This window comes from Pseudomonas sp. T1.Ur (assembly GCF_023516725.1).
Taxonomy (GTDB): domain Bacteria; phylum Pseudomonadota; class Gammaproteobacteria; order Pseudomonadales; family Pseudomonadaceae; genus Aquipseudomonas; species Aquipseudomonas alvandae.
Genome location: NZ_JAMGSN010000001.1, coordinates 2,852,606 through 2,966,726, shown reverse-complemented (window position 1 = coordinate 2,966,726; position 114,121 = coordinate 2,852,606). Strand labels below are relative to the sequence as shown.

Below are 114,121 nucleotides of genomic sequence, written 5' to 3'. Positions count from 1 at the left end.
GAGACCCCGGCGCGTTCGGCGACATCGAGCATGGTCACGCGGCTGCGCTGGGCGGCGGAGAAAGAATTCACGGATTGAAACCTGTTTTTTGGATTTATTGAGGTTCTGAAACCGGTTTCAGGAAACACCAGAATTCGTTCGATCGTCAAGGGCGATGTATCAGGGGGGCGACCGACGGTGCTTCGCTTCACTTGGGCAGCGGCGACAATCCAGGCAGGCCTTGCGCAGAACCGCGCCAGCCAGGCGATTTGCAGCACGCCAGGCCGTGTGGTTAGCTGCCTGCCTTTCCCAGCCCTTTGACTGCCGAAGCCACCATGAACTTTACCCAGCCTCGTTTGAGATTGCTGTCGATACTGAGTGCGGCCCTGCTGGTGGTGGGCTGTGCCGCCTACTACGTGTTTAGCCACAGCGGTGCGCCGGCTGATGAAGGTTTCGGCGCCGAAGAGCTGAACGAAGGGGGCATCGAGGACGTTGGCGCCCTGGCTCCGCCAGAGGTGGAGAAGCGCCTTAATTACTTGATCCAGGACACCGGCGAAACCCTCCGGTCCTTGGCGCGTGTCAGTGAGGCGCAACTGAGCCTGACTGTCGAAACGACCGAGACGGGTGATGGGCAGCCGTTGCAATACGAGTCGCTGTTTGTCCCGTTCACCAGCGCGCAACTGAAGGCTGCGTTGGCCTCGGTCCAGGGCCTGCGTTTTACCCAGAGGTTGTATGCCGATGGCTCGGAAGTGAGGCTCGATACCGGGAGCCTCGATTCGCTCTGGAAACGCGCCGCCACGCCGGATGAGCCAACTGCCGAGCAGTACCTGCCGCAGCGCCTGCGTTTTCGCGATGGCAGCGAACAAACCTTCGCCGATCTCAAGGCATCGCCCAAGATTGAGGCCGACGACACTCTTGCCTCCGATGATGCTTTCGAACTTTCGGTGAACAAACCGCTGGCGAGTGTAGGCCTGACGGTCGTTTACCGCAGCTATCCGGCGTTCAGGAAAGTGGTGTTGGACAAGGATCATCCGAACGTGACCCTGGACGACGGCCAGTCCTTTCGGCTTACCGCCCTGGGTAATGACAGCGCGTCGGTGCGCCTGAGTACGCCGAAAATGTCGACCCTTGTGGTGCAAGGGCTGGACGAAGCGGGCAGGGCGCTCTACAGCAACGGTCACAATTCCTGGGCGTTTCCCTCCGATGGCGATATCGCGGCGTTGCACGACTATTACAACGCGTTGTTGCAGACCAAGGATGATCTCAAGCAGCTCAAGACCGGCCAGGCGGTGCAGCAGCGGTTGGAGCGCCTGAGCGAGGCGCTGGCCGCGCAGGCGGGGCCATTGAAAAACACCGAGCTCGACTATCAATTCGAGGCCACCCCGCAACGCATCGTCATCCATGTACTCGATCCGATGGAAGACAACACCATTGCGTTCACCCAGGTCGACAATGTCCTGGCAGGACAAACGCGTTACATCGCCCTGGACCGGAACGCCGGGCGCTACGGCTTCATTGATCAGGCCGGGCAGTGGCTCATCAAGCCGCGTTGGGTGCAAGTGCAAGACAGCCTGATGGCTGACGCCTACACTTTGTTTTCCGAGGAGAAATCCAGCGGCCCGGAGGCGGATGGACCGGCGTTGCGCAGCCAGTTCGCCTATTTCCCCGCCGGTAGCAACAAGCTCGTGGACCTGCCATTTGAATACATCACCGAAGCGTTGAGCAACGGCCTGTTGTTGGTCGAACGTGAAACCAATGGCCCTTATGGGCTCTACGATGCCAGGAATCATCGTTTCGTATTGCCGATGAAATTCGTCAACCCTACCGTGACCGACAATCTGTTCATCGCCCGTCTCGGCACGCGAACCGATCTCATGGAAGGTCTGTACGGTGCCTACGGCCTGGACGGCAAGATAATCCTGCCGACGCAGTTCTCCGGCATCGAGCACAGCGAGGGGCTGCTATATGCGAGCTCCGCCGACCGGAGTCGCCAGGACGTTTTCGATCTGGCGGGTAAACGGATCAATCCGCAAGGCTACAACGTGATCGGTCGGTTTGTGGGCCAGCAACCGTTGCTGGTGCAGGACACCAAAAGCAGCAAATTCGCCTTTATCGATCGCCAGGGCGAGCGACTAGCCATCAAGTTGCCGTATGACGAGGTGGAGCCGTTTTCCAACGGCATGGCGGTGGTCGGACGTGATGGCAGCTACGGTGCCATCGATCTGGCGGGCACGTTGCGGGTCCCGCTGGATTACAGTCGGATCAATGCGTTCCAGACGCGTTACGCAGCGGCCATCCGGGCCGGCGGTGGTTCCGGGTTGGTCTTGATCAGCCAGGACAATAAGTTGATCAAAGAACTCGGTTCGTATACGAGCATGGAAGTACCGGAGAACGGCAATGAGGCCCGTTATTACGTGCGGGATCGGAACAATGATGACGAGTACTTGGCCTATGACGCTGATGGCAATCTGGTGCAGAAAAACGAATAACGGCTGATGCGTGGCCCGCTGGCCTGTGGAAACTGTGTAGCGCTGTGTAGGAACTGTGTAGGAGCTGCCGAGCGAAGCGAGGCTGCGATCTTTCCAAGGCACTTAAGTCCCAAGCGAAAAATCAAAAGATCAAAGATCAAAAGATCGCAGCCTCGCTTCGCTCGGCAGCTCCTACGGTCGGGCGGGAGCAAGCTCCCTCGCCACAGGAGGGTGTTCGTCTCTGGAGCCAGGAGCTGGCTTGTTTAGAGCTGGCTTATGTAGGTTCCCGTGCCCCTGAGGATGTTCTGCAAGGTCAGCTCCACTTCCGCCACGTCCGTCACGTCGGGGTTGTAGGTGATTTCCAGCACATCGTCACCATTGAGCGCATCGGCATCTGCCGCGGCGATTTCTATTCTCAGCAGGGTCGGGCCTAGGGTCACCTTGACGCCGTCCAGCGTCGAGGGCTCGCCGTCCAGCGTGATCTCCAGCTCGTCTTCGTCCGGGTAGCGGCTCATCAGGAACATGTCGCCCTGGGCGCTATGGCAACACAGCATGGCCATGTTGTCTTCTTCGTCGTCGCACGGGTTGGCGATCAGCAGGGCGGTGGTCATTTTCATGGGATGGCTCCTGGCTCCGATGAGCCTTGCGCGGGCAAAAGCGGGATTCTGCCAGTCCCGACGATTTTCTGCTGGATTACCACCGCAGGGTGCCGTTTGGCCCTGGGACTGCTAGGGTTGTTCGATGCATGGCGACCAGGGAGCTAGCCGATGACCGAATATGTCGCAGCGCTGCAAGCAGGCAGGTTGTCGCACTCGTTAAGCTGCGCAACGGATGTGCACCTGCAAAGGGCATCGCGGAGTGTTTTTTGCAGGTGGTCATTACTTTGAAATTACCTGCAAAAAGGATGTGACCTGCGGGTCCCGTCCAGCTTCACCCACCTGTCATCCTGTTTCCTCTGCCCGAGAATCAGGAACGGGATGGCCGACGGCCCCGAAAGGGGTTGCACGCGACGCTACCATCAATAACAAGCCCAAGCGGAGTACCACAGATGGCGTTCTTCACCGCAGCCAGCAAAGCCGACTTCCAGCATCAACTGCAAGCGGCACTGGCGCAGCACATCAGTGAACAGGCACTGCCACAAGTGGCGCTGTTCGCTGAACAATTCTTCGGCATCATTTCCCTCGATGAACTCACCCAGCGCCGGTTGTCCGACCTCGCCGGCTGCACCCTGTCCGCCTGGCGCCTGCTTGAGCGCTTTGACCACGCGCAACCGCAGGTGCGTGTCTACAACCCCGATTACGAGCGCCACGGCTGGCAGTCGACCCACACCGCCGTCGAAGTGCTGCACCACGACCTGCCGTTCCTGGTGGATTCGGTCCGCACCGAACTGAACCGTCGCGGCTACAGCATCCATACCCTGCAAACCACCGTCCTGAGCGTGCGTCGCGGCAGCAAGGGCGAGTTGCTGGAAATCCTGCCGAAGGGCACCCAGGGCGACGACGTGCTGCAAGAGTCGTTGATGTACCTGGAGATCGACCGCTGCGCCAACGCCGCCGAACTCAACGTCCTGAGCAAGGAACTTGAGCAAGTGCTGGGCGAAGTGCGCGTCGCCGTCGCCGATTTCGAGCCGATGAAAGCCAAGGTCCAGGAAATCCTCGCGAGCCTGGACAACAGCGCCTACGCCACCGACGCTGACGAAAAAGCCGAAATCAAGAGCTTCCTGGAATGGCTGGTGGGCAACCACTTCACCTTCCTCGGCTATGAAGAGTTCGTGGTTCGCGATGAAGCCGATGGCGGCCACATCGAATACGACCCCGAATCGTTCCTCGGCCTGACCAAATTGCTGCGCGCCGGCCTGACCGCCGAAGACCTGCGCATCGAAGACTACGCCGTCAATTACCTGCGCGAACCGACCGTGTTGTCGTTCGCCAAGGCCGCGCACCCGAGCCGCGTGCACCGTCCGGCCTACCCGGACTACGTGTCGATCCGCGAGATCGACGCCGACGGCAAGGTCATCAAGGAATGCCGCTTCATGGGCCTGTACACCTCCTCGGTGTATGGCGAGAGCGTGCGGGTCATCCCGTACATCCGTCGCAAGGTCGCGGAAATCGAACGTCGTTCGGGCTTCCAGGCCAAGGCGCACCTGGGCAAGGAATTGGCCCAGGTGGTCGAAGTCCTGCCTCGCGACGACTTGTTCCAGACCCCGGTGGACGAGCTGTTCAGCACCGTCATGTCCATCGTGCAGATCCAGGAACGCAACAAGATCCGCGTGTTCCTGCGCAAGGACCCGTACGGTCGCTTCTGCTACTGCCTGGCCTACGTGCCGCGTGATATCTATTCCACCGAAGTGCGTCAGAAGATCCAGCAGGTGCTGATGGAGCGCCTGAAGGCGTCGGATTGCGAGTTCTGGACGTTCTTCTCCGAGTCCGTATTGGCCCGCGTACAACTGATCCTGCGGGTGGATCCGAAGAACCGCATCGACATCGACCCGCTGCTGCTGGAAAAAGAAGTCGTGCAGGCCTGCCGCAGCTGGAAGGACGACTACGCCAGCCTGGTCATCGAGAGCTTTGGCGAAGCCCAGGGCACCAACGTGCTGTCGGACTTCCCGAAAGGCTTCCCGGCCGGCTACCGCGAGCGCTTTGCCGCGCACTCGGCCGTGGTGGACATGCAACACCTGCTGAGCCTGAGCGAAACCAATCCGCTGGTGATGAGCTTCTACCAACCGTTGGGCCAGGTCTCCGGCCAGCGTGAGCTGCACTGCAAGCTGTATCACGCCGACACGCCGCTGGCGCTGTCCGACGTGCTGCCGATCCTGGAAAACCTTGGCCTGCGCGTGCTGGGCGAATTCCCGTACCGCCTGCGCCACACCAATGGCCGCGAGTTCTGGATTCATGATTTCGCGTTCACCGCCGCCGAAGGCCTGGACCTCGACATCCAGCAACTCAACGACACCTTGCAGGACGCGTTCGTCCACATCGTGCGTGGCGATGCCGAGAACGATGCGTTCAACCGCCTGGTGCTGACCGCCGGCCTGCCGTGGCGCGACGTGGCGCTGCTGCGTGCCTACGCTCGCTACCTGAAGCAGATCCGCCTGGGCTTCGACCTCGGCTACATCGCCAGCACCCTGAACAACCACACCGACATCGCTCGCGAGTTGACCCGGTTGTTCAAGACCCGCTTCTACCTGGCGCGCAAGTTGACCGGCGACGACCTGGAAGACAAGCAACTGCGCCTGGAGCAAGCGATCCTCTCGGCCCTCGACGAAGTGCAGGTACTCAACGAAGACCGCATCCTGCGTCGCTACCTTGACCTGATCAAGGCGACCCTGCGGACCAACTTCTACCAGACCGACGCCAACGGCCAGAACAAGGCGTACTTCAGCTTCAAGTTCAACCCGCACTTGATCCCGGAACTGCCGAAGCCGGTGCCGAAGTTCGAGATCTTCGTCTACTCGCCACGTGTCGAAGGCGTGCACCTGCGCTTCGGCAACGTTGCCCGTGGTGGCCTGCGCTGGTCCGACCGTGAAGAAGACTACCGCACCGAAGTGCTCGGCCTGGTAAAAGCCCAGCAAGTGAAGAACTCGGTGATCGTGCCGGTGGGCGCCAAGGGCGGTTTCCTGCCGCGTCGCCTGCCATTGGGCGGCAGCCGGGACGAGATCGCGGCCGAGGGCATCGCCTGCTACCGCATCTTCATCTCGGGCCTGTTGGACATCACCGACAACCTGAAGGACGGCGCGCTGGTGCCGCCGGCCAACGTCGTGCGTCATGACGACGATGACCCGTACCTGGTGGTAGCGGCGGACAAAGGCACCGCGACCTTCTCCGACATCGCCAACGGCATCGCCATCGACTACGGCTTCTGGCTGGGCGATGCGTTCGCCTCCGGCGGTTCGGCCGGTTACGACCACAAGAAAATGGGCATCACCGCCAAGGGCGCGTGGGTTGGCGTGCAGCGCCACTTCCGCGAGCGCGGCATCAATGTCCAGGAAGACAGCATCACCGTGGTGGGCGTCGGCGACATGGCCGGCGACGTGTTCGGCAACGGCTTGTTGATGTCCGACAAGCTGCAACTGGTCGCGGCCTTCAACCACCTGCACATCTTCATCGACCCGAACCCGGAGCCGGCCAGCAGCTTTGCCGAGCGCAAGCGTCTGTTCGACCTGCCGCGTTCGGCCTGGACCGACTACGACACCAGCATCATGTCCGAAGGCGGCGGTATCTTCTCGCGCAGCGCGAAGAGCATCGCGATTTCGCCGCAGATGAAAGAACGCTTCGACATCAAGGCCGACAAGCTGACCCCGACCGAGCTGCTGAACGCCTTGCTCAAGGCGCCGGTGGACCTGTTGTGGAACGGCGGTATCGGTACCTACGTCAAGGCCAGCACCGAAAGCCACGCCGATGTCGGCGACAAGGCCAACGATGCGCTGCGCGTGAACGGCAACGAACTGCGCTGCAAGGTCGTGGGCGAGGGCGGTAACCTGGGCATGACCCAGCTGGGTCGCGTCGAGTTCGGCCTCAACGGCGGCGGCTCCAACACCGACTTCATCGACAACGCCGGTGGCGTGGACTGCTCCGACCACGAAGTAAACATCAAGATCCTGCTCAACGAAGTGGTGCAGGCCGGCGACATGACCGACAAGCAGCGCAACCAGTTGCTGGCGAGCATGACCGACGAAGTCGGTGGCCTGGTGTTGGGCAACAACTACAAGCAGACCCAGGCCCTGTCCCTGGCGGCCCGTCGCGCGTTTGTGCGGATCGCCGAATACAAGCGCCTGATGAACGATCTGGAAGCCCGTGGCAAGCTGGACCGTGCCATCGAGTTCCTGCCGACCGAAGAGCAACTGGCCGAACGTGTCGCGGCGGGCCATGGCCTGACCCGTGCCGAACTGTCGGTGTTGATCTCCTACAGCAAGATCGACCTCAAGGAAGCGCTGCTCAACTCCCTGGTGCCGGACGATGATTACCTGACCCGCGACATGGAGACGGCTTTCCCGCCAACCCTGGTGAGCAAGTTCTCCGAGGCCATGCGTCGCCATCGCCTGAAGCGCGAGATCGTCAGCACCCAGATCGCCAACGACCTGGTCAACCACATGGGCATCACCTTCGTCCAGCGGTTGAAAGAGTCGACCGGCATGAGCCCGGCGAACGTGGCGGGTGCTTATGTGATCGTTCGGGACATCTTCCATCTCCCGCACTGGTTCCGTCAGATTGAAGCCCTGGACCACCAGGTTTCCGCCGACGTGCAACTGGAGCTGATGGACGAGCTGATGCGCCTGGGCCGTCGCGCCACGCGCTGGTTCCTGCGCAGCCGCCGCAACGAGCAGAACGCTGCCCGTGACGTCGCTCACTTCGGTCCGCACCTGGCGGCGTTGGGCCTCAAGCTCGACGAACTGCTGGAAGGTCCGACCCGCGAAGGCTGGCAGACCCGCTACCAGGCCTACGTGGCGGCCGGTGTGCCGGAATTGCTCGCGCGCATGGTTGCAGGCACTACGCACCTGTACACCTTGTTGCCGATCATCGAGGCGTCCGACGTTACCGGCCAGAACGCCGCCGACGTGGCCAAGGCTTACTTCGCCGTGGGCAGCGCCCTGGACATCACCTGGTACCTGCAACAGATCAGCGCACTGCCGGTGGAAAACAACTGGCAGGCCCTGGCCCGTGAAGCGTTCCGCGATGACATCGACTGGCAGCAACGGGCGATCACCATCTCGGTCCTGCAGGAAGGCGACGGTAGCCAGGACGTGGAAACCCGTCTGGCGCTGTGGCTCGAGCAGCATCACGAAATGGTCGAGCGCTGGCGCGCCATGTTGGTGGACATCCGTGCCGCCAGCGGCACCGACTACGCCATGTACGCGGTTGCCAACCGCGAACTGCTGGACCTGGCGTTGAGTGGTCAGGCGGTCGTGACGGCCAACTGATCCAGCGTTGAATGAAAAACCCCGCATTGAGAGATGCGGGGTTTTTTTATGGGCAATGTTTCAGCCTGGGGGGCAGGATGCTCTTGTGGCGAGGGCGCTTGCTCCCGCTGGACTCTGTAGGAGCTGCCGAGTGAAGCGAGGCTGCGATCTTTCCAAAGACGCTTGAATCTCAAGCGAAAGATCGCAGGCTTCGCCAGCTCCTACAGAGTCCAGCGGGAGCAAGCTCCCTCGCCACAAAAAACGGCTATCACACAGTGCTGCGTTCGCGCAGCTCTTGTAACCGATCAGCTCCGCCTTCGGCTACGCGATTCTCGATCAGCCGATCGGAGCCACCTTCAGCCACGCGATTCTCGATCAGGCGATCGGAGCCACCTTCGGCCACGCGATTCTCGATCAGCCGATCGGAGCCACCTTCGGCCACGCGATTCTCGATCAGTCGATCGGAGCCACCTTCAGCCAGTTGATGTGCAGCCTGGTCGTAAGACGACGGTGCGTTTTCCGCCGCCGCGATGTTCGACAGCGTGGCGCCACCTACCAGGGTCAGGGCGATTGCCAGGGTCGAGAGTTTCGAGAAATTGATCATGGTGTTTCTCCTTGCGCTTGTTTGAGTGGGCCAGTGCAGCGGATGTGCTGCTGTCCGGTGAGTGCAGTTAAACGCGCAGGTGTATCGAGGATGTGTGCCTGCAAGGCGTGAAATCAGCGGATTCGTATCAATCGCCTGCTTCTATACAGAGCGATACAAAACGCCTCGAAAAATTTCCCACCCGACCAGGAGACGGCAGGGCGCCCTGCCGCGGTGACCGATAATCGCACGCTAGTTCCGCCTGGAACGCTCATCCGGTCGCGCAAGGTTATTGACCGGATTAACTGGGTAGTACATTTTAGCGGTCACCCAGCCTTGCCATGCCCAGGCGAGGCCATAATAAAAACAGAGGATCCCCTCATGCGTGCCCGTCAACCGAACTTGCCCTCGTTGCATACCTCCCTTTCCGGTGCCTCCCGGAATATTCCAGCGTCGATCCGATAGCGCTCGCCCTGTCGTGCCGGCTGTAGGCCGGTGCTGGATCAACCTGTGAGGTGTTCAAGATGGCAAAAGTCGTCGATCTCTATTTCAAGCTGCTCAAGTGGCTGATCGTACTGTGCATGGTCGCGATGATCGTGCTGGTGTTCGGCAACGTCGTACTGCGCTATGCCTTCAACTCAGGCATCAGCGTCTCGGAGGAACTGTCGCGTTGGTTCTTCGTCTGGATGATTTTTCTCGGTGCCCTGGTGGCGCTCAAGGACCGCGCGCACCTGGGCATGAACAGCCTGGTCAAGCGCTTGCCGCCGGCAGGCAAGCGAGTCTGCCTGGTCATCGGGCATTTGATGATGCTCTACATCTGCGGATTGATCGTCATCGGCAGTTGGCAGCAGGCGGTCATCAACCTCAACGTGGTCGCGCCGGCGTCAGGCCTTTCGATGGCGTTGTTCTACGCCGCCGGGCTGGTGTTCGGTGTCAGCGCGACGGCCATCCTGGTGTACGAACTGTACTTGGCGTTGTTCGGCAAACTGCGGGATGAAGAGCCTTTGTCGGTCGAGGAAAGCGAAGCCGCCACCCTCAACCGTGACAACCTCAGCCCTGACACCCTCACCCCTGACAGTCTCAAGAGTACCCGCCCATGACACTGGCTATTTTCCTCGGGTCGCTGCTGGGCAGCATGGCGCTGGGCATTCCGATTGCCTTTGCCTTGCTGGCGGTCAGCGTCGCGTTGATGTTTTACCTGGACCTGTTCGACGCCCAGATCATCGCGCAAAACCTGCTCAATGGCGCTGACAGCTTTCCCCTGATGGCGGTGCCGTTCTTCATGCTGGCCGGCGAAGTGATGAATGTCGGCGGGCTGTCCAAGCGCATCGTCAACATCGCCATGGCGCTGGTGGGGCACAAGCGCGGCGGGCTGGGTTATGTCGCGATCATCGCCTCCTGCCTGCTGGCCTCGCTTTCCGGTTCGGCCGTGGCGGATGCGGCGGCGCTGGCGGCGTTGCTGGTGCCGATGATGGTATTGGCGGGGCACAACCGCGGGCGCTCGGCCGGGTTGATCGCCGCCGGCAGCACCATTGCGCCAGTGATTCCGCCGAGCATCGGTTTCATCGTGTTCGGCGTGGCGTCCGGTGTGTCGATTTCCAAGCTGTTCCTGGCCGGCATCGTGCCTGGGCTGTTGCTGGGTGTCGGGTTGGCCGTGGCCTGGTGGTTCATCTCTCGCCGTGAACTTGTCGAGACGCCGCCCAAGCGTTCCCGTGCCGAAGTGCTGCGTACGCTGCTCGACGGCAGTTGGGCGATGGGCTTGCCACTGATCATCATCCTGGGCCTCAAGTTCGGTATTTTCACGCCCACGGAGGCGGCAGTGGTCGCGGCGGTCTATTCGCTGTTCGTGTCGCTGGTGATCTACCGGGAAATGAAGGTCAGCCAGCTCTACGAAGTGATCCTGTCTTCGGCCAAGACCACGTCGGTGGTGATGCTGTTGGTGGCGGCGGCCATGGTTTCATCGTGGCTGGTCACGATCGCCGACCTGCCGGGCCAGTTGGCGGACCTGCTTGCGCCGTTCATGGACAACCAGACGCTCCTGTTGCTGGTGATGATGGCGCTGATCATCCTGGTCGGTACGGTGATGGACATGACCCCGACCATCCTCATCCTGACCCCGGTATTGATGCCCGCGGTGATCCAGGCGGGGATCGACCCGGTGTACTTCGGCGTGCTGTTTCTGATCAATACCGCGATCGGCTTGATCACGCCGCCCGTGGGCACGGTGCTCAACGTGGTCTGCAGCGTGGCGAAGCTGGACTTCGAGGAGATCGTCCGCGGGGTCTGGCCGTTCATGTTTGCGCAGTTCGTGGTGCTGCTCCTGTTGGTCCTGTTTCCGCAATTGGTCATGGGACCGTTGAAGTTCTTCACCGGATGACGCCGGTGCTGTCTGGCTCGACCTTTAAAAACAATAATGATCGGAGAGTGACATGGGAAAACTGATGAAAACCTTGCTGGCCGGGGCCTGTGCGACGGGCTTGCTGCTGACCAGTGTAGCCAGCCACGCGGACGAGACCCGCGAGCGGACCTTGCGATTCGCCTTCCAGAACGTCAAGGAACATCCCCAGGGCCAGGGCGCGCAGAAGTTCGCCGACCTGCTCAGCGAAAAGAGCGGCGGCAAGATCAAGGTCCGCCTGTTCCCCGGCGGAACCCTGGGCGGCGATGTGCAAACGGTGTCGGCATTGCAGGGCGGGACCTTGGACATCACCGTGCTCAACTCCGGCATCCTGGCCGCCCAGGCACCGGATTACGCCATGCTCGATTTCCCTTTCCTGTTCAACAACGTCGAGGAGGCCCATGCGGTCATCGATGGGCCGGTCGGGCAGAAACTGGCGGCGCAACTGGACAGTAAAGGGCTGGTAGGGCTGGGTTACTGGGACCTGGGGTTTCGTAACCTGACCAACAGCAAGCACCCGGTGACCAAGCTCGAAGACCTGCAGGGCCTGAAGCTGCGTGTCATCCAGTCGCCGATCTACCTGGAGACGTTCACGGCCCTGGGCGCGAACCCGGTGCCGATGGCGTTTCCCGAGGTCTACACGGGTCTTGAGCAGCACACCATCGACGGCCAGGAAAACCCTTACACGGTGATTGAAGGCAACAAGTTCTACGAGGTGCAGAAGTATCTTTCGGTCACCGGTCACATCTTCAACCCGCAGTCGCTGATCATCAGCCAGAAAACCTGGAACCGCCTCAACGACGATGAAAAGGCGATGATTCGCGCCGCCGCAGCCGAGGCGCAGACCTATCAGCGTGAAGTCACCGCGGCGAGCATGGACAAGGCCAAGGCCACGTTGGCCGGTGCGATGACCGTCAACGAAATCACCCCGGCCGAGAAAGACCGCTTCCGCGAGCGCGTGCAGCCGGTGATCGACAAGTTTGCCAAATCGTTGGATGGGGATCTGGTGAAGATGATGTATGACGAAATCGCCAAGGTGCGGGCGGGGCAGTGAAGTAGTCAGGCCTTGGGTGAAAATCGCGCCTGGATAGATTTAACCTGTGGGAGCGAGCTTGCTCGCGATGGGTCATGTCGGTCACATTAGCTTTGACTGATATACCGCTATCGCGAGCAAGCTCGCTCCCACAGGTTTTGTGTTTGTGAATGCGGTTATTGGGCAGCGGGCACCGCCAGCCACTGCCCGATCACCTTCTGGTAGCTGCCATTGGCCTTGCTCAGGTGCAGCCACTGGTCGACGTACATTTTCCAGGTGTTGTCGTCACGGGGCAGCAGGTAGGCTTTCTCGCCATATTGCAGGTAGTGGGTCGGGTTGACGGCGCACAGGCCCGGCTTGAGTTTCTGCTGGTAGAGCGCTTCCGAGGCATCGGTGATCATCACGTCGGCGCGTTTGTCCAGCAGCTCCTGGAAGATCGTCACGTTGTCATGGAAGGCCAACTGGCCCTTGGGCAGGAAGGCCCGCACGAAGGCTTCGTTGGTGCCGCCGGCCGGCTCGACGAGGCGTACCGAAGGCTGGTTCATCTGCTCGATGGTCTGGTAGCGCGATTGGTCCTCGCAACGCACCAGCGGGATCTTGCCGTCGACGTCCAGGGTGTTGCTGAAATAGGCTCTCTTCTGGCGTTCCAGGGTGACCGAAATCCCGCCCATGCCGACGTCGCATTTGCCGGCCAGCATGTCTGGCATCAACGTTTTCCATGTGGTCTGGACCCACTGCACCTTGACGCCCAGGCTGGTGGCGAGCGACCGGGCCATGTCGATGTCGATGCCTTCGTATTCCCCCGATTCGGCCTTGTAGGTGTAGGGCTTGTAGTCGCCGGTCGTGCATACCCGCAATTCACCCTGCTCAAGGACGCGATCCAGATGTGACGGGGCGGGCTCGGCCCATGCGCTGCCGCCGAGCGCCAGCAGGCCACAGAACGTCATCGTGCTTGTTATGGTTTTCATGAGGATGGGACGTCTCGCAAGGGAAGGGAACAAGACGACGGAGTGTAGTAAAACTGCCGGCGGGCTGTCACTGGAACGCCGAGACGATCGATCAGCCTGAGGGGGTATCGAGCGCCCGCAGGTTTTCCAGGTAGGCGCAGAACATATCGGCCATGGCACCGGCATACGCCTGGACTTCTTGCCGGGTGCGAGGCGTTGCCGAAAACCGTTTCCCCACGGAACTGAGGGTCGCGATGATCAGCTCGCCGGCCAGGGCGCGGGCCTGCACGTTGGCGTCCGGCAGCACCTGCTGCATGAACGCGTCCACCGATGCCTGCACCGTACTGCGTGCCGCCTGGTGCTCAGGCGCATCCCGATAAAGCGGCGCAGCGTCATTGAGTGCGACGCGGATCTGGGCTTCGTCGCACTCGGACTGGATGAACGCCAGCACAAGGGTTCGCAGCCGCTCCAGGGGCGGCTTGGCAGGATCTTCCAGGATGTCTCGCAACATATCGCTGGTCTGTCGCCATTCATCACTTTGCAGTCGGAACAGGATCGCGGCCTTGTTCGGAAAGTACTGATAGACCGACCCGACGCTCACGCCCGCACGCTCGGCAACACGGGCCACGGTGAAACGTGGGGCGCCCTGCGTCGCCAAAACCTGAACAGCCGCCTCCAGGACCGCCGCCACGAGTTCGGTGGAGCGCGCCTGTTTCGGCTGTTTGCGCGAGGAAATCTGCGGGCTTGGGCGTTCGGACATAAGGGCAAGTTACCGGGGAAAGGAATGCGAATAGGAAATGCGACGGATTATTCGTATCTTGAATGCGACTAATTGATCGCATTCTAGTCGGCTGCACGAGCAGCGTTCAACGTCCCATCGCGTTCCTTTTCGCAGGTAAGGTTCATGACTCAAGAAAATGTCCATCACGGCGCCGCTGCGGCGCCTCAGGCAACCGTCGAGGCCAATCCGGTGCTCAGGTTGTTGCCGCTTACGTTGACCGTGTTCATCGGTTTTCTCACCATCGGCCTGCAATTGCCTGTCTTGCCGCTTCATCTGCACGACACGCTGGGGATGGGCACGTGGGTGATTGGCCTGGTGGTCGGTGCACAGTTCGCCGCGGCGCTGTTGTCGCGGGCCTGGGCCGGCAATTTTGCCGACATGCGCGGCGGCAAGCGCGCGGTCATGGCTGGGCTGGTGACGGCGGCGGTTTCCGCACTGGTCTATCTGCTGTCCCTGGCGTTCGTGGCCACGCCGGTGTTGTCGGTCTGGCTGTTGTTGGTGGGCCGCGTGTTGCTGGCGGTTGGCGAAAGCCTCGTGGTTACCGGTGCGTTGGGGTGGGGCATCGGCCTGGTAGGGCCGCAGCACGCCGGCAAGGTCATGGCCTGGAATGGCATTGCCATGTACGGCGCATTCGCCTCGGGCGCTCCGCTTGGCGTGGCGCTCAATGCCGGCTGGGGATTCATGGGCATTGTCGTGGCGTCGATGTTCATCCCCCTGCTGGCCTTGGCGGTTGTCGCCGGCGTCCGCGCCGTTGCCCCCACGGCGACCCGGCGGACACCGTTCTACACGATGCTCGGCGCCGTGTGGGTGCCCGGCATGGGCCTGGCGTTTTGCAGCGTCGGCTTTGGCGTGCTCACGGCGTTCATTGCCCTGTTGTTCGCGGCCAGGGATTGGGGCAATGCGTCGCTGGCGTTCACGGCGTTCGGCCTGGCCTTCATTGGCGCGCGGCTGTTGTTCGGACATCTCCCGGACAGGATCGGCGGTGCCCGTGTCGCGCTGGTCTGCGTGGTGATCGAAGCCGTTGGGCTGTTGCTGATCTGGGGCGCCGATGCGGCATTCGTCGCCTACCTCGGCGCGGCGTTTACCGGCTTCGGTTATTCCCTGGCGTTTCCCGGTTTCGGCGTCGAAGCGGTGCGGCGTGCTCCGCCGCAGTCACGCGGCCTGGCCATGGGCGCCTATGTTGCGTTCCTGGATATTTCCCTGGGTATCACCAGCCCGCTGGCCGGTGTGTTGGCCGGTGGGTGGGGCATCGAGACGGTTTACCTGGGCGCTGCCGTCGCCGTCGCCTTGTCGTTCGGGGTGGCCTTGATGCTGCTCGGAAGCCGGGAAATACAAGTTCAATACACATCCTGAGCCTTGTTCAGGTTATAGAAGACTTTCGATCGCTTTTTTCAGACAGGAGCGTTGCTCATGCACGTATTCGTTACCGGTGCCACAGGCTGGGTTGGGTCGGCCGTGGTGCGGGATCTGCTCGGCGCCGGGCATCAGGTCACCGGCCTGGCCCGTTGCCAGGAAAAGGCTGCCGCGCTGGCCGCCACCGGCGCAAAGGTGGTTCGAGGAACCTTGGATGACTTGGATGTTCTGCACAACGCAGCCTCGGCCGCGGATGCGGTGATTCACACCGCGTTCAATCATGATTTTTCACGATTTGCCGAAAATGCCGAGCAAGATCGCCGCGCGATCCTGGCATTGGGCGGCGCGTTGCAAGGCTCCGAGCGGCCTCTATTGGTGACCTCGGGCTTGTTCGGATTGACCCGGGGCGCGAGTGAGCTGGAAGTGGTCAGCCCGGCCTCGCCCCGCAAGTCGGAAACCACGGCGAGGGACCTGGCCGAGCGTGGCGTGCGGGTGGCGACTGTGCGGCTGGCGCCATCGGTCCATGCCGCCGGCGACCATGGGTTCGTGCCGATCCTGATTCGTCTGGCCCGGGAGAAGGGCTTATCGGCTTACCCCGGCGACGGTAGCCATTGCTGGTCGGGCGTGCATCGACTGGATGCGGCACGGGTCTATCGACTGGCGCTGGAGCAGGGCGTGACCCAGGCCGTCTACCACGCCGTGGCCGACGAAGCGGTGCCGTTCAAGGACATCGCCCAGGCGATCGGGCGTGGCCTGGGGGTGCCGGTCGAATCCCGCGAGCGCGAGCATTTTGGCTGGTTCGCGCACATGGCGAGCGCGAACATGGCGGTGTCCAGCGAGTACACCCGTGGCTTGTTGGGCTGGGTGCCGAGCGGGCCGGGCCTGTTGACGGATCTTGAACACCCTGGCTATTACGCTGAATGACCGCCGTGTAGGCGCTGACGAGTGCAACGAGGCTGCGATCTTTCCTCAGGCGCTTGAATCTCAAGCGAAAGACAAAAAGATCAAAAGATCGTCCGAACGCGGCCCGAGCCTTCGGCAGCTCCTACAATTCCCTTGCCACAAGGGCCTAGCGGGGAATGATCCCGTGATCGATCGCGTATTTCGCCAGGGCCGCAGGCTTGTCGATGTTGAGCTTGCGGCGGATGCTCAGGCGGTGGGTCTCGACGGTGCGTACGCTGATGTCCAGCTCCCGGGCCATTTCCTTGTTATTGAGCCCTTGGACCATTTTCGCCAGTACCTGGCTCTCGCGCGGCGTCAGTTCGTTGTCGGTGTTCGGGTCGGAGGCCAGGCGTTGGGCAATCTCGGCGCTGTAGAAGGTGCCGCCACCAATGATGGCTTCGATGGCCGCAAGGATTTCCTTCGACGGCGAGTTTTTCAGGACGTAGCCGCTGGCACCGGCGCGCACGGATTCGCTGACGTATTCATGATTGTCGTACATGCTCAGGATCAGGATCTTCAGGCCAGGGTATTGCTTGCCCAACTGCCGGGTCAGCTCGAGGCCGTTCATGTCCTTGAGGCCGATGTCCATCAGCAGCAGGTCCGGCTGGCAGCGCCCGACCATCTCGATCGCCTGCACGCCGTTCTCCGCTTCGCCGACCACGTCCAGCCGGGGCATGACGGACAGCAGGGCACGGATGCCATCGCGGACCAGGGCGTGATCATCGACCAGCGCGACGCGTATGACGGGGGGCAGGTTCATCGGCAGGTGCTCTTGGTGGTGTAGGCGCGCATCAACTTTCCGTGGCCGGCATGGTCATGGGCAGCAGGATATCCAGTTCGCTTCGTCCCGGCACCGATGTCATCTCCAGCCGCCCGCCAAAATGCTCGACCCGCTCGCGGATATTACGCAGGCCGATGCCGGCATGGCCACGTTCGACCTGCGGGACGTTGAAACCCATCCCGTCGTCCACCACGGTCAGGCGCAAGGACTGGCCCGAGCCGAACAAGGTAATGGCGACACGTTTCGCCCCGGCGTGACGCTCGATGTTGGTCAGCGCTTCCTGGGCGATGCGGAACAGCGAGACGGGTGCGCCGTTTTCCAGGCGACAGTCGAATTCGTTGCTTCGGTAGGACACTTCCAGGCCACTGCGCTGCTCGAATTCGGCTGCGAGCTGGCCGATGGCGGCGGGCAGGCCCAGGGTGTCGAGCAATGAGGAACGCAAGTCATGGGAGATGCTGCGGATTTCGCCGATGGCTTCGCCTAGTCGGTCCGTGGCGTTCTTCAAGATGCCCAGGCCATTTTCCTGGCCGTTCTCGATGACGTGGCTGGCCAGTTCGAACTGGAACTTGATCGACACCAGCAACTGGCTGATGCCGTCATGCAGCTCGCGAGACACCCGGGAACGTTCTTCCTCCTGGAGGCTGACGATGCGCTGGTTCAGGCGCTGCAGTTTCTTGTCAGCCAGGCGATGTTCGCTGACGTTGAGGGTGATGCCGCCGGCAAATACCAGCAGCACCGCTATCAGGGCGACGGCGGCGATGGCTTGCATGGTGGTGTGGATGCCTTGGGCCACCTCGTCGCGGGCCTGTTGGGTGGCGCGTTCGACGTCTTCCAGGTAGATCCCGGTGCCCAGCATCCAGCCCCAGCGATCCAGCATCACGACGTAGGCCAACTTTTCGGTCACCTGGCCGGAGGAGGGTTTGTTCCAGGCGTAACGCTGGAAGCCTTCGCCGGATTCGGCGCTCTTGATCAACGCCTGGATGACTGGCAGGCCGTGGGGATCCTTCATGTCCCAAAGGTATTGCCCGACCAGTTCCGACTGTCGGGCGTGCATCAGGCTGCGGCCCTGGCGGTCATAGACGAAGAAATAACCGTTGATGCCGAAACTGAGCTTGCGCAGCTCTTCCAGCACTTGCTGCTGCGCCCGCGCGTCGCCCTTGCCGTCGTCATACAGCGGGGCGATCAGGCTTTGCGCCATTTCTACGTAGTTCTTCAGCTCGGCGCGCTTGCTCGCCAGGATGCTGTCTTCGATCAGTTGCGCCTGCTGGTCACCCAACTGGCGGTTGAGCGAAATGACCAAGGCGCCGATGACAGCAATCGCCAGGACCAGCGGCAGGATCCCGAGGGCGACGATCTTGTGTTTGAGCAGCATCTGTACTCCAGTCCGGATTCGGCGGGGAGGTGGGATGGCGGGCATCATATGCCAAACCTGTGTGCGCTCAACAATCCTACCGGATACGGGGCTCAAAACTGTGGGAGCGAGCTTGCTCGCGATAGCGGCGTTTCAGTCATTGAAGTGTTGGCTGAAGATCCGCCATCGCGAGCAAGCTCCCACAGTGGGATTTAGCGAGTCCGCAAATCCTGAGGTCACCCCAAAACAACTGTGGGAGCGAGCCTGCTCGCGAAGGCGGTGGGTCAGACAGATCATCATTAACTGATACTCCGCTTTCGCGAGCAGGCTCGCTCCCACAAGGGAATCGCGGTTCTACGTAGTACTACGGATTTATTTATTGACGGCATGCAGGGATATTGGGCCGGCTCCGAATAGCCGGGGCACACTATAAAAACAATCGCCGCAATCCACTGGATATCGGCAGGAGACACGCAATGACAACCCGTCTGGTTAAACACCTCGCCTGGTTTGCCGTGGCTGTTCTGGGAGCCTGTGCGCTGAGCGTCGTGGCCTTGCGCCGCGGAGAGCCGATCAACGCCCTCTGGATCGTCGTCGCGGCAGTCGCCATCTACCTGGTCGCCTACCGCTACTACAGCCTCTTCATCGCCAACAACGTGATGCAACTCGACGCGCGCCGGGCCACGCCTGCCGTGCTCAACAACGATGGCCTGGACTACGTCCCGACCAACAAACACATCCTTTTCGGCCACCACTTCGCGGCCATCGCCGGCGCGGGGCCGCTGGTCGGGCCGGTGCTGGCGGCGCAGATGGGCTACCTGCCCGGCACGCTCTGGCTGATCGCCGGCGTGGTGCTGGCCGGTGCGGTGCAGGACTTCATGGTCCTGTTCCTCTCCACCCGCCGCAACGGTCGCTCCCTGGGCGACATGGTGCGCGAGGAAATGGGCCGTATTCCCGGCACCATCGCGCTGTTCGGCTGCTTCCTGATCATGATCATCATCCTCGCGGTGCTGGCGCTGATCGTGGTCAAGGCGCTGGCCGAGAGCCCGTGGGGCATCTTCACGGTGATGGCGACCATCCCGATCGCGATGTTCATGGGCGTCTACATGCGCTACATCCGCCCGGGCCGCATCGGTGAAATCTCGCTCATCGGCGTGCTGTTGCTGCTGGGTTCGATCTGGCTGGGCGGGCAGATTGCCGCCGATCCGGTGTGGGCCAAGGCCTTCAGTTTCACCGGGATCCAGATCACCTGGATGCTGATCGGCTACGGTTTTGTCGCGGCGGTGCTGCCGGTGTGGCTGATCCTCGCACCACGGGACTACCTGTCGACCTTCCTCAAGATCGGCACCATCGTCGCCCTGGCGATCGGCATCCTGGTCACCATGCCCGAGCTGAAAATGCCGGCGCTGACCCAGTTCACCGACGGCACCGGGCCGGTGTGGAAGGGCGGTTTGTTCCCGTTCCTGTTCATCACCATTGCCTGCGGCGCGGTCTCGGGCTTCCACGCGCTGATCTCCTCGGGCACCACGCCCAAGCTGCTGGATAACGAAACCAACGCCCGCTACATCGGTTACGGCGGCATGCTGATGGAATCCTTCGTGGCCATCATGGCGATGGTTGCCGCCTCGGTGATCGAGCCGGGCGTGTACTTCGCCATGAACAGCCCGGCGGCGATCGTCGGCGGTGACGTGGTGGCCGTGGCCCAGACCGTCAGCAGTTGGGGGTTCGCAATCACCCCCGACGCGCTGCAAGCGGTGGCCAAGGACATCGGCGAGACCACCGTGCTGGCCCGTGCCGGCGGTGCGCCGACCCTGGCGGTCGGGATCGCGCAGATCCTCCACTCGGTGCTGCCGGGTGAGAACACCATGGCGTTCTGGTACCACTTCGCAATCTTGTTCGAAGCGCTGTTCATCCTCACCGCGGTGGACGCCGGCACCCGTGCCGGGCGCTTCATGTTGCAGGACCTGCTCGGCTCGTTCGTGCCTTCGCTCAAGCGCACCGAATCCTGGACCGCCAACCTGATCGCCACCGCCGGCTGCGTCGCGCTGTGGGGCTACTTGCTGTACCAAGGCGTGATCGACCCGCTGGGCGGCATCAACACCTTGTGGCCGCTGTTCGGCATCTCCAACCAGATGCTGGCCGGTATCGCGCTGATGCTCGCCACCGTGGTGCTGATCAAGATGAAGCGCCAGCGCTACGTCTGGGTCACGCTGCTGCCGGCGGCCTGGCTGCTGATCTGCACCACCACCGCGGGCCTGATCAAGCTGTTCGACGCCAACCCGGCGATCGGCTTCCTGGCCCTGGCGCGCAAATACAACGATGCCCTGGCCGCCGGCCAGGTGCTGGCCCCGGCCAAGAGCATCGAGCAGATGCAGCACGTGGTGTTCAACGCCTACACCAACGCAACGCTGACGGTGTTGTTCCTGTTCGTGGTCTTCAGCATCCTGTTCTACGCGCTCAAGGTCGGCATCGCCGCCTGGGGCACGAAGGAACGCACGGACAAAGAAGCGCCATTCCAGGCCGTGCCGGACGCTTGATAGGGGATTGCAACGATGTTCAATGACTTGAGTCGCCTCGGTAAATACCTCGGTCAGGCCGCCCGCCTGATGGTCGGCATGCCCGACTACGACAACTACGTCGAGCACATGCAAACCAAGCACCCGGACAAACCGATGATGGACTACGAGGCGTTCTTCCGGGAACGCCAGGAAGCCCGTTACGGCGGCAAGGGTGGGCCGAAGTGCTGTTGAACTGAGGTCAATTTCCTTGTGGGAGCGAGCCTGCTCGCGAAAGCGGAGTACCAGCCAACGATGATTCGGCTGACCCGACGCCTTCGCGAGCAAGCTCGCTCCCACAGTTGTTTTGGGGTTGGCTTCAGGATTTGCGTACCCGCTAGATCCCTTGTGGGAGCGAGCCTGCTCGCGAAAGCGGAGTACCAGCCAACGATGATTCGGCTGACCCGGCGCCTTCGCGAGCAAGCTCGCTCCCACAGTTGTTTTGGGGTTGGCTTCAGGATTTGCGTACCCGCTAGATCCCTTGTGGGAGCGAGCTTGCTCGCGAAAGCGTGTCAGCCAACGATGATTTGGCTGACCCGGCGCCATCGCGAGCAAGCTCGCTCCCACAGTTGTTTTGGGTTGGCTTCAGGATTTGCGTACCCGCTAGATCCCTTGTGGGAGCGAGCCTGCTCGCGAAAGCGGAGTGTCAGCCAGCGATGATTTGGCTGACCCGGCGCCTTCGCGAGCAAGCTCGCTCCCACAGTTGTTTTTACGGGATCTCAAGATTTGCATGAGCCACCGGGCTCTGTAGGAGCTGGCGAAGCCTGCGATCTTTTGATCTTGATCTTTCGCTCACGACTCAATGAGTGGCGGAAAGATCGCAGCCTCGTTGCACTCGGCAGCTCCTGCGGGCGCAGCCGAGCGGGAGCAGGCTCCCTCGCCACGGATCATTGTCTGGCTTGATCCTCTGATCAGTCCGCCAGCAACACCGCCGCATCGAAACCTACCCGCAAGTTGCCCCAGTGACGGCCGCCGAAGAAGAAGGGCACGTCGATCTCGGTCATGATTTCGCCGGTGTCGCGCAGGTAGGTCTGCAGCAGGAAGCGCTGGACGTTGCCCGCCGCGCGCAGGCCGATCGGGTCGTTGAAGATCCGCTTGTTGCGGCACACCGGCAGGTCGACGGCGCGGTCGCCGGTCGGTGGCTTGGAGACCCAGCTGTTGTTGACCGGGCAATAACCCTTCGTATCGACAATGAACGAGACCTTGCCGCCCGGCGTGCTGCGGGTGAGCTTGTCGCATTCCTCCTGGCAGACCCGGGCGAAGCGCTCGGTATAACTGGTCATGTACTGCTTGGGATCGGTGCCCGGAATCAGTTGGTAATTCTGGTCGAACAGGTTAACGCCTTCGTCCTGCAGCGCCTGCAGATGAAGCTGCAGCGTGTCGCGGCATTCGCTGGCGCGGGTAATGGCGGCGTCCAGCTTGCCGTGGCCCAGCACGAAGCGGCCCAGCAGTGTCTGGACTTTCTCGGCCACGCCGGACAGGTCGCGGGTGGCGGTGGCCGATTGCTGCATGCGCTGGTCGATCGACTGGCTGTCGGCGTGGATCTGGGTGACGCGTTCGTTGATGCCGGTGTTGGTGTCGGCGAATTGCTGGATGTGATCGGCAATGTCGGCCAGCTTGCCGTTGGTGGATTCGAAGTCGACGATCATGCTTTCGAAATGACCGGACGCACGCTCCACGACTTTCTGGGTTTCCCGGGCGCTGTGGCTGATCTGGGTGGTTTGCTCGTGGGTCGAGCTGACTTCCTGGAGCATGGCGTCGATGTTGCGCGAGATGTCGTCGGTGGCCCGGCTGACGTTCTGCGCCAGGGTTCGCACTTCATCGGCCACCACGGCAAAGCCACGGCCACTTTCCCCGGCACGCGCGGCTTCGATGGCGGCGTTGAGCGCCAAGAGGTTGGTCTGGGCGGAAATCTGCTGGATCAGGCCGACAATCGACTTGATGCTCGAGGAGCGCTGGTTAAGGGCGTCCACCAGCCCGGCGAATTCGCCGAGGCTGCTGGAAATCTCACTGATGTTGCCGGTCACTTCCAGCAGTTCGGCGTAGGAGTCACGGGCCATGCTCAGGTTCTGCGCGGTGGTGCCGGAGATGCCCTGGGTCTGGCGCGACACCTCTTCGATACGGCCTACGGCGGTATTGCTCTGCTCCATCACTTCCTTGGCGAAACGCGCCTGGTGGGTCGCGCTGTCGCTGGAGTCGCTGATGTTCTTCAGCGAACGGGCCGACTCGACGGCGATGTGCACCGTCAACGCCTGGACGTTGCTGATGATCTCGCGCTGCTTGGCCAGGAAGCGGTTACAGGTCGCGGCCAGCGTGCGGATTTCATCGTGGGTGACCAGCGGCAGGTCCTTGGACAAGTCGCCCTCGCCATTGGCGATCTCTTCCAGGGCCTTGGTCATCGCCGTGACGGGGCGCACGATGAGGTGGCGGAAATACCAGACCATGAAACTGATCATGCCCAGCGTCAGGACCGTGCCGAAGAGCAGGGCATGGGTGAGGCTGTCGAGCCGGCCTTCGATTTGCGCCAGCAGCGCCGCGTCCAACTGGGCCGCGCGCAGCTGCAGGAGGATATCGGCGCGGGCGCTGAGGGCCACCCAATACAACAGCCCACTGACGGCGACCAACAGGAAAAGGCTTGAAAGCTTTTTGGTGAGGGTATCGAAAAACTGCATCTCGATAGACTCGTACAAGGCCTTTAACGTCTGCATGCCGCTGCTCCTGCGAAAAAAATCACTTAATGGAATACATTCGACCGCTCACGGCAAAGCTTTAGGGCAGCGGGGCGATTTGATATCACTTTGGCAATAAATCCTGTGGGAGCGAGCTTGCTCGCGATAGCGGCGGCACGTTCCACATCAATGAAACCGATCTATCGCCATCGCGAGCAAGCTCGCTCCCACAAAGGATCACGCCGATAATCATTTGATACAAAAGATTTACTGGGAATGATTCTCAAAGTATATTCGCTCTCATTCACAACCCGTCCTTGAGTGCAGCGTCTTGAATCGTTCCACCCCTCTCGCTTACCGCAACGCCCTCGTCAAATGTGTTTTACCCGCGCTGTCCTGCTGTTTCATGGCAAGCCCCTTGAGGGCGCAGGACACCCTCGAACTGCCCACTACGGATGTGCAAGGCAGTCGGATCATTCAGGACGAAGGCTACACGGCATCGCAAGCCAGCACGGCGAGCAAGAGCGATGTACCGATCAAGGAAGAGGCGCAGTCGATCAACGTGGTGACCCAGCAAACGCTGGCGGATTATCAGGTGCGCTCGCTGGAAGACGCGATGAAGTTCGTCAGCGGCGTCAGCCAGGGCAACACCCTCGGCGGCTCGCGGGACTCGCTGGTCAAGCGCGGCTTCGGCACCAACGATGACGGCTCGATCCTGCGCGACGGCGTGCGCTCCAACCTGGGCCACAACTTCAGCGCCACCACCGAGCGGGTCGAAGTGCTCAAGGGCCCGGCCTCGATGTTGTACGGCGCCCTGGAACCCGGCGGGCTGGTCAACGTCATCAGCAAGAAGCCCGAGTACACCCAGAGCACCACGCTGAGCGGTTCCGCCTACAGCGAAGGCGGCGGCACCCTGGCCGTGGACACCACTGGCCCCTTGGGCGACACGGGATTGGCCTATCGCCTGATCGCCGAGCGCGGCCATGAGGATTACTGGCGCAACTACGGCGTCAACGAGAGCACGCTGGTGGCGCCATCGCTGGCTTGGACGGGGGATCGTGCTTCGTTGAACTTGAGCTATGAGTACAACGAATATTCCAATCCGTTTGACCGGGGCACGGTGTTCACCAATGGGCATCCGGCCGATATCGATTACGACAAGCGCCTGGACGAGCCTTGGGCCAAGAGCGTCGGGATTCGTGAGACGGCGACTGCGCGGTTCGAGTATGAGCTGACTGACGCGTGGAAGACGCGGGTGACTTATGGTTGGAACAATGACCGGTACAGTCTTTCGATTGCGCAGCCGGCTACGCTCGCAGGCAATACTCTGCGCCGCAGGGCCAATGGCGCTCATTATGATGACGAGACCCGTTACGCCAGCTGGGATTTCATTGGTAAACAGGAACTGTTCGGCCAGCGCCATGATCTGCTGATTGGCGTTGATAACCAAGTCTCCGATCAGTACCGGGGCAAGACCTATCGTGGCAGCCCGCAGCCAGGCTTTGACATCACTGCTCCGGTTTATGGCAATTTGCCAGAGCCCAGTGTGATCAGCGCGACCGACAGCAACCTGCGCAACGAGTTGAATTCCAGCTCCGTGTACCTGAAAGACAACTGGCATCTGGATGATCGTTGGATTCTGGTATTTGGCGGACGTTATCAGCATTACGACCAATACAGCGATCAAGGTCTGGGCAGCAAGTACAAGCTGAACCGCGATGACAACGGCGACGCCTTTGTGCCATTTCTCGGACTGGTCTACAAAGCCACCGAGGAGTTGTCGCTGTATGGCAACTACAGTAAATCGTTCAAACCCAATGATGATGTGGACGACGCCGGTAATGTCTTCGATCCGGAAGAGGGCCGCAGCTATGAAATTGGCGCCAAGTATGATCCGCTACCGGGCTTGAACATCAACCTCGCGTTGTTCGATATTGTGAAGAAAAACGTGGTGACTCCCTTCACGGTCAATGGCGTGACGCTTGCGGAAGCCGCCGGTAAAGTCGGCTCCCAGGGCCTGGAATTGGACATCACCGGTCGCCTCGCCGAACGCTGGGATTTGATCGGCACCTATGCCTATACCCACACGGAAATTCTCGACGATCCGGACGACGAAGGTCACCGCCTGCCCGACGCCCCCAAGCACACTGCCAGCCTTTACCTGAGTCACCATCTGAATGTGCCTGCTGAGTTCGGCGCCTGGCACGCCGGTGCCGGTGCACGGTACGTCGGCGAACGGGCCGCCAACAAGGCCAACGATTTATGGATGAGCAGCTACACCGTCGCCGACGCTTTCCTGCGCTGGGAGTCGCCGGTGTTCGGGCACAAGACATCGTTGCAGTTGAACGTCGATAACCTGTTCGACAAGCAGTACTACCCGTCGTCCACCGGCAGCCCGCTGCAGGTCAACGTCGGCGAGCCGCGTACCGCCAAGTTGAGTGCCAGCGTGACGTTCTGATCACGGCGCGCCAACAAAAATGCCCGGACAGCAATGTCCGGGCATTTTTGTTTCTGGCTTCAGGCCGCCTTCGCGAGCAAGCTCGCTCCCACAGTTGTTTTTGGGTGGTCTCAAGATTTGAGTACGCCACCGATCCCCTGTGGGAGCGAGCTTGCTCGCGAAAGCGGAGTGTCAGTTAACGATGATTTGACTGACTCGACGCCTTCGCGAGCAGGCTCGCTCCCACAGTTGTTTTTGGGTGGTCTCAAGATTTGAGTACGCCACCGATCCCCTGTGGGAGCGAGCTTGCTCGCGAAAGCGGAGTGTCAGTTAACGATGATTTGACTGACTCGACGCCTTCGCGAGCAAGCTCGCTCCCACAGGATCAGCGAAACGCCGGCACTACCTGCTGGATAAACAGCTCCAGGGATTTCTTTTTCTCGGCATGGGACAGGCTGTTGTCGCACCAGAAGCTGAACTCGTCCACGCCCAGTTCCTGGTAATACTTGATCCGCTCGATGATCTGCTGCGGGGTGCCGATCATGGTGTTCTTGCGGATGTTCTCCAGCTGGAATTCCGGACGCTCGGCGAACTTCTCTTCCGGGCTCGGCGCCAGGAAGCCGTTGACCGGTGCCTGCTTGTTGCCAAACCAGGCATCGAAGGTGCGGTAGAACTTCGAGATGGCCTGGGCACCGACTTTCCAGCCTTCGGGATCGTCCACGGCATGCACGTGGGTGTGGCGCAGCACCATCAGTTGCGGGCGCGGCACGTCAGGGTTGTTGTCCAGGGCGGCCTGGAATTTGTTCTTCAGGTCGAGGACTTCCTCGTCGCCCTTCATCAGCGGCGTGACCATCACGTTGCAGCCATTGGCGACGGCGAAGTTATGGGAGTCGGGGTCGCGAGCGGCGATCCACATCGGCGGATGGGGCTTGCGGATCGGCTTCGGCACGCTGGTGGAGGTGGGGAATTTCCAGATCTCGCCGTCGTGGGCGTAATCACCCTGCCACAGGGCACGGACCACCGGGACCATTTCCCGCAAGGCCTGGCCGCCGGAGGAGGCGGGCATGCCGCCGGCCATGCGGTCGAACTCCACCTGATAGGCGCCCCGGGCCAGGCCGACTTCCATGCGGCCATTGCTGATCACGTCCAGCAACGCGCATTCGCCCGCCACCCGCAGCGGGTGCCAGAACGGCGCGATGATGGTGCCAGCGCCGAGGTGGATGGTGGTGGTCTTGCCGGCCAGGTACGCCAGCAGTGGCATCGGGCTTGGCGAAATGGTGTATTCCATGGCGTGGTGTTCGCCGATCCACACGGTGCTGAAACCACCGGCCTCGGCCATCAGGGTCAGCTCGCTCAGGTCTTCGAACAACTGGCGATGGCTGACGCTTTCGTCCCAGCGCTCCATGTGTACGAACAAAGAAAATTTCATGGCGCTTTCTCTTCTTGTCTTGTTGACGATCGGTTCAGGCGAGGACGGGCAGGGCGCCCATCTTGCCGTGGCAATAAACCAGCGGTCCCGGTGTGTGTTGCGGCACGATCAGGTTCTTCACCGCGCCGACCATGATGGCGTGGTCGCCGCCTTCGTATTCGCGCCACAGTTCGCACTCGATGATGGCGGTGGCGTTGCCCAGCAGCGGGTTGCCCAGTTCGCTCAGGGTCCAGTCGATGCCCTGGGCCTTGTCCTTGCCTTTGCGGGCAAAGGCATAGGCTTCGTTCTGTTGGCCGCCGGACAGCAGGTGGATGGCGAAGCGCTTGTTCTTGATCAGCACCGGATAGGAATCGGAGCTGTAGTTGGGGCAGAACAGCACCAGGGCCGGTTCCATCGACAACGAGCTGAAGGCGCTGGCGGTCAGGCCGACGATTTGACCGTCATCGTCGAGGGTGGTGATCACCGTCACGCCGGACGGAAACGAGCCCATGACTTGTTTGTAAACGTTGGCATCGATCATTTTCGCAATCCTCGCCCGCAGGCGGTTATGACCCAGTGTTCTTCAGTGAGCGCCGGCGGCCTTGTTCAGGTCGCTCTCGGCCCATTGGGTGTAGACGCAAGCATCGGCGGTGGCCCAGCGCACGCGCACCGGGTCGCCGGCCCTGAGCGGCATGCCAGCGGCGGACAGCGCCTTGACAGTCATGGCGGTGCCGCCGGAGGTGACCACGCTGCAAGTCTGGCTTTCGCCGAGGAACAGCACTTCCACGACCTTGGCCGCGACTTCGTTCCAGCCGGCCGGCAGGGCGTCCTGGCTGGCTTGTTCGACGCTCAGGGCCAAGGCTTTTTCCGGGCGCACCATCAGCAACACATCCTGTTCGACTTGCAGGCCGGCAGTCAGGCGGATCGACAGCGACTGGCCTTCGAAGGTCGCCGCGGCATTGCCCTGGGCCTTGAGCTTGAGGAAGTTGGAGTTGCCCAGGAACGAGGCGACGAAGGCGTTCGGCGGGTTCTGGTAGAGGTCATAGCCGCTGCCCAGGCCGACGATCTTGCCGTGGCTGAAAATCGCGATGCGCTGGGACAGGCGCATGGCTTCTTCCTGGTCATGGGTGACGTAGACGATGGTGATGCCCAGGCGCCGATGCAGTTGGCGCAACTCGTCTTGCAAGTCTTCGCGGAGCTTTTTATCCAGGGCGCCGAGGGGTTCGTCCATCAGCAGGATGCGTGGCTCGTAGACCAGCGCCCGGGCAATCGCCACGCGTTGCTGCTGGCCGCCGGACAGCTGCGAAGGGCGGCGATGGGCGAACTGTTCCAACTGAACCAGCTTGAGCATTGCATCGACGCGGCGATCACGTTCAGCCGCCGCGAGTTTGCGGATCGCCAGGGGAAAGGCGATGTTGTCGCGCACCGACAGGTGCGGGAACAGCGAATAGCGCTGGAACACCATGCCAATGTCGCGCTTGTGCGGCGGCACGTTGACCAGGGATTTGCCGTCCACCAGGATTTCGCCGCTGCTGGGGGTCTCGAACCCGGCCAGCATCGACAGCGTGGTGCTCTTGCCCGAGCCGCTGGAGCCGAGGAAGGTCAGGAACTCGCCGTCCTGGATTTCCAGGGAAATATCGTCCACGGCGGCAAAATCGCCGTAGTGCTTGTTCAGGTTGCGCAGGCTGACCAGGGTCTTGTTGTTCTGCTGTGCGGGGTCTTTGACGGCACTCATTGTGTTCTCCTAGGCGCTCAGGCGCTGATTTCATTGCGCCGGCGCAGGGCGGCGGCGATCACCATCACCAATACCGAGAGGCCGATCAGCAGCGTCGAAGCGACGGCGATCACAGGCGTCAGGTCCTGGCGCAGGGTGGTCCACATCTTGACGGGCAAGGTTTGCAGGGTCGGGCTGGCCATCATCACGCTCAGCACCACCTCGTCCCACGACACCAGGAACGCGAACAGCGCCCCGGCGACCATGCCCGGGCGAATCGCCGGGAACGTCACCTTGAACACCGCTTGCAGGCGCGAAGCACCGCAGATCACCGCCGCGTCCTCGATGGATTGGTCGAACAGCTTGAGCGAGTTGATGATCGAGATGATGGTGAACGGCAACGCGACGATGACGTGGCTGACCACGAAGGCAAACATCGTCCCGGTGTAGCCGAGCTTGAGGAACAACGCGTACACCGCCACCGCGATGATCACCAGCGGCACGATCATCGGCAGGGTGAACAGGCCGTAGAGCATTTCCCGGCCCGGAAAGCGTCCGCGCACCAGGGCAAACGCAGTAGGCAGGCCGAGGGCGACGGCGCAGACGGTGGTCAGCACCGCGACCTTGAGGCTGGTCAGCGCGGCGCTCATCCAGTCCGGGTTGGAAAAGAACTGGCCGTACCATTTGAACGTCCAGCCCGGTGGCGGGAACACCAGCCACTGGGACGAGCCGAATGACAGCAGCACGATGAACACGATCGGCAACAGCAGGAACAACGCGATCACGCCCGTGGTGAAATAGAGGCCGAACCGCATGCGCCGGCTCATGGCATTGGGAGTCAGGAGCATGGCGGCTTACCTCGCGTTGCTGGCGCCGACCGGGGATTCCGGCTGGAGCTTCAGGTAGAAGTAGAACAACACCAGGGTGATCGCCACCAACAAGGCTGCGCCGGCACTGGCCAGGCCCCAATTGAGGAACGATTGCACCTGCTGGATGATGAATTCAGGCAGCATCATGTTCTGCGCGCCGCCCAGCAGCGCCGGGGTCACGTAGTAACCGAGGGACATCACGAACACCATCAACCCGCCCGAGAACAGCCCCGGCCGGCACAGCGGCAGGAACACCCGGAAGAAGTTGGTCCAGGGGCTGGCGCCACAAATCGAACCGGCCTGCAGGATCATCGGGTCGATGGCCTGCATGGTCGCCTGCAAAGGCAGGACGATGAACGGGATCATGATGTAGCTCATGCCGATCACCACTCCGGTGAGGTTGTGCACCATCTCCAGCGGCTGATCAATGATGCCCAGCGCCATCAACGCCTTGTTCACCACGCCGGAGGCTTGCAGGAGCACCAGCCAGGAGTAGGTGCGGGCCAGCAGGCTGGTACACATCGACAGCAGCACGATGTTCAGCATCCAGCGGCCCCAGCCACGGGGCACCAGGGTAATCGCCCAGGCCAGCGGGAAGCCCAGCAAGAGGCTGAACAGCGTCACCAGCCCGGCCACCGAAAAGGTGTTGAACAGCACCCGGGCGTAGGCCGAGTTGGCGAACAGTTGCTCGTAGTTGCCCAGGCCCGGCACCGGCTCCAGCACCCCGCGCAGCAGCAGGCCGATCAGCGGCGCCAGGAAAAACAGGCCGAGGAACAGCAGGGCGGGGAGCAGGTTGCCCGCACCCCGCCAGCGTTGTGCCAGGGACGGCATCTGTTTCGACGTCACGGTCGCGGCGCTTGCCGAACCGGCAGCGCCGGTGGCGCTCCCGGTGCGAGGGGTTGCCGCTGCCGTCATTTTCATTTGACCAGCCATTCGTTCCACCGTGTCGCAATGTCCTGACCGTTCTTGGCCCAGTACGCAAAATCAAGCGTGATCTGATCCTTGGCGTAGGCGGTCGGCAAGTTGGGGGCGAGCACCGAATCCAGGCGTGCGATGCTGTCGACGTTGACCGGCGCGTAGGCGGTCAGGTTGGAGAAATCGGCCTGGCCCTTGGCGCTGCTGGCGTTGGCCAGGAACTTCATGGCGGCGGCCTTGTTTTTCGAGCCTTTTGGAATGACCAGGATGTCGGCCATGACCAGGTTCTGTTTCCAGCTTACGCCAACCGGCGCGCCGTCTTGTTGCAGGGCGTAGATACGACCGTTCCAGAACTGGCCGATGCTGGCTTCGCCGGACGCGAGCAACTGCTGGGACTGGGCGCCGCCGCCCCACCAGACGATGTCTTTCTTGATGGTGTCGAGCTTCTTGAAGGCGCGGTCCAGGTCCAGGGGATAGAGCTTGTCCTGAGTCACGCCGTCGGCCAACAGGGCCAGTTCCAGCACGCCAGGGCTTGGCCATTTGTAGAGGGCGCGCTTGCCGGGGTAGGTCTTGGTGTCGAACAGCGCGGACCAGTCCTGGGGCTTGCCCGAACCGAGCTTGCCTTCGTTGTAGCCAAGTACGAACGAGAAGTAGAAGGAGCCGACGCCGTGGTCGGAGACGAAGCGCGGGTCGATCTTGTCGCGCTGTACGACCGAGAAGTCGAGGGGTTCGAGCAGGCCTTCGGCGGCGGCGCGCAGGGCGAAGTCGGCCTCGACGTCGACCACGTCCCACTGCACGTTGCCACTTTCGACCATGGCCTTGAGCTTGCCGTAGTCGGTCGGGCCGTCCTGGACCACGGTGATGCCGCTCGCCTTGCTGAACGGGTCGGCCCAGGCCTGTTTCTGCGCGTCCTGGGTGCTGCCGCCCCAACTGACGAAGTTGACGCTTTCAGCGGCCATCGTCGCCTGGCTGGTGACACTCAGCAGACCGGCAAAAAGCATTGCGGCTGCACTTTTCTTCAACACCATTTTCACGCCCTCATTGTTGTGTTTATTGAGTGGGCTTCTGTTCGCCCACTTATCGGGAGCTTTGGGTCAATCGGTCTTGCCAATGACCGTGCCAAGGGGATGGCTGGAATCTTCGGTCTATGGAATATCATATTATGGTATTCCAAACTTTCTGCAAGCACTTTGCCGTACCGGCTATCTGTCTGGAGCGGATTTTTTCTATGTTCATGAACCCCTGTGGGAGCGAGCTTGCTCCGGGCGGCGATCCGACGATTGCGGTGTGTCAGTCGCTATCGATGTCGACAGATCCTTTGCCATCGCGAGCAAGCTCGCTCCCACACGGGATGTGTGTTGCCGTGGCCTATTCGGTAAAAGGAATACTCTCCACCACCTCCAAGTCATACCCGGTCAATCCTGCGTACTTGAGCGGCGGACCCAGGTGCCGCAGTTTCCCGACGCCCAGGTCCTGCAGAATCTGTGCGCCCGTGCCTACTTCAGAATAGATGCGCGATTGGGAACGGCTGAACTGGCGGGGCGGTTGGGTGAGCTGCGGCACACGCTCAAGCAGGGCCTGGGAGGACTCATGGTTCGCCAGCACCACCACCACGCCACGGCCTTCTTCGGCGACCCGTTGCAGTGCCGCCCAGAGCGTCCAGTTGGAAGGGCCGTTGTACTCGGCGCCGACCAGGTCGCGCAGCGGGTCGATCACGTGCACGCGCACCAGGGTCGGTTCCTCCCGGCGAATGTCGCCCATGACCATCGCCATGTGCACACCGCCTTCGATGCGGTCTTCAAAGGTGAACAGGCGGAAGGTGCCGTGGACCGTCGGCAATTCCCGCTCGCCGATGCGCACCACGGTGTGCTCGGTGCTCAGGCGGTAGTGGATCAGGTCGGCGATGGTGCCGATCTTGATGCCGTGCTTGCGGACGAAAATCTCCAGGTCCGGTCGACGGGCCATGGTGCCGTCGTCGTTCATCACTTCGACAATCACCGAGGCCGGTGTGAAGCCCGCCAGGCGCGCCAGGTCGCAGCCGGCTTCGGTGTGCCCGGCGCGGGTCAGCACGCCGCCTTCCTTGGCCCGCAGCGGGAAGATGTGCCCCGGTTGCACAATGTCGCTGGGCCCGGCATCGGCGGCCACGGCGGCGGCGACGGTGCGTGCCCGGTCGGCGGCGGAAATGCCGGTGGTCACGCCAATGGCGGCCTCGATGGACACGGTGAACGCCGTGCTGAACACGCTGCCGTTGCTCGGCACCATCTGCTCGAGACCCAGGCGCTGGCAATGCTCGTCGGTCAGGGTCAGGCAAATCAACCCACGGGCTTCCCGGGCCATGAAGCTGATGGCCCCGGCGTTGCAGCAATCGGCGGCCAGCAGCAGGTCGCCTTCGTTTTCCCGGTCTTCGTCATCCACCAGCAACACCATCTTGCCCAGGCGGTAGTCTTCGATGATTTCCTGAATGCTGTTAAAGGCCATGTCGGGCTCTCTTTGTTGATGGGCTTGCTGGAACGTCAATGTGGTATACCATAATACAAAACAAACCGAGAGGTCACTATGAAGGCGTACTGGATTGCTCATGTGGATGTCACCGACCCCGATCAATACAGCCAATACACCCAGCGGGCGCCGGCGGCGTTTGCCTTGTATGGCGGGCGAATGCTGGCCCGGGGCGGGCGCAGTGAGGCGATGGAGGGGAGGGCCACGCCGCAGCGCAGCGTGGTGATCGAATTCGATTCCTATGAACAGGCGTTGGCCTGCTATCACTCGGCGCAATATCAGGAGGCGAAGAAGCACCGCGCGGGCGTGGCGCAGGCCGAAGTGATCATCGTCGAGGGCGTGAAAACGGTGTAGGAACTGTAGGAGCTGCGTAGGAGCTGCGTAGGAGCTGCCGAGTGCAACGAGGCTGCGATCTTTCCCCGGACGGTTGAGTCCCGAGCGAAAGATCAAGATCAAGAGATCGCAGGCTTCGCCAGCTCCTACAGGGTCGTCAGGAGGTGTGTAGAAGCTGCGTAGAAGCTGCGTAGGAGCTGCCGAGTGCAACGAGGCTGCGATCTTTCCCCAAACGGTTGAGTCCCGAGCGAAAGATCAAGATCAAGATCAAAAGATCGCAGGCTTCGCCAGCTCCTACAGGGTCGTCAGGAGGTGTGTAGAAGCTGCGTAGGAGCTGCGTAGGAGCTGCCGAGTGCAACGAGGCTGCGATCTTTCCCCGGACGGTTGAGTCCCAAGCGAAAGATCAAGATCAAGATCAAGAGATCGCAGGCTTCGCCAGCTCCTACAGGGTCGTCAGGAGGTGTGTAGAAGCTGCGTAGGAGCTGCGTAGGAGCTGCCGAGTGCAACGAGGCTGCGATCTTTCCCCGGACGGTTGAGTCCCAAGCGAAAGATCAAGATCAAGATCAAGAGATCGCAGGCTTCGCCAGCTCCTACAGGGTCGTCAGGAGGTGTGTAGAAGCTGCGTAGGAGCTGCGTAGGAGCTGCCGAGTGCAACGAGGCTGCGATCTTTCCCCGGACGGTTGAGTCCCAAGCGAAAGATCAAGATCAAGATCAAGAGATCGCAGGCTTCGCCAGCTCCTACAGGGGCGTCAGGAGGTGTGTAGAAGCTGCGTAGGAGCTGCCGAGTGCAACGAGGCTGCGATCTTTCCCCAGACGGTTGAGTCCCAAGCGAAAGATCAAGATCAAAAGATCGCAGGCTTCGCCAGCGCCTACCGGGTCAGCGGATGAAGTGGATCTTGCCGCTGTCGTCGTTGCCCATGTAGATGCCATAGACCCCGGCCTGGCGTTCCTCGATATAGCGTTCGAGGATCTGCCGGATGGCCGGGTAATAAATGCTGTCCCACGGAATGTCTTCCGGGGCGAAGAACTGGCAGGCGAGGGTTTCCGGGCCGAACTGGCCGGTGATCTCCAGCGCGATGGCGCGGAAGATGATGTACACCTCGCTGATTGTCGGCACGCTGAAAATCGAATAGGGCGAGACGATTTCAGCGCGTACGCCGGTTTCTTCCCAGACTTCGCGCAGCGCCGCCTGTTCGGTGGTCTCGTTGCCTTCCATGAAACCGGCCGGCAATGTCCAGGTGCCGGGGCGCGGCGGGATTGCGCGCTGGCACAACAGGTATTTGCCGTCCTGCTCGATGATGCAGCCGGCAATGATCTTCGGGTTGACGTAATGGATGTAGCCGCAGCCGCCGCACATCAGCCGCTCATGGGTATCGCCCGCTGGCAGGCGCTGACTCAAATCAGCGCCGCCGCACTTTGGACAAAAGCTCGGGCTGAACATGATCAGCGTCCTATGCGAGGTTCTTTGAGCGCGATGGGCGCGGTGATTTCCGGGATGTCGCCGGTTTCTTCCTGCTTGCGCTTGAGGTATTCCAGCGCGACCTTGGCAGCGGCGCGCACGTGGTCGACGCAGGCCTGGTGGGCCGCCAGTGGATCGCCGCTCTTGATCGCCTCGACCATGCGCTCCATTTCCTGGTTACTGCTGCCGCGACGGTTTTCCTGGGACACCGACGTGGCCCGCAGGTAGCTGATGCGTGCCTGCAACTGGCGCAGCTGGGTGGCGGCGACATGGTTGCCGGAGCCTTCGAGCAGCACGTCGTAGAAGCCCTGGACCGAATCCAGTACCTGTTGCAGTTCGCCATCCTTGAGAGACTTGCGGTTTTCTTCCAGGGCCTTTTCCAGCGCCTTGATGTCCTTGGCCTTGGCCCGCAGGGTGAACAGCTGGACGATCAGGCCTTCGAGCACGCAACGCAGTTCATAAATGTCGCCGGCATCGGCCAGGGTGATGATCGCCACGCGTGGGCCCTTGGCATCGGCGAATTCGACCAGCCCTTCGGACTCAAGGTGACGCAGGGCTTCGCGCACCGACGTGCGGCTCACGCCCAGGCGATCGCACAGGTCGCGCTCGACCAGGCGATCGCCCGGCAGCAACTGGAAGTTCATGATGGCGCTTCGCAATTTATCCAGCACGATCTCGCGCAGGGTGACGGGGTTGCGATTGACCTTGAAGCTGTCGTCGAGTGGCAGGCGTTTCATGGGGTCCGCTCTGTAATGTGGCTGTCCATGCAAAACGGGCAAAACATCCATGCTCGTTCAGTTCAAACAGCCGAGGGTTGACTGGGGGCCTCGGCGTCGGCTTCGGCGAAGGCTTCGCGGGCAAGCCGGAAACTGTCTACGGCAGCGGGAACGCCGCAATAAATGCCGACCTGAAGCAGAATTTCGCGTATTTGCTCACGACTCAGGCCGTTACGCAAGGCGCCGCGCACATGCAGCTTGAGTTCATGCGGGCGATTGAGCGCCGAGATCATCGCCAGGTTGATCATGCTGCGCTCCTTGAGCGACAAACCCTCGCGACCCCAGACGTGGCCCCAGCAATATTCGGTGACCATTTCCTGCAACGGCCGGGTGAAGTCGTCGGCGTTCTCGATGGAGCGGTTGACGTAGGCCTCGCCCAATACCTGGGTGCGAATTTTCAGTCCCTGTTCGTATTTTTCGTTGCTCATCGTGGCGTGCTCCCAAAATCGTCGAGGCCACCCATCAAGGTGTACTTGAGCTCAAGGTAATCGTCGATGCCGTACTTCGAGCCTTCGCGGCCCAGGCCGGAGGACTTGATGCCGCCGAACGGCGCGACCTCGGTGGAAATCAACCCTTCGTTGATGCCGACCATGCCGTATTCCAAGGCTTCGCTCATGCGCCACGCACGGCCCAGGTCGCGGGTGTAGCAGTAGGCGGCGAGGCCGAACTCGGTATCGTTGGCCATCTGCACCGCCTCGGCCACGGAGTCGAAGCGAAAGACCGCCGCCAAGGGGCCGAAGGTTTCTTCCCGGGCGACTTTCATTTGCGCGGTGACGCCGGCCAGGACGGTGGGCTGGAAGAAGCCATGGCCCAAGGCGTGCCGTTTACCGCCGCAGAGCAATCGGGCGCCTTGGGCGAGGGCGTCTTGCACGTGGTCCTCGACTTTGGCCACGGCGCGCTCGTTGATCAGCGGGCCCTGGCTGACGCCTTGCTCAAAGCCGCTGCCAACGTTCAACTGAGCCACGCGCTCGGCCAGGCGCGCGACAAAGGCATCATGGATACCGGCCTGGACCAGGAAGCGGTTGACGCAGACGCAGGTCTGCCCGGCATTGCGGAACTTGGCGATCAGCGCGCCTTCCACGGCTCGCTCCAGGTTGGCGTCGTCGAACACGATGAAGGGCGCGTTGCCGCCCAGTTCCAGCGAGACTTTTTTCAGCGTTGGCGCACACTGTGCCATCAGCAATTTGCCAATGGCGGTAGAACCGGTGAAGGACAGCTTGCGCACCCGCGGGTTAGCGGTCAGCTCGCCACCGATGGCAATCGCATCGCCGGTGATGACGTTGAAGATGCCTGGCGGAATGCCGGCCTGTTCCGCCAAAGCCGCCATGGCCAATGCGGAGAAAGGCGTTTCCGGCGCCGGCTTGACGATGCACGGGCAACCGGCTGCCAACGCCGGGCCGGCCTTGCGGGTGATCATCGCCGCCGGGAAATTCCATGGGGTGATGGCCGCCACCACGCCGATCGGTTCCTTGCTCACCACAATGCGTGCGTCGCTTTTGTGGCTGGGGATGGTGTCGCCGTAGAGGCGCTTGGCTTCTTCGGCGAACCACTCGATGAAACTCGCGGCGTAGAGGATTTCGCCCTTGGCTTCGGCCAGCGGCTTGCCTTGCTCGAGGGTGAGGATTTCGGCCAGTGCGTCGGCGTTTTCGATCATCAAGTCGTGCCAGCGCCTGAGGATCTGGCTGCGCGCCTTGGCGGTCAGTGCGCGCCAGGCTGGCCAGGCTTTGTTGGCCGCTTCGATGGCTTGACGGGCGTGTGCGGCGCCGAGGTTCGGCACCTGGCCGATTTTTTCGCCGGTGGCCGGGTTGTAGATGTCCTGATGGGCGCCGTCGGGCGCCTCCAGCCATTGGCCGTCGATGTAGGCTTGCTGGCGGAACAGTTGCGAGGCTGCTGGGCTCATGCCGGCTCCTGGGGAAAGAATAAAGTTTGGCTGCGCTACTTCACCGGTGGGGCGAGCCTGCTCGCGAAAGCTTCGTGTCAGTCGACATCAATGTTGAATGTCAGACCGCATTCGCGAGCAGGCTCGCTCCCAGAGGAGGGCGGGTGGAGCCGTCAGGCCAGTGTGGGCAGCGGCCCGAGCTTGCCTTTGTGATAGATCATCGGCGTGACCGGTTGCTCGGGCAGGATCAGGTTCTTCACCGCGCCGACAATGATCGCGTGATCACCGCCATCGTATTCACGCCACAGTTCGCATTCGATGATCGCCGTGGCTTTGCCCAGCAGCGGGTTGCCCAGGTCGCTCAGGTGCCAATCGATGCCCTTGGCCTTGTCCTTGCCTTTCCCGGCGAAGGCATAGGCTTCGGCGGTCTGGTCGGCGGACAGCAAATGAATCGCGAATTGCTTGCTGTCGCGCAACACCGGGTAGGTGTCGGAGGCGTAGTTGGGGCAGAACAGCACCAGCGCCGGGTCGATGGACAACGCGCTGAAGGCGCTGGCAGTGATGCCAACGATATTGCCGTCCGGGTCCAGCGTCGTCACCACCGTGACGCCAGACGGGAAGGAGCTCATGACTTCTTTGTAGATGCCGGGTTCGATCATTTCTCAGGACTCCTAGCGCATCACGAACGGGTCAGGCATGGGGGCCTGGGAAAGGTTGATCCATACCGTTTTCAGCTCGGTATAGGCCAGCACCGAATCGATGCCGCTCTCGCGCCCGTAGCCGCTGTTCTTGAACCCGCCGATGGGCGCCATGGCCGACACCGCACGGTAAGTGTTGACCCAGATGATCCCGGAACGCACATCCCGGGCGAGGCGATGGGCGCGGCCCAGGTCGCGGGTCCAGATGCCGGCAGCGAGGCCGAACTGCGAGTCGTTGGCGATCGCCAGGGCTTCGGCTTCGTCCTTGAAACGAATCACCGAGGCCACCGGGCCGAAGACTTCTTCCTGCATGATCTTCATGGAGTTGCGGTCGCATTCGAACAGGGTCGGTTCGTAGAACCAGCCTTCGCCCAGGTGCGCCGGACGCTTGCCACCCAGGCGCAGGCGCGCGCCCTCGGCGATGGCGTCGGCCACCAGGCCTTCGACCACGGCCAGTTGCTGCGCGGTGGCCATGGGACCCATTTCGCTGGCGTCTTCCTGGGGGTTGCCGATGCGGATGCGCTGGGCGCGTTCCACCAGCCGCGAGACGAATTCGTCGTAGATTTCGTCCTGCACCAGCAGTCGCGAGCCGGAGACGCAACTTTGGCCAGAGGCCGCGTAGATCCCGGCAATCGCACCGTTGATGGCGCTGTCGAGGTCGGCGTCGGCAAAGATAATGTTGGGGGATTTGCCGCCCAGTTCCAGCGACAGCTTGGCAAAGTTCTCGGCGCTGCTGCGTACCACGTGGCGGGCCGTGGCGGCGCCGCCGGTGAAGGCAATCTTGCGCACCAGCGGATGGCGGGTGAGGGCGGCGCCGGTGCTCGGGCCGTAGCCGGTGATCACGTTGACCACGCCTGGTGGAATCCCGGCTTCCAAGGCGAGGCGGGCCAGTTCCAGGATCGTCGCCGAGGCGTGCTCGGACGGCTTGATCACGATGGTGTTGCCGGCCGCCAGTGCCGGGGCCAACTTGATGGCGGTGAGGTACAGCGGGCTGTTCCACGGAATGATTGCCGCGACCACACCCATGGCTTCGTGCACGGTGTAGGCGAACAGGTCCGGCTTGTCGAGGGGCAGGGTGCCGCCTTCGAGCTTGTCGGCCAGGCCTGCGGTGTAGTGGAAAAACTCCGGCAGGTAACCGACCTGGCCGCGTGTCTCACGGATCAGCTTGCCATTGTCGCGGCTTTCGAGCTGGGCCAGTTGCTCCTTGTTTTCGGCGATCAGGTCACCGAGGCGGCGCAGCAGCTTGCCGCGCGCGGTGGCGGTCAGCCCGCGCCAGGCCGGGCTGTCGAAAGCGGTTTGGGCGGCGTTTACGGCGCGATCGACATCGGCTTCGCCGGCATCGGGCAACTCGGCCCAGGGCTCGGCGAGCGCCGGGTTCAGGCTCTGGAAGGTCTTGCCGGACAGCGCATCGACCCATTCACCGCCGATGCACATCGAAAAGCGTGTGAGTGTCATGCAACGATCCCCTTTATTGAATTTTGTCGGGTGCTGGCCGTGTCGAGGAATTCCAGCAACAACTGGTTGACCAGGCGCGGCGACTCTACCGGCATCATATGCCGCTGTTCCGCGAGCACGGCAACTGTCGCGCCGGGAATTCGCTCGGCCAGTTGCCGGGCCATTTGCGGGGTGGAACCAGGGTCCAGTTCACCGGTGGCGATCAGGGTCGGCACCTGGATGCTGCCCAGGTCTTCGGCGCGGTACATGTCCTGGGTGGCGAACAGTTCGTAGGTGGTCAGGTAGCCCTGGGGGTCGTTCTGGGCCAGGGTCTGGCGCAGCGCGGCAATCTGCGCCGGGTTCGCGGCCTGGTACTCACGGCTGAACCAGCGCGACAGGGCGGCCTCGGCGTTGGCGTCCGGGCCGTGCTCGGCGGCTTGCGCCGTGCGGGCAATGACCCCGGCGCGCTGTTCGGCGCTGCGGTTGAACACACTGTTGAGCACCACCAGGCCTTGCAGGCGCTGCGGGTAATGCAAGGCGAACGCCCGCGCCACCAGGCCTCCCATCGAAAAACCGATGACCGTGGCCTGGGGCAACTGCAGATGATCCAGCAACTCCAGTAACTGGTCGGCGTAGCCGAGCAGGTCGGTGCCGGCGGCGGGACGCGGGCTGGCGCCATGGCCGAGCATGTCATAGGCGATGACGCGGTAATTCGTGGCCAGGCCAACGACCTGGCCGCCCCACATTTCTTTGTTCAGGCCCACGCCGTGGATCAAAACCACGGGCTGGCCTTGGCCGGTTGCCAGGTAACTGGTGCCGGCCGGGGTGAGTTCAGCGGTGAGCCGAATCATGGAGCGCTCCTGCATGCCTTTTTTATTGTGGTTGCTTCGGCTGGATCACTGCGCCTTTTCGGCCGCCAGTTCTTCCAGGTCGATATAGCGGTTGCCGATGCGCGGATGCAGGCGACCACCGTCGGCGCAGCCCAGCACCACGACGATTTCGTCGGCGCGCGGTGCGTCTTCGATCTGCATTTCCAGGGTGATGTAATGCGAGCGCAGGCCTTCGTCGTCCTTGTGCATCATCGGGATCTGGATCGAAGTGCCGGGGCCGCCGCGCTTGTTGGTGAAGCTCAGGTAGCTCTTGGCCTTAACCGCTTCGCGGTAGTGATTGCCGAAGCGCAAGGTGTGGATCACGGCCGAGGCGTGCTCGATTTCACCGTCGGCGCCAACGACCGCGGCCTTGCCATAGGCTTCGATTTTTTCCGCACCGCCGATGATGCCCACCAGGCGCTCGACCATCAGCGCACCGAGGTCGGAGCAATTGGCGCGGATTTCCGGTTTCAGGTCTTCGACGAAACCACGGCCCAGCCAAGGGTTCTTCATGACCACCGCCAGCCCGACCATGGTCACCGGCTTGTCGGTGGCCTTGCCGCCTTCGATGAAGGTTTCTTCGACATAGCTGACGATCTTGCGAATTTCGAAACTCATGAGCTGCTCCGTGGGAGATGAGAAGTGTCTGTGCGTATGATGGTATACCATAATACTGTTCGTGCAAGCGTCCACTTTGAATTTGTTCGAAGGGAGGCGACGGAAGGCTGGGGTTCGAGGAGATAGGGCTCTTGTGGCGAGGGGATTTATCCCCGCTGGGTTGCGAAGCGACCCCAAACAGCTCGATCCGTCAGGAGCATCCAGGTAGCTCATCGGAGGGTCGCTGCGCGACCCAGCGGGGATAAATCCCCTCGCCACAGGAAATTCGCAGCTACAGTGAATGGGTATTAATTTCCCCTTTTCGGGGCGTTCGGCCTCGACTTCCCGTTTGTCTGCACCGATTCGACCCGTTTGCAATGTCGACGCCTGAAATCGGGATAAGCGTTTCAGCCTGAAAATTCTTTTTCGTCGCAAAATCGAAAATAAATTTCGCTTTTTCGCCGTTTCGCGTCGGTTTTTCCAGCATCGCCTCGATCGGCCGCACTTAGGCACAGCCCTTGCTTCGGCTCCACGACAACCCGACGAACAGGAGATTCGATACGCAGAGATAAAAGGGGGCGCACGTCATCCGGACGCAAAGGCCTGAATCAGAGACCCATGCCTGACGAGGTACTCGAAGAACCAGGGCTCACAAACTAGGCAAGGCCGCATTGGTGGAATGACGACGTAATAAGAAATGCCGTGTACGACACGGCTTGGAGTTGGCTATGCCCCACGCTTTTTTCAATGAAATGTACGACGCCAAGGGTGACTGCCGCCCGCATTACCAAGCTTTCTCGCGCTGGCTGGCGGACACGCCGCTGGAGTTGCTGGAGCAACGCCGCCGCGAAGCCGACCTGCTGTTTCATCGGGCCGGCATCACCTTCACTCTATATGGGGACGAGCAGGGCACCGAGCGCTTGATCCCCTTCGACATCATCCCCCGCAGCATCAAGGCCAGCGAATGGCAAACCGTCGAACGTGGCTGCATCCAGCGGGTCCAGGCCCTGAACATGTTCCTGGCCGACATCTACCACGGCCAGCGCATTCTCAAGGAAGGCATCATTCCGGCTGAGCAGGTGCTCGCCAACGAGGGGTATCAGATTGCGATGCAGGGCCTGGACCTGCACCGAGGCATCTACGCCCACATCGCTGGCGTTGATCTGGTTCGTGACGGCGATGGCAGCTACTACGTGCTGGAAGACAACCTGCGCACGCCCAGTGGCGTGAGCTACATGCTCGAAGACCGCAAGATGATGATGCGCCTGTTCCCCGAGCTCTTCGCCGCCCAGCGCGTGGCGCCTATCGATCATTATCCGAACCTGTTGCTCGATACCCTCAAGAGCTCCAGCCCGCTGGACAACCCGACTGCCGTGGTCCTGACTCCAGGGCGTTTCAACAGCGCCTATTTCGAGCATGCGTTCCTGGCTCGGGAAATGGGCGTGGAGCTGGTGGAGGGCGCGGACCTGTTCGTGCGCGACGACCACGTCTATATGCGCACCACCGCCGGGCCCAAGCAGGTGGATGTGATCTACCGTCGCCTGGACGATGCCTACCTCGATCCGTTGTCCTTCAACCCCGACTCCATGCTCGGCGTGCCCGGGCTGATCGCGGTCTACCGTGCAGGCAATGTGGTGCTGGCAAACGCCGTCGGCACGGGCGTGGCGGATGACAAGTCGATCTACCCCTACGTCGACGAGATGATTCGGTTCTACCTGACCGAAGAGCCGATCCTGAAGAACGTGCCGACCTGGCAGTGCCGCAAACCCCAGGACCTGTCCCATGTCCTGGCGAACCTGCCGGACCTGGTGGTCAAGGAAACCCAAGGCTCCGGCGGCTACGGCATGCTGGTCGGGCCGGCTGCCACCGCGGCGGAGATCGAAGATTTCCGCGCGCGCCTCAAGGCTCGCCCCGAGGCCTACATCGCCCAGCCGACCTTGAGCCTGTCTACTTGCCCGACCTTTGTCGAAAGCGGCATCGCCCCGCGCCACATCGATCTGCGTCCGTTCGTGCTGTCCGGCAAGGAGACTCGCCTGGTGCCCGGCGGCCTGACCCGCGTGGCGCTGCGCGAAGGCTCGCTGGTGGTGAACTCGTCCCAGGGCGGCGGCACCAAGGACACTTGGGTAGTGGAGGATTAAGACATGCTTTCAAGAACCGCTTCGGACCTCTATTGGATGTCCCGCTACCTGGAGCGCGCCGAGAACCTGGCGCGCATGCTCGAGGTCAGCTATTCGCTGTCGCTGATGCCCCAGGCCGGACGCGGCGACGGCCAGGCCGAGTTGGCGATGTCGCTGCTGGCCGCCGGTACGCTGGATGACTACAACGCCCGCTATGACGCGCTCAACACCGAGCGCATGCTGCACTTTTTCGCCTTGGATGAAACCAACCCCGGCAGCATCTATAGCTGTCTGCGGGCGGCGCGGACCAACGCCCATGCCGTGCGCGGGCGCATCACCGCCGACATGTGGGAAAACATCAACGCCACTTGGCTGGAAATGCGCAACATTGCCAGCAACGGCCTCGGCCGCTACGGCATCAGTCATTTCTGCGAGTGGGTGAAGGAGCGCTCGCACCTGTTCCGTGGCGCGACGTCGGGCACGATCATGCGCAACGATGCCTACTGTTTCATTCGCCTGGGGACGTTCATCGAACGCGCCGACAACACCTTGCGCCTGCTGGACGCACGCTACGAAATGTTCGGCGAGGAATCGGAGGAGGTCAGCGATAACTCCGCGCGTGGTTATTACCAGTGGAGTGCCTTGCTGCGGGCATTGTCTTCGTTCGAGGCGTTCAACGAGATCTACCGCAACGCGCCGAATGCCGAGCAGGTGTCCGAGATGTTGCTGCTGCGGGCCGACGTGCCGCGCTCGCTGCACGCCTGCATCGAGGAGCTTGACCATATCCTCGCTAGCCTGCCGGGCAACAACGGCCGACCGGCCCAGCGCCTGGCCGCGGAGTTAAATGCACGGCTGCGGTATTCCGGAATCGACGAGATCCTTGCGTCGGGCCTGCACCAGTGGTTGACCGAACTCATTGGCCAGATCCGTCATTTGGGCCAGACCGTCCACGAGTCCTATCTGGAGGTGGTATGAAACTGTCCATACGCCACGACACCACCTACAGCTACGCCGATGAAGTCTGCACCAGCATCCAGTTCCTGCGCCTGACGCCCCGGGACACCCCACGCCAGCGCATCCTGCAATGGCACCTGGAACTGCCGCGACTGGTGCGTAGCCAGCTTGACCCCTATGGCAACATCCTCCACGTGATGACCATGGACGAGCCCCACGGCGCGCTGATATTGACCGCCTATGGCGAGGTGCAGATCAACCAGGCGGTGGAGATGGAGCCCGATGACCAGTCACCGCTGCCATTCCTGCGCACCAGCCGACTCTCCCTGGCGGATGACAGTCTCAGCGCCTTCGCCATGGAACAATGTGGAGACCGGCGAGATCGATCGGCGCTGGGCAACTTGATGAACGGCCTGGCCGACCGCATGCCCTACAGCCCCGGCGCGACGGCCGTCAGCAGCACGGCCGCCGAGGCGTTTGCCGGTGGTGCCGGGGTCTGCCAGGACCATGCCCATGCATTCGTGGCCTGCGCCCGCAGCCTCGGCGTGCCGGCGCGGTATGTGTCCGGCTACCTGTGCACCGAGGACGAGAACCATTTGGCCAGTCACGCCTGGGCCGAGGCCTGGTTGGATGACGGTTGGTACAGCTTCGACGTGACCAATCGTCTGGTTCGTCCCGACCGCCATTTGAAGTTGGCGGTTGGCCTTGATTACCTCGACGCCTGTCCGGTACGTGGCATGCGCCGAGGTGGCGGGGCGGAGCAGATGCAGGCGCGGGTGCAGGTGAGCTCGATGGTGCAGGTGCAGCATCAGTGATCTGACTATTGAAGCCCAAGGCCTTTTCGCGAGCAGGCTCGCTCCCACAATGGACAAGGTGTACCCACACCCCTGTGGGAGCGAGCCTGCTCGCGAAGGCGGCCGATGGAATACCGCTATCACAAGCTCGCCTGTGCAACGACCACCGGCTTATAGTGGCCGGCCATGTCGCGTCTCCAGGAAGGAGCTCCAATGTCCGAATCCTCGATCACCCTTGCACGTTTTACTGAAGCCCATATCCCCGGCGTCACCGCGCTCTACAACGACCCTGCCGTCACCCGCCAGGTATTGCAGATGCCTTTTCAGTCCACGGAGGTCTGGCGTCAGCGTCTGGCAACAAACGACGAGCGCCAGTTGAAACTGGTGGCCCTTTACCAGGGCGAGGTCATCGGCAATCTTGGCCTGGAGCAGTTTACCCGTATCCGTCGTGCTCACTGCGCCAGCCTGGGCATGGGCGTCGCGGTGGCCTGGCAGGGCAAGGGTGTGGGCTCGATGCTGCTGGCCGCGGCGCTGGACGTGGCGGACAACTGGATGAACCTGCGGCGGGTCGAGTTGACGGTGTATGCCGACAACGAAGCGGCCATTGGCTTGTACCGCAAATTCGGCTTCGAGACCGAAGGGCTGTTGCGGGACTACGCCGTGCGTGATGGGCGCTGGGTCGATACGCTGGCGATGGCGCGGTTGCGCTGAACAGGCAAAAAACTGCGCATTGGCTATACCTGTAATGCCGTCCCAGTCGGGTGTGGCCTACAGGAGTAACAGCATGAAATTCGCATCCACGATCGCCACCGTTTGCATCGCCTCGCTCGCGCTCGCGGGCTGCGCCAGCAAAGTCACCCAGCCGAACGAGTATTCCGGCTTCCTGGGGGACTACAGCCGGCTCAAGGAGGAAAAATCCCCGTCGGGGGCCGAGGTGATGCGTTGGGTCGATCCGAAGATCGATCTGGCCAAGTTCTCCAGCGTGTACATCGAGCCGACGCAGCTCTACCCCAAGCCACAACCGACCGTGAAGATTCCCCCCGCCACGTTGGCCGGCATCACCAGCTACTACGACCAGGCGCTCAAGCGGGAGGCGGGCAGGTCCTTGCCTCTGGCGACCAGTCCCGGACCGGGCGTATTGGTGGTGCGGGCGGCCATCACTGCAGTGAGCAGCAAGACCGAAGGCCTGAAACCTTATGAAGTGATTCCGATTGCCCTGGTGGCCGCCGCGGTCAGTACGGCCAGCGGCATTCGCGACCAGGAAACCACACTGGGCACCGAAGCGGTGTTTCTCGACGGTGGTAATAATGCCGTGATCGCCCAGGTGGTGCGCAAGGGCACGGGTAAGCCGCTGTCGAACGACTCCCAGGTGATGAAGCCCGACGACTTCAAAAGCGTCATCGATGGCTGGGCGTCGGACCTGCATCAGTCCTATCTGCGGCTCAAGGCGAAATAGCGCCTTTGTAGGAATCGTCACTTTTTTCGTGCAGCCATAGGTCGGAGCACCATTTCATGGTTAACTCCGGCCTCACCATTTTTCAAACCTGTCAGAAGGAATCCGTTCATGGCTCAAGTCACCCTCAAAGGCAACCCGGTCCAAGTCAACGGCCAGCTGCCACAAGCCGGTTCCAAGGCGCCAGCCTTTTCCCTGGTTGCCGGCAATCTGTCGGACGTTTCCCTGAAGGACTTCGCCGGCAAGCGCAAGGTGCTGAACATTTTCCCAAGCGTCGATACCCCGACCTGCGCCACGTCGGTGCGCAAGTTCAACGCCCAGGCCAACGACCTGAATAACACCGTGGTGCTGTGCATTTCCGCCGACCTGCCATTTGCCCAGGCCCGTTTCTGTGGCGCCGAAGGCCTGGAGAACGTACAGAACCTGTCCACCCTGCGCGGTGCCGAGTTCATCGAGAACTACGGCGTTGCCATTGCCGACGGCCCGCTCAAAGGCCTGACCGCTCGCGCCGTGGTGGTGCTGGACGAAAACGACACCGTGCTGCACAGCGAGCTGGTCAAGGAAATCGCTGAAGAGCCGAACTACGAGGCGGCACTCGCAGCGCTGAAATAACTAGTCTGAAATAAAGTATTTATTACAATTGTTAACGGCCTGGCCTGTCCAGGCCGTTTTCATTTGTGTTTCAAAGCCTTAGCCGAGTACGCGAAAGGTAAGCCCAAGGTAAATTGCCGGTAAAGGCGCTTTGCTAAAACCTCGACAGTGCTTATCGTTCAGCCTCCCGTAAAAGAAGCCCACGCGCCCAATGGTTGACCATTCAATGCAATCCTCTGTTTCCCGCAAATCCCGTCGCTGGTTGTTCGGCCTGTTCGTCGTATTGGTCGTCGCGTTGCTCGCCTGGAAATTCTGGCCGGCCAGCACCGACTCGAAAAATGCGGCAGGGCAGAAGGGCGCGGCCGGACACATGGGGCGCTCGGGCGGCATGCGGCCAGGCTTTGGCGGTGCGACGGGGCCGATTCCGGTTCGGGTGGCACCGGCGGTCACCGGGGATTTCCCGCTGTATTACAAGGCGCTGGGCACGGTCACGGCGCTCAACACCATCAACGTGCGCAGCCGGGTGGGCGGTGAGTTGGTGAAGATCGCGTTCGAAGAAGGGCAGATGGTCAAGGCCGGGGACCTGCTGGCCGAGATCGACCCCCGTCCGTACCAGAATGCCTTGCTCCAGGCCGAAGGCACACTGCTTCAAAACCAGGCCCAACTGAAGAACGCACAAGTGGACCTGGAGCGTTATCGCGGGTTGTACGCCGAAGACAGCATTGCCAAGCAGACCCTCGACACCGCCGCTGCTCTGGTGGGCCAGTACCAGGGCACGGTCAAGACCAACCAGGCGGCGGTCAACGACGCCAAGCTCAACCTGGAATTCACCAAGATTCGTGCGCCGATTTCCGGGCGTGTGGGCCTGCGGCAACTCGACCTTGGCAACCTGGTGGCAGCCAACGACACCACGGCCCTGGCCGTCATCACCCAGACCCAGCCCATCAGCGTGGTCTTCACGCTGCCGGAGAACAGCCTCGAAACCGTGCTCGCCCGCTACCGCGGCGGGGCGAAGCTGCCGGTCGAGGCTTGGGACCGTGGCGATGTGAAGCTCCAGGCCAGCGGCGTGCTGCAAAGCCTGGACAACCAGATCGACGTCACCACCGGCACCTTGAAATTCAAGGCCCGCTACGAGAACCGCGACCAGTCGCTGTTCCCCAATCAGTTCGTCAACGTGCGCCTGCTGGCCGATACCCTGAAAGGCGTGGTGCTCGCGCCGACGGCCGCCATTCAATTCGGTACCAACGGCACGTTTGTCTATGCCTTGGACGGCGACAAGAAGGTCACGATCAAACAGCTCAAGATCGGCGCCAGCGATGGCGAGAACACGGTGGTCACCGAAGGGTTGGCCGCCGGCGACCGGGTGGTGCTCGAAGGCACCGACCGCCTGAAGGAAGGCAGCGAAGTGGAAGTGGTCAATGACAGCCAGGAAGTGCCGACCACGCCGACCGAGCACCTGCAAGGCAAGAGCGCCGCGGCCCCGACTGAGCCGGCAGCAGCCGACAAGGCGAAAAAGGGCGGCGCATGAATCTCTCGCGGCTGTTCATCCTTCGCCCGGTCGCCACCACCCTGAGCATGCTGGCCATTGTCCTGGCCGGCCTGATCGCCTATCGGTTGTTGCCGGTGTCGGCATTGCCCCAGGTCGATTACCCGACCATCCGCGTCATGACCCTGTACCCGGGCGCGAGTCCGGACGTGATGACCAGCGCCGTGACCGCACCGCTGGAGCGCCAGTTCGGGCAAATGCCGGGGTTGACGCAGATGGCCTCCACCAGTTCCGGTGGCGCCTCGGTGATTACCCTGCGTTTCAACCTGGACATCAACATGGATGTCGCCGAGCAGCAGGTGCAAGCCGCGATCAACGCCGCCACCAACCTGTTGCCCGATGACCTGCCGGCGCCACCGGTGTACAACAAGGTCAACCCGGCCGACACCCCGGTGCTGACCCTCGCGATTACTTCCAAGACCATGCTGCTGCCCAAGCTCAATGACTTGGTCGACACTCGCATGGCCCAGAAAATCGCCCAGATCAGCGGCGTCGGCATGGTCACGATTGCCGGTGGCCAGCGCCAGGCCGTGCGGATCAAGGTCAATCCGGAGGCCCTGGCGTCCGCCGGCCTGAACCTGGCGGATGTGCGCACCTTGATCGGCGCTTCCAACGTCAACCAGCCCAAGGGCAACTTCGACGGCCCGACGCGGGTCTCGATGCTCGATGCCAACGACCAGTTGACCTCGCCCAAGGACTACGCCGAGTTGATCCTGGCCTACGCCAACGGCGCGCCGCTGCGGCTCAAGGACGTGGCAGAGATCGTCGACGGCGCCGAAAACGAACGCCTCGCCGCCTGGGCCAACGAGAACCAAGCCGTCCTGCTGAACATCCAGCGCCAGCCCGGCGCCAACGTCATCGAGGTGGTGGACCGGATCAAGGCGCTGTTGCCCAGCATCACCGACAACCTGCCGGCCGGCCTCGACGTGACCGTGCTGACCGACCGCACCCAGACCATCCGTGCTTCCGTCACCGATGTCCAGCATGAGCTGCTGATCGCCATCGCCCTGGTGGTCATGGTGACGTTCCTGTTCCTGCGCCGGGTCAGCGCCACGATCATTCCCTCTGTGGCCGTGCCGTTGTCGCTGATCGGTACGTTCGGCGTGATGTACCTGGCCGGTTTCTCCATCAACAACCTGACCTTGATGGCCCTGACCATCGCCACCGGTTTCGTGGTGGACGACGCCATCGTCATGCTGGAAAACATCGCCCGTTTCATCGAGGAAGGCGACAGCCCGATGCAGGCGGCGCTCAAGGGCGCGAAGCAGATCGGCTTCACCTTGATTTCCCTGACGCTGTCGCTGATCGCCGTGCTGATCCCGCTGCTGTTCATGGCCGACGTGGTCGGGCGCCTGTTCCGCGAATTCGCCATCACCTTGGCGGTGGCGATCCTTATCTCGCTGGTGGTGTCCCTGACCCTGACGCCGATGATGTGCGCACGCTTGCTCAAGCGCGAGCCCAAGGAAGAAGAACAGGGGCGTTTCTATCGGGCCAGCGGTGCCTGGATCGACTGGTTGATTGCCGGCTACGGGCGCAAGTTGCAGTGGGTGCTCAAGCACCAGCCACTGACCCTGCTGGTGGCGATGGGCAGCCTGGTGTTGACGGTGGTGTTGTACCTGGCCGTGCCCAAGGGGTTTTTCCCGGTGCAGGACACCGGCGTGATCCAGGGGATTTCCGAGGCACCGCAGGCGATTTCGTTTGCGGCGATGGGCGAGCGGCAGCAGCAGTTGGCCAAGGTGATCCTCGCCGACCCGGCGGTGGAGAGCCTGTCCTCCTACATCGGTGTAGACGGCGACAACGCGACGCTCAACAGCGGCCGCTTGCTGATCAACCTCAAGCCTCACCGGGAGCGGGACGACAGCGCCAGCGAAATCATCGCCCGCCTGCAACCACAGCTGGATCGGCTGGTGGGAATCCGCCTGTTCATGCAGCCGGTGCAGGACCTGACCATCGAAGACCGGGTCAGCCGTACCCAATACCAATTCAGCCTGTCGTCGCCGGATGCCGAGTTGCTCAGCCTCTGGAGCGCTCGCCTGGTCGAGGCCCTGGCCCAGCAGCCGGAGCTCACCGACGTTGCCAGCGACTTGCAGGACAAGGGCTTGCAGGTTTACCTGGTGATCGACCGTGATGCTGCATCACGGCTGGGCGTGTCGGTGTCGAACATCACCGATGCGCTCTACGACGCCTTCGGCCAGCGGCAGATTTCCACCATCTACACCCAGGCCAGCCAGTACCGCGTGGTGCTTCAAGCCCAGGCGGGGGAGAAGATCGGCCCGCAGGCACTGGACCAGATACACGTCAAGACCACCGACGGCGGGCAAGTCCGCCTGTCGAGCCTGGCGCGGGTGGAGGAGCGCCAGGCGCAACTGGCGATTGCCCACATCGGCCAGTTCCCGGCGGTGATGATGTCGTTCAACCTGGCGCCAGGCGTGGCCCTCGGGCACGCCGTCGATGTCATCGAAAAGGTGCAGAAGGACATCGGCATGCCCGTCGGCGTGCAGACCGAGTTCCAGGGCGCGGCGCAGGCGTTCCAGGCGTCGCTGTCGAGCACCTTGCTGCTGATCCTGGCGGCGGTGGTGACCATGTACATCGTGCTGGGCGTGTTGTACGAGAGCTACATCCATCCGATCACGATTCTTTCCACCTTGCCCTCGGCGGCCATCGGCGCCTTGCTCGCGCTGATCCTCAGCGGCAATGATTTGGGCATGATTGCGATCATCGGCATCATCCTGCTGATTGGCATCGTCAAGAAGAACGCGATCATGATGATCGACTTCGCCCTCGACGCCGAGCGCAACCAGGGCATGGACCCGCAGACCGCCATCTACCAGGCCGCGCTGTTGCGCTTCCGACCGATCCTGATGACGACCCTCGCGGCCCTGTTCGGCGCCGTGCCGCTGATGCTCGCCACCGGCTCCGGCGCCGAATTGCGCCAACCGCTGGGCCTGGTGATGGTGGGTGGCTTGCTGGTGAGCCAGGTGTTGACGCTGTTCACCACGCCGGTGATCTACCTGTACTTCGATCGTCTGGGGCGGCGGTTTGCCAGGCCTGATGCGGATGAGGTGCGGGTATGATGGCATTCAGCGGTAAGTTGCAAGCCTCAAGCTACAAGTTAAAGCCTGCGCACGACTTGCTTTTCTCTTGCAGCTTGCAGCCTGCAACTTGGAGCTGTCGCCCATGAACCTCTCCGGCCCCTTCATCCGCCGTCCCGTGGCGACCATGCTGCTGAGCTTCGCCATCATGTTGCTCGGCGGCGTGTGTTTTGGCTTGCTGCCGGTTTCGCCGCTGCCGCAGATGGATTTCCCGGTGATCGTGGTCCAGGCCAACTTGCCGGGAGCGAGCCCGGAGGTGATGGCTTCCACGGTGGCGACGCCATTGGAGCGCTCGTTCGGCGCCATCGCCGGGGTCAACACCATGAGCAGCCGTTCAAGCCAGGGCTCGACCCGCGTCATCCTGCAATTCGACCTGGACCGCGACATCAACGGCGCGGCCCGGGAGGTGCAGGCGGCTATCAACGCCTCGCGCAACCTGCTGCCCAGCGGCATGCGCAGCATGCCCACCTACAAGAAGGTCAACCCGTCCCAGGCGCCCGTCATGGTGCTTTCGCTGACCTCCGATGTGCTGGAGAAGGGCCAGCTCTATGACCTGGCCTCGACGATCCTGTCCCAAAGCCTGTCCCAGGTGGCGGGTGTCGGTGAGGTGCAGATTGGCGGCAGCTCCCTGCCGGCGGTGCGCATCGAGCTGGAGCCGCAATTGCTCAACCAGTACGGCGTGGCGCTGGATGACGTCCGCACGGCGATAGCCAATAGCAATGTGCGCCGGCCCAAGGGTTCGGTCGAAGACGACAAGCGCATGTGGCAAGTCCAGGCCAACGATCAACTCGAAAAGGCCAAGGACTACGAGACGCTGGTCATCCGTTACCAGGATGGCTCGGTGTTGCGGCTCAAGGACGTGGCAAAGGTCAGCGACAGCGTCGAAGACCGCTACAACAGCGGCTTCTTCAACAATGACTCCGCCGTGCTGCTGGTCATCAACCGCCAGGCCGGCGCCAACATCATCGAGACCGTCAACGAGATCAAGAATCAGCTGCCCGCCCTGCAAGCGGTACTGCCCGCCAGCGTCAAGCTGAACCTGGCCATGGACCGCTCGCCGGTGATCAAGGCCACCTTGCACGAAGCGGAAATGACCCTGCTGATCGCCGTTGCCCTGGTGGTGCTGGTGGTGTTCCTGTTCCTGGGCAATTTCCGTGCGTCGCTGATCCCGACCCTGGCGGTGCCGGTGTCGTTGGTGGGGACGTTCGCGGTCATGTACCTGTACGGTTTTTCCCTGAACAACCTGTCACTGATGGCGTTGATCCTCGCCACCGGGCTGGTGGTGGACGACGCCATCGTGGTGCTGGAAAACATTTCCCGGCACATCGACGAAGGCGTGCCGCCGATGAAAGCCGCCTACCTCGGTGCCGAGGAGGTGGGCTTCACCCTGTTGTCGATGAACGCCTCGCTGGTGGCGGTGTTCCTGTCGATCCTGTTCATGGGCGGGATCATCGAGAGCCTGTTCCGCGAGTTTTCCATCACACTGGCGGCTGCCATCGTCGTCTCGCTGATGGTGTCCCTGACGCTCACGCCGATGCTCTGCGCGCGGTGGCTCAAGCCCCATGTGCCGGGGCAGGAAAACCGTTTGCAGCGCTGGAGCCATCACGTCAATGAACGCATGGTCAGGGGGTATGCCCGGAGCCTGGATTGGGTGTTGCGCCATCGGCGCCTGACCTTGCTCAGTCTGTTGGTGACCGTCGGGGTGAACATTGCCTTGTACGTGGTCGTGCCGAAGACCTTCATGCCGCAGCAGGACACGGGCCAGTTGATCGGCTTCGTGCGCGGTGACGATGGACTGTCGTTCAACGTGATGCAGCCGAAAATGGAAATCTTCCGGCGCGCGGTGCTCAAGGATGAAGCGGTGCAGAGCGTGGCGGGTTTCATCGGCGGCAACAACGGCACCAACAATGCCTTCATGCTGGTGCGCCTCAAGCCGATCAAGGAACGGGCGATGTCCGCGCAGAAGGTCATCGAGCGCCTGCGCAAGGAAATGCCCAAGGTACCCGGTGCCCAATTGATGCTGATGGCCGACCAGGACCTGCAGTTCGGGGGCGGCCGCGAGCAGACCACCTCGCAGTATTCCTACATCCTGCAGAGCGCCGACCTGGCGTCCCTGCGCGAGTGGTACCCCAAGCTCGTGGCTGCCTTCAGGGCCTTGCCGGAGCTGACCGCCATCGACGCCCGTGACGGCGGCGGGGCGCAGCAAGTGACGCTGATCGTGGACCGGGACCAGGCCAAGCGCCTGGGCATCGACATGGACATGGTCACGGCGGTGTTGAACAACGCCTACAGCCAGCGGCAGATCTCGACGATCTACGACAGCCTCAACCAATACCAGGTGGTGATGGAGGTCAATCCGAAGTACGCCCAGGACCCCAACACGCTTGAACAGGTCCAAGTCATCACCGCCGACGGCGCACGGGTCCCGCTGTCGGCGATTGCCCACTATGAAAACAGCCTCGAAGACGACCGGGTCAGCCATGAAGGGCAGTTCGCGTCCGAGAGCATCGCCTTCGACATGGCCGAAGGCGTCACGGTGGAACAGGGCTCGGCCGCCATCGAGCGCGCGATCGCCAAGCTTGGCATGCCCGAGGATGTCATCGCGAAAATGGCCGGTACGGCCGATGCGTTCGCCGCCACCCAGAAAAGCCAGCCGTTCATGATCCTCGGGGCGTTGCTGGCGGTGTACCTGGTGCTGGGCGTGCTGTATGAAAGCTACATTCACCCGCTGACCATCCTGTCGACCTTGCCCTCGGCCGGGGTGGGCGCGTTGCTGTCGATCTACGTCCTGGGCAGCGAGTTCAGCCTGATCTCGTTGCTGGGGCTGTTCCTGCTGATCGGTGTGGTGAAGAAAAACGCCATCCTGATGATCGACCTCGCGCTGCAATTGGAGCGCGCTGGCCAGACGCCGCTCGAGTCAATCCGCAGCGCGTGCCTGTTGCGGCTGCGACCGATCCTGATGACCACGCTGGCGGCGATCCTCGGCGCCTTGCCGCTGTTGCTTGGTGGCGCCGAAGGCTCGGAAATGCGCCAGCCACTGGGCCTGACCATCATCGGCGGGCTGGTGTTCAGCCAGGTCCTGACGCTTTACACCACGCCCGTGGTCTACCTCTATCTCGATAACCTGCGCCATCGTTTCAACCGCTGGCGCGGGGTGCGCACTGATGCTGCCCTGGAAACTCCGCTATGACCGATCGCTCGCTTTTCAACCTTGTCGCACCGCTGGCAACCGCCCGTGGCTCGCGAGTACTGAGCCTGGCGCTGTGCGTGGCGCTGCTCAGTGCCTGCGCGATCGGTCCGGATTACCAACGTCCCGCGGCTGCCGCGCCGGTGCAATACAAGGAGGCCCAGGGCTGGCGCCAGGCCAACCCCAGCGACGCCCTGGCCCGTGGCGCCTGGTGGGAGCTGTACGCTGACACTCGCCTCAACGAACTGGTGGAAAAACTCAACGCCTCCAACCAGACCGTGGCCCAGGCCGAAGCCCAGTACCGTCAGGCCCAGGCCTTGGCGCGCAGTGCTCGCGGGGCATTCTTTCCAACGGTCGATCTTACGGTCGGCAAGACCCGTTCCAGCCAAGGCACCGGCAGCAGCAGTTCGAGCCTGAGCAGTTCCTCCAGCGGCATTCGCGACACTTACAACGCCCAAGCTGGCGTGAGCTGGGAAGCCGACGTCTGGGGCAAGTTGCGCCGCACCCTGGAAGCCGACGAAGCCAGCGCGCAGGCCAGCTTTGCCGACCTGGCCGCGATGCGTTTGAGCCAGCAATCGGAGCTGGTGCAGAACTACCTGCAGTTGCGGGTGATCGATCAGCAGAAGCGCTTGTTGCAGACCACCGTCGACAACTATCAGCGCTCGCTGAAAATGACTGAAAACCAGTACCGCGCCGGGGTGTCCGGCAAGGACGCGGTGGCCCAGGCGCAAAACCAGCTCAAGACCACCCAGGGCGACCTGATCGACCTGATCTGGCAGCGCGCGCAGTTCGAAAACGCCATCGCCGTGCTGATCGGCCTGCCGCCCGCCGAGTTCAGCCTGGCCGAAATCCAGGACATCCCGGCGCTGCCGCAAGTCCCGGTGGCACTGCCGTCGCAATTGCTCGAACGGCGCCCGGACATCGCTTCGGCGGAGCGCTCGGTCATGGCCGCCAACGCGAACATCGGCGTGGCAAAGGCCGCTTACTACCCGGACCTGACCCTGAGCCTGAGCGGCGGCTACAGCAGCAGTACCTACGATAATTGGGTAAGCGTGCCGAACCGCTTCTGGTCGGTTGGCCCGCAACTGGCGATGACATTGTTCGACGGCGGCCAGCGCTCGGCGGAGGTGGACCGCAGCGTCGCGGCCTACGACCAGACCGTCGCCACCTATCGCCAGACCGTGCTTGACGGCTTTCGTGAAGTCGAGAACTACATGATCCAGCTCAAGGTGCTCGAAGACGAAGCCCGCGTGCGCCAGGAAGCCCTCGACGCCGCCCGCGAGTCCCTGCGCCTGACGCAGAACCAGTACAGGGCAGGGCTGATCGGCTACCTCGACGTGGTGACCGTCCAGGCCACCGCGCTGAGCAACGAACGCAGCGTGCTGAGCCTGCAACAGAGCCGGTTGATTGCCAGCGTGCAGTTGATTGCCGCGTTGGGCGGTGGTTGGGATGGGCAGTTGGAGGCGGAGGGTAGGTAACAATTGCGCCAAGCTTTTGTGGCGAGGGGATTTATCCCCGCTGGGTTGCGAAGCGGCCCTAAAGTCTGCCACCTCGGTGTGTCAGCTAGGTTGCACTCAGCTTCCAGGGGCTGCTTCGCAGCCCAGCGGGGATAAATCCCCTCGCCACAGAGATCTCCTGAACATCCCGCGCAAAGTCCCGCTTTTGGCCGATGCACTGCCTACGTCCTTTCACGATCGCTTGTTATAGTTCAGGCCTCTTTCCAGCCGGTAAAAGGATACTGCCATGTCGCAATACCAAGCGTTCAACGTCGAACTTGCAGACAACATCGTCCATGTGCAAATCAACCGACCGGACAAGATCAATGCGATGAACGCGGCGTTCTGGAGCGAGATCGTCGACATCTTCCAATGGATCGACGATACCGACGAAGTGCGGGTGGTGGTCTTGAGCGGCGCGGGCAAGCACTTTTCTTCAGGCATCGACCTGATGATGCTGGCCGGCGTGGCCAATGAACTGGGCAAGGACGTGGGGCGTAACGCCCGCGTGCTGCGGCGCAAGATCCTGCAGCTTCAAGCGTCGTTCAATGCCGTGGACAACTGCCGCAAACCGGTCCTCGCGGCGGTCCAGGGCTATTGCCTGGGTGGCGCCATCGACCTGATTTCCGCCTGCGACATGCGCTACGCCGCCGAGGACGCGCAGTTCTCCATCAAGGAAATCGACATCGGCATGGCGGCCGATGTTGGCACATTGCAACGCTTGCCCCGGATCATCGGGGACGGCATGCTGCGTGAACTCGCTTATACGGGGCGCACCTTCGGTGCCGACGAAGCACGCAGCATTGGCCTGGTCAATCGTGTCTACAGCGATACCGCCAGCCTGCTCGATGGCGTGATGGGCATTGCCCGGGAAATCGCCGCCAAGTCGCCGATCGCCGTCACCGGCACCAAGGAAATGATCAGCTACATGCGCGACCACCGCATCGACGACGGGTTGGAATACGTCGCCACGTGGAACGCCGCCATGTTGCAATCCAATGACCTGCGCGTGGCCATGGCCGCCCATATGAGCAAACAGAAACCCGAATTTCTGGACTGACCGATCATGATTTCACGCTGGACCACCGCAGTACTCGATACCGATAAACCCGGCGGCTGGGCCGTGGCCCGCAGCCCGGAAGGTTTCCTGTACGACGACAACGGCGCGCTGTTCCCTCGCGACTGGCTCAAGCGCCAAGACCTGTCGATCCTTGCCGAGCACGGCATCGGCCATCTCGATGGCGAGCCGGTCTACCTGCTGGAACTGCACAGCGCCCTGGACATTCCCGGCTGCAACTGGAAAGGCCTGCGGGCCTTCATGCTCGAAGACGACCACACGCTGTTCAAGGTGTTGGGTTACGCGGCGCAGATCGGCACCTGGGCTCGCGAACATCGTTTCTGCGGCAGTTGCGGCCAGCGCATGAGCCAGGTGCCGCGAGAGCGGGCGATGTATTGCCAGGCATGCGACTTGCGCCATTACCCGCGGATCTCGCCGAGCATGATCGTGCTGATCAGCCGGGGCGACGAAGTCTTGTTGGCCCGTTCACCCCGGTTTGTCACGGGGGTCTACAGCACCCTGGCGGGCTTTGCCGAGCCGGGTGAGTCAGCCGAGGATTGCCTGATTCGCGAGGTCCGCGAGGAAGTCAGCATCGACGTGAAGAACATCCAGTACGTGGGCAGCCAGTGCTGGCCGTTTCCCCATTCGATGATGCTGGGCTTCCACGCCGAATACGCCAGCGGCGAAATCGTGCCCCAGGAGGACGAAATCGAGGACGCACAATGGTTCAACATCCATGACCTGCCGCCATTGCCGGCGTCGCGCTCGATTGCCCGCTACCTGATCGATCTCTATGTGGCCCGCCGCCTAGGCCATGCTGAACCAGTGTTGCCAGGCTAGCCGCACGGTCAGGGCCAGCACCACGGTGATGAACACCGGCCGGATGAACTTCGCGCCGCCGCTGATGGCGGTGCGCGCGCCGAAGAACGCGCCGACCATCACCGACAGGCCCATGCTCAGCCCGATGATCCAGTCCACCTGGCCCGAGAAGATGAACACCGACAGCGCCGCGATGTTGCTGACGAAGTTCATGCTGCGAGCCACGCCGCTGGCCTTGACCAGGTCGATGGGGTAGAGCAGCAGGCTGCTGACGGTCCAGAACGCGCCCGTACCGGGGCCGGCCACGCCGTCATAGAAACCGAGGGTGAAGCCTTGCGGCGACTGCCAGGTCTTCTTGATCGGCGCATTGCTGTCCAGCGGTGCCTTGGGCGTGCCGCCGAAGAGCAGGTACAGGCCGCAGGCAAAGACGATCACCGGCAGCATCTTGTTCAGCCACTCGGCGGGCAGGTAATGGGCGACGACGGCGCCGGCCAAGGCACCGACCAGCGTGCCGACGAGCGCGTGGGTCCACTGCCGTGGGTGAAACAGTTTGCGTTTGTAGAAGGTAAAGCTGGCCGTGGCCGAGCCAAAGGTCGAACTGAGCTTGTTGGTGCCCAGCACCAGGTGCGGTGGCAGGCCGGCAGTCAGCAGGGCCGGAGTGGTGAGCAGGCCGCCACCACCGGCGATGGCGTCGATGAAGCCGGCAATGAACGCCACGACGGCCAGGATAGCGAGGGTGGAGAGGTCAACGCTGAGTTCGAAAGGCATGGAATCGGCTTATTCGGCAGGGGCGCAGCAGGGCTGCGGGAAAGGCCGGTATGTTACCGATAATGGCGCTGGGCTGCGACTCTCCGGTGAGATGCCGCTAACTCCGTGGCGAGGGAGCTTGCTCCCGCTGGGCTCTGTGTAGGAGCTGCCGAGCGAAGCGAGGCTGCGATCTTTTGATCTTTTGATCTTTTGATCTTTTGATCTTTTGATCTTTCGCTTCAGACTCAATCTGGCTTGGAAAGATCGCAGCCTCGCTTCGCTCGGCAGCTCCTACGAGAGACCGCCTGCGATCTTTTGATCCTTCAACGGGATACCGCCAACCGCAAAAGATCGCAGCCCAGCGGGAACAAGCTCTCTCCATGGGGCCGATCCTCACTCCGGCCGGAACACTGCTCGCAAACAATCCTGGCGTTTCTCCTTGAACAGCGCATAACCCTCCACCGATTGTTCCAGGCCCATGGGGTGAGTCAGGAGATAGGAGGGGTCCAGTTCGCCTTTCTGGATGTGCTCGAACAGCCGCTTCACATAACGCTGCCCCGGTTGCTGGCCGGAGCGCAAGGTCAGTGACTTGTTGACGATCGCCCCCATCGGGAATTTATCCAGCAAGCCGCCATACACCCCGACTACCGACACCGTCCCGCCCTTGCGGCAGGCGCGGATTGACTGGCGCAGCACCGTTCCGCGCTCGGTGTGCAGGCGCAGCATCTGTTTGGTCTTGTCGTAGAAATAATCGACTTCGGTGCCGTGGGCTTCCATGCCGACGCAATCGATGCAGCGATCCGGACCTCGGCCGCCGGTCAGTTCCAGCAGGGCGGCGTGTATGTCCGTGGTCTCGTAGTTCAGGGCGATGGCGCCGGCCTTTTCCTCGGCCAGGCGCAAGCGATCGGGGAAGCGGTCGATGGCGATCACCCGTTCGGCGCCCAACAGATAGGCGCTGGACATCGCCATCAACCCAACCCCGCCACACCCCCAGACCGCGACCGTATCGCCGCGCTGGATGCCCGCGTTATCGGCTGCGAAAAAGCCCGTGGGCACCGCGTCTGAGACGAATACAGCCTGCTCGTCGCTGACGCCCTCCGGAATGGTGAACAGGTTGACGTCGGCGAAAGGTACCCGGATATAAGTGGCGTGGCTGCCGGCATAACCGCCGAACGCATGGCTGTAGCCGATGATGCCGCAAGCCGGCTGGCCGTAGGCAATGTCCGTTGCGGTGGGGTTTGGATTGGAATTGTCGCAGCAGGAAAAGTCCGAGCGTTGGCAATGCTCGCATTCGCCGCAGCCAACAATCGACACCGTGACGACCCGGTCGCCTTTCTTGATTTGCGTGACAGCCGATCCGGTTTCCACCACTTCGCCCATGAACTCATGCCCAATGATGTCGCCGGCCTGCATGGTCGGCACGTAGCCGCCCAATAGATGCAAGTCCGAGCCGCACACCGAGGACAGGATCACCCGCACGATGGCATCGCGGGGGTTGAGAATGGACGGATCGTCGACGGTCTCGACTTGTAGCTTGTTGGGGCCTTGCCAAGTCAGTGCGCGCATCAGACGGTACCTCCGTTGAGTTCGGGTTTGTCAGTGGGGGAATCATTGGCCGGTAATTGCGTCGCGCTGGAAGCGGGGTGTACGAAGAGGAAATCCTTCGTCTGCGGATCGCGCATCTTGTTGGTGCTGATTTCGCCCGTTTCCAACTGCTGTTTTATGCTGCGCAACACGTTCAACAGGGCTTTGTCGGAGAACCGCGAGATGGCGGCGGCGAGTGCATAGCCGGCCGCGCCGAGGGGCGTCTCGCATGCCACGATGACTTTGATCTGCGTACCACGACCGGCCGGCGCATCGCTGAAATGCATCTGGATGTCGTGCTTGAAGCGTCTGTCCGGGCCGGCGATCCAATGCAGCTTGCGGCCTTCCTTGGGCTCGCACTGTTCGAGGTCACAATGCAGCGTCTTGTCCATCGGGCCATGGGCGACCCAGCGATAGGTCCGCTCGCCGGTCTGCTCGATGGTGTCGATCCACGGCATCAGCGCGCCAAGATTGGCCGGATCGCTGCAGAACGCATACACCGCCTCCCTGGGCTTGCCAATCGTGATACTGCGGGAAATCACCTTGCTGCCGTCCCAATCGCGATCCTGCTCGAACGTCTGCTCGAAGGGGCTGTGGGTCATGGCCCGCTTGATCCTGCAGGACCCGGAATAGGCTCGCCAGGTGGCGCACGCACCCAGCAGCAGTTGCGGCAAGCCCTTGAGTCCTCCCTGACGAAGACCGTTGGCAATCAGCAATGAGCCGGCCGCCAGCGACACCAGTCGCTCCGGCGTGCCGAGATTGGGATGGGAAGGCGTGGGGACCGGAGCCCGGCTCGCCACCAGTTTTGGGCGTTCAGTCATGATGGTTCTCCTTACTGATCCAGGGACGACATAAGGGATGAACCAAGGTAAAAGGCGGTTGTTCCGTTGGGGTCGGTGGTTTGCCGATGAGCTGGATAGGGGACTGGTTTTGGTTTGTTGCGTTGCCAGGAAAGACAGCCATCAGGTTGATTGCCAGGCAAATTTTTTTTGAAATCAAGGGGTTGTCAGCCTAGGCAAATGAGTACATAATTGCGCCCATCGAATGCATCGAGGCGTAAAAAACTTCAATGTTTTCAAGGGGATAGCTCGCTATTGGCGGCTGTATCCGGATAAGTTTTTATCCGTCTGATGTGGTTTCATGGCATCGGGCGTATTGAGGCCGAATAGCAAAATGGTTATGCAGTGGATTGCAAATCCACCTACGCCGGTTCGATTCCGACTTCGGCCTCCACTTTTAAAAAGCTCTGTAGATCCATGATCTACAGAGCTTTTTTATTTGCGGAGCAATGAAAGGTTTTGTCTTGAAAAGGGCAATGGCAACCTTGCTTCACCGGGGATGGATGTATATATTTCCCCCTCTGTTGTACCTGCCGCGAACCTGTCAGATACCTGTTTGCCAGTTTCACACGGCTTTACCGCGCTACCGCCCGAATGGCGAAACTGGTAGACGCATGGGACTTAAAATCCCCCGCTCGTAAGGGCGTGCCGGTTCGATTCCGGCTTCGGGCACCATCTAAAATCAAGGGTTTGCGAGCGAAAGCTAACGCAAGCCCTTGTTTGTTTTCGCTCCGCTATTTTGACGATGGTCCGCAATGACTGAAGGTGCTTTGCGACGTCTATAGCCTGCGCCGAAACGCCTCAAGTATCTCCCGCATTCCTTTTTTCATCTGCAACTGGGCAATGGACTCCAGCGGGTGCCACACACAGTCGCTGATTTCGTTCTGTGGCCTGGCCGCTGTCGAGTCGTTGACCGAAGCTTCGAACACGTGATGCTCGGTGCCGCCTTCACTGAACTGCATCAGATAAAGCAGGTGTTCGGCGCTCAGCCCGGTTTCTTCCGCCAGTTCCCTGAGGGCGGCATCGGCATGGGTCTCGCCGCGCTCGACGGTGCCACCGGGCAGGGCCCAGCGACGCTTGGGTTTACGCACCAGCAGGATGTGGCGATTTTCTTCACAGATGACGGTCGCTCGAATTTTCATACCCCGCCCAACCTCGACTGTCATCAAATTGCAATATTACTGCAATATTTGAGCCTTGCCCGATTCAAGTGTTCAACAAGGATTTCGTTGCCCCATGACCATAGGAACGCGGCCCATGGGAAAAGGCTGCGTTTATTTCGCGAACGGTTCGGGGGAGAGGGAGGATAGGCTGCGCCAACGACCGATCATCGCCAAAAATGAATCAGCGCCGAAAAAACGCATCAATGTTGGGTGGACTGGCCGGCCCCGTCGTGGGGGAGCGAGGAGAGATGACCACCGTTGAAGATTTCAAAGTCAAATCCCATGAGCTCTTGGTCGAGCTCGATGCAGCGACGTCGGAAATGATGGCGCTGATCTGTATCCATCAAATGTCCGGGACCGCCTGGGATGAGGCGGTTCGGCGTCAACACGAGGCCTATGAGCAATGGGTCGACTACCTGAACGAGCGCTTGTAGCTGCGCGATCGTCATCGCAATCAGCAGGCCAGATTCTTTGAACGGACCCACGGCGGCCATGCCTAATCCATAGACTGACAAGAGGATTAAGGCCATGTCTGAACTAGCCAGTTATTTCTGGATTGCCGTCGCGGTGTTGCTGTTGCTTGTGGATCTTTGGGCAATCGTCAGCGTCTTTCGGAGCGACAAGGCGGCTGGCACCAAGGCAGGCTGGGCACTGCTTCTGATCATCCTGCCTGTACTGGGCTTGATCATCTGGGGAGTGGCCGGGCCGCGAGGTGTCAAGAATCCGCCTTCATCGCCGGAGCACAGCAAGGGCTGACGCAGGCGAAGCGAGCCACCCGGTCAGCGGTTTTTCCATTGGCCGCCGGTGGTCTCGCAATCCTTCCGGGCCTGCTGGAGCTTTTGCGCGTCGTAGTAGTACCAGGTGACCTGCGCATTATCCGGGATATTCGCCGAACCTGCGTTTGGATCCTTGCTGGTGGAGTGTGGGTTGGCCAGGGCTTCTTGGGTCAATCGGGCTTGGCAGGTGGCCACATAGCCATCGGCGCAACGCTCGACGGGTTTCTTTTCGGTGCTCAACGTCCCCTTGCTTTCGTTGCTGCACGACCAGCCAATGGCTTGCGAAGGCACGCCCTTGTATTCATAACAACTGCGGGTTTCGATTTCCGGGACTGCCTGGCTTTGGGACCGGCTAAGGACCTCGCACCCTTGCGCCATGACGGTGGCAGGGCAGGCGCAGGCGATGAGCAGCAGGACTCTGGCATTCATGGTGGTTCTCCCTTTTGACGGCTGTTGCATCGATACCTATCAATATCGAGGGGCAAAGGAACGCCGTTGTTCCATCGGGTTTCAACCGGTGGAGTTCAGGGGGAACCGGTGTGGCGCGTCAGCGAAACTTTGGCAGTGGGCGTTCCGCAGGCTTGAGGGAAGACAAGGCGCTCTGGATCGAAGGGGCATCTTTTTCGATGTCATTGAGTCGGTCGCGGATGCGCACTGCGGCGGGGTGTCCGCCCTGGTGGTCGACCCAGTCGGCGATTTCCTTGCAGGCTGCTGTCAGTCGCGCCTGGCGCGATTCCAGTAAGGTAAGCAGGGTGGTGATGGACTCTTTTTCGGACATGTCACACCTCCATTCAAGTTTGAAAAAAGGGCAGCACGACGCCCGTCGATGATGACGGCTCATGCTGAGGTTAAGCGTAGTTGAGTTATTTGCGATCTGTCGAAGAATCCGGCGCACGACTGGACAGTCGGTGCGCCGGGAACCTTGTTTGATTCAGCCAGACTCCTTGACCCAGGATGGCGCGACGGAGGCTCGCCAGCGCACATCGGTAATGCCATATTTCTCTGCCATGGGTTTGGAAACCCGCTTGACCTTCTCCCTGCCGAATTTGGGTATGCGCCCAACACCCGCGTCGCAACTGGCCCAATGCCAAGCTTCGGAGTTATTCATCACTTCCGCGCGAATGATGAAAGACTTGGGCTCGCCATGGAGCATGTAGTCGATGATGTAAAGCGATGGACCGCCCATAAATCCTCCCTAATTGATCCTATACGGATGGATACGGAGGCGTTCGGAAAATTCCATCGGATTTCCAGACGGTCAAGGCCGTGTGTGACAGAGAGGCGTCGCGCGTTGCAAAACAACCGTGCTCACGGTGTGGAACCAAACCCGGGTAACCTTCTCCAAGGTGAGCTTGAAAGCACCGGTGCCAGGGATCGAAGGCGACGCAATGTGGCACTGAATAAAGGCAAGACATGAAAAAAATCGCCTGGGCGCTGGTCGTGGCGCTTCTCGCCAGTGGCCTGTCGGGTTGCATCAGCTCGCCCATCGAACTGACCGCGCAGACTGAACAACGCTTGCGTGCGCAACCTCCCATCCGTTTCCTGCTGACATTCGATGACGGCCCCAGCGCATCATCCTTATGGAACCCGAGCGACGAGGTCCTGGATGCCTTGGCGCAGAACCCGGTCCAGCCTGGGATCAAGGCGGTATTTTTTGTCCAGACGCGAGGGCCACGAGCCGGCGGCAGTGAAATTGGCCGCTCGATCATGCGCCGTGAGCACTTGGAAGGGCATGTCCTTGGCTTTCATACGGCCACCCATTGGCACACCAACCATCGGTTCCTCGATCCTGACGAGTTGGAGCAGTCCCTCGATAACGGCGAAGGCGATATCGCTGCGGTCACGGGCGCGCCGCCCAGCCTGGTGCGGCCGCCGTTCTGGAGCTACGACAAACGCACCTTCGCCGCCTACCAACGTCATGGGATGCACGTATTGCTGACAGACCTGAGCGCCAACGACGGCAAGGTCTGGGGCATCACCCTGAGTCCGCGCCGGCGGATGAACCTGACGCGCCAGCTCTCGGAAGTACGCGAGCGTATCGCTGACGGACAGTTGCCTGTGGTCGATGGGGTGATTCCAGTCGTCGTGACCTTCCATGATCTCAACCGGTACACTGCTCGTCACACTCGGGAGTACCTGGAGATTCTGCTCGACAGCGCCAGGCTCACCGGCTTGAAAACCGATGCCAAACCCTTTTACGACGACCAGCAGATGCTGGAACGGGCGGCCATGGCCCGCACGGTCAGGGACACGTCCCAACCGGTGCATCTGCCGGGTTTATGGGATTGGCTGTGGGATTCGGATTCCCATTGAGGCATTTGAACGCTCCCTGCTTGCGCGTGAATTGCGACGCTCGGTCGGCCGACCTGTGTCAACCGGTAGTAAGGTAGGCAACGCAACCCCGTTTTCCCAAGGAGGTTAGGTCTATGAGTACTGCAATGTTGACGAAAATGCACATCAATGGCTATGACGTGCTCAGCGTAAACAGTGGCCCCTGGAAGGTGTGCACCCAGGCTGACCGGCTGGGGTCCTTTGCTACGCGCGAAGAGGCGCTGGCCTATGCCGCCGCGTTGCCGACCAGGAGACCACGTCGCGTGCGCCCTGGGAACATCCAGTAGCCAGGTGCAACGGCTGCACGGCGAGCATCAATGCCCGCCGCGCAGCCCAGTTGGTCAAGCGTCCGCCAATTCCAGCGGAATTTCGAGCGTAAACAGGGCGCCTTGCCCTGGCCCATCACTGTGGACGTAGAGGCGGCCATTCATTTCCACGGCGGCCAACGCACAGCTATGCAACCCGAACCCATGGCCGTCCTTGCGGGTGGTGAAGCCATGATTGAAGATCCGGGCCTGGTTCTCCGGTGCGATGCCTTCGCCGCGATCCTTGACGCTGATGTGCAATGTCGTCGGGTCGACGATGCGGATGCCCAGTGTCATTTCCCGTGGATGATCAACATGAGACATGGCGAACTTGGCGTTGCTGATCAGGTTGATCAGGATCAGCAGCAAGCGGTGTTTATCGCCCATGATCTGCGGGCTGTCCTGATAATCCTTGATCACCGTGACATGGTGCCGACTCAGCGCGCCCGAGTTCATGCGTAGCGCATCTTCGAACAAATCGCTGACCTTCAGCGGCTCGATCAGCCGGGCAGCACCGGCATAGGTTTGTTGTGTCGTAACGATTTCCTTGATGTGGTCGATGCTCTTGGTCAACTGCGCCAGTTCGTCAATAAGTTGCACTTGCTCGTTGGCAATGGAATCCACCAGCTCATTGAAATAGCGAGGCAACAACTTGCCTTTTTCGTCCTCGGTGATGAATTGGCCCAGGTCGGTGGCATGTTCATTCATCATCCTGACGGCTTTTCCCAAGCCCTGCGTCTTACTGTTCTTCAACTTGCGCGTCACCAGTTCGGCCGAAATATTCACGCTGTTGAGGACGTTGCCGACGTTGTGCAACACGTTGGTGGCGATCTCCGCCATGCCTGCCATGCGCGCTGCGTCCACCAACTCCCGCTCGGCCTCCTTCAGCGCGCGGGTTCGCTCTTGTACGCGCTCTTCCAGCCGATCATTGGCGGTTTGAAGTTCATGGTTGATCTGATTGATGACTGAATAACTGCGCACCAGCCGCACGGCCAGGTAGATCATCAGAAGCGCCATCAGGCTGGCGCACACGGCGAGGTACATATGGTATTGGCGGTCTGTCGCGGCCGTCCGGCGCTGGGTTTCGTTCAGCAATTCGTTGATGCTGTCCAGCTCCTGGGCCACCGGGATCACGCTGATGCGGTCCAGCAGGTCGTTGACCAGCGGCTGTTCCTGGATGACGGTGTTGGCGTGCTGTGTCAGGGAGACAAAAACGGGCCGGTAGGAGGCGGGCAGTTGCTCAATCGCACGTTCGAGTTCGCTTAATTGAGCCTGCACTTCCCTCGCTTTATCCGACGTCACGTAAAGCGCGTATTCCGAGGTGGTCAGCGCCAGATCGAGCACACTGGAGGCCATGGTCAGGCGAGTTGCTTCGCTGCCGGACGTCTTGTCCTGCAGCAAGGTTTGAATCTCATCCTCGACGGTCGGAAGTTCGTCCAGGGACTTGCGCAGGTTGGCGTTGTGTTGTTCGAACTGCTCTACCAGCAGGCGCTTGTTCTGGACGGCCTCTACATAACCCTGGCGGCGTGATGCCCAAAGCGATGCCAAGGGGCCCGAATTGTTAAGCCGTTCCAATTGCTCCCAACGACTCTGTGCTTCAGGCGGTGGGGCCAGGGACAGGTTGTTGTTGACGCCGATCTTCTTCCTGAGGATTTTCACATTCCAGTTGGCGTCGGCCTGTTTGAGCTGGCGAATGAAATCACGCGATTCGAAATAGGTCGATGAATCGTACGTATAGGACTTGATCAAAAAGAAAATCAACGCCGAGAAAACAACCAGCGCCGCGGCCAACAGGGCGGGCCATTTGTATTTCCTGATAAGAATGGTCACGTGTTTCTCCTGTCCAGGACGGCTGCCGAAGCAGGTGCCGGGTGGGGGAGTGAAAAGCGGTTATTGGTACGAAGGGCGGAGGGAGGCGTATTGCGCAAGCGTTGCGTTGGTTTTTTGCCTGGGTACACGTTGAGCTCCCTGCTAACGGTAAACGTCTGGTCGTCAGTGAGCAAAGTGTAGCGTCAACCAACGAGGGGGCGATGTTTGTTCGGCTGCGTTGCGCAGGCCGGGTAGCGGAGGCGCGGCCAGAATTGGCCGCGCCGATGCAACTTATTTCAGGTCGATAAAAGGCAGTGCGCTGTTTGGCAGCATGGTGGTCGGCAATTCGCCGTTCCAGCGCTCGGCCTTGGTCAGCTCAACCAGGTTCTGGTTGCTGGCCAGCGCCTGGGCACGAGCCTTGATCGCCTCGGCTTCAGCCCTGCCGCGAAGCTCGGTGGCCAGGGCGTCCGCCTTGGCCTGGGCCACTTGCGAATCGGCCTCCGCCTGGGCCTGGGTCACGCGAATCTGGGCCTGGACCTGTTCAGTGGCGAGTTGTTGCTCGCGAGTCTTCACCTGGACTTCCGCTGCCATGCGCGCTTCGATGGCTTTTTCATAGGCGTCGCTGAAATCGATGTTTTCAACCTGGACGCTGTCGATGATCACCGGTCCGGTAATCGTCGATTTGATCGCGGCGGAAATATCATTGACCAACTGGACCCGGTTCTGCACGGCGGCGACGGCGTTGAACTTGCCGAACACGTTCTCCACCTGTGTCGGCACCTGCCGGCTGATCATCCGGTCGCGAATACCTTCCAGGTCCTTGAACTGGGTGTAGACCTTCGCCACGTCGGAAGGCGCGATGTGCCAGGACACCGAAACCTTGAGCTCGGCTGATTGCTGATCCTTGCTGTAGGCCTGCAGATCGTCGTACGACGTGACCTGGCTCTGGGTGCTGATCAGGCGGACCGATTCGATAAAGGGCGTCTTGAACGACAGCCCCGGCTCAACCACCCCGACCAGTGCGCCGTTACGCAGAAGCACGCCGCGCTCGGTTTCATCAACCGTGTACCAACTGCCGAAGAAGACACACAACAGGGCCACGCCGACAATGGCTGCGCCGATCGAACCGATGGTTTTACTGGTCACTTTACTTTCCTTGAGTGGTTTAGGAGATGGCATGCACTGTTTCCTTTGTGAAGACCGTCACTGTTTTTTCAAACGCCAGACACGAAAAAGCCCTGACAAGTCAGGGCTTTAACATTCAAATATGGCGGAGGCGATGGGATTCGAACTCATGGACCTGTTACAGTCGACGGTTTTCAAGACCGTTGCCTTAAACCACTCGGCCACACCTCCGTATTGCGTTGCGGGCGCCATAATACCCGAATGAAACACACTGTCAAACTCTCTACGTAGCTTGTTACAGAGCGTCTGTTATGATCCTTGCCACTGAATGTTTCAAAACCGGAGGAGTGTCGCCATGCGCGAACAGGATTACGCAGTGAACAACAGCGTGCAGGCTGAGCAGCTAGAAGTTAGCCGCGTCCTGCGCAACACTTATGGCCTGCTGGCACTCACGCTCGCTTTCAGCGGTGTGATGGCCTACGTCGCACAACAGATGCGTGTCGGTTACCCGAACATCTTCGTTGTGCTGATCGGTTTCTACGGCCTTTTCTTCCTCACCAACAAGCTCCGTGATTCGGCCTGGGGCCTGGTTTCGGCTTTCGCCCTGACCGGCTTCATGGGCTACCTGCTCGGCCCGATCCTCAACCGTTACCTGGGCATGCAGGGCGGCGCCGAAGTGGTCAGCTCGGCCTTCGCCATGACCGCCCTGGTGTTTGGCGGCCTGTCGGCCTACGTGCTGATCTCCCGCAAGGACATGAGCTTCCTGAGCGGTTTCATCACTGCGGGTTTCTTCGTGTTGCTGGGTGCGGTAGTGGCCAGCTTCTTCTTCCAGATCAGCGGCCTGCAACTGGCGATCAGCGCCGGCTTCGTGCTGTTCTCGTCGGTCTGCATCCTTTATCAGACCAGCGCGATCATTCATGGCGGCGAGCGTAACTACATCATGGCGACCATCAGCCTGTATGTATCGATCTACAACCTGTTTGTCAGCTTGCTGCAGTTGTTCGGGTTGATGGGGCGTGATGACTGATATTGCCAGAATGCCTGGTGAGCTGTTGATTTGAGAGACGGCGCTTTTCCGAAAGGAGGGCGCCGTTTTTTTTGGTTTGGATGGGGTGTATATCCGTTTACGGCAGTCACAGCCCTTATGCACATCGCCGTCCCTTGTGGGAGCGAGCCTGCTCGCGAAGGCGATGTAACAGCCAATGATGATGTCGGATGTGCTGGCCTCTTCGCGAGCAAGCTCGCTCCCACAGCGGAAACACGGTGCGACACTGAACCAGGTCGGCCTCCACCAACGAAGCTCACCCCATCGGCGGCAATCGCCGCTTCACCGGCGTCTTCTTGACAATTGCCGTATTGGTCTCCGCAAGCACATTCAACTTGTCCAGCAACACATCCAACTGTTCCATCGACCGTACATGCAGCCGTGCGATGAAACAGTCCTCGCCCGTCACCTTGTCGCATTCGGTAAATTCACCGATGGCCTGGATCTGTCGCTCCACCTCCTGCAACTGCCCCGCCAGCGGACGAATCCGCACGATGGCCTGTAGCTGATAACCAAAACACTTCGGATCGACCTCAACCGTGTAGCCCCTGAGCACGCCACGTTCTTCGAGTCGTCGCAGGCGCTCGGCTACGCTGGGGGAGGACAGGCCGCTCAGGTTCGCCAGGGCCTTGAGCGAGCGCCGGGAGTCTTCCATCAAGGCGCTGATGAGGATTTGGTCGATGTCGTCAGTCATTTCGGCTCCGTTAGGCAAATACGTGAAGCTGCCTTGATAAAAAAGGTGGAAAGCCAGTTTAGCCTTTTCCACGCCATGGAGAAGCGGCCCGGTGGATGGGCATACTGTGCTCACTTAACGAAGGAGCCCGAAGATGGACAAGACCTTACGCCGCGGTTCGCTCGAAATGACCGCCGCCATGCTGATTTCCGGAACCATAGGCTGGTTCGTGCTGGTCTCGGGCCAGCCTGTGCTGGATGTGGTGTTCTGGCGTTGCGTGTTTGGCGCCGGCACGCTGCTGTTGATTTGCGCGGGTCTTGGCTTCTTGCGCCGGGACATTCTGACCCGCACGACCTTCTTGCTGGCGGTGCTCAGCGGCGTGGCAATCGTCGGTAACTGGGTCTTGTTGTTCGCGTCCTATTCCCGCGCTTCGATTGCTATCGGTACGGCGGTTTACAACGTCCAGCCATTCATGTTGGTGGGGCTGGCGGCGTTGTTCCTGGGGGAGAAAATCACGGCGCAGAAGCTGTTCTGGCTGGCGGTTTCGTTTCTCGGGATGCTGGCGATCGTCAGTGCCCATGGGGAACAAGGGCAGGGGGGCGGGAACTACCTGGTGGGTATCGCCTTGGCGCTTGGGGCGGCCTTGTTGTACGCGATCGCGGCGCTGATCATCAAACGCCTGACGGGCACGCCACCGCATTTGATCGCGCTGATCCAGGTGAGCACCGGGGTATTGCTGCTGGGGCCATGGGCGAATTTCTCGGCGCTGCCGCAGCAGCCAGAAGCCTGGGCCAGCCTGGTGGCCTTGGGGATGATTCACACGGGCGTGATGTACGTGCTGTTGTACAGCGCGATCCAACGGTTGCCGACTGCCGTGACGGGCGCGCTGTCCTTTATCTACCCGATCGCGGCGATCTTCGTCGACTGGTTCGCCTTCGGTCATCGCCTCGAACCGCTGCAATGGCTGGGCGTGGCGGCGATCCTGCTGGCGGCTGCCGGCATGCAGCAGGGCTGGGGCCTCAAGTGGCGCCGCGCAGCCCTGTCCTGAACAACGGAGGCGGTCAGAAGATGTAATCGGTGGTCAGGAAGTTTGAATCCCGTTCCCGGATGATGTCGCTGATCAATGCCTTGTTGTTCTCCTGGAACTTGGTCGCCACCAATGTGCGGATCGAAAAGGTGCGCAGGGCATCGTGCACCGACAACGTGCCTTCGGCGGAGTTTTTCCGGCCATTGAACGGGAAGGTGTCGGGGCCGCGCTGGCACTGGGCGTTGATGTTGATGCGCCCGACCTGGTTGGCAAAGGTGTCCACCAGCTTGCCGACTTCGGCCGGGTGGGTGCCGAAGATGCTCAGTTGCTGGCCGAAGTCCGACTCCAGTACGTAATCGATCACGGTGTTGAGGTCGCGATACGGCACGATGGGCACCACCGGGCCGAACTGTTCTTCGTGATAGACCCGCATCGCCGTGTTCACCGGGTAGAGCACGGCCGGATAGAAGAACGAAGCCCTGGATTCTCCGCCGTGCTGGTTCATGACGCCCGCGCCTTTGGCGATCGCATCGGCCACCAGCGAATGCAAATAATCGACCTTGCCGGCTTCCGGCAACGGCGTCAGGGCCACGCCATCTTCCCAAGGCATCCCGGGTTTCAAGGCGGCGAGCTTGGCATTGAATTTCTCGATGAACGCCGGGGCGACGTCTTCGTGAACAAACAGAATCTTCAGTGCCGTGCAGCGTTGGCCGTTGAATGACAGCGAACCGGTCAGCGCCTCGCTGACGGCGTTATCCAGGTCGACATCGCGCAGCACCAGGCCGGGGTTCTTGGCATCCAGCCCCAGGGCGGCACGCAGGCGATGTGGGCGCGGATGAAGTTTCTTGAGGTCGCTGGCGGCTTTGTTGGTGCCGATGAACGCGAAGATGTCGATCTTGCCACTGGCCATCAGCGCGCTGACGGTTTCTCGCCCGCTGCCGTAGATCACATTGATGACCCCGGCCGGAAAGCTGTCGCGAAAGGCTTCCAGCAACGGGCGGATCAGCAGCACGCCAAGCTTGGCCGGCTTGAATACCACGGTGTTGCCCATGATCAGCGCGGGAATCAGCGTGGTGAAGGTTTCGTTCAGCGGATAGTTGTAGGGGCCCATGCACAGGGCAACGCCCAGGGGGACGCGTCGGATCTGTCCAAGGGTGTCCTGCTCCAGTTCGAAGCGGCTGGAGCGACGGTCCAGTTCCTTGAGGGCATTGATGGTGTCGACGATGTAGTCGCAGGTGCGGTCGAATTCCTTCTGGGAGTCCTTCAGGTTCTTGCCGATCTCCCACATCAGCAGCTTGACCACCGCTTCACGTTGCTCACGCATGCGCGCCAGGAAGGTTTCGACATGACGGATGCGTTCGGCGACGCGCATCGTCGGCCATGTGCCTTGGCCGCGATCATAGGCCCGGACGGCGGCGTCGAGCGCGGTGAGTGCTGTCTCGGCATCCAGCAGCGGTGTGCTGCCGAGGATGACCTGTTCATCGCCACCGGGGCTTGCCAGGTAAACCGGGCTGCGCACGGTGGCCAGGGGGCCTTGCCAGGTTCTCAGTACGCCATCGACCAGGTATTCCCGTTGTTCGACCGGGTCACCGAGACGGTAGGCCTGCGGAATATCGGTGGCGCTGGGGAATAAATCGGAAAGTAGGTTGGCTGTGGTCATATCGTTACTCCATCAATGAAATGAGCCATGGGCTGACAGTCTGCAGCGCTTTTAGCGTTATACGCCTTAATGGAGGTGTTTTCGAAGCGGCAAGGGGCGGGCGGCCGGGCTGCCTGCTCCCTCGCAGGGAATGCATCGAAGAGAAAGGCGGGCGTTTACCAACGCATCCGCACGCCCAGGCTGGCGATGACGCCGTTGAGGTCGTTGTCATCGACGTCACTGCTGTAGTCGGCGCTGACATACAGGCTTACCACCGGCGTCACCCGGGCGACCAGGCCCAAGCCCACCTCAACGGTAGAAGACTTGCGGCTGCTGCTGATCTTGTCGACCTTGTCCAGGCTCAGGGTGTCGGCGCTCTGGACCCTGTGCCAGAGGTTCGTGCGCACGTAGGGCTCGACGCCCAGGCCGTTGACTTGATAGTTGCCTTTGAGCCGGGCGCCGACGCGGCCGCTCCAGGTGCTCAGTTCACTGCTGTCACGCTCGTCACGGGAAGACGTATCCAGGCTGACGCGTTGATTGATCAACTGTGCCTGGGGCTCGACCACCCAGTTGTCACTGATGCCGATGGGAAATCCACCTTCGACCGACAATGTGACGGCACTGCCTTCGGCGGCCTGGCGCTGGCCCTGTTCATTCAGGCTGAAGCCATTGATCCGCCCACCGCTTGCGCTCAGGTCGACGTGCCAGCCTGCGGGGCCGGTCAGGCTCCAATAAGCGCCAAGGTTTTCACCCTTCAGACTCAGGGAATCCTGGCCCGGCTCGGCCAGCACAGGGGGTACGAGCATTCCGCCGCGATTGGCTGTGATCTGGCTCTGGCCACTGATCAGACCCATGCGCTGGGTGTGGCCGCTGACGTTTCGCAGGGTGAACAGCGCGGGGCTTCTGCCCGGGACGGGGTCATTGCTCGCCTGGCTGCCGGAGGATGTCCGGCCATACCAGGGTGCTGTGAGGGGATCTTCCAGTTCGGCCTGAACTTGCATCGACGAGCACAGCAACAAGGAAGTCGAGACGGTGCAGAAGGTGGTTTTCAATTCCTGTGGGCGGGGGGACGTTTTCATGGGGGTCTGCCTTGCAATCGCATGCATTTCTCGCTTGGGGCGTCTCTCCTACCCCGAATGAGGGGCGACCGAATGGGATGAGGCAAACCTCTGGCGGCCCGCGATGGCGGGTTCCAGAGGCCTGCCCCTGACTGTGTTCCGGGGGGTAGTACGTTGTAGTCAAGTGGACCGTTGCGGTCACGTCAAGAAATTGGCCGACAAATGGCAGAGTGAAATCACACGGTGTTAACCGATTGATTTTTAGTCCATAAAAACGACTCTATTCGGGCGTCAAAATCTCGTTTTCTCGTCTCACCAACTGATCCGCACGCCAACATTTCCAGCCATGCTGCGCTGCTGATTGCTGTCGAGGTTATTGCTGTAGTCCACGCCCGCGTAGACACTGGTCGTAGGCGCAAGGCTCACGATGACACCGACGCCCAAGTCCGCCGTGGAGGCCCGTTGTTCGGTCTCGATGCGTTGGGTGTCGTCGAATGTCACCGCATCGGTGCCCACAAAAGTGTGCCAGATGTTCGCTCGCAGATAGGGCTCGACGGGCATGCCGCTGACTCGATAAGAGCCTTTGAGCCGCGCGCCCAGGCGTCCGGTCCAGGTGCTGTCGGAATCGAACTCGACCTTGGAAATCCCATCGTCCTGGCTGTCCAGGGAGATTGTCTGATGGATGATCTGGGCCTGGGGTTCGAGGACCCAGCCGCCAGCGACTGCAAACGGATAGCCAGCCTCCGCCGACAGGGTCAAGGCATGCCCACGGTTGTCGATTTTTACCCCGCGTTCAGAGCGATTATCGCCGTTCAAGCGAGTGCCCATCACCACCGTATCGACGTAACCACCGGAGGGATCGATCAGGGTCCAGTAGAGGCCATAGCTGTCACCGTCGAGCTCGACCTTGCCGGCGCGCCGACCTTCGAAACCGAGGTTGAAGCCGTCGACGTTGCCGTTCAACTCCGTATGCCCGACAAAGAAGCCGATGCGCTGGGTCTGCTCGCCAGAGGTCGGCGCGGCATACAGATCGTGACCCACCTGGAAGCCTTTGATGGAGCCGTCGAGCCGCGGTGAAACCGTGCCGGCCCAGGTCTGATCGAGGTCCTTGCCATAAGCTCGGCCCCAACCCGCGCCAAACGCGCCGGTTTCCGTCAGCAGGCGTTGATCGCCCTGGCGATCATGGAACGTGCCCAGGGCCATCAGCGTCAGTTGCGCCGCCGCCGGGGGCAATACCGACCAGGTCGGTACTTCCGGGCGATACAGCGGAATCGGCGCGGCGCCTGGTACGGCGACTGGCAAGGGCGGCAGCGTTGGGCTGGGCGCGGCCACCGGGCCGGCCACTACCGTTGAGCGCAGGTACCAATTGTTGGCATTGCCGGTCACGCCGCCCTTGAACAGCCGGTAATCAAACGCGCCCGCCGAGACCGATTGCGCCAAGGAGAAGGCACTGCTGTCGCTGACGGCACCCCCCTGGGCCTGGACGAGCTCGATGCCGTCCTGGGCGGTCAAGGCACCGGAGCCCCCCAGGTTCGTGACGGTAATGGCCGTGCTGCCAGTGAGCATGCCACCGTTGACGATCAGTTTGTCGCTCGGTGAGTCATCGGCCCCTAGCACCGTTTGCAGGCGCAACTGGCCGCCGTTGCCTGCGTAATTGCCTTGCACGGTGAGGGTATCGTTGGTGCGGGTGTTACCGCTGGCAAGATCAATTGTCCCGGCGTTGTCGAGTGTGGTCATCTGCCCTGCGGTGAACGGCGCGATGATGCCTTGAGTCGCTGTCAGCACGCTGCTGCTGTCGATTTCAACCACCCCCGTGCCGGTCGTGCTGTCGCCCAGAACAAGCGTATCGCCCAGGTCCAGGCGTGAGCCCTGGGAAAGCTTGACGGTCTCAAAATTGACATAGCGGGCGCCCATGCTCGAAGTGGTGCCCTCAAGCGTAAGAGCGTCCTGGCCCAACCCGCCGTCTACCCGTGGCGTGACGCTCAACACCGCCTCATCGAGGGTGCGCAACGACGCTGTGTCGTTGCCGTCGCCCATCAAAATGGCCGAGCGGATCAGACCGCCGCTCCACTCCAATCGGTCACTGCCAAGGCTGGTGCGGACTTCACCAACGATCTCACCACCGCTCACGCTGATGCTGTCATCGCCATCGCTGACACTGATGTTGCCGCCAATGCGTCCTCCCGACACGATGATGGTGTCCTGGCCGAAACCCGTCACCAAGTTGCCAATGATATTACCGTCCGACATGTCGAAGACATTGTCATCAAGCTTCATGTTCACTCGTCCGATGGTGCCACCGGTCATCTTGGCGACGTCGCCGTCTTCGAAAGCGCCGACGATGGTGCCGCCGGTCATCAGGAACCTGTCGATGCCATCGCCCTGTGACAGGGACAGAATTTGGCCGCCGTTCATTTCGAACACGTCTTCTTCGGAACCTTGCTCGACGTCACCGTCGATCACGCCGTTGGCATTGATCAGAATGCGGTCGTTTCCGGCGTTGAAGGTAACGTCGCCCTGGATAAGGCCGCTGCCTGAGACGGTCAGGTCGTTGTTTCCCGACAGGTCAGTCAGGCCCGCGGCGGCGGGTGCGCTGTCGCAAACATAGGTGTCGTCGCCTGCCGTGGGTACCAGCGTGCAAGCCGCCATGGTGGACGAGACGGGCAGCAGGAGCGGAGCTGCCACCCACAAGACATTCAACAAGCGATTGAAATACCGATCGCGCCGACTCATGTGCTATCCCTCTGCATGGGCATCCATGGCATGCCGGTTTCAGCATGGGTTGCACGACAGATGGCACACAGGACCCGGCAACGCTCGCTGTATGGATAGGCACGCTAACAACGAACGGAAGGCTTCGCTACTGTCAGATCTTACAGGTCGGTGCGCTTGGGCTGGTTGCTACAGATGGACTTCCACCGATAGCGGCAAATGATCGCTCAGGTGCGTCCAAGGTTTGTTACCGAGGATTTGCGGGGCATGGCTGGTGGCGTTGCGCAAGTAAATGCGGTCCAGCCGCAGCATCGGGAATCTGGCCGGGTAGGTCCGGGCGGGGCGCCCGTGATGCTGTTCGAAGGCCTCATGCAGGTACTGGCGGCGGGCGAGGGTGACGTTGCCGCGCAATTGCCAGTCGTTGAAGTCACCCGCGATGATCACGGGAGCGTCTTCTGGGAGGGAGTCGAGGAGCTTGCAGAGCAACTTGAGTTGTAATTGGCGATGACTCTCCAGCAGGCTCAGGTGCACGCAGATGCCGTGGACTTCGGCGTGGCCCGGCACGTCCAGCACACAATGCAGCAGCCCACGCCGCTCGGGGCCTGTGATCGACACATCGAGGTTGCGGAACTGGCGGATCGGGTACTTGGAAAGCAGTGCATTCCCATGGTGGCCGTCCGGGTATACCGCGTTCCGGCCGTAGGCAAAGTCGCTCCACATGCTGTCGGCCAGGAATTCGTATTGGGAGGTCTGGGGCCAATTGTCATAACGCGTGGCATGACGATCGTGTTCGCCCAGCACCTCCTGCAGAAACACCAGGTCGGCGCCCGTACTGCGCACCGCTTCGCGCAGCTCGGGCAGGATGAAGCGGCGGTTCAGGGCCGTAAAGCCCTTGTGTGTATTCACCGTCAGAACACGCAGTCGATGAATCGCCGCGGGCGCTCCCAGCGGTACTGATTCCTCGGCCCGCCAGTGGGGATCGCGAGTCACGTTCACTCCTGAATCAGACGTCTCTGTTCATGCGACTGACGGCGGCTGCGGCAGTTCCGGAATTCTGATGGGCAGGGTTTTGTGAACGACAAAAAACCAGGTGGGGGCGAGCTTGCTCCGGGCGGCGTTCCGACGATAGAGATAGCCCGCCAGCTTCTCATTCGACTGACCCACCGCTTTCGCGAGCAGGCTCGCTCCCACGGGTCCCAGGATTCAGATAAAGACGATTTCATAGGGCATGCCCATGCGGTCGAGGATGACCCGCGGCACGAGCGGTGCGATGCCGTTGGCGGGCTCGCCGTTCAGTTGGCTGGTGTAGGCATGCATGGCGTGACGCTTGCGGGCGGTGGTCCAGACGTCCAGGCGTAACTTGCGCGCTCGGTGCCAAGGTATCTTGTTCTGCTCGCGGACGGGCCAATGCCAGGCCCATACGGGCAGCTCATTGAAGGCAGCGCCGATATTGTCGGCGGCCTGGGCTCCGGCGCGGCCGACCGTCTCGTGGTCGCTGTCGCCATCCATGCGCCAGGTGCTGAATACCACGTCGCCGGGTCGCAGGTGATGACGGATGAATGCGCTCAGTTGCGCTTCATGTTCGGCCAGGCCTTTCTCTGGAAAACCGCCGCGCACCCACTGCAGCCCGTGGGACGGTACGCCCAGGCGATGCAGGGCATCCACGCTTTCCTGGGGATGCGGGCGAAACGTGCGCAGTCTTTCATCGGACCATAGTGGCGAGCCGGGAGGGATTGGAAGGCCGTCGGTGACCGAGATCAACAGCATGGACTGGCCAAGGTTGCTCAGCAATTGGAGGAGGCCACCGCAGGCACCGACCTCATCGCCGGGGTGCGGAGCCAGGATGACCGCGCGGGCGCCTGATGGGATTAAGGTCTGGGTACTGATGATGGGAATGTCGGCCAGTTGCGGCGAGCTGTTCCATATCTGCGGGTGCTGCCGGCCTTGCGAATGAGAGGCTGGTTTCATCGGAGTACGTCCTTGTCGTGTTCAATCGTGCAGTCACACAGTGGGCCGGCCGCCCATTGTTGCCCGTAAGGGCCTGACTGTGATTTGCGCTGATCCGAGTCCTGGAGCTTCGCGCAGGGAAAGTATTGACCATACTGGCGGTTTCGTCGCGTCGGAATGTGTATCTGAACTGCATTTTTTGCGTTCGAACTGTGCTGCATTGCGACAGGAATCGCGTCCTTGCGGTTTCCGCCGGCTTGTCGCCGCCTATTGCCTGCGCTTATTCCTCTTCTTCGCGTTGCAATTCGAACAACAATAGCGAACGTCCGGTCACTGAATATTCGCAATCAAATTCAAAACGCTCCTGGCCGCGCACCAAGGGTTGGTTGGTGTCCACCATGCAGGTCCAGAAACTGCCTTCGGGCACCTCCGGCAGGCGGAAATTGACGATGTCGTGGTGCGCATTGACCACCAGCAGCAACGTGGCGTCGCCCCCTTTGCGGCGGATGCCGGTTTCCTGGGCGCGGCCGTCCATCAGCATGCCCAGGCAGCGACCGTGGCTGTCCTGCCATTGCTCAATGGTCATCTCGCTGCCATCGGGGGCCAGCCAGGTGACGTCCTTGACGCCGATGTCCTCGTTGTAATTGCCCACGAGAAAGCGTCCGCGCCGCAGGATCGGATAGGTCAGGCGCAGCTTGATCAAGCGCTTGACGAACTTGAGCAGCGCCTCGCCATCCTGGCTAAGGTCCCAGTTGACCCAGCCGATCTCGCTGTCCTGGCAGTAAGCGTTGTTGTTGCCATGTTGGGTGCGGGCGAATTCGTCCCCGGCGACAATCATCGGAGTGCCTTGGGCCAGCAGCAGGGTCGAGAAGAAGTTGCGCATCTGCCGATGCCGCAGGGCGTTGATCTGCGGATCGTCCGTCGGACCTTCCACGCCGTGGTTCCAGGACAGGTTGTTGTTGCTGCCGTCCTGATTGTTCTCGTCGTTGGCTTCGTTGTGTTTATCGTTGTAGGACACCAGGTCATGCAACGTGAAGCCATCGTGGGCGGTCACGAAGTTCACCGAGGCGTACGGACGGCGCCCGCGCTGGTTGAACATCTCGCCCGAAGCCGTCATGCGGCTGGCGAAGTCGGCGAGTTGGCCGTCGTCGCCTTTCCAGAAGGCGCGCACGGTGTCGCGGAATTTGTCGTTCCATTCGACCCAACCCGGCGGGAAACGTCCGACCTGATAGCCGCCAGGACCACAGTCCCAAGGTTCGGCGATCATTTTCACCTGGCGCAGCACGGGGTCCTGTCGACAGGCAACGAGGAAACTGTGGCGCTCGTCGAACCCGTCATGGTAACGGCCGAGGATGGTCGCCAGGTCGAAGCGGAAACCGTCTACATGCATTTCCGTGGCCCAATAGCGCAGGGAGTCGGTGACCATCTGCAGCACGCAGGGGTGGCTCAGGTCCAGCGTGTTGCCGGTGCCGGAATCGTTGATGTAATAGCGTTTGTCGTCGGGCATCAGCCGGTAGTACGAGGCATTGTCGATGCCGCGCATGGACAGGGTCGGGCCTTGCTCGTTGCCCTCAGCGGTGTGGTTGTAGACCACGTCGAGGATGACTTCCAGGTTGGCCTCGTGCATGTGCGCGACCAGTTCCTTGAATTCGGCGATCTTGCCGCTGGCCAGGTAACGCGGGTCTGGAGCAAAGAAGGCAATGCTGTTGTAGCCCCAATAGTTGGTCATGCCTTTGTGCAGCAGGTGCTGGTCGTTGACGAAGGCGTGGATGGGCAACAGCTCCACCGAGGACACGCCCAGCTTGCGAATGTGTTCGAGCACATCGTCGACCATCAGGCCGGCGAACGTGCCTCGCAGGTTCTCCGGCACCGAAGGGTGGCGCATGGTGAAGCCGCGCACATGGGTTTCATACAGGATGGTCTTGTCCCACGGTACGGTGACCCGGTGATCGTGGCCCCACGTATGGGCCGGGTCGATGACCTTGCATTTGGGCACGAACGGGGCGCTGTCGCGCTCATCGAAGCTGAGGTCGCCGTCCGGGTGGCCGATGGTGTAGCCGAACAGCGCTTCAGACCACTTCAGCTCGCCAACCAATTGTTTGGCATAGGGGTCGATCAGCAACTTGTTGGGATTGAAGCGATGGCCATTCTCCGGGTCATAAGGGCCATAGACCCGATAACCGTAGATAAGTCCGGGATGCGCGTCTGGTAGATACCCGTGGTAGATCTCATCGGTGTATTCCGGCAGTTCGATACGCTCGAGCTCGACTTCGCCGGCGTCATCGAAAATACACAGTTCGACCTTGGTGGCGTTGGCTGAGAACAACGCGAAATTGACCCCCAGGCCATCCCAGGTCGCACCGAGTGGAAACGGCAGCCCCTCACGAATCCGCGAGGCCTCGATAACGGGCGGCGGCGTGGTTTTCTTTGGACGGGTCATAGTTGCTCCTGCAAAAAACAGATTCGGTAATGCGGTGCACGTGGGGCAGGGTGGTGCCCGATGCTTGTAGCGAGGAGACGAATCCCCAGGCCACAAGAGAGCCCCTTCGCTGAAAGAAGGACAGGATTGAAAACGATGAGTTCGGTGGATCAGACCGCTGGTGGTTTGCGCGCCGCTCGTGGCTTTTTCGCTGGGGCCTTGTCAGCAGGCGGGACCACCGCTGCGGTTGCTGCGGAAGGTTTCGCAGCAGGTTTGGCCTTGGGCGTCGTGCTTTTCGTGGCGGCCTTGGCAGCGGGGCTCTTGGCCGCGGCGGGCTTGGTGCCATCCGTTTTGCTGGCGGCGGTTTTGCTCGCAGCCTTGGGCGGTTTGCTCGGTGCCAGGGCTTCGGCTTCCGCCAGTTTGCGCGCCATCTCCCAGTGACGCTTTTCCTGCCCGGCGGGCTTACCCTCGGACTCCCAGATCTGGTAGGCAAATTCACGAATGCGTTTATCGTCGGTACTCATCGCAGTGCTCCTGACTTGACTCAAGATTGGATAAAGACATTGACCGGGAAATCCCCCAGCGCGGCGCTGACCATCAGCTCCCTTTGGGGTGTGACTGTTGCGCTTGCAAAAAGTCCCTTCAGTTTTTCGTCCTCGGCGGCAAACGGTAACGACACGCGGGTATCGCCCCAGTCCGATGCAGTGACCTGGGGCAGGGCACTGTTTTCCAGCAGGCTGGCCGTATGAATCGGTACCACCACGATCGCCCGTTGCTGCTCGTGTTCGCGCATGAAGGCCAATACCCGCCCGGCGTGTTCACCCAGCACCGAGAGCGGCTGGTAGCTGCCCTGGCGGAACAGTTGCGGGTACTCGGACCGCAGGGCCAGCGTGCGCGCGATCAGCGCTTGCTTGATCCGGCCGTCGCGCCAGTCGCGCAGCAGCGTCACGGGTGAGCTCTCGGCCTGCATCCCCTCGCGGCGGGCCGTGAAATCCACCGGGCGGCGGTTGTCGGGATCCACCAGGCTGAAGTCCCAGAACTCGTTGCCCTGGTACAGGTCCGGCACGCCGGGTACGGTCATGCGCAGCAAAGTTTGCGCCAGGCTGTTGAGGGCGCCTGCCGGAGCAATGGCCTGGACGGCTTCGGCGATGGCGCAACGCAATGGCAGGCCTTCATCGCACAGCAGCAGCCGTTCTAGGAACATCTGGGTGGCTTGCTCGTAGGCGTCGTTGACCGCCGCCCAACTGCTTTGCAGCTTGGCCTCGCGCAGCGCCTTGCGCTGCCATTGCCACAGGCGTTCGGCGTAGCCGCCCAGGGCTTTCTGGTCCTGCAGGTCGAGGTCCAGCGGCCAACTGCCGAGCAGCGCCTGGTAGAGGATCAGTTCATCACCGGCCGATGGCGCCGCAGGGTCGCTGTGCAGTGACGGCGAGAGGATGCGCCATTGCTCCACGCACGTGGTGTACCAGTCCGGACGTTCGCTGATCACCGCCAGCCGGGCACGGGTGTCCTCGCCGCGCTTGTGGTCGTGGGTGGCGGTGGTGATCAGGTTGTCAGGGAAATGCTTGAGCCGTTCGATGCAGGCGTCGTGGAACTCCTGCGCCGGCGCGCTGAACCGTTCGGTGTTGTAGCCCACGTCGTTGCGTGACAGCAGCACCGCCGAGCGATAGAGCGCGGTGTCCTCGACCGCCTTGGCGGCGGCTGGCGAGGTGAGCTGCTGGAAGCGCACGCAGGCATGCCGCAGGCGTTTACGCTGGCTCCCTCTCGGGCGTTGGCGCCAAGGCATGCCGCCGAGCCAGTCGGCCAGGCAATCGAGCACGGGCCAGTCGGCTTCGCTGAGGGTTTGCCGGGCGCCTTCAAGGGCCTTCTGGAAAAATACTTCGTCCTCGGCGGAGCGACCCAAGGGGCTGATGTAGGTGCGATACACCGGGAAATGCACGATCAATTCCTGCAACGCCCGGCGAATCGCGCCGAGGGTCAGGTCGCGGGTCATCACGTCGTCCCGGGCCACTTGCAGCAACGCCTGGGCGACGCTCTCGAAATCCCCGGCCAGGGAACCGTTGAGAATCTGCTGGCGGGCCAGGCGGGCTTCTTCGATGAAGTGGGCGGGCCGTTCGCTGTGTCGGCTCCAGAATTCGGCGAGGCGCTCGGCACCGGCCGGGTCATGCTGCAGCAGCGAAATCTGGTTCATGAACTCATAGCCGGTGCTGCCATCGACCTTCCAGTCGCGGCGCAGCGTTTCGTCATCGCCGAGGATCTTCTCGACGAAAATCGGCAGGTGTCGCGAGGGCGACAGCGAGTCGACGCGCCGGCGCAGTTTGCGGCAGTAACCGCGAGGGTCGGCCAGGCCGTCGATGTGGTCGATCCGCAGGCCGTCGACCAAGCCTTCGGCGATCAGCTCGAAGATCTTCGCATGGGTTGCCTCGAATACCGCCGGGCGTTCGACCCGCAGGCCACCCAGTTCGTTGACATCGAAAAAGCGCCGCCAGTTGATGTCATCCGCCGCCGTGCGCCAACTGGCGAGGCGGTAGCTTTGGCGTTCCAGTAGCTGATGCAGGCGGTCGAAACCTTCGGGCTCCAGCGAATCATAACCGCGCAGGTTGTCTTCGATCGCGCCAAGGATGCCCGGCTCGCAAGCCAGGTCTCGCAGGTCCTGTTGCAGGGGCTGGGCCAGGGAATGGGCATCGGTCTGGTAGTTCAGCGTGGTGAAACGCTCGGCCAGCGCCCTGAGCGAGTCGACCTGTTCCGGTGGCAGAGTGTCCGAGGGTTTGAGCAGCTCGCCGTACTGCATCGGGCAAATGGGAAAGCGGTGTTCATAATGCTCGACGAAGAAGCTGCCTTGACCGGCGTCGAAGCGCAGTTTCAGGGTGCCTTCCTGCAAGGCCACGCCGTAGTCGCTCCCGAGGAAAGGCAACAGCAACTGGCCTTCCATCAGCGGGTCGGGTGAATGCCACTGGATGTCGAAGAATTCGCCATAAGGGCTCAGGCGCCCCCATTCCAGCAGGTCGAGCCACCAAGGGTTGTCATTGCCGCCAACGGCCATGTGATTGGACACGATGTCGAGGATCAGGCCCATCCGATGCTCGCGCAAGGTGGCCACCAGGCGCCTGAGCGCGGCTTCGCCACCGAGTTCCGGGTTGACCTGGGTCGGATCGACCACGTCGTAGCCGTGCATGGACCCGGCGCGGGCCTTGAGCAGCGGCGAAGCATAGAGATGGCTGATACCCAGGGAAGCGAAGTACGGCACCTGGGCGATGGCATCGTCCAGGGTGAAACCTTTATGAAATTGCAGGCGCAAGGTCGCCCGCAGCGGTTGAATCAATGTCTGGTTCATCGGTCACGCTCGTTCGCCTGAAGTCTCGCGCAGGCGAGTATTTCCAGACGCCGCGCGGCGTCCGGGTTGTCCAGCAGCGCCCGGCTGTCCAACGCCAGGCGCCGCCGCCAATTAGGGTGGGTGTCGGTGGTGCCGGGCAGGTTGGCCTGTTCTTCGACGCCCAGGGCATCCTCGAGCGGCAGCAGCACCAGCGGCGCGCGGGTATGGCCGAGGAAACGCACGCTGGCGTCCAGCACCTGGTCGGTTTCGCGATGTTCCTCGCGAAAATTCTGCGGATCCTGGTTCAGCGCGTTGCGCAGCCCGTCGCGTTCACGCTCGCGGTGCCGGCGCCAATCCATCTCGGTGTGGGAGTCGATCAAGTCCAGCCGGGCGTTCCAATCGATGTCATGGCCGTGCCACCAGCCATTGAGCGTGGGCAGGTCATGGGTGCTGGTGGTCGCCAGGGCGTTGTCCGGCCAATCGAGGATGGGCTTGAAGTGGGTATTGTCCTGCTCGAACAGCAGCACGCGCATGCCCAGGATGGAGCGGGCAATGAGCTTGTCCCGCAGGCCATCGGGCACGGTGCCGAGGTCTTCGCCCAGGACGATGGCCTGGTGACGATGGGACTCCAGGGCCAACAGGCGCAGCAGGTCATCGATGGGGTAATAGAGGTAGGCGCCGTCGGTGGGGGGCGCGTCGTTGGGGATCACCCACAACCGTTGCAGGCCCATGATGTGGTCGATGCGCAAGCCACCCGCGTGGGCGAAATTGGCCCGCAACATCTCGATGAACGCACGGAAACCATTGCGTACCAGCCCTTCGGGGGAGAAGGCCGAAATGCCCCAGCCCTGGCCCGAGCGATTGAGGATATCGGGCGGTGCGCCGACGGTGAGCGACGCGAGCAATTCGTCTTGCCGGCTCCAGGCCTGGCTGCCGCCGCCGTCGGCACCCACCGCCAGGTCGGCGATCAGGCCGACGCCCATGCCGCTGGACTTGGCGGCGCTCTGGGCGCGCTCCAGGCAACGGGCGATCAACCATTGGCAGAAGGCGTAGAAGCCGATTTCATCGGCGTTTTCCTCGGCGAAACGGGCGATCGCGGCGCTGCGCGGATCGCGCCATTCTGCGGGCCACTGGCGCCAGTCGAGGCTTTCGCCCCGGGCGGCGCGATCGGCCTGGAGGGCTTCGAAGCGGCAATGGTTTTCCAGCGCTTCGCCACTGCTGTGGCGAAAGCTGCTGAAATCCTCATGCAGTGGATGCTCGCCCTGGCTGAAACCGTCGTACAAGGCACGAAGGATGCGTTGCTTGGCCTCGGCGGCCACCGGCCAATCGATGAGCGGCTGTTGTTCAAGATTCTGCAGTTGGTTGGCCAGGCCCGTGGCGTCGATGGCCGTGCGCAGCGCCCGCTCGCCCAGGATGGTGCCGGGCGCGGCGTACAGGCTGTTGAGGAACAACCGGCTGGACGGTGAATAGGGGCTGTAGCGTCCGGTATCGCTGCTGAACATCGCATGCATCGGGCTGATGGCCAGGGCGTCGGCACCCCGTTCGCCGGCCACCCGCGCCAATTCTTCCAAGGCCTGGGTGTCGCCGAAGCCGCCGTCACCCGGGCGGCGCAGCGAATACAGCTGGGCACTCAGGCCCCAGGCCCGTGGCGTCGGGTCGTCGACCGCATCCGCCACGCTGTAGCAGCGGGCCGGCGCCACGGCCAGGGTGAAATGCTGGCCCTGGATGCTGACATGCTGGTAACCCACCGGCACGATCCCCGGCAAGGCGGCAGCGGCATCGAGTTTCGAATTCAGTGTCGCGCCGTCCTCAAGCTGGATTTCGCAAGGCGTACCGGGCTCGAAATAGCGACTCAAATCGACATTGACCCCGACATCCGCCGTGATCAGCGGGGGCAGGCGATGGTTCTGTTGATCTTCCTGCAACTGCAGCAGGCTGGCATCGATTTCCTGGGCGCTGCCAGCGGGATGACCCAGGCCGGTCAGGACCGAGCGCAACACAGCCGGTGATACTTTCTGGGCTCGGCCATTGGCATCGATCCAGTCCACCGCCAGGCCCGCTCGGCCGGCGAGGATTTCCAGTTGCGCATCGCTCATAGGCGCTCTCCAGTAATTGTGGGCAAGGTGGCCGCTTGCGTCAGACTGACCAGCGCGCTATGGGGTGTGAGAACCCCCTGTTGCAACAGACCCATGGCCTGCGGTGGATGTTCGAAAAGAATCTGTGCCTCGTGAGGTGCGCTGTGTTCAACGGCCTGGTCACTGAGGTTCAGGTCGATACGCAGCACACTGCCGTCGCCCAGTTGCCAGCGTGCGCTCACCGCGCCATGCCCCAGCACCTCGGCACCCAGGGCATGGGCAGCGGGCAGGCGCGGGACGATTTGCTCACGACGGATTTTCAGCAACTGGCGATAAAGCGCCTCGCAGGCCAGTTGCTCCGGCTGGTGTGCTTCAAGGGTGGGTCGCGAGGCCTCGTAGGTGCTGGCCGCGTTCGGATCAGGGATTCGCGCGCGTTTTTCGGGGTCGGCAAAGGCGCTGAACGCCTTGAACTCGTTGCGTCGGCCTTCGCGCACCAGCTCCGCCAGTTCACCGTGGTGGCTGGTGAAGAACAGGAAGGGTTGGTCGGCGATGACTTCATCGCCCATGAACATCAACGGAATCATCGGCGACAGCAGCAACAACGCCGTCGCGGCTTGCAGGGCCTGCGGCGCGGCCAGTTGATGCAAGCGCTCGCCGAGGGCCCGGTTGCCGATCTGGTCGTGGTTCTGCAGGAACAGCACGAACGCGCTCGGCGGCAGGTGGCCACTGGGTTCGCCACGGGATTCGCCATGGCGGTTGGTATGGCCCTGGAACACAAAGCCCTGGCTCAGGCAGCGTGCGAGTTTTTCCGTCGGTTGCTCGGCGTAGTCGGCGTAATAGGCATCGGTCTCGCCCGTCAGCAGGACGTGCAGGGCGTTGTGCCCATCATCGTTCCACTGGGCGTCGTAACCCTGTTCCAGCAGGCTGGCCTGGTTGTGTTCGTTCTCGACGGTCAACCAGACATGCCGCGTCGGGTCCACCTGCTGACGCACCTGGGCGGCCAGTTCTTGCAGGAAATCGGGATCTTCGATGGCGTGCACGGCGTCCAGGCGCAGGCCGTCGAAACGGTACTCCAGCAGCCACATCAGCGCGTTGTCGATGAAGAAATCGCGGACCTCGCGGCGCCGGAAATCGATCGCCGCGCCCCAGGGCGTGTGCTTGTCTTCGCGAAAGAACCCCTTGGCGTAGCGGTGCAGGTAATTGCCGTCGGGGCCGAAGTGGTTGTAGACCACGTCGAGGATGACGGCCAGCCCATGGCCATGGGCGCTGTCGATCAGGTGCTTGAGCTGGTCCGGCGTGCCGTAGGAGGCCTGGGGAGCGTAGGGCAGTACGCCGTCGTAGCCCCAATTGCGATCGCCGGGAAACTGCGCCAGCGGCATCAGTTCGATGGCGGTCACGCCAAGCCCGGCCAGGCGCGCCAGTTGTTGCTCAACGCCTTCGAAACCGCCGAGGGCGCCGACGTGCAGTTCGTAGATGACGGCGTCGTACCAGGGGCGACCGCACCAACTGGTGTGACGCCATTGATAAGCATGGGGGTCGACCACCACGCTGTGGCGGTCGATATCGCCGTCCTGGGACCGGGAAGCCGGGTCAGGCACTTCCAGTTCCCCGTCGATGTTGTAGCGGTAGCGAGTGCCGGCGGGGCAACGGGCCTGGATCATGAACCAGTCATTGGCCTGGGGCAGCATCGGTATGGATTCTCCAGTGTCGAGTTCGACACTGACGTAAAACGCATCAGGGGCCCACAGGGCGAAACGGGTGTGCTCTGGATCAAGCAAGACCGCGCCGTGGGTCCGGGTTTCAGGCATCCTTGACGGCATCGGTTACCTCATTGTCTAGCCGATTTTCCCAATGATTTAGCGACCAGTTGTTCATAGAGCTCGGCGTAGGGCTCCACGGCCTTGCTCCAGTTGAAGGGCGCCGACATCGCGCGGCAGCGCATGGCATTGAGCAGTTCGGGGAATTCGAAGACCTTGAACGCGCGGCCCAAGGCCTGTTTGTAGCTGTCCACGGTCGATTCATCGAACAGGAAACCGGTGATGCCGTCCTCGATGGTGTCCGCCAACCCGCCGGTGTTGCGTGCAACGGGCAGCGAGCCGAAGCGTTGGGCGTACATCTGGCTCAGGCCGCAGGGCTCGTAGCGCGAAGGCATCAGCAGGAAATCGCTGCCGGCGAACATCCGTCGCGCGTCGGTCTCGTTGAAGCCGATACGCACGCCGATGCGCCCGGGGAAGCGCAGCGCCAGTTCGCGCATGGCTTGTTCTTCTTCCGGCTCGCCACGACCGATGATTGCGATCTGCCCGCCGGACTCGACGATGAACTCGGCGACGGCTTCGGTCAGGTCCAGGCCTTTCTGGTAGACCAGGCGCGACACCACGGCAAACAGCGGGCCGGTAGAATCCTCCAGGCCGAACAGGTCGCGCACATGGGCGGCGTTGGCGGCCTTGCCATCCCAATCGCCTATGGAAAACTGGCGCAGCAAGTGGGAATCGGTGGCCGAATCCCAGCTTTCATCGATGCCGTTGGGGATGCCGCTGAGCAGGCCTTGTTGCGTCTTGGAAGCAAGGAATCCGTCGAGGCCGCAGCCGAACGCCGGCGTGGTGATTTCCTGGGCGTAGGTGGCACTGACCGTGGTGATGTGGCTCGAATACGCCATGCCGGCCTTGAGGAACGACAGCTTGCCGTAGAACTCCATGCCTTCCTGTTGCAGCGCATGTTCCGGGATACCCAATTCAGGGCAGGACGCGAGGCTGACCACGCCCTGGTACGCCAGGTTGTGGATAGTGAACAGGGTCGGGGTGCGTTGGCCGCGCCAGTGCATATAGGCCGGCGCCAGCCCGGCTGGCCAATCGTGGGCGTGGACCAGATCGGGGCACCAGTGGATCTGCGCCAGGTTGGCGGCGATGTCGGCGGCGGCCAGGCCCAGGCGGGCGAAGCGGATGTGGTTGTCAGGCCAGTCGCGGCCGTTGTTGGCGCCGTAAGGGGAACCTTCGCGAGCGTAGAGTTCGGGGCAGATCAGTACGTAGATCACCAAGCCGTCGGCCATGTCCATGCGACCGATCTTGCAAGGAGGAAGCGCTGCGTGGCCACCCAGTTCGCCGATGATATGAATGGGATTGCCGCTGTTCATGACTTGCGGGTAGCCGGGGATCAATATCCGCACGTCGTGCAAACCGGCCATGGCGCGGGGCAGGGCGGAAGAGACGTCACCCAGGCCGCCGGTCTTGACCAGGTCGGCGATTTCCGACGTCACGAACAGGATTTTCTTGCGATTTGGGTTCTGTCGAACGACAGGTAGCAGTGCCTTGCCTCCGGTGGCCAACACCGGTGCCATCGGCGATTCGGCCGCCGGCGGTAGTTGAGAACGGACTTGCTGTGGTTCCAAGGCAGCACTGATCATAAATAACTCCTATTTCTCGATCTGTTTCCGGCAAGCGCCAGAGCTGTTGTTTCATTGGCCGAATCCTGCGGCCAGGCGCACAAGCGCTACGCAAGGAGAGCAAAGCGCTGCCCAATGCGGCGAAGCGAATCAGGTGAGGGGGCCGTTGCAAGGAATGCTCCAGCCGTTGTTGCCCTTCCTCTAACCTGACCTGTCGCCGTTGCGAAAAGTTTCGACTTTTTTTCCTCCTGATGACCGGTCGGTTTTCCCCTCGGTTCGGCAGTCTAGGTCAGAAGCTAGAGCGGTGCGGTTCGCTTCGTCGAATTGTCGGACAATCACACTTATTGTCGGCAATGTCTTACACGACGTAGGGGGATTCGAGCCGACGAAATGCAGCTTGTTTGAAATATGCAGGGTGTAGGGGAAGGGCGACGGTTCAATCCCGTGCGCGGTTCAGCGGCGCTGCGCACCATTAAGGGGCGGGCGGGATGGAGGCGTTTTGATGGCTTTCAGTACGAGCGCTTGCATGCCCCATTGTGGGAGCGAGGTTGCTCGCGATAGCGGTGTGTCAGGTCATGATTGTGCGACTGGCCCACCGCTATCGCGAGCAAGCTCGCTCCCACAGGGTACTCGCGGATTTTCAGATTGTGGGGGTCAACACCCGAATCGGTTTGCCGGCCGCCCAAGCCTGCAGATCCTCGATCATCTGCCCGTAGAACTGCTGATAGTTCTGTCGGCTGACATAACCCACGTGAGGGGTCGCCAGAACATTGTCCAGGGTCCGAAACGGGTGACCGGATGGCAGCGGTTCCTCGGCGAAGACGTCCAGCGCCGCACCGGCCAGACGCTTGTGCTCCAGGGCATCGATCAGTGCGACTTCATCAACGATCGGCCCGCGAGCCGTATTGACCAGCAGCGCCTCAGGCTTCATCCAGCCCAGCGCCTGGGCATCCACCAGGCCGCGGGTGCGGTCGCTGAGCACCAGATGAATCGAAAGGACGTCGGCCTGCTCGAACAACGTTTGCTTGTCGACATAGGTCACGCCGGCCGTGGCGGCTCGTTCGGCGGTCAGGTTCGCGCTCCAGGCGATTACCCGCATGCCGAACACTTGGCCGAACTGCGCCACGCGCGTACCGATGCTGCCGAGGCCAAGGATCGCCAGTGTCTTGCCATGCAGATCGCCGCCCAGGCCCTGTTGCCACAGCCCGGCACGCAACGCGTTGGCTTCAGGGACCAGGTTGCGTGTCAGGGCCATGAGCAGTGCCCAGGTCAGTTCGGGCGCGGCGTGCTTGTAGCTGTCGGTGCCGCAGACCTGGATACCCAGCGCCGCGGCGGCCTTGAGATCGAGCGCAGCGTTGCGCATCCCACCGGTCAGCAACAGCTTGAGATTGGGCAGGCGACGTAGCAGTGCTTCATCGAAACGGGTCCGTTCGCGCATCACGCAAATGACATCGAAGCCTTGCAGGCGCGAGACGAGGGTGTCGTGATCGGCGGGGTAGTCGTGGAGAAAAGTCACCTGGCCGACGCTGTCCAGCGGCGACCAGTCCACCACGTCTTGCGCCACGCCTTGCCAATCATCGATGACCGCTATTTGCACCGCCATGGAACACCTCGTCAGGGAATGGGTTTGTCCAGCCAGCCGAGCAGAGCCTTGTGGAACCGATCCGGTTCCTCCATCTGGGGTGCGTGCCCCAAGTTGGGGAACTCCACCAGCGTCGACCGTGGGATCAATTGAGCGACCTGCTTGCCGAGCACTTCATAGTGGCCAAGCTTGGCTTTCACGGCTGGCGGGGCAATGTCGCTGCCGATGGCCGTGGTATCGGACGTACCGATCAGCAGCAGCGTTGGCGCCTTGAGGTTCTTGAACTCGTAATAGACCGGCTGGGTGAAGATCATGTCGTAGATCAGCGCTGAGTTCCAGGCGACTTGCGTGTGCCCCGGTCCCTTGTTGAGCCCGGCGAGCATGTCCACCCAGCGGTCGAACTCCGGTTTCCAGCGCCCGCCGTAGTAGGTGTTGCGTTCGTAGGTGCGAATGCCCTCGGCGTTGAGTTTCAACTCGCGTTCATACCATTGGTCCACGGTGCGGTAGGGCACGCCGAGGGCTTTCCAGTCTTCGAGGCCGATCGGATTGACCATTGCCAGGCGCTCGACCTGGTCGGGGAACTGCAAGGCGTAACGGGTGGCGAGCATGCCGCCGGTGGAGTGGCCGATGACGATGGCTTTCTGCACGCCAAGCGCCTTGAGCAGGGCATTGGTGTTCGTCGCCAATTGCTGGAAGCTGTACTGATAATGGTCCGGTTTGCTGGAAGTGCAGAAGCCGATCTGGTCCGGGGCGATGACCCGGTAACCGGCTTCGCTGAGGGCCTTGATCGAGTCGCCCCAGGTGGCGGCGCAGAAGTTCTTGCCATGCATCAGCACGACGCTGCGCCCGTTGGCCTTGCCTTGGGCGGGCACGTCCATATAGCCCATCTGCAACGGTTGGCCTTGGGACGGGAGGGAAAAATGCTTGAGTGTGTAGGGATACTCGAAACCTTCGAGCTGCGGCCCATAGGCGGGGCCTTCGGGTGGCGTCTCGGCCTGGGCGAACATCGGCAGGGCAGCGAGCAAGAACAGGCTGGGCAGCCAGCGGGTGGTCATACGCGGCATGATCGATCTCCTTGAGGCAACCGGCCGATCGTGGAACGGCTCGATTATGGCGACATTAATCACAGGCAATCGAACCATTGGAACGTTCAACCCATCCAGCCCAGGGTTGCCAGCACGAGCACGCCATAACGCAGGCCCTTGGCGAGGGTGACGATCAACAGGAAGCGTCGCCACGGTTCACCCATCACGCCCGCCACCAGCGTCAGGGGATCGCCAATGATCGGCAGCCAACTGAGCAACAGGGACCAATACCCGTAGCGTTGATAATGCCGACGAGCCTTGTCCAGGTGGGATGGGCTGACGGGAAACCAGCGGCGGTCCTTGAACTGTTCAAGGCGGGTCCCCAGCCACCAGTTCACCAGCGAACCCAAGACATTGCCCAAGGTCGCGACCCCCATCAGCAGCCAGGCTGCTTGACGCTCGCTGAGCACCAGGCCGACCAACAGCGCTTCCGATTGCAGCGGCAACAGGGTCGCTGCGCCAAACGCCGTCAGGAAAAGCCCGACATAAGCGCCAGCCATCAGTGGGCTGGATAATCCGCCACGACGGTTTGCGTGCCGTCCTTCTTCTGGCCGATCACTTGATAGGCATCGCCCATGCCATCCATTTCCATGCCCGGCGAGCCCATTGGCATGCCCGGCGCGGCCACGCCCAGCAAGTCGTCGCGTTTGCTCATCGCCAGCACCTGATCGGCCGGCACGTGGCCCTCGACGAATTTGCCGTTGATCTCGGCGGTGTGGCATGAGCGCAGGTTCGGCGCCACGCCCAGGCGCTGCTTGACCGAACTCATGTCGGCCTCGACATGGTCATTGACCTTGAAACCGTTGGCTTGCAGATGGGAGATCCATTTCTTGCAGCAGCCGCAATTGGCGTCGCGGTGCACATCGATGGTGACGGGCTCGGCGGCCTGGGCCAGGGTGGAGATAAAGACGGCGCTCAGGGCGAGCAGGTGCAGGGGATTGGCCATGGGAATGGTCTCTTGGCGAACGGAGTTTTGGAAGGGAGCATACCAGAGTAGCGGCGAGCGCCTGACGGGAGGCTGAGGGGCGGATTACAGAATTGTCAGGTTGGAGACGGAACAGAACCCTGTGGGAGCGAGCTTGCTCGCGATAGCCGTCGAACATCCAACATTGATGTAGGCTGATCCGATGCTTTCGCGAGCAAGCTCGCTCCCACAAAAAGGTTGGGGTGAACGCGGGATGTGTGTCTAACCCCAGGAGTGTGTGGGGACGCTCTAGCGAACCTTGAACCGCCCCATAATCGCATTCACCCGACCGTTGGCCTCCAGCAACTGCCGAGTATTACGCTCACTGGCCAAGCCGCTTTCCACCAATTCTTCCACCATGTGACGAATCTGCACCATGCTCCGGTTGATCTCCTCGGTCACCGCACTTTGTTGCTCGGCGGCGGTGGCGATCTGCGTGCTCAGGCTGTTGATCTGGCTGACCGAGCCGGCCATTTCGTCCAGGCCCGAGTTCACCCGCGAAGTGGCGTCGGCGGCCGATTGGCAACTGGCCTGGGTGTTTTCCATGGCCGCCACTGACGAGCTCACGCCTTGGGTCAGGCGCGTCAGCATTTCGTTGATTTCCGAGGTGCTGGCCTGGGTGCGGGCCGCGAGGGCGCGGACTTCATCGGCGACGACCGCGAAGCCGCGGCCCTGCTCGCCGGCCCGGGCGGCTTCGATGGCGGCGTTGAGGGCCAGCAGGTTGGTTTGCCCGGCAATCGCCCCGATCACGCCGAGGATCTCGGTGATGCGTTGCGCGTCTTGCTGCATGTTTTCCACTTTGCGCGTGGCGCTGGCGACTTCATCGATCAGCGCCACGACGCTGTTGGACGCTTCGCCGACCACTACGCGAGAACGATCGGCATGCTCGTTGGCTCGCTGGGTGAACGCTGCCGTCTCCGCCGCGTTTTGCGCGACGCTTTCAGCCGTGGAGCTCATTTGCGTAATGGCCGTCACGGTCTGGTCGGTTTCCGAGGCGTGACGCATGAGGATTTCACTGGTGTGGGCCGAGGTCTGCTGCAATTTGTCCAGACTCGAGGCCATGGCGCCGGTGGCCTGGGTGACTTCGCCGATCATGTCTTGCAGATAGGCGATGAACTTGTTGACCGAGTGACCGATGGCGCCCAGTTCGTCTTCGGCGCGGATGGTGATGCGGCGGGTCAGGTCGGCGTCGCCGGTGGACAGCGCATCGATGTTGCCCTTGAGGATCTTCATGCGGTTAGTCAGTTGGCGGATCGCATACAGTTGCATCAGCACCAGCAGGATCACCATGGGAATCTGCAGCAGGCTCAGCGTGTTCAATACGTCATCACGCTGGGCGGTGATCAGGCGGGTCGGCAACGCGGTGGCGAGAAACCAGGGCGAGCCTTCGATGGGCCGCATGAAGAACGTGCTGGCTTCGCCCTTGTTGTCGAATTCGACGCGCTGCAGTGGGTCACGGTTGGCCAGGCCAGCCTTGACCTGGGCCGCAAACGGTGAGGTCGTCGCCAGTTCGCTGATGTTCTTCAGTACGATCGGGCCGCTGATCCGCGAGCTGTTGCTGATGATCTTGCCGTCGCCTTCGACGATCAGCATCTCGGCGCTGAGTTCGGCTTCCTTGCGGGCAATCAGGTCGTTGAAGAAACCCAAGGTCACGTCAATGGTGGAGACGCCATAAGGCGCGCCGTTCTTCTGGATCGCCATCGCGCAGTTGGTGCGTGGCTCGGCACTGGCGTCGTCCTTGTAGGCAGCGGCCCAGGCGCACTTGCCAGGGGGCGTGGCCATGCCGCCCTTGTGCCAGGGTTGCTCGTAATAATTGGGTGCGGCGTCGCTGTTCCAGAACGTGTTGACGATCAACTTGCCGGAGGCGTCGCGGTGCCAGAAGGTACTGAACTTGCTGCGGCCTTCCGCCCGTTGGTTGGGCAATGGCCAGATCCCGCCGCCGAAGACTTTCAGCTCGCCGTACTGATCCACCAGGCCCGGCAACACCTTGTCGATGGCGTCGCTGTCGAGCAATGGAATGGTCTGGGTGATGCTGCGTTGTTGAGCCTGGACTTTGTTCAGTTCGCCCTGGATCTGCTCGGCGACTTCGGCAATGCGGTTCAGCGCCACTTGCTCCTCGGTGTGGCGCAGCTTGGGTGCGACCAGGTAGCTGATGCCAACGACGGTGAGGATGGACAACACCAGGATGAACAGAACCAGGAACAGCGTGTAGCGGGCCTGAATGGTGCGCAATGAGGGCATGTGGGTGTTCCTTGCACGAAGGCGTCTTTCGGAAACAGTTGGTATGGGCGTACCAGGTTGTATCGGCTTCCTTGCCGATTGCTTGAGTGGGGAGGGGACGTGACGTCAGGCGGCCGAGCTGGCCTGCGTTGATTGATCACTTGCAATCGCAGTCGCGCGCAATGTACGGGCGGCTGTACCATAGGCCGCTGCCTGCATCGCGCCTTGGCACTGGCAAGACAGCAGGTGAGAGGCAGGACGAATCACTTCAGGAAGCTGGCAAATGACTCATTCGCAACGTTTGAAATACTCGATTCTGGTGGTTGTCGTGGTCTTGGCGATCATGCTTGGACTGTCCTGGATGCAAGGCAAGGGCATGATCAGCGAGCAGCTGTTTCAATACATCGCCATTGCCGTGGCGGTCATCGTCGTGGTGATCAACGGTGTGATGCGGCGCAAGGTCAAGCCCTGAGCGCCGCTCATTCCCCGGCACTGAGCCAGGCCACGGCCTGGGGATGCAAGCTGTAGCTTTTATCGAGATTGAGCGTGACCACGCCCTCGCTGCACAGGCGCTTCAGGACTTCGCGCACGCTCAGGAAGGACAAGGGAATGTCCAACCCCAACAACTGGCTGTGGACACCTCGCACGCCCAGTCGACGGTTTTCATCGGCGGCCTTGAGCAAGGCGTCGATGACCTTCAGGCGAATCAGGCTCGTCCTGAGTCCATAGCTCTTGAGCAGGCGCTTGATCTGCTCGTTGCTGCCTCGCTCCGCTGACCCGAAGACACCGTTGGACGCGGTCGGCGTGACGCGGGACGAACCTGGCTTACCCTCCATGGGTACTTGCGCGTTATGCATGTAAAAGACTCCATACCAGCCTGACAGAAAAGATCGGATGCTCTCCTGTAATAGGACGAACGAGAGCGGCCAATCATGAGGGGAATGATGTGAAAAAATTGCCTGGACACACTCAATTCCCCGTGGAAGCGGGTCGCCGGGCCGTTAATTTTTTTTCATCCGGTTCGTTCTCAAGGAAGGTGCTTTTTGCGTTCAAGCACGTCGCCGTTGTATTTCAGGCCAGGCCGGAGGTTTTAACGGCCCTGGTTCTTGAGCGCTTTTGATCAGGAGTGAATGTGGGAATGTCCGGGCAGTTATCGAGGTTTTGTCTCGCCGGTGCCTTGCTGGGGATGACCCTGGGCTTGAGTACCGTCGTCAGCGCGCGAGGCGAGGCCGGGCAGGCCACTGCCGAAATTCGTCGCACCAGTTTCGGCGTGCCGCATATTCGCGCCCAGGATGAGCGGGGGTTGGGGTACGGCATCGGGTATGCGTATGCGCAGGACAACCTGTGCCTGCTGGCCAACGAGATCGTGACGGTCAATGGGCAGCGCTCGCGCTATTTCGGCCCGGAGCAGGTGACTGTCGAGCAGCGGGAAAACCGTGCCAGCGATGTGTTCTTTTCGTGGCTCAATACGCCGCAAGCAGTATCCGATTTCTGGCAGGCGCAAACGCCCCAGGTCCAGCAATTGGTAGAGGGCTATGTGGTCGGATACAACCGTGCGTTGGCTGAACGCAAGGCGAAGGGCCTGCCGGAGCAATGCGCAAGCGAATGGGTTCGGCCGATCACCGCGCTGGACCTCGTCAAGTTGACCCGGCGGCTGCTGGTGGAAGGCGGCGTCGGCCAGTTCGCCGAGGCCTTGGCCGGCGCGCAGCCGCCCAAGGCCACCGCGCAGGCCGCCGCTTCGACGTCCGGCTTCGCGGTGGCGGCGGCCCGCCAGCAGCGCTTTGCCTTGGAACGCGGCAGCAACGCCCTGGCGATCGGCAGCGAACGGTCGTTCAACGGGCGTGGCATGTTGCTGGCGAACCCGCATTTCCCTTGGTCGGGAGGCATGCGGTTCTATCAGATGCACCTGACCATACCGGGCAAGCTGGACGTCATGGGTGCAGCGTTGCCGGGCCTGCCGGTGATCAACATCGGATTCAGCCAGCACCTGGCCTGGACCCATACCGTCGACACGTCCAAGCATTTCACGCTGTACCGCCTGCAACTGGATCCCAAGGATCCAACCCACTATCTGCTGGACGGCAAGTCCGTGCCGATGAGCCAACAGACGGTCACGGTGGATGCCAGGCAAGCCGATGGGCAGGTCAAGCCGGTTTCCCGGGTGGTCTACAGTTCGCAATTCGGGCCGATCGTGCAATGGCCCGGGAAGCTGGATTGGGACAATCGGTTCGCCTACAGCCTGCGCGATGCCAACCTGGAAAACGACCGGGTGCTGGCGCAGTGGTACGCGATGAACCGTGCCGCCACGCTCAAGGACCTGCAGGATTCGGTCCAGCGGATCCAGGGCATTCCCTGGGTCAACACCCTGGCGGTGGACGATCAAGGACAAAGTCTCTACATGAACGTGTCCGTGGTGCCGAACGTCGACGCCAATAAACTCGCCCGCTGCAGCGACCCCAGGGCCGGGCAGAAACTGATCGTATTGGATGGCTCGCGCAGTGAATGTGCCTGGGACGTGGACGCCGGCGCTGCCCAGAAGGGCATCTTTGCAGCGGATAAACTTCCGCAATTGCTGCGTCGCGACTATGTGCAAAATTCCAACGATTCTGCGTGGCAGGTCAACCCCGCGCAGCCCTTGTCCGGCTATTCGCCGGTGGTCAGCCAGCAAGACCTGCCCCTGGGGCTGCGGGCGCGTTTCGCCCTGGACAGGCTGGAGCAATTGGCCAAGGGCGGAACGATCACGGCGGATGATCTGCAGCGCCTGGTCATGGACGATCAGGTATACCTGGCCGATCAGGTCATGCCAGACCTGCTGGCTTTTTGCGCCGCCGACCTGGGGCCCGACGCGCTGCCTTTGACCGAGGTGTGCACCCGCCTGAAACGCTGGGATCGCACCGCGAGCCTGGGCACCGGCGTGGGTTTCGTTCATTTCCAACAGATCATGCAGGCTTTGCAGCCGGTGCCTGGCCTTTGGCGCGTGGCGTTCGACCCGAAGGATCCCCAACATACCCCGCGTGGCCTGGCAGTCGAGCGGCCCGCCGTTGCCGAGGCGTTGCGTCAAGCCATGCGCGCATCGCTGGAATCGGTGAAAAAGGCCGGGCTGCCGGCTGACAGTCAATGGCAGGATGTTCAGGTCGCCAGCCGTGCTGAACGTCGCATACCCATTCATGGCGGCCCTGGAGAGTTGGGTATCTACAACGCGATCCAGAGCGTGCCGGGTGCGAACGGTAAGCGGGAGGTGGTCAGCGGCACCAGTTATCTGCAAGTGGTGACGTTCGATGGCAAGGGTCCCAAGGCCCAGGGGTTGCTGGCGTTCTCGCTTTCCAGCGATCCTTCATCGCCTTATTCGGTGGATCAGACCCAGGCATTTTCAAGGCGACAGTTGAGTGCATTGCCGTTCACTGAGCAGCAGATCAAGGCCGATCCGCATTATCAGGCAGTGACCATTCGTGAGGATGAGCCCGTGAGCAGGGTCGTGACGCAATAATTGCGGCCATGAACAAAAGCCGCGACCCGAAGGGGCCGCGGCTTTTCAGTTTTTGCTCGGTCGGGGGCCGATAGCGTTCAGCACCAGGTTGCCGTCCTTGTTCTGGGTCAGATAGACCGGCAACACCTTGGGCAGCGATGGCACGAGGTTCTTCACCTCGTTGAGGTTGTAGATACCGCCGATGCGCAGGGTGCCGGTGGTGTTGTCGGCCAGCATGACCGGATGATCGAGGTAGCGGTTGATCAGCGGCAACGCGTCGGACAAGGCCAGGTTGTCGAGGACCAGTTTGCCGTTGCGCCACGCCAGCGAGTTATCGTCGGCGGAAACCTCTCGGACCTGCGGCTGATAGTCGCCAACCTTGTAGCTTGCCTGCATGCCGGGCGACAGTTGCGCCCCGTTGGCATTGGAGGCCTTGTTGCTGGTCACCCACACCGAACCCTCCAGCAGCGTGACCTTGACCTGATCCTGATACAACCATACGTTGAAACGGGTACCGGTCACGCGCACCTGGCCCTGGCCTGCCCGAACGATAAACGGATGCTGTTTGTCGTGGCTCACGTCAAAAAACGCTTCGCCCTTTTTCAGCGTCACGCGACGTTCATGCTTGTAGTTGGCAAACACCAGTTCAGTGCCCAGGTTGAGTTCCACCTGGCTGCCATCGTCCAGCGTGACCTGCCGTCCGGTCGCGCCCGCCTCGAATCGTTGATAGGTGTTCGGCACCCAGCCCAGGTTCCAACCGGTGAAAGCCGCCAAGGGCACGCCCAGCGCGAGCACCGTGGCGGCGACGGCCAGTTGGCTCCAACGCGTGCGAGGGCGACGGTGCGAAGCAGCAGGCGCGGGCTCGACGCGCGGCAGGTGTTCAGCCGTGCCCCAGATGTCCAGCATGGCTTCGTATTCGAAAGCGTGCAGGGGATCAGCGTCGTGCCAATGCTTGAACGCCAGCCGCTCGGCATCGGTGCAGTCGTCAGCATGCAAACGCATGCACCAATGCGCGGCCGCATCGGTGATGGCGTCGTATTCGGCTTCCGAGAGTGTGCGTTCGGTCATTGACTCTTCCTGGTTTGCCGCATTCTAACCCTCGGGGGCCATTGTCGAGAACAGCGATGATGGCGTTAGCGCAGTAACTGCCCGGTTTTTTCTCATGTTTGAAAGGTATGCGCATTCGCTCCTGCATCGGACTGTCTCATACGCGTCGTGAAAAAAAGATCAACGAGAGGGGACCGGATCGAGCTGGCGCCCCATTTCACAGATGAGCAAGGTCAAGGAGTCGGCGTTGCGAAGTATCAGATCGATGCGTTGGTCCGGCACAACCGGATTCAGAAAGGCATCACGTGCTTCGTCCATATTCCGGGCTCCGCTGATCTTCAGGATCTCTTTGGCAGCATTTTTCATTTTGGGCAGCCGCTCGAAGCCTTTCTGCGTGTTATCGGCACTGTCCCATTGGGTGAACAATTTCCATTTGGGCGTGGTGAGTGAAAACCCGTTGAGTTGCAGGTCTTTCTGCGTTTCGTACCGTTCACGGCCGTAATGCGTCGTGGTCGGTATCAGGTCCAGAAAAGGACATGTCGCATCCAAGTAAGTGAAGTCGAAAGTGTTGAAGAATTGGTGGGACGTTTCATGGATCAGGGTCGATGCTTGAGCATGGGCCTCGACATCGAAAAAATCAGGCACGGCAGATTTGTACCAATCCAGTTCCGGTTCGAAGAAGCGTTGGGTGAGATAAATTCTCCCCTCGGGCGACGGTTCCATCACGAAAGCGGTGGCTCTGTCGTCGCGGAATCGAAGATGGCCAATAACGATACGGTTTGTATTGAGCTGTTCCCAGTAGGGATCGGCCAACGCCGTGCATATCGGTGAAATGGCCGCCTCGATCTTGCCAATCAGCTTGCGGTCGACGCGTACAACGCCAAAGAACGACTTGAGCAAGGTCTCCAGCCGAGAGCCCGGTATAACGTTTCGTTTAAGTTGCGCGAAATTATGCAGGGCGTTGCGGCAATAGAGCCTCGCCGTTTCCAGGGCCTGGACGATTACAGTGGCGCGGTGGGGATATTTCCTGCGTATCTCGATCATGCCCCGCGCCTCGATATTCAATGTCCCTTTGGCGAAGTAATCGCTACAGCCTATGGCGATTGTCGACCCCGCCTGGCCAAAGCGAATCGTCTGACGCTGAGGATCGATCTCCCAGGTGCGGCGGGGCGAGCGCGTCACGGAAGGCCCCTCGCCGTCGTCGTGGATGATGCGCCAGGCCTGGTTGTATTTGGCGACTTGAAAGACTTTCCCGGCGAGGGGGATATAAAGCCTGCCGTTTTCCGCCGACTCGTACATTCCGTCGGCCAGCTTCTTCAGTCTCGAGAGACTGATGCCTGCGGCTTCGAAGGGCTGCAGGTCGGTACGAGGTGCCGCTGTGCTCGTGATGTTTCTCCAGTCGGACATGGACGGGGTGCTGGACGATGCAGGCACAATGGGGTCGAGGAGTCCGAAGGTATCGTCGCGATTCAAAAAGCCCAACGAGACCATCTCCGCAGCGCCGGCGATGAAGTTGTGCAACCCCGCTTGCCATTCACCCTGTTGAAAGGCTTCCGAAGAGACCTTGAAGTCATCGTAGCTGTCCCAAAGGCTCCCTATGATCGACAGTTTGCCCGGCAGATGCCTGCCCACGAATCGGGTCCCGGCGCTGAATACATGGAGAACGGTTGACCAATCAATGTGGCGTCCTTTCTGGGTTCGGCTGCTCACCATGCCGGTCAGCATTTTCGCGTTGTCGTCGTACAGCGTATCGAGCAGGTTTGCGGTGGCGGGGTTGGCCGCCAGCGTAATTTCCGACACTTTTCCGAGGGTGGAAGCCAACAAATGCTTGAACGTGGCTTGCTGGTCCTCGGGAAGCCGGCGAATCAGCAAGTCCTGAAGCGCGCCGGGTGCATTGAAGGCCGCGATGATGCTTGCTTCATCCTTGAACTCGGTGAGTTGATGGCCGTCGTGGTAGGGCGAGTACAGGATGTGCGGGCTTGCCGTATCGGCGCTTGAACTGATGACGTAGAGCCCCAAGGCCTTGACCGCGGCAGCGCCACCGGTCTTGATCAGTTCCAGTGGACGAAAAATCGCGTTGGCGTTCTGGACGGCTTCTCGGGCGATCGCGTCCGGCATGTCCAGTGCCTGGTGGATCAGGTCGAATGCTGTCGCGCTAAGATGCTGTTGCAAATGAAGTGCATGGGCGTATTGCAACAGCTGCCAGGGCAGTTGTTGGCAAAAGCGTTGTCGTCTTGGACGGACGTGCGCGGCGACGCCAGAAAGTCCTTGCACCAAGGCTTGCTTGAAGGTGGTTTGCACATCCAGCGACGACAAAATCTGCCTGACAGCTGCCTCGTTCAAACCGTCTGGTAAAGGTCGCGTGGAGGTTGACGAGACCTGGAACCTCTTCTCGGTTACATCGACGTGACACAAGGCAAAATCGGTCAAGGACCTGGCCGCACCCACCACCGCCAGGGTAGGCGTGATCTGAACCGTCTCCGGGTCCAGTTGTTTTTGCGGGAAGCGCGTCGCCAATATTGTTTGCAGTTTTTTTTGCACATAGCTGCGCACCGGCTCGATTCCGTCCAGATAATCCTTGCCCTCGCTCGCGCTGTTTTTATATTGCTCCAGGAGCTCGATATGAAAACGCTGCTCATCAAGAGCGGCCATGCCGAGCCAGGCGGGAAGTGTGTATCGCAGTTTGTCGGCCCGGGCGATGCGTGTGGCACGCTCGAGGTTGTGGGGTGCGCCTTTGCCGAGCAGCGCTTCGAGGCTTTTCTGAAGCGCCGCCCCCGTCAACTGCCAATTCCCGGCTTTCAAGGTGCTCAGGTAACCATGCTCCGCCTCGAAGTGCGTGATGAACGATTTCATCCGGTTCAGCAGCACGTTCTCCTCGATAAGCTCGTAGGACTCGAGCCGATACTGGGCATGAGGCTTGCGTTGCGCGGAAGGCAGATTCGCGAGAAAAACAAAGCGCTTTCGAGAATCGAGCAGGTATTGATTCAGTCGCCGGGTAACAGCCTCCACGGAAGAAAAGGCCTGCAAACCTTCAGAAGGTGTCCACAGAACGCCCATGCCGGAATAGGGCGTGTCCAGTCCGCCACGTTCAGTCAATAAAAAACAGTTGGCGAGGGGAAGCTGAACCGTCTCTTCTTTATCGCTGCGTTTGAGCTTCAATGAGTAGACGTCAGGTCGAAAGCCTCTGATACCGGTGCGCAGTGAGCGGTCCGGGTAAGACGCGTCGAAGCTGAAAACCGTTTTGATCAACTCATGTGCAATCGACGGAAGCGTTTCATTACGCGCTTTCAACTCGGCCTCCGCGCGTATGCCGAGGGAAAAAGCATTGGTCAGTTCAGACAGCAGGTCTCTTGGCCTGCTATAGAGCGAACTGCCCCCCGATGTCGGTAGCTGGGTAAACAGCTTGCCGAAGGTCTGCGCGATATCGGTGTAACTCTTGATGTTTCTTGCCAGCTGATCGGCCCGCAGATTGGATAAGCGCAGGTTGCCGTAAAAGGCCGGATGAGTGCCCCAATGCCCGGCGGTGGGCTGGCTCAACAGGTTTTTGTTAACGAACGCGCGTATGTCCAATGCCTTGTCGACGAGTGCGTGGGCGTCGACATCGTCCTGGCGCGACATTTCCAGCGCGTAACGCAGGTTTTTCTGCTGTTTTTCAAGCATGGCGTCGGCCAGGGATTCGGCAATCGGCAAGTCCGCCGGTTGTCCCGAGATCTGCGGTTCATCAAAACGCAAGAAACGATTGCATTCCTCCAGATTCAGGAGGCTGGAGATGGCTTCCTTCGCTGTCGCCGCTGAGGGTTCAGTCAACAGGGCATCTCTGAAAGCAGAATAGTTGTCGACCTTTCGAATCCCCTGGATGGGCGTGTAGAGGTAATGGTCTTTGCCGCTGATCATCAGTGAGCCCGCGAGCTCCACGTAGTCGGGCGCACGTTCGGCCAGTCGAATCGTTTCGATAAACAGGAGTGTCTTGTCCTGGGAAGAAGGTCTGAACATGCGAATGAGTTCAAGACTTTGTGCCTGCGTGAGTTGCCCTTTTTCCCGCTCGGCCAGGATGCTTGCCCATACCCCGTCGTGAATGACCTGCTCCAGAAGCTTTCGGCGTGCCAGGTAGAAAGAAGTGGCTGTCTCTTTCCAAAAGCCCTCGATGCAACGTGCGAGCGCCGGGATCAGCTGGGTGGCGGCGCGCGTGATTACGTCCAGCCATTGCGCCGCGGTATAGGGCGAGCTGGCTGTGTCCGCAAGGGTGATATTGCCGTAATGCCCTGGCGGCCAACCCTGATGGTGGAAATAGATCAGGATCGCGTCTGTGAGCGGCATGCTTTCTGTCACTCCGATATCCTCGGCACCTCCTGGGCGGACGCCTTTGCCGAGGGCGAAACGGGCCTGTCGGTAATCGAACTTCGGCAACATCTCGTTGAGGATCTGGTCAACCATCGACGTTAGCGAAGGCAACTTGACCAGTTCATTCACCATCGACGAAGCATTCAGATGCTGGGCACTTTCGATGGATGCGAGTTGGTCCTTGAAAATGTCTCCCTCGATAACGTGTCTGGTCTGGGTAATCTCGGAGGTGCCGAGCAATTCACTGCGCTGGGAAACGGACAGGAGGCTGTAAAGGTCCGTGCGCCGTGCGGTGTCCAGGCGCATCTGATCAATGGCTGTTTCGAGCGATACAGGGTTGTCGAATTTCCTGATGCCTTCCATCGGCGTATAGAGAAACGCTGGCCCGGTATCGGGGCTGCTGCCGCCGGACGAGGTGAGGGTAAAGCAGCCGGCCAGTGCGATGGGCGTTTTTTTCTCGGCTTGCAGCATGATCTTTTCGGCCAACATCGGCCGCGTCTTCGCGGCGCGCTGCGTGTGGCTGGGTAGCGAGACATGGCGCAGCCAGTCGAGGTCTTCTTGCGTCAACTCGTTGGGCGTGGTGAGTTGATCCAGGCGCTCGGCAGCCAATATTTCCGGGAACAGCAGGGGGGCGGGTCTAGTCGTCATTGTCGTATCTCGTTGAAGTCACCGCTTGACGGTGCGAAGGTGAGAAACGGCAGGTTAGGCAGTGGCGGACAGGCAATGGCGGTACATAGTTACCGCAGGCGCAGCTGCCTGAGCTGTCAGGCTTGTGACAGGCGCCGGGCAATGATTGACAGGGCGCGTGCGAAGCGGTGTTTAATCACCCCGTGGGTCCCTCACGCTGTTGCTACCTCCAACAATCCTTCTGGAGCTTCAGATGTCCGCGCCGTCCGATCATGCCGCTTCCTGCACCCTGTCTCTCGACGCCTTGGTGAATCTGCTCGAACAGATTTTCCTCCGCCATGGCACGTCGGCCGATGTCGCCCGCACCCTGGCCGCAAACTGTGCCGCCGCCGAGCGTGACGGTGCCCACAGCCATGGCGTGTTCCGCCTACCCGGGTATGTCTCGACGCTGAACAGCGGTTGGGTCGATGGCCAGGCGGTGCCAGTGGTCGAAGACATCGCCTCCGGGTTCGTCCGGGTGGATGCTTGCAACGGTTTTGCCCAGCCCGCCCTGGCGGCTGCGCGGCCACTGCTGGTGGAAAAAGCCCGCAGCGCCGGGATTGCGGTGCTGGCGATACGCAACTCCCACCATTTCGCGGCGCTCTGGCCGGATGTCGAGCCGTTTGCCTATGAAGGGCTCGTCGCGTTGAGCGTGGTCAACAGCATGACGTGCGTGGTGCCCCATGGCGCGGACCGTCCGTTGTTCGGCACCAATCCCATCGCCTTCGCCGCCCCGCGAGCGGGGGGCGAGCCGATTGTCTTCGACCTTGCCACCAGCGCCATTGCCCACGGTGATGTACAGATCGCCGCGCGCAAAGGCGAGCGGTTGCCACCCGGCATGGGCGTCGACAGCCTTGGCCAGCCGACCTGTGACCCGAAAGCGATCCTGGAGGGTGGCGCGCTCCTGCCGTTTGGCGGGCACAAGGGCTCGGCGCTGTCGATGATGGTCGAGTTGCTGGCGGCGGCGCTGACCGGCGGGAATTTTTCTTTCGAATTCGATTGGCACAATCACCCGGGCGCCAAGACGCCGTGGACCGGGCAATTGCTGATCGTGATCGACCCAAGCAAGGCCGCCGGGCAAGGTTTCGCCGAGCGTAGCCAGGAACTGGTCAGGCAGATGCACGGTGTGGGATTGCGCCGCTTGCCGGGTGATCGTCGGCACCGTGAGCGCAGCAAGTCCAATGAGCAGGGGATCACGTTGGACGCGCAGACGCTGGCGCAGTTGCGCGAATTGGCGGGGTTGTAGACCGTAGACAATCGTTTCTGTGGCGAGAGAGCACGCTCCCTCGCCATGGCCCGGCGCTCAGCGACGCCCGAGCAACAACCCCACCACCAGCCCGAAGCCTGCGGAAATCGCGACGGTCTGCCATGGATGACCGCCGATATAGACTTCCGTGGCGTCCACCATCGGACGTGTGCGCTCCCGAGCGCTGGCGACCGCGTCCAGGGCCTGTTGCAGCTTCTGGGCGATCTGGCCGCGCAGGTCCTCGGCATCTTCACCCACCAGGGCGGCACTGCTCTTGAGTAATTTCTCCGACTCCTCTATCAACGCTTTCAGTTCGCTGAAGGCTTGATCCTTGATTTGCTCTCCGTTCGGTTGCGCGACGCTTCTACGAGCCATTGAGGTACTCCTTGAGGATGGATGGCAGTGAACAGTGGAGTGTTGCGCTTGCTTGAAAGTTGCAGCGCCGGGCGTGCGTCACGCTGGCACAGTTAAAATCCTGGTTAAGACGTTTCCACTCAAGGTGTAAGATGGCGCCTATTTACGCAACAGGAAATTCCCCATGAGTTTCAATCTGGCTGACAAGCCCCTGGCCGAGCGCGCCGCGCTGGAAGATGAAAAATCCCGGCTCTTCGAGCTGTGGCAAAACAACCTGGGCAAGGCCAAGGGCGACGCTGCCCGGTTGTTCGGCGAGCGTTCCAAGCGCAAGGGCAAATGGGCCGAATGGGTGCGTGCGGAATTGGATGGCATGTCGCCTCCGGAATACGCCAACATGGTGCGCAGCGAGGTCAACCGGCTGATGGCCGCCAATAAATAAACACTCAAGCGAAGGTGGCGATGATCGCTTCGCGCACCTTGCCTGCCGCCGGATCCATTGGCGTGTGGGTTCGCCATCCCAGTTCGATGGGGTAGCGGGGCAAGGCGAGCGGGCAGGGCAGCAATGCCAGGCCGCTGAGGGTCGCAATGGCCTTGGCGGCATGGCCCGGGATCGTCGCTACGGCCTGGCTGCCCTTGAGCAGGAACGGCAGCGCCGCGAAGTGCGTCGTCGAGGCACACACTCGCCGGCGCAGGCCCAGCCCGGCCAGCCCCTCGTCGGTGATGCCGATGAAACCGCCGGACGACACCAACAGGTGCTCACGCGCTACGAAGGCGTCCAGGCTCAGGCCCTGCTCACCTTCCTCGAGGCTGGCCGGATCCGCCAGGCAGGCGTAGTCACCTTCCCCCAAGACCTGGCGGCTGAGCAGCCGCTCGGTAAACCCTCCCGCCGTGATTGCCAGGTCGAGGCTACGTTCCATCAAGGCGCGGCCGACGATCTGGCTGTGGGTCTGGCGAAAAATCAAGCGCAGCCCCGGAGCGCGCCGCGCCACTTCCTCGATCAGTCGCCGCCCATGGGCGATTTCGAAATCATCGGATAACCCGACGATGACCGAGCGGCCCTCATAGTGGCTGGCGACCGGGTCGATCATCGCCAGGCTTTGCCGGCATTTGTCCAGCGCATCGCTGATCACCGGCTTCAACTGATTGGCCCGCAACGTCGGGGCCAGGCCGCGCCCCGTGCGCACGAACAGTTGATCGTCGTACAGCCCTCGAAGCCTGCGCAGCGCGGCGCTGATAGCCGACTGAGTCACGCCCAGGCGCAGGGCCGCGCGGCTGGCGCTGGATTCGTCGTGCAAGGCTTCGAAGGTTTTCAGCAGGTTCAGGTCTACGTCGGCGATATTCATTGGGTTCATATCTTTTAGCAGCGTGCTGGGCTTTATTCATGATCCGTCGACACCGGAGAATCGGCAATACCTGAAATCACGGAGTTCAAGACCATGCCTAAATCCATCGTTGCTGCCTTGCAGATCGGCTCGTTGCCGGAGGGCAAAGCCGAAACCCTGGCGCAGATTCTTTCCTACGAAGAGGCCATTCGTGAAGCTGGCGCTCGTTTGGTGGTGATGCCCGAGGCGCTGTTGGGCGGCTATCCCAAGGGCGAGGGTTTCGGAACCCAGTTGGGTTATCGATTGCCGGAAGGGCGCGAGGCGTTTGCACGCTACTTCGCCAACGCCATCGACGTGCCGGGTGTCGAGACGGAGGCGTTGGCCGGCTTGTCGGCGCGCACCGGGGCCAGCCTGGTGCTGGGTGTCATCGAGCGTGCTGGCAACACGTTGTACTGCACCGCGCTGTATTTCGAGCCGGACGCAGGCTTGGTGGCCAAGCACCGCAAGTTGATGCCCACCGGCACTGAGCGGCTGATCTGGGGCAAGGGCGATGGCTCGACGTTACCGGTGATCGACAGCCAGGTCGGGCGCGTGGGCGCGGCGGTGTGCTGGGAGAATATGATGCCGCTGCTGCGCACGGCGATGTACGCCAAAGGCGTGGACGTCTGGTGTGCGCCGACGGTGGATGAGCGGGAGATGTGGCAGGTGAGCATGCGTCACATCGCCCATGAAGGGCGGTGTTTCGTGGTCAGTGCCTGCCAGGTCCAGGCGTCACCCCAGGCGCTGGGCATCGACGTGGCGAACTGGCCGGCGGAGCGGCCCCTGATCGCCGGCGGCAGCGTGATTGTCGGGCCGATGGGCGATGTGCTCGCCGGGCCGTTGAAGGGCACTGCCGGGTTGTTGACCGCTGAAATCGATACCGACGAGCTGGTGCGGGCGCGCTATGACTATGACGTGGTTGGCCATTACGCCCGACCGGATGTATTCGAGTTGGTGGTCGATGAGCGCGCCAAGCCGGGCGTGCGCTTTACCGCGTGATCACCAGGTGGCCGTGGATCCGGGCAGGTCGAGGGTTCCGCGGTCGACGAAGCGCATCGTGCCAAACAGTCCGCCAGCGAGTTTGCCCTTGAGTACGTAGGGCAGGTTGTCCAGGCTCTGGGTCTGGCTCAGGCCCAGCGTCTGGCGCAACACCGAAAAAGCCGAAATGCTCACCGGTACGCTCAGGATGCCTTCGGAAAAACGCGGGATCGAGCCGGTCTGGTCGCTGACGCCTGTCGCCAATGTATGACCGTTGACCTCCAGGTCCAGCGCCACACCGTTGTAGTCGATGGTGGTTTCGTTGGGGTTCTGCAGGCGTAGCTTCACCGCAAAGCGCAGCTCCAGGCCCTGGCTGGGCAATGGTTCGATGCCGACCACATTGATATTCAGCGGGTCCCGGTGCTGGAAGAGGGCGCAGGCGTTCAGGCTGAGTACTGCCAGGATGAGAGACAAACCGAGGATTTTGCGCATGGAGACTTTCTCATCGGGACTGTTGGGCACGACAATAACACTGGGCGGAAGCATCATCCGAGGCGGAGTACCGCCCTCCTGACAGTTTCTGACACCAGCCTCTGCTAATCTGCTGCGAATTTCCTTCGGATCTTTTTCTATCGTGTCGCGAACCACTCGGCTGCTCACGTTGCTGCAAGTCTTGCGGGGCAAGCGATGCCCGGTCACCGCCGCGACATTGGCGACCGAGTTGAAAGTGTCCGAGCGCACGCTTTATCGCGATATCGCCGAACTCACGGCGATGGGGGCGCCGATCCAGGGCGAGGCGGGCATCGGCTATGTGTTGCGCAGCGGGCTGTTCCTGCCCCCCTTGATGTTCACCGCCGATGAAATCGAAGCCATCGTGCTGGGCCTGCGCTACGTCGACCAGCGCGGCGATGAGGTGCTGGGCAAGGCCGCCGCCGACGCCTTGGCGAAGGTCGATGCCGTGCTGGCGCCGGGGTTGCGGGACGCCTTGCATAACCCGACGGTATTGCCGGGGCCCCCGGGTTATGGCTACCCCCGGAACATCGTCGACCTGAACGTCTATCGCCAGGCCATTCGCACTCAGGCCAAGCTGCACATCGATTACGCCGACGTGAACAAGAACCCGAGCCAGCGCTTGATCTGGCCCCTGGCCCTGGGGTTTTTCAACGAGGCCCGGGTGGTGGTGGCCTGGTGTGAACTGCGCGGCGCCTATCGGACCTTTCGCACCGATCGGATTGCCGCCGCGACTGCCCAGGGTGAGCGTTATCCAGGCAGGCGCAGCGACTTGTTGCGGGCCTGGTTTGCACTGATGAACCTGGATGAAGCGGGGCGTTTCACTCCTGACAAAAACTGACATGACGCTGTTTTAGCATGGCTGCGGATCGATACAACAAGGAGCCCTGACATGTCCAATCCCGTCTCTTCCCTGGCCCCGGCCATTGCCGGTTATATCGCCGCGGCCAACGCCCGCGACAGCTCGGCGGCGACGCGTTTCTTTGCCGAGAATGCCAACGTTTTCGATGAGGGCCATCACCGGGTCGGTACCCAGGCCATCGCCCAGTGGATGGAAGACACCGCGCGACGTTACCAGCCGCGGGTCGAAGTCCTCGACGTTCAGCAACGCACCGGGAGGGTGCTGGTCCACAACCTGATCTCGGGAACCTTCCCCGGCAGTCCGCTGGAGTTGCGCTACACCTTCCGGCTCGATGAACAGGGGAAGATCAGCCGGTTGGATATTTCTGTGTAGTTTTGCGTGAGAGGTTGGAGTGAGGCTGTGGCAAGGGAGCTTGCTCCCGCTGGGCCGCTGTAGGAGCTGCCGAAGGCTGCGATCTTTTGATCTTGATCTTGATCTTTCGCTTTAGACTCAACTGGCTTTGGAAAGATCGCAGCCTCGCTTCGCTCGGCAGCTCCTACAGTGCCGCCCAGCCCAGCCCAGCCCAGCCCGGCCCGGCCCAGCCCAGCCCAGCCCAGCCCGGCCCAGCCCAGCCCAGTCCAGCCCAGCCCAGCCCAGTCCAGCCCGGCCCAGCCCAGCCCAGCCCAGCCCAGCCCAGCCCAGCCCAGCCCAGCCCAGCCCAGCCCAGCCCAACCCAACCCAACCCAGCGGGGGCAAGCTCCCTCGCCACAAGGTTTGGGATCGGCAGTGAAACGCTCACCGGGTTGCGCTGCATGGCATACTCCGCACCTTCGCCTTCCGGACCTGGGTCGCATGATTTTCAAATCTCCCTTGAGTGCTTGGCAGCATGCCATCGAACATCACGGTTTCGTCCAGGATGAAGCCCAGGAACTGGCGATCATGGCCTTGGAACAATGCCATAAGGCATTGCACGAAGGCCGCAAGTCGATCAAGGGTGTGTATCTCTGGGGCCCGGTAGGGCGCGGCAAGACCTGGCTCATGGATCGCTTCTACGAAAGCCTCGAGGTTCCAGCCCGTCGCCAACACTTCCACCATTTCATGGCCTGGGTCCACCAGCGCTCATTCCAGCTCACCGGCACGCCTGACCCGTTGCAGGCCTTGGCCCGCGAGTTGAGTCGCGAGGTGCGAGTGCTGTGTTTCGACGAATTGTTCGTCACGGACATCGGCGACGCCATCATCCTGGGGCGTCTCTTCCAGGTGATGTTCGAGTTGGGCATGGTCGTGGTCAGCACGTCCAACCTGCCGCCCGACGAGCTCTACGCCAATGGCCACAACCGTGAGCGGTTCTTGCCGACGATTACCGCGATCAAGCAGTACATGCAGGTCGTTCCCGTGAATGGTTGGCAGGACCATCGCCAGCATCCGGGCGTCTTGCAGCAACGCTATTGGCTGCGCGATCCCGGCCTGGTCGATCCATTGGCGGATGTGTTTGCTAGGTTGAGCGCGGGGCAGGCGTTGAGCGGCGCGCCGGTCGAGGTGGGCCATCGCCTGGTCGTGCCAGTCCAGGCCAGCGACACGGTGCTTTGGAGTCGTTACCCGGACCTGTGCGAGCAACCGTTTTCGGCGGTGGATTTCATGGCGCTGTGCGACCGTTTCAAGGCGATCCTGCTCAGCGACGTACCCAACCTGAGCGCCGAGCAGCGCGAAGGGCGCATTGCCCGTGGCACCGAAGACGGGATCGAGCGGGTCGAGGCCGGTGATCGCGAACTGCCGCAGTTGTCGGTTCACGACGATGGCGTGCGGCGATTCATCGCCCTGGTCGACGAATGTTATGACCGCAAGGTGCCGTTGTACCTGTCGGCCGAAGTGCCGATGCACCAGTTGTACACGGAGGGCTATCTGCAATTCCCGTTTCGCCGTACCCTCAGTCGCCTCCAGGAAATGCAATTACAACGTTTCGGTCAGCTTGCCTGACCTGGACCCTGCCGGCGACCACGCCGCCGGCCTTATCGAAACGAGATGGAACAATCATGGAAGAAGCCAGGGACATCCTTGTACTCCAAGCCAGCTACACCAATCCGGTCCACGCGCAAGCGATCTGTCATGTACTCAACGGCTATGCCGAGGATCCGATGGGGGGAGGTCATTCGCTGCCGGCCGAGGTGCTTGCGCACTTGCCTGAAGAACTGGCCAAGCGCGCCCATGCCTTCAGCGTATTGGCCTTCGTCAATGGCGAACCGGCGGGGTTGGTCAACTGCTTCGAGGGGTTTTCCACCTTTGCCTGCCGGCCTTTGGTGAACGTCCATGACGTTGCCGTGATGCCGGCGTTTCGCGGGCTGGGCCTGAGTCAGAAGATGCTGCGCAAAGTCGAAGACATCGCTCGCCAGCGCGGGTGCTGCAAGATCACCCTGGAGGTGCTGGAAGGCAATGCCGTGGCCCAGGCCAGTTACGCCAAGTTCGGATTTGCCCCCGGCATGTTCGATCCGGCCCACGGCCTCATGCAGTTCTGGATCAAGCCCCTGTAACAGCGGGCTTCAACCCGCTCCGATTATTTCTGTACGACCTGTCCCGCTGGCCCCTTGGGCTTCATGAGGCTGAAGTCGATCAATGCCTTGTGCTGGTTCTGGTACGGATTGCCGATCAACAGTGGCCTGGCCTTGAACGCATCGCTGACCAGGCTTTTGCTGCGGTCCAGTTCGTCGAAGCTCAAGCCGGCCATGTCCGCCCAGGTATGGATCAGGTGCGAGCTGCTGTAAGGGCGTCCCAGGTCG

Annotated in this window: 94 protein-coding genes and 3 tRNA genes (2 of these 97 cut by a window edge); 39 read left to right on the top strand and 58 right to left on the bottom strand. The window is 61.5% G+C overall.

What is annotated here, in order from left to right:
- Positions 1–71, bottom strand: the 5' end (the start) of a protein-coding gene (locus M8Q45_RS13145) for a LacI family DNA-binding transcriptional regulator (protein WP_349654624.1). The gene continues 955 nt to the left of window position 1, outside the view; the window shows 71 of its 1,026 coding nt (coding positions 1–71); its start codon is at positions 69–71; its stop codon lies beyond the left edge, outside the window.
- A gap of 243 nt (positions 72–314) precedes the next feature.
- On the opposite strand from M8Q45_RS13145, the gene M8Q45_RS13140 reads away from it, so the two are divergent.
- Positions 315–2,468 (top strand): WG repeat-containing protein, encoded by a 2,154-nt coding sequence (locus M8Q45_RS13140; protein ID WP_249875109.1) that lies wholly within the window; start codon positions 315–317, stop codon positions 2,466–2,468.
- 242 nt (positions 2,469–2,710) lie between these two features.
- Here the strand turns inward: M8Q45_RS13140 and M8Q45_RS13135 are convergent, their stop codons facing one another.
- Entirely contained in the window at positions 2,711–3,064 is a 354-nt protein-coding gene (locus M8Q45_RS13135; protein ID WP_249875108.1) for a hypothetical protein, read from the bottom strand.
- A gap of 431 nt (positions 3,065–3,495) precedes the next feature.
- Here M8Q45_RS13135 and M8Q45_RS13130 point away from each other — a divergent pair, with 431 nt between their 5' ends.
- Positions 3,496–8,364: an NAD-glutamate dehydrogenase gene (locus M8Q45_RS13130; protein ID WP_249875107.1), complete on the top strand. Its 4,869-nt coding sequence runs from the start codon at positions 3,496–3,498 to the stop codon at positions 8,362–8,364.
- A 247-nt stretch (positions 8,365–8,611) separates the two neighbouring features.
- Here the strand turns inward: M8Q45_RS13130 and M8Q45_RS13125 are convergent, their stop codons facing one another.
- Positions 8,612–8,947 carry a hypothetical protein gene (locus M8Q45_RS13125; protein WP_249875106.1) on the bottom strand — a complete coding sequence of 112 codons (336 nt, stop codon included), beginning with the start codon at positions 8,945–8,947 and terminating at the stop codon, positions 8,612–8,614.
- A 503-nt stretch (positions 8,948–9,450) separates the two neighbouring features.
- Here M8Q45_RS13125 and M8Q45_RS13120 point away from each other — a divergent pair.
- The 3 genes from M8Q45_RS13120 to M8Q45_RS13110 are packed head-to-tail and all read left to right on the top strand — an operon-like array spanning position 9,451 to position 12,375.
- The gene (locus M8Q45_RS13120) at positions 9,451–10,026 is read left to right on the top strand and encodes a TRAP transporter small permease (RefSeq protein WP_249875105.1); all 576 of its coding nucleotides are present in this window, start codon (positions 9,451–9,453) and stop codon (positions 10,024–10,026) included.
- Complete coding sequence (locus M8Q45_RS13115) at positions 10,023–11,303, top strand: TRAP transporter large permease subunit (protein ID WP_249875104.1); 1,281 nt, start codon at positions 10,023–10,025, stop codon at positions 11,301–11,303. The genes M8Q45_RS13120 and M8Q45_RS13115 overlap by 4 nt, the downstream gene beginning before the upstream one ends.
- A 52-nt stretch (positions 11,304–11,355) precedes the next feature.
- Positions 11,356–12,375, top strand: a complete 1,020-nt coding sequence (locus M8Q45_RS13110) for a TRAP transporter substrate-binding protein (RefSeq protein WP_249875103.1) — start codon at positions 11,356–11,358, stop codon at positions 12,373–12,375.
- A gap of 155 nt (positions 12,376–12,530) precedes the next feature.
- On the opposite strand, the gene M8Q45_RS13105 is transcribed toward M8Q45_RS13110, so the two are convergent.
- Positions 12,531–13,322, bottom strand: coding sequence for a transporter substrate-binding domain-containing protein (locus tag M8Q45_RS13105; RefSeq protein WP_249875102.1), 792 nt, complete (start codon positions 13,320–13,322; stop codon positions 12,531–12,533).
- Positions 13,323–13,413: 91 nt separating this feature from the next.
- Complete coding sequence (locus M8Q45_RS13100; RefSeq protein ID WP_249875101.1) at positions 13,414–14,061, bottom strand: TetR/AcrR family transcriptional regulator; 648 nt, start codon at positions 14,059–14,061, stop codon at positions 13,414–13,416.
- Between the two features lie 144 nt (positions 14,062–14,205).
- Between M8Q45_RS13100 and M8Q45_RS13095 the strand changes: the two genes are divergently transcribed.
- Entirely contained in the window at positions 14,206–15,435 is a 1,230-nt protein-coding gene (locus tag M8Q45_RS13095; protein ID WP_249875100.1) for an arabinose transporter, read from the top strand.
- A gap of 57 nt (positions 15,436–15,492) precedes the next feature.
- On the top strand, positions 15,493–16,359 hold the full coding sequence (locus M8Q45_RS13090) for an SDR family oxidoreductase (protein WP_249875099.1): 867 nt from the start codon (positions 15,493–15,495) through the stop codon (positions 16,357–16,359).
- A 145-nt stretch (positions 16,360–16,504) separates the two neighbouring features.
- Here the strand turns inward: M8Q45_RS13090 and M8Q45_RS13085 are convergent, their stop codons facing one another.
- Both M8Q45_RS13085 and M8Q45_RS13080 read right to left on the bottom strand, forming a co-directional pair.
- The gene (locus M8Q45_RS13085) at positions 16,505–17,137 is read right to left on the bottom strand and encodes a response regulator (protein ID WP_249875098.1); all 633 of its coding nucleotides are present in this window, start codon (positions 17,135–17,137) and stop codon (positions 16,505–16,507) included.
- A 31-nt stretch (positions 17,138–17,168) separates the two neighbouring features.
- Positions 17,169–18,530 (bottom strand): cache domain-containing protein, encoded by a 1,362-nt coding sequence (locus tag M8Q45_RS13080; RefSeq protein ID WP_217861783.1) that lies wholly within the window; start codon positions 18,528–18,530, stop codon positions 17,169–17,171.
- A gap of 455 nt (positions 18,531–18,985) precedes the next feature.
- On the opposite strand from M8Q45_RS13080, the gene M8Q45_RS13075 reads away from it, so the two are divergent.
- Together M8Q45_RS13075 and M8Q45_RS13070 are read left to right on the top strand one after the other, a co-directional pair.
- Positions 18,986–21,046, top strand: a complete 2,061-nt coding sequence (locus M8Q45_RS13075; RefSeq protein ID WP_249875097.1) for a carbon starvation CstA family protein — start codon at positions 18,986–18,988, stop codon at positions 21,044–21,046.
- Between the two features lie 15 nt (positions 21,047–21,061).
- On the top strand, positions 21,062–21,259 hold the full coding sequence (locus M8Q45_RS13070) for a YbdD/YjiX family protein (RefSeq protein ID WP_003182142.1): 198 nt from the start codon (positions 21,062–21,064) through the stop codon (positions 21,257–21,259).
- A gap of 716 nt (positions 21,260–21,975) precedes the next feature.
- On the opposite strand, the gene M8Q45_RS13065 is transcribed toward M8Q45_RS13070, so the two are convergent.
- Complete coding sequence (locus M8Q45_RS13065; protein ID WP_249875096.1) at positions 21,976–23,772, bottom strand: methyl-accepting chemotaxis protein; 1,797 nt, start codon at positions 23,770–23,772, stop codon at positions 21,976–21,978.
- Positions 23,773–24,139: 367 nt separating this feature from the next.
- Here M8Q45_RS13065 and M8Q45_RS13060 point away from each other — a divergent pair, with 367 nt between their 5' ends.
- The gene (locus M8Q45_RS13060) at positions 24,140–26,191 is read left to right on the top strand and encodes a TonB-dependent siderophore receptor (RefSeq protein WP_502940298.1); all 2,052 of its coding nucleotides are present in this window, start codon (positions 24,140–24,142) and stop codon (positions 26,189–26,191) included.
- A 364-nt stretch (positions 26,192–26,555) separates the two neighbouring features.
- Here M8Q45_RS13060 and M8Q45_RS13055 read toward each other — a convergent pair whose 3' ends face one another.
- The 7 genes from M8Q45_RS13055 to ribBA all read right to left on the bottom strand — a co-directional run bounded on the left by M8Q45_RS13055 (position 26,556) and on the right by ribBA (position 33,554).
- The gene (locus tag M8Q45_RS13055) at positions 26,556–27,599 is read right to left on the bottom strand and encodes an LLM class flavin-dependent oxidoreductase (protein ID WP_249875094.1); all 1,044 of its coding nucleotides are present in this window, start codon (positions 27,597–27,599) and stop codon (positions 26,556–26,558) included.
- A 34-nt stretch (positions 27,600–27,633) separates the two neighbouring features.
- The gene (locus M8Q45_RS13050; RefSeq protein ID WP_249875093.1) at positions 27,634–28,119 is read right to left on the bottom strand and encodes a flavin reductase family protein; all 486 of its coding nucleotides are present in this window, start codon (positions 28,117–28,119) and stop codon (positions 27,634–27,636) included.
- A gap of 42 nt (positions 28,120–28,161) precedes the next feature.
- Entirely contained in the window at positions 28,162–29,313 is a 1,152-nt protein-coding gene (locus tag M8Q45_RS13045; protein ID WP_249875092.1) for an ABC transporter ATP-binding protein, read from the bottom strand.
- Positions 29,314–29,330: 17 nt separating this feature from the next.
- Positions 29,331–30,140, bottom strand: coding sequence for an ABC transporter permease (locus M8Q45_RS13040; RefSeq protein WP_030142570.1), 810 nt, complete (start codon positions 30,138–30,140; stop codon positions 29,331–29,333).
- Between the two features lie 6 nt (positions 30,141–30,146).
- Positions 30,147–31,082: an ABC transporter permease gene (locus M8Q45_RS13035; RefSeq protein WP_249875091.1), complete on the bottom strand. Its 936-nt coding sequence runs from the start codon at positions 31,080–31,082 to the stop codon at positions 30,147–30,149.
- Positions 31,079–32,104 (bottom strand): ABC transporter substrate-binding protein, encoded by a 1,026-nt coding sequence (locus tag M8Q45_RS13030; protein ID WP_249875090.1) that lies wholly within the window; start codon positions 32,102–32,104, stop codon positions 31,079–31,081. The genes M8Q45_RS13035 and M8Q45_RS13030 overlap by 4 nt, the downstream gene beginning before the upstream one ends.
- Before the next feature lie 340 nt (positions 32,105–32,444).
- Positions 32,445–33,554 (bottom strand): bifunctional 3,4-dihydroxy-2-butanone-4-phosphate synthase/GTP cyclohydrolase II, encoded by a 1,110-nt coding sequence (gene ribBA, locus M8Q45_RS13025; RefSeq protein WP_249875089.1) that lies wholly within the window; start codon positions 33,552–33,554, stop codon positions 32,445–32,447.
- Between the two features lie 78 nt (positions 33,555–33,632).
- Here ribBA and M8Q45_RS13020 point away from each other — a divergent pair, with 78 nt between their 5' ends.
- Positions 33,633–33,929, top strand: a complete 297-nt coding sequence (locus tag M8Q45_RS13020) for a DUF1330 domain-containing protein (protein WP_249875088.1) — start codon at positions 33,633–33,635, stop codon at positions 33,927–33,929.
- Positions 33,930–34,785: 856 nt separating this feature from the next.
- Here the strand turns inward: M8Q45_RS13020 and M8Q45_RS13015 are convergent.
- The 8 genes from M8Q45_RS13015 to M8Q45_RS12980 all read right to left on the bottom strand — a co-directional run bounded on the left by M8Q45_RS13015 (position 34,786) and on the right by M8Q45_RS12980 (position 41,641).
- A complete protein-coding gene (locus M8Q45_RS13015) occupies positions 34,786–35,349 on the bottom strand; it encodes an NUDIX hydrolase (protein WP_249875087.1) in 564 nt (187 codons plus the stop codon).
- 2 nt (positions 35,350–35,351) lie between these two features.
- Positions 35,352–36,104: a GntR family transcriptional regulator gene (locus M8Q45_RS13010; RefSeq protein ID WP_249875086.1), complete on the bottom strand. Its 753-nt coding sequence runs from the start codon at positions 36,102–36,104 to the stop codon at positions 35,352–35,354.
- 62 nt (positions 36,105–36,166) lie between these two features.
- A complete protein-coding gene (locus tag M8Q45_RS13005; RefSeq protein WP_249875085.1) occupies positions 36,167–36,571 on the bottom strand; it encodes a carboxymuconolactone decarboxylase family protein in 405 nt (134 codons plus the stop codon).
- Positions 36,568–38,043, bottom strand: coding sequence for an NAD-dependent succinate-semialdehyde dehydrogenase (locus M8Q45_RS13000; protein ID WP_249875084.1), 1,476 nt, complete (start codon positions 38,041–38,043; stop codon positions 36,568–36,570). Before M8Q45_RS13000 ends, M8Q45_RS13005 begins: the two co-directional genes overlap by 4 nt.
- 152 nt (positions 38,044–38,195) lie before the next feature.
- Positions 38,196–38,681, bottom strand: coding sequence for a flavin reductase family protein (locus M8Q45_RS12995; protein ID WP_030142561.1), 486 nt, complete (start codon positions 38,679–38,681; stop codon positions 38,196–38,198).
- Positions 38,682–38,693: 12 nt separating this feature from the next.
- Positions 38,694–40,175: an aldehyde dehydrogenase gene (locus M8Q45_RS12990; protein ID WP_249875083.1), complete on the bottom strand. Its 1,482-nt coding sequence runs from the start codon at positions 40,173–40,175 to the stop codon at positions 38,694–38,696.
- A complete protein-coding gene (locus M8Q45_RS12985; protein ID WP_249875082.1) occupies positions 40,172–41,005 on the bottom strand; it encodes an alpha/beta fold hydrolase in 834 nt (277 codons plus the stop codon). Before M8Q45_RS12985 ends, M8Q45_RS12990 begins: the two co-directional genes overlap by 4 nt.
- Before the next feature lie 45 nt (positions 41,006–41,050).
- A complete protein-coding gene (locus tag M8Q45_RS12980; RefSeq protein WP_047226613.1) occupies positions 41,051–41,641 on the bottom strand; it encodes an amino acid synthesis family protein in 591 nt (196 codons plus the stop codon).
- 707 nt (positions 41,642–42,348) lie between these two features.
- Here M8Q45_RS12980 and M8Q45_RS12975 point away from each other — a divergent pair.
- From M8Q45_RS12975 to nudC, 12 genes are all read left to right on the top strand, one after another.
- Positions 42,349–43,758, top strand: a complete 1,410-nt coding sequence (locus M8Q45_RS12975; protein ID WP_249875081.1) for a circularly permuted type 2 ATP-grasp protein — start codon at positions 42,349–42,351, stop codon at positions 43,756–43,758.
- A 3-nt stretch (positions 43,759–43,761) separates the two neighbouring features.
- Positions 43,762–44,712, top strand: a complete 951-nt coding sequence (locus M8Q45_RS12970) for an alpha-E domain-containing protein (RefSeq protein WP_030142556.1) — start codon at positions 43,762–43,764, stop codon at positions 44,710–44,712.
- Positions 44,709–45,506, top strand: coding sequence for a transglutaminase family protein (locus M8Q45_RS12965; RefSeq protein ID WP_181290193.1), 798 nt, complete (start codon positions 44,709–44,711; stop codon positions 45,504–45,506). The genes M8Q45_RS12970 and M8Q45_RS12965 overlap by 4 nt, the downstream gene beginning before the upstream one ends.
- Before the next feature lie 192 nt (positions 45,507–45,698).
- A complete protein-coding gene (locus M8Q45_RS12960; protein WP_249875080.1) occupies positions 45,699–46,196 on the top strand; it encodes a GNAT family N-acetyltransferase in 498 nt (165 codons plus the stop codon).
- A 73-nt stretch (positions 46,197–46,269) separates the two neighbouring features.
- Entirely contained in the window at positions 46,270–46,941 is a 672-nt protein-coding gene (locus tag M8Q45_RS12955; protein ID WP_249875079.1) for a DUF3313 domain-containing protein, read from the top strand.
- A gap of 108 nt (positions 46,942–47,049) precedes the next feature.
- Entirely contained in the window at positions 47,050–47,550 is a 501-nt protein-coding gene (gene tpx, locus M8Q45_RS12950) for a thiol peroxidase (protein ID WP_198796996.1), read from the top strand.
- Between the two features lie 190 nt (positions 47,551–47,740).
- Complete coding sequence (locus tag M8Q45_RS12945) at positions 47,741–49,057, top strand: MdtA/MuxA family multidrug efflux RND transporter periplasmic adaptor subunit (protein WP_249875078.1); 1,317 nt, start codon at positions 47,741–47,743, stop codon at positions 49,055–49,057.
- The gene (locus M8Q45_RS12940; RefSeq protein WP_249875077.1) at positions 49,054–52,149 is read left to right on the top strand and encodes an MdtB/MuxB family multidrug efflux RND transporter permease subunit; all 3,096 of its coding nucleotides are present in this window, start codon (positions 49,054–49,056) and stop codon (positions 52,147–52,149) included. The genes M8Q45_RS12945 and M8Q45_RS12940 overlap by 4 nt, the downstream gene beginning before the upstream one ends.
- Before the next feature lie 103 nt (positions 52,150–52,252).
- Complete coding sequence (locus M8Q45_RS12935) at positions 52,253–55,357, top strand: efflux RND transporter permease subunit (RefSeq protein ID WP_249875076.1); 3,105 nt, start codon at positions 52,253–52,255, stop codon at positions 55,355–55,357.
- Positions 55,354–56,832 carry an efflux transporter outer membrane subunit gene (locus M8Q45_RS12930; protein ID WP_249875075.1) on the top strand — a complete coding sequence of 493 codons (1,479 nt, stop codon included), beginning with the start codon at positions 55,354–55,356 and terminating at the stop codon, positions 56,830–56,832. The genes M8Q45_RS12935 and M8Q45_RS12930 overlap by 4 nt, the downstream gene beginning before the upstream one ends.
- Before the next feature lie 265 nt (positions 56,833–57,097).
- Positions 57,098–57,910, top strand: coding sequence for a crotonase/enoyl-CoA hydratase family protein (locus tag M8Q45_RS12925; RefSeq protein WP_249875074.1), 813 nt, complete (start codon positions 57,098–57,100; stop codon positions 57,908–57,910).
- Between the two features lie 6 nt (positions 57,911–57,916).
- Positions 57,917–58,747 carry an NAD(+) diphosphatase gene (gene nudC, locus M8Q45_RS12920; RefSeq protein WP_249875073.1) on the top strand — a complete coding sequence of 277 codons (831 nt, stop codon included), beginning with the start codon at positions 57,917–57,919 and terminating at the stop codon, positions 58,745–58,747.
- Here nudC and M8Q45_RS12915 read toward each other — a convergent pair.
- The 3 genes from M8Q45_RS12915 to M8Q45_RS12905 form a co-directional block, all read right to left on the bottom strand.
- On the bottom strand, positions 58,715–59,494 hold the full coding sequence (locus M8Q45_RS12915; RefSeq protein ID WP_249875072.1) for a TSUP family transporter: 780 nt from the start codon (positions 59,492–59,494) through the stop codon (positions 58,715–58,717). The genes nudC and M8Q45_RS12915 overlap by 33 nt on opposite strands.
- A gap of 372 nt (positions 59,495–59,866) precedes the next feature.
- Positions 59,867–61,039, bottom strand: a complete 1,173-nt coding sequence (locus M8Q45_RS12910; protein WP_249875071.1) for a zinc-dependent alcohol dehydrogenase — start codon at positions 61,037–61,039, stop codon at positions 59,867–59,869.
- Positions 61,039–61,878, bottom strand: coding sequence for an SRPBCC family protein (locus M8Q45_RS12905; RefSeq protein WP_249875070.1), 840 nt, complete (start codon positions 61,876–61,878; stop codon positions 61,039–61,041). Before M8Q45_RS12905 ends, M8Q45_RS12910 begins: the two co-directional genes overlap by 1 nt.
- A gap of 338 nt (positions 61,879–62,216) precedes the next feature.
- On the opposite strand from M8Q45_RS12905, the gene M8Q45_RS12900 reads away from it, so the two are divergent.
- Positions 62,217–62,290, top strand: a tRNA-Cys gene (locus tag M8Q45_RS12900).
- Positions 62,291–62,484: 194 nt separating this feature from the next.
- Positions 62,485–62,571: transfer RNA gene (locus M8Q45_RS12895), tRNA-Leu, on the top strand.
- A 104-nt stretch (positions 62,572–62,675) separates the two neighbouring features.
- On the opposite strand, the gene M8Q45_RS12890 is transcribed toward M8Q45_RS12895, so the two are convergent.
- Together M8Q45_RS12890 and M8Q45_RS28460 are read right to left on the bottom strand one after the other, a co-directional pair.
- On the bottom strand, positions 62,676–63,038 hold the full coding sequence (locus M8Q45_RS12890; protein WP_249875069.1) for an NUDIX hydrolase: 363 nt from the start codon (positions 63,036–63,038) through the stop codon (positions 62,676–62,678).
- Between the two features lie 221 nt (positions 63,039–63,259).
- Complete coding sequence (locus M8Q45_RS28460; RefSeq protein WP_349654623.1) at positions 63,260–63,553, bottom strand: hypothetical protein; 294 nt, start codon at positions 63,551–63,553, stop codon at positions 63,260–63,262.
- Between the two features lie 34 nt (positions 63,554–63,587).
- Between M8Q45_RS28460 and M8Q45_RS12880 the strand changes: the two genes are divergently transcribed.
- A complete protein-coding gene (locus M8Q45_RS12880) occupies positions 63,588–63,815 on the top strand; it encodes a PLD nuclease N-terminal domain-containing protein (RefSeq protein WP_249875068.1) in 228 nt (75 codons plus the stop codon).
- A 23-nt stretch (positions 63,816–63,838) separates the two neighbouring features.
- Here the strand turns inward: M8Q45_RS12880 and M8Q45_RS12875 are convergent, their stop codons facing one another.
- From M8Q45_RS12875 to M8Q45_RS12865, 3 genes are all read right to left on the bottom strand, one after another.
- Entirely contained in the window at positions 63,839–64,264 is a 426-nt protein-coding gene (locus tag M8Q45_RS12875) for a hypothetical protein (protein WP_249875067.1), read from the bottom strand.
- Between the two features lie 118 nt (positions 64,265–64,382).
- A complete protein-coding gene (locus M8Q45_RS12870) occupies positions 64,383–64,613 on the bottom strand; it encodes a hypothetical protein (protein ID WP_181290176.1) in 231 nt (76 codons plus the stop codon).
- Between the two features lie 153 nt (positions 64,614–64,766).
- The gene (locus M8Q45_RS12865; RefSeq protein WP_039588765.1) at positions 64,767–65,021 is read right to left on the bottom strand and encodes a DUF6555 family protein; all 255 of its coding nucleotides are present in this window, start codon (positions 65,019–65,021) and stop codon (positions 64,767–64,769) included.
- A gap of 227 nt (positions 65,022–65,248) precedes the next feature.
- Here M8Q45_RS12865 and M8Q45_RS12860 point away from each other — a divergent pair, with 227 nt between their 5' ends.
- Together M8Q45_RS12860 and M8Q45_RS12855 are read left to right on the top strand one after the other, a co-directional pair.
- Positions 65,249–66,148: a polysaccharide deacetylase family protein gene (locus M8Q45_RS12860; protein ID WP_249875066.1), complete on the top strand. Its 900-nt coding sequence runs from the start codon at positions 65,249–65,251 to the stop codon at positions 66,146–66,148.
- Between the two features lie 113 nt (positions 66,149–66,261).
- On the top strand, positions 66,262–66,453 hold the full coding sequence (locus M8Q45_RS12855; protein ID WP_249875065.1) for a DUF2188 domain-containing protein: 192 nt from the start codon (positions 66,262–66,264) through the stop codon (positions 66,451–66,453).
- 54 nt (positions 66,454–66,507) lie between these two features.
- Here the strand turns inward: M8Q45_RS12855 and M8Q45_RS12850 are convergent, their stop codons facing one another.
- The 3 genes from M8Q45_RS12850 to M8Q45_RS12840 form a co-directional block, all read right to left on the bottom strand.
- A complete protein-coding gene (locus M8Q45_RS12850) occupies positions 66,508–68,301 on the bottom strand; it encodes a DAHL domain-containing sensor histidine kinase (RefSeq protein ID WP_249875064.1) in 1,794 nt (597 codons plus the stop codon).
- A gap of 270 nt (positions 68,302–68,571) precedes the next feature.
- Positions 68,572–69,426 (bottom strand): SPFH domain-containing protein, encoded by an 855-nt coding sequence (locus M8Q45_RS12845; RefSeq protein ID WP_249877320.1) that lies wholly within the window; start codon positions 69,424–69,426, stop codon positions 68,572–68,574.
- Positions 69,427–69,548: 122 nt separating this feature from the next.
- Positions 69,549–69,636: transfer RNA gene (locus M8Q45_RS12840), tRNA-Ser, on the bottom strand.
- 124 nt (positions 69,637–69,760) lie between these two features.
- On the opposite strand from M8Q45_RS12840, the gene M8Q45_RS12835 reads away from it, so the two are divergent.
- Positions 69,761–70,432, top strand: coding sequence for a Bax inhibitor-1/YccA family protein (locus M8Q45_RS12835; protein ID WP_181290172.1), 672 nt, complete (start codon positions 69,761–69,763; stop codon positions 70,430–70,432).
- A 274-nt stretch (positions 70,433–70,706) separates the two neighbouring features.
- Here the strand turns inward: M8Q45_RS12835 and M8Q45_RS12830 are convergent, their stop codons facing one another.
- Positions 70,707–71,144: an Lrp/AsnC family transcriptional regulator gene (locus M8Q45_RS12830; protein ID WP_181290171.1), complete on the bottom strand. Its 438-nt coding sequence runs from the start codon at positions 71,142–71,144 to the stop codon at positions 70,707–70,709.
- A gap of 133 nt (positions 71,145–71,277) precedes the next feature.
- Here M8Q45_RS12830 and M8Q45_RS12825 point away from each other — a divergent pair, with 133 nt between their 5' ends.
- Positions 71,278–72,171 (top strand): DMT family transporter, encoded by an 894-nt coding sequence (locus M8Q45_RS12825; protein ID WP_249875063.1) that lies wholly within the window; start codon positions 71,278–71,280, stop codon positions 72,169–72,171.
- Positions 72,172–72,184: 13 nt separating this feature from the next.
- Here the strand turns inward: M8Q45_RS12825 and M8Q45_RS12820 are convergent, their stop codons facing one another.
- The 16 genes from M8Q45_RS12820 to M8Q45_RS12745 form a co-directional block, all read right to left on the bottom strand.
- Entirely contained in the window at positions 72,185–73,810 is a 1,626-nt protein-coding gene (locus tag M8Q45_RS12820) for an NADP-dependent glyceraldehyde-3-phosphate dehydrogenase (protein WP_249875062.1), read from the bottom strand.
- A 155-nt stretch (positions 73,811–73,965) separates the two neighbouring features.
- Complete coding sequence (locus M8Q45_RS12815; protein ID WP_249875061.1) at positions 73,966–74,868, bottom strand: autotransporter domain-containing protein; 903 nt, start codon at positions 74,866–74,868, stop codon at positions 73,966–73,968.
- Positions 74,869–75,159: 291 nt separating this feature from the next.
- A complete protein-coding gene (locus tag M8Q45_RS12810; protein WP_249875060.1) occupies positions 75,160–77,580 on the bottom strand; it encodes an autotransporter family protein in 2,421 nt (806 codons plus the stop codon).
- A gap of 168 nt (positions 77,581–77,748) precedes the next feature.
- Complete coding sequence (locus M8Q45_RS12805; protein ID WP_249875059.1) at positions 77,749–78,549, bottom strand: endonuclease/exonuclease/phosphatase family protein; 801 nt, start codon at positions 78,547–78,549, stop codon at positions 77,749–77,751.
- A gap of 213 nt (positions 78,550–78,762) precedes the next feature.
- Complete coding sequence (locus tag M8Q45_RS12800) at positions 78,763–79,527, bottom strand: PIG-L deacetylase family protein (protein ID WP_249875058.1); 765 nt, start codon at positions 79,525–79,527, stop codon at positions 78,763–78,765.
- 259 nt (positions 79,528–79,786) lie between these two features.
- Positions 79,787–81,946, bottom strand: coding sequence for a glycogen debranching protein GlgX (gene glgX, locus M8Q45_RS12795; protein WP_249875057.1), 2,160 nt, complete (start codon positions 81,944–81,946; stop codon positions 79,787–79,789).
- Positions 81,947–82,095: 149 nt separating this feature from the next.
- Complete coding sequence (locus M8Q45_RS12790) at positions 82,096–82,449, bottom strand: DUF2934 domain-containing protein (RefSeq protein WP_249875056.1); 354 nt, start codon at positions 82,447–82,449, stop codon at positions 82,096–82,098.
- Positions 82,450–82,469: 20 nt separating this feature from the next.
- Complete coding sequence (locus tag M8Q45_RS12785) at positions 82,470–85,256, bottom strand: malto-oligosyltrehalose synthase (RefSeq protein ID WP_249875055.1); 2,787 nt, start codon at positions 85,254–85,256, stop codon at positions 82,470–82,472.
- Entirely contained in the window at positions 85,253–87,331 is a 2,079-nt protein-coding gene (gene malQ / locus M8Q45_RS12780) for a 4-alpha-glucanotransferase (protein WP_249875054.1), read from the bottom strand. Before malQ ends, M8Q45_RS12785 begins: the two co-directional genes overlap by 4 nt.
- Positions 87,328–89,130 carry a malto-oligosyltrehalose trehalohydrolase gene (gene treZ / locus M8Q45_RS12775; protein ID WP_249875053.1) on the bottom strand — a complete coding sequence of 601 codons (1,803 nt, stop codon included), beginning with the start codon at positions 89,128–89,130 and terminating at the stop codon, positions 87,328–87,330. The genes malQ and treZ overlap by 4 nt, the downstream gene beginning before the upstream one ends.
- Before the next feature lie 8 nt (positions 89,131–89,138).
- Positions 89,139–90,710, bottom strand: a complete 1,572-nt coding sequence (gene glgA, locus M8Q45_RS12770) for a glycogen synthase GlgA (RefSeq protein ID WP_249875052.1) — start codon at positions 90,708–90,710, stop codon at positions 89,139–89,141.
- Between the two features lie 619 nt (positions 90,711–91,329).
- Positions 91,330–92,292 carry a D-2-hydroxyacid dehydrogenase family protein gene (locus M8Q45_RS12765; RefSeq protein ID WP_249875051.1) on the bottom strand — a complete coding sequence of 321 codons (963 nt, stop codon included), beginning with the start codon at positions 92,290–92,292 and terminating at the stop codon, positions 91,330–91,332.
- A gap of 11 nt (positions 92,293–92,303) precedes the next feature.
- The gene (locus M8Q45_RS12760; RefSeq protein WP_249875050.1) at positions 92,304–93,335 is read right to left on the bottom strand and encodes an alpha/beta fold hydrolase; all 1,032 of its coding nucleotides are present in this window, start codon (positions 93,333–93,335) and stop codon (positions 92,304–92,306) included.
- A gap of 86 nt (positions 93,336–93,421) precedes the next feature.
- Complete coding sequence (locus M8Q45_RS12755) at positions 93,422–93,856, bottom strand: YqaA family protein (RefSeq protein WP_249875049.1); 435 nt, start codon at positions 93,854–93,856, stop codon at positions 93,422–93,424.
- The gene (locus M8Q45_RS12750) at positions 93,856–94,302 is read right to left on the bottom strand and encodes a DUF411 domain-containing protein (protein WP_198796972.1); all 447 of its coding nucleotides are present in this window, start codon (positions 94,300–94,302) and stop codon (positions 93,856–93,858) included. Before M8Q45_RS12750 ends, M8Q45_RS12755 begins: the two co-directional genes overlap by 1 nt.
- A 267-nt stretch (positions 94,303–94,569) precedes the next feature.
- On the bottom strand, positions 94,570–96,561 hold the full coding sequence (locus M8Q45_RS12745) for a methyl-accepting chemotaxis protein (RefSeq protein WP_249875048.1): 1,992 nt from the start codon (positions 96,559–96,561) through the stop codon (positions 94,570–94,572).
- 262 nt (positions 96,562–96,823) lie between these two features.
- On the opposite strand from M8Q45_RS12745, the gene M8Q45_RS12740 reads away from it, so the two are divergent.
- On the top strand, positions 96,824–97,012 hold the full coding sequence (locus tag M8Q45_RS12740) for a hypothetical protein (protein ID WP_181290153.1): 189 nt from the start codon (positions 96,824–96,826) through the stop codon (positions 97,010–97,012).
- Between the two features lie 7 nt (positions 97,013–97,019).
- On the opposite strand, the gene M8Q45_RS12735 is transcribed toward M8Q45_RS12740, so the two are convergent.
- On the bottom strand, positions 97,020–97,397 hold the full coding sequence (locus M8Q45_RS12735; protein ID WP_249875047.1) for a fe2+ zn2+ uptake regulation protein: 378 nt from the start codon (positions 97,395–97,397) through the stop codon (positions 97,020–97,022).
- 281 nt (positions 97,398–97,678) lie between these two features.
- Here M8Q45_RS12735 and pvdQ point away from each other — a divergent pair, with 281 nt between their 5' ends.
- Positions 97,679–100,027 (top strand): bifunctional acylase PvdQ, encoded by a 2,349-nt coding sequence (gene pvdQ / locus M8Q45_RS12730; RefSeq protein WP_249875046.1) that lies wholly within the window; start codon positions 97,679–97,681, stop codon positions 100,025–100,027.
- A 45-nt stretch (positions 100,028–100,072) separates the two neighbouring features.
- On the opposite strand, the gene M8Q45_RS12725 is transcribed toward pvdQ, so the two are convergent.
- Together M8Q45_RS12725 and M8Q45_RS12720 are read right to left on the bottom strand one after the other, a co-directional pair.
- Complete coding sequence (locus tag M8Q45_RS12725) at positions 100,073–101,074, bottom strand: FecR family protein (protein ID WP_249875045.1); 1,002 nt, start codon at positions 101,072–101,074, stop codon at positions 100,073–100,075.
- Between the two features lie 159 nt (positions 101,075–101,233).
- Positions 101,234–106,042 (bottom strand): dermonecrotic toxin domain-containing protein, encoded by a 4,809-nt coding sequence (locus M8Q45_RS12720; protein WP_249875044.1) that lies wholly within the window; start codon positions 106,040–106,042, stop codon positions 101,234–101,236.
- 232 nt (positions 106,043–106,274) lie between these two features.
- Here M8Q45_RS12720 and M8Q45_RS12715 point away from each other — a divergent pair, with 232 nt between their 5' ends.
- Positions 106,275–107,306, top strand: a complete 1,032-nt coding sequence (locus tag M8Q45_RS12715) for an Ldh family oxidoreductase (protein WP_249875043.1) — start codon at positions 106,275–106,277, stop codon at positions 107,304–107,306.
- Positions 107,307–107,363: 57 nt separating this feature from the next.
- Here M8Q45_RS12715 and M8Q45_RS12710 read toward each other — a convergent pair whose 3' ends face one another.
- A complete protein-coding gene (locus M8Q45_RS12710) occupies positions 107,364–107,681 on the bottom strand; it encodes an ElaB/YgaM/YqjD family protein (protein WP_030142726.1) in 318 nt (105 codons plus the stop codon).
- Between the two features lie 163 nt (positions 107,682–107,844).
- Between M8Q45_RS12710 and M8Q45_RS12705 the strand changes: the two genes are divergently transcribed.
- Positions 107,845–108,099, top strand: coding sequence for a hypothetical protein (locus M8Q45_RS12705; RefSeq protein ID WP_003181187.1), 255 nt, complete (start codon positions 107,845–107,847; stop codon positions 108,097–108,099).
- A gap of 4 nt (positions 108,100–108,103) precedes the next feature.
- On the opposite strand, the gene M8Q45_RS12700 is transcribed toward M8Q45_RS12705, so the two are convergent.
- Entirely contained in the window at positions 108,104–109,012 is a 909-nt protein-coding gene (locus tag M8Q45_RS12700; protein WP_249875042.1) for a LysR substrate-binding domain-containing protein, read from the bottom strand.
- Between the two features lie 84 nt (positions 109,013–109,096).
- On the opposite strand from M8Q45_RS12700, the gene M8Q45_RS12695 reads away from it, so the two are divergent.
- The gene (locus M8Q45_RS12695; protein ID WP_249875041.1) at positions 109,097–110,020 is read left to right on the top strand and encodes a carbon-nitrogen hydrolase family protein; all 924 of its coding nucleotides are present in this window, start codon (positions 109,097–109,099) and stop codon (positions 110,018–110,020) included.
- Here M8Q45_RS12695 and M8Q45_RS12690 read toward each other — a convergent pair whose 3' ends face one another.
- A complete protein-coding gene (locus M8Q45_RS12690) occupies positions 110,021–110,491 on the bottom strand; it encodes an LEA/WHy family protein (RefSeq protein WP_249875040.1) in 471 nt (156 codons plus the stop codon).
- A gap of 142 nt (positions 110,492–110,633) precedes the next feature.
- Between M8Q45_RS12690 and M8Q45_RS12685 the strand changes: the two genes are divergently transcribed.
- The 4 genes from M8Q45_RS12685 to M8Q45_RS12670 all read left to right on the top strand — a co-directional run bounded on the left by M8Q45_RS12685 (position 110,634) and on the right by M8Q45_RS12670 (position 113,875).
- On the top strand, positions 110,634–111,350 hold the full coding sequence (locus M8Q45_RS12685) for a helix-turn-helix transcriptional regulator (protein WP_249875039.1): 717 nt from the start codon (positions 110,634–110,636) through the stop codon (positions 111,348–111,350).
- Positions 111,351–111,401: 51 nt separating this feature from the next.
- A complete protein-coding gene (locus tag M8Q45_RS12680) occupies positions 111,402–111,743 on the top strand; it encodes a nuclear transport factor 2 family protein (RefSeq protein ID WP_030142720.1) in 342 nt (113 codons plus the stop codon).
- 459 nt (positions 111,744–112,202) lie between these two features.
- Positions 112,203–113,324 carry a cell division protein ZapE gene (gene zapE, locus M8Q45_RS12675; RefSeq protein ID WP_249875038.1) on the top strand — a complete coding sequence of 374 codons (1,122 nt, stop codon included), beginning with the start codon at positions 112,203–112,205 and terminating at the stop codon, positions 113,322–113,324.
- Between the two features lie 56 nt (positions 113,325–113,380).
- Positions 113,381–113,875: a GNAT family N-acetyltransferase gene (locus M8Q45_RS12670; protein ID WP_249875037.1), complete on the top strand. Its 495-nt coding sequence runs from the start codon at positions 113,381–113,383 to the stop codon at positions 113,873–113,875.
- A 23-nt stretch (positions 113,876–113,898) separates the two neighbouring features.
- Here M8Q45_RS12670 and M8Q45_RS12665 read toward each other — a convergent pair whose 3' ends face one another.
- Positions 113,899–114,121 carry the 3' end of a phosphoethanolamine transferase CptA gene (locus M8Q45_RS12665; protein ID WP_249875036.1) on the bottom strand. It continues 1,517 nt past the right edge of the window, so 223 of the gene's 1,740 nt are visible here — the last part of the coding sequence; its start codon lies beyond the right edge, outside the window; its stop codon occupies positions 113,899–113,901.

Excerpts from the sequence above, each read along its gene's own strand:
- M8Q45_RS13140 (WP_249875109.1), top strand. The coding sequence starts at position 315 with ATGAACTTTACCCAGCCTCGTTTGAGATTGCTGTCGATACTGAGTGCG.
- M8Q45_RS13135 (WP_249875108.1), bottom strand. The coding sequence starts at position 3,064 with ATGAAAATGACCACCGCCCTGCTGATCGCCAACCCGTGCGACGACGAA.
- M8Q45_RS13130 (WP_249875107.1), top strand. The coding sequence starts at position 3,496 with ATGGCGTTCTTCACCGCAGCCAGCAAAGCCGACTTCCAGCATCAACTG.
- M8Q45_RS13125 (WP_249875106.1), bottom strand. The coding sequence starts at position 8,947 with ATGATCAATTTCTCGAAACTCTCGACCCTGGCAATCGCCCTGACCCTG.
- M8Q45_RS13120 (WP_249875105.1), top strand. The coding sequence starts at position 9,451 with ATGGCAAAAGTCGTCGATCTCTATTTCAAGCTGCTCAAGTGGCTGATC.
- M8Q45_RS13115 (WP_249875104.1), top strand. The coding sequence starts at position 10,023 with ATGACACTGGCTATTTTCCTCGGGTCGCTGCTGGGCAGCATGGCGCTG.
- M8Q45_RS13110 (WP_249875103.1), top strand. The coding sequence starts at position 11,356 with ATGGGAAAACTGATGAAAACCTTGCTGGCCGGGGCCTGTGCGACGGGC.
- M8Q45_RS13105 (WP_249875102.1), bottom strand. The coding sequence starts at position 13,322 with ATGAAAACCATAACAAGCACGATGACGTTCTGTGGCCTGCTGGCGCTC.
- M8Q45_RS13100 (WP_249875101.1), bottom strand. The coding sequence starts at position 14,061 with ATGTCCGAACGCCCAAGCCCGCAGATTTCCTCGCGCAAACAGCCGAAA.
- M8Q45_RS13095 (WP_249875100.1), top strand. The coding sequence starts at position 14,206 with ATGACTCAAGAAAATGTCCATCACGGCGCCGCTGCGGCGCCTCAGGCA.
- M8Q45_RS13090 (WP_249875099.1), top strand. The coding sequence starts at position 15,493 with ATGCACGTATTCGTTACCGGTGCCACAGGCTGGGTTGGGTCGGCCGTG.
- M8Q45_RS13085 (WP_249875098.1), bottom strand. The coding sequence starts at position 17,137 with ATGAACCTGCCCCCCGTCATACGCGTCGCGCTGGTCGATGATCACGCC.
- M8Q45_RS13080 (WP_217861783.1), bottom strand. The coding sequence starts at position 18,530 with ATGCTGCTCAAACACAAGATCGTCGCCCTCGGGATCCTGCCGCTGGTC.
- M8Q45_RS13075 (WP_249875097.1), top strand. The coding sequence starts at position 18,986 with ATGACAACCCGTCTGGTTAAACACCTCGCCTGGTTTGCCGTGGCTGTT.
- M8Q45_RS13070 (WP_003182142.1), top strand. The coding sequence starts at position 21,062 with ATGTTCAATGACTTGAGTCGCCTCGGTAAATACCTCGGTCAGGCCGCC.
- M8Q45_RS13065 (WP_249875096.1), bottom strand. The coding sequence starts at position 23,772 with ATGCAGACGTTAAAGGCCTTGTACGAGTCTATCGAGATGCAGTTTTTC.
- M8Q45_RS13060 (WP_502940298.1), top strand. The coding sequence starts at position 24,140 with ATGGCAAGCCCCTTGAGGGCGCAGGACACCCTCGAACTGCCCACTACG.
- M8Q45_RS13055 (WP_249875094.1), bottom strand. The coding sequence starts at position 27,599 with ATGAAATTTTCTTTGTTCGTACACATGGAGCGCTGGGACGAAAGCGTC.
- M8Q45_RS13050 (WP_249875093.1), bottom strand. The coding sequence starts at position 28,119 with ATGATCGATGCCAACGTTTACAAACAAGTCATGGGCTCGTTTCCGTCC.
- M8Q45_RS13045 (WP_249875092.1), bottom strand. The coding sequence starts at position 29,313 with ATGAGTGCCGTCAAAGACCCCGCACAGCAGAACAACAAGACCCTGGTC.
- M8Q45_RS13040 (WP_030142570.1), bottom strand. The coding sequence starts at position 30,140 with ATGCTCCTGACTCCCAATGCCATGAGCCGGCGCATGCGGTTCGGCCTC.
- M8Q45_RS13035 (WP_249875091.1), bottom strand. The coding sequence starts at position 31,082 with ATGAAAATGACGGCAGCGGCAACCCCTCGCACCGGGAGCGCCACCGGC.
- M8Q45_RS13030 (WP_249875090.1), bottom strand. The coding sequence starts at position 32,104 with ATGGTGTTGAAGAAAAGTGCAGCCGCAATGCTTTTTGCCGGTCTGCTG.
- ribBA (WP_249875089.1), bottom strand. The coding sequence starts at position 33,554 with ATGGCCTTTAACAGCATTCAGGAAATCATCGAAGACTACCGCCTGGGC.
- M8Q45_RS13020 (WP_249875088.1), top strand. The coding sequence starts at position 33,633 with ATGAAGGCGTACTGGATTGCTCATGTGGATGTCACCGACCCCGATCAA.
- M8Q45_RS13015 (WP_249875087.1), bottom strand. The coding sequence starts at position 35,349 with ATGTTCAGCCCGAGCTTTTGTCCAAAGTGCGGCGGCGCTGATTTGAGT.
- M8Q45_RS13010 (WP_249875086.1), bottom strand. The coding sequence starts at position 36,104 with ATGAAACGCCTGCCACTCGACGACAGCTTCAAGGTCAATCGCAACCCC.
- M8Q45_RS13005 (WP_249875085.1), bottom strand. The coding sequence starts at position 36,571 with ATGAGCAACGAAAAATACGAACAGGGACTGAAAATTCGCACCCAGGTA.
- M8Q45_RS13000 (WP_249875084.1), bottom strand. The coding sequence starts at position 38,043 with ATGAGCCCAGCAGCCTCGCAACTGTTCCGCCAGCAAGCCTACATCGAC.
- M8Q45_RS12995 (WP_030142561.1), bottom strand. The coding sequence starts at position 38,681 with ATGATCGAACCCGGCATCTACAAAGAAGTCATGAGCTCCTTCCCGTCT.
- M8Q45_RS12990 (WP_249875083.1), bottom strand. The coding sequence starts at position 40,175 with ATGACACTCACACGCTTTTCGATGTGCATCGGCGGTGAATGGGTCGAT.
- M8Q45_RS12985 (WP_249875082.1), bottom strand. The coding sequence starts at position 41,005 with ATGATTCGGCTCACCGCTGAACTCACCCCGGCCGGCACCAGTTACCTG.
- M8Q45_RS12980 (WP_047226613.1), bottom strand. The coding sequence starts at position 41,641 with ATGAGTTTCGAAATTCGCAAGATCGTCAGCTATGTCGAAGAAACCTTC.
- M8Q45_RS12975 (WP_249875081.1), top strand. The coding sequence starts at position 42,349 with ATGCCCCACGCTTTTTTCAATGAAATGTACGACGCCAAGGGTGACTGC.
- M8Q45_RS12970 (WP_030142556.1), top strand. The coding sequence starts at position 43,762 with ATGCTTTCAAGAACCGCTTCGGACCTCTATTGGATGTCCCGCTACCTG.
- M8Q45_RS12965 (WP_181290193.1), top strand. The coding sequence starts at position 44,709 with ATGAAACTGTCCATACGCCACGACACCACCTACAGCTACGCCGATGAA.
- M8Q45_RS12960 (WP_249875080.1), top strand. The coding sequence starts at position 45,699 with ATGTCCGAATCCTCGATCACCCTTGCACGTTTTACTGAAGCCCATATC.
- M8Q45_RS12955 (WP_249875079.1), top strand. The coding sequence starts at position 46,270 with ATGAAATTCGCATCCACGATCGCCACCGTTTGCATCGCCTCGCTCGCG.
- tpx (WP_198796996.1), top strand. The coding sequence starts at position 47,050 with ATGGCTCAAGTCACCCTCAAAGGCAACCCGGTCCAAGTCAACGGCCAG.
- M8Q45_RS12945 (WP_249875078.1), top strand. The coding sequence starts at position 47,741 with ATGGTTGACCATTCAATGCAATCCTCTGTTTCCCGCAAATCCCGTCGC.
- M8Q45_RS12940 (WP_249875077.1), top strand. The coding sequence starts at position 49,054 with ATGAATCTCTCGCGGCTGTTCATCCTTCGCCCGGTCGCCACCACCCTG.
- M8Q45_RS12935 (WP_249875076.1), top strand. The coding sequence starts at position 52,253 with ATGAACCTCTCCGGCCCCTTCATCCGCCGTCCCGTGGCGACCATGCTG.
- M8Q45_RS12930 (WP_249875075.1), top strand. The coding sequence starts at position 55,354 with ATGACCGATCGCTCGCTTTTCAACCTTGTCGCACCGCTGGCAACCGCC.
- M8Q45_RS12925 (WP_249875074.1), top strand. The coding sequence starts at position 57,098 with ATGTCGCAATACCAAGCGTTCAACGTCGAACTTGCAGACAACATCGTC.
- nudC (WP_249875073.1), top strand. The coding sequence starts at position 57,917 with ATGATTTCACGCTGGACCACCGCAGTACTCGATACCGATAAACCCGGC.
- M8Q45_RS12915 (WP_249875072.1), bottom strand. The coding sequence starts at position 59,494 with ATGCCTTTCGAACTCAGCGTTGACCTCTCCACCCTCGCTATCCTGGCC.
- M8Q45_RS12910 (WP_249875071.1), bottom strand. The coding sequence starts at position 61,039 with ATGCGCGCACTGACTTGGCAAGGCCCCAACAAGCTACAAGTCGAGACC.
- M8Q45_RS12905 (WP_249875070.1), bottom strand. The coding sequence starts at position 61,878 with ATGACTGAACGCCCAAAACTGGTGGCGAGCCGGGCTCCGGTCCCCACG.
- M8Q45_RS12890 (WP_249875069.1), bottom strand. The coding sequence starts at position 63,038 with ATGAAAATTCGAGCGACCGTCATCTGTGAAGAAAATCGCCACATCCTG.
- M8Q45_RS28460 (WP_349654623.1), bottom strand. The coding sequence starts at position 63,553 with ATGGCCGCCGTGGGTCCGTTCAAAGAATCTGGCCTGCTGATTGCGATG.
- M8Q45_RS12880 (WP_249875068.1), top strand. The coding sequence starts at position 63,588 with ATGTCTGAACTAGCCAGTTATTTCTGGATTGCCGTCGCGGTGTTGCTG.
- M8Q45_RS12875 (WP_249875067.1), bottom strand. The coding sequence starts at position 64,264 with ATGAATGCCAGAGTCCTGCTGCTCATCGCCTGCGCCTGCCCTGCCACC.
- M8Q45_RS12870 (WP_181290176.1), bottom strand. The coding sequence starts at position 64,613 with ATGTCCGAAAAAGAGTCCATCACCACCCTGCTTACCTTACTGGAATCG.
- M8Q45_RS12865 (WP_039588765.1), bottom strand. The coding sequence starts at position 65,021 with ATGGGCGGTCCATCGCTTTACATCATCGACTACATGCTCCATGGCGAG.
- M8Q45_RS12860 (WP_249875066.1), top strand. The coding sequence starts at position 65,249 with ATGAAAAAAATCGCCTGGGCGCTGGTCGTGGCGCTTCTCGCCAGTGGC.
- M8Q45_RS12855 (WP_249875065.1), top strand. The coding sequence starts at position 66,262 with ATGAGTACTGCAATGTTGACGAAAATGCACATCAATGGCTATGACGTG.
- M8Q45_RS12835 (WP_181290172.1), top strand. The coding sequence starts at position 69,761 with ATGCGCGAACAGGATTACGCAGTGAACAACAGCGTGCAGGCTGAGCAG.
- M8Q45_RS12830 (WP_181290171.1), bottom strand. The coding sequence starts at position 71,144 with ATGACTGACGACATCGACCAAATCCTCATCAGCGCCTTGATGGAAGAC.
- M8Q45_RS12825 (WP_249875063.1), top strand. The coding sequence starts at position 71,278 with ATGGACAAGACCTTACGCCGCGGTTCGCTCGAAATGACCGCCGCCATG.
- M8Q45_RS12820 (WP_249875062.1), bottom strand. The coding sequence starts at position 73,810 with ATGACCACAGCCAACCTACTTTCCGATTTATTCCCCAGCGCCACCGAT.
- M8Q45_RS12815 (WP_249875061.1), bottom strand. The coding sequence starts at position 74,868 with ATGAAAACGTCCCCCCGCCCACAGGAATTGAAAACCACCTTCTGCACC.
- M8Q45_RS12810 (WP_249875060.1), bottom strand. The coding sequence starts at position 77,580 with ATGAGTCGGCGCGATCGGTATTTCAATCGCTTGTTGAATGTCTTGTGG.
- M8Q45_RS12800 (WP_249875058.1), bottom strand. The coding sequence starts at position 79,527 with ATGAAACCAGCCTCTCATTCGCAAGGCCGGCAGCACCCGCAGATATGG.
- glgX (WP_249875057.1), bottom strand. The coding sequence starts at position 81,946 with ATGACCCGTCCAAAGAAAACCACGCCGCCGCCCGTTATCGAGGCCTCG.
- M8Q45_RS12790 (WP_249875056.1), bottom strand. The coding sequence starts at position 82,449 with ATGAGTACCGACGATAAACGCATTCGTGAATTTGCCTACCAGATCTGG.
- M8Q45_RS12785 (WP_249875055.1), bottom strand. The coding sequence starts at position 85,256 with ATGAACCAGACATTGATTCAACCGCTGCGGGCGACCTTGCGCCTGCAA.
- malQ (WP_249875054.1), bottom strand. The coding sequence starts at position 87,331 with ATGAGCGATGCGCAACTGGAAATCCTCGCCGGCCGAGCGGGCCTGGCG.
- treZ (WP_249875053.1), bottom strand. The coding sequence starts at position 89,130 with ATGCCGTCAAGGATGCCTGAAACCCGGACCCACGGCGCGGTCTTGCTT.
- glgA (WP_249875052.1), bottom strand. The coding sequence starts at position 90,710 with ATGATCAGTGCTGCCTTGGAACCACAGCAAGTCCGTTCTCAACTACCG.
- M8Q45_RS12765 (WP_249875051.1), bottom strand. The coding sequence starts at position 92,292 with ATGGCGGTGCAAATAGCGGTCATCGATGATTGGCAAGGCGTGGCGCAA.
- M8Q45_RS12760 (WP_249875050.1), bottom strand. The coding sequence starts at position 93,335 with ATGCCGCGTATGACCACCCGCTGGCTGCCCAGCCTGTTCTTGCTCGCT.
- M8Q45_RS12755 (WP_249875049.1), bottom strand. The coding sequence starts at position 93,856 with ATGGCTGGCGCTTATGTCGGGCTTTTCCTGACGGCGTTTGGCGCAGCG.
- M8Q45_RS12750 (WP_198796972.1), bottom strand. The coding sequence starts at position 94,302 with ATGGCCAATCCCCTGCACCTGCTCGCCCTGAGCGCCGTCTTTATCTCC.
- M8Q45_RS12745 (WP_249875048.1), bottom strand. The coding sequence starts at position 96,561 with ATGCCCTCATTGCGCACCATTCAGGCCCGCTACACGCTGTTCCTGGTT.
- M8Q45_RS12740 (WP_181290153.1), top strand. The coding sequence starts at position 96,824 with ATGACTCATTCGCAACGTTTGAAATACTCGATTCTGGTGGTTGTCGTG.
- M8Q45_RS12735 (WP_249875047.1), bottom strand. The coding sequence starts at position 97,397 with ATGCATAACGCGCAAGTACCCATGGAGGGTAAGCCAGGTTCGTCCCGC.
- pvdQ (WP_249875046.1), top strand. The coding sequence starts at position 97,679 with ATGTCCGGGCAGTTATCGAGGTTTTGTCTCGCCGGTGCCTTGCTGGGG.
- M8Q45_RS12725 (WP_249875045.1), bottom strand. The coding sequence starts at position 101,074 with ATGACCGAACGCACACTCTCGGAAGCCGAATACGACGCCATCACCGAT.
- M8Q45_RS12720 (WP_249875044.1), bottom strand. The coding sequence starts at position 106,042 with ATGACGACTAGACCCGCCCCCCTGCTGTTCCCGGAAATATTGGCTGCC.
- M8Q45_RS12715 (WP_249875043.1), top strand. The coding sequence starts at position 106,275 with ATGTCCGCGCCGTCCGATCATGCCGCTTCCTGCACCCTGTCTCTCGAC.
- M8Q45_RS12710 (WP_030142726.1), bottom strand. The coding sequence starts at position 107,681 with ATGGCTCGTAGAAGCGTCGCGCAACCGAACGGAGAGCAAATCAAGGAT.
- M8Q45_RS12705 (WP_003181187.1), top strand. The coding sequence starts at position 107,845 with ATGAGTTTCAATCTGGCTGACAAGCCCCTGGCCGAGCGCGCCGCGCTG.
- M8Q45_RS12700 (WP_249875042.1), bottom strand. The coding sequence starts at position 109,012 with ATGAACCCAATGAATATCGCCGACGTAGACCTGAACCTGCTGAAAACC.
- M8Q45_RS12695 (WP_249875041.1), top strand. The coding sequence starts at position 109,097 with ATGCCTAAATCCATCGTTGCTGCCTTGCAGATCGGCTCGTTGCCGGAG.
- M8Q45_RS12690 (WP_249875040.1), bottom strand. The coding sequence starts at position 110,491 with ATGCGCAAAATCCTCGGTTTGTCTCTCATCCTGGCAGTACTCAGCCTG.
- M8Q45_RS12680 (WP_030142720.1), top strand. The coding sequence starts at position 111,402 with ATGTCCAATCCCGTCTCTTCCCTGGCCCCGGCCATTGCCGGTTATATC.
- zapE (WP_249875038.1), top strand. The coding sequence starts at position 112,203 with ATGATTTTCAAATCTCCCTTGAGTGCTTGGCAGCATGCCATCGAACAT.
- M8Q45_RS12670 (WP_249875037.1), top strand. The coding sequence starts at position 113,381 with ATGGAAGAAGCCAGGGACATCCTTGTACTCCAAGCCAGCTACACCAAT.